This window comes from Curtobacterium sp. SP.BCp (assembly GCF_051903255.1).
In the GTDB taxonomy this organism is placed as follows: Bacteria; Actinomycetota; Actinomycetes; order Actinomycetales; family Microbacteriaceae; genus Curtobacterium.
Window position 1 is genome coordinate 1061695 of the sequence record NZ_CP194338.1, and the last position, 111191, is coordinate 1172885.

109 protein-coding genes, 5 tRNA genes and 1 pseudogene (2 of these 115 only partly in view) are annotated in these 111191 nt (G+C 71.2%); 69 read left to right on the forward strand and 46 right to left on the reverse strand.

Features of this window, described 5'->3' with window-relative positions; translation table 11 throughout:
• Positions 1-674, forward strand: the 3' portion of a protein-coding gene (locus ACRQ4C_RS05275; protein WP_439690386.1) for a hypothetical protein. Its footprint begins 76 nt before the window's first position; the window shows 674 of its 750 coding nt (coding positions 77-750); the start codon falls outside the window, past its left edge; the stop codon is at positions 672-674.
• 60 nt (positions 675-734) lie between these two features.
• On the opposite strand, the gene ACRQ4C_RS05280 is transcribed toward ACRQ4C_RS05275, so the two are convergent.
• The 5 genes from ACRQ4C_RS05280 to ACRQ4C_RS05300 all read right to left on the reverse strand — a co-directional run bounded on the left by ACRQ4C_RS05280 (position 735) and on the right by ACRQ4C_RS05300 (position 3711).
• Entirely contained in the window at positions 735-1079 is a 345-nt protein-coding gene (locus tag ACRQ4C_RS05280) for a metallopeptidase family protein (RefSeq protein ID WP_290132424.1), read from the reverse strand.
• A gap of 85 nt (positions 1080-1164) precedes the next feature.
• A tRNA-His gene (locus ACRQ4C_RS05285) sits at positions 1165-1240 on the reverse strand.
• Between the two features lie 75 nt (positions 1241-1315).
• Positions 1316-1951, reverse strand: a complete 636-nt coding sequence (orn, locus tag ACRQ4C_RS05290) for an oligoribonuclease (protein ID WP_290132423.1) — start codon at positions 1949-1951, stop codon at positions 1316-1318.
• A 78-nt stretch (positions 1952-2029) separates the two neighbouring features.
• On the reverse strand, positions 2030-3268 hold the full coding sequence (locus tag ACRQ4C_RS05295) for an MFS transporter (RefSeq protein WP_439690387.1): 1239 nt from the start codon (positions 3266-3268) through the stop codon (positions 2030-2032).
• Positions 3265-3711, reverse strand: a complete 447-nt coding sequence (locus ACRQ4C_RS05300; protein WP_439690388.1) for a MarR family winged helix-turn-helix transcriptional regulator — start codon at positions 3709-3711, stop codon at positions 3265-3267. Before ACRQ4C_RS05300 ends, ACRQ4C_RS05295 begins: the two co-directional genes overlap by 4 nt.
• A gap of 61 nt (positions 3712-3772) precedes the next feature.
• On the opposite strand from ACRQ4C_RS05300, the gene ACRQ4C_RS05305 reads away from it, so the two are divergent.
• Together ACRQ4C_RS05305 and ACRQ4C_RS05310 are read left to right on the forward strand one after the other, a co-directional pair.
• Entirely contained in the window at positions 3773-4063 is a 291-nt protein-coding gene (locus ACRQ4C_RS05305; RefSeq protein ID WP_290132420.1) for an oligoribonuclease, read from the forward strand.
• 28 nt (positions 4064-4091) lie between these two features.
• Positions 4092-4367, forward strand: a complete 276-nt coding sequence (locus ACRQ4C_RS05310) for a thioredoxin domain-containing protein (RefSeq protein ID WP_439690389.1) — start codon at positions 4092-4094, stop codon at positions 4365-4367.
• Here the strand turns inward: ACRQ4C_RS05310 and ACRQ4C_RS05315 are convergent.
• Genes ACRQ4C_RS05315 through ACRQ4C_RS05325 form a run of 3 tightly spaced genes read right to left on the reverse strand, consistent with a single transcriptional unit; the run spans position 4296 to position 7275 of the window.
• Positions 4296-5696: a DUF6716 putative glycosyltransferase gene (locus ACRQ4C_RS05315; protein ID WP_439690390.1), complete on the reverse strand. Its 1401-nt coding sequence runs from the start codon at positions 5694-5696 to the stop codon at positions 4296-4298. The genes ACRQ4C_RS05310 and ACRQ4C_RS05315 overlap by 72 nt on opposite strands.
• Positions 5693-6565, reverse strand: coding sequence for an N-acetylneuraminate synthase family protein (locus tag ACRQ4C_RS05320; protein ID WP_290132418.1), 873 nt, complete (start codon positions 6563-6565; stop codon positions 5693-5695). The genes ACRQ4C_RS05315 and ACRQ4C_RS05320 overlap by 4 nt, the downstream gene beginning before the upstream one ends.
• Complete coding sequence (locus ACRQ4C_RS05325; protein ID WP_439690391.1) at positions 6562-7275, reverse strand: acylneuraminate cytidylyltransferase family protein; 714 nt, start codon at positions 7273-7275, stop codon at positions 6562-6564. Before ACRQ4C_RS05325 ends, ACRQ4C_RS05320 begins: the two co-directional genes overlap by 4 nt.
• A 153-nt stretch (positions 7276-7428) precedes the next feature.
• On the opposite strand from ACRQ4C_RS05325, the gene ACRQ4C_RS05330 reads away from it, so the two are divergent.
• Complete coding sequence (locus ACRQ4C_RS05330; RefSeq protein WP_439690392.1) at positions 7429-7989, forward strand: AAA family ATPase; 561 nt, start codon at positions 7429-7431, stop codon at positions 7987-7989.
• Positions 7990-8003: 14 nt separating this feature from the next.
• Positions 8004-8076, forward strand: a tRNA-Arg gene (locus ACRQ4C_RS05335).
• A gap of 142 nt (positions 8077-8218) precedes the next feature.
• Here ACRQ4C_RS05335 and ACRQ4C_RS05340 read toward each other — a convergent pair.
• Both ACRQ4C_RS05340 and ACRQ4C_RS05345 read right to left on the reverse strand, forming a co-directional pair.
• Positions 8219-9394: a hypothetical protein gene (locus tag ACRQ4C_RS05340; RefSeq protein WP_439690393.1), complete on the reverse strand. Its 1176-nt coding sequence runs from the start codon at positions 9392-9394 to the stop codon at positions 8219-8221.
• An 88-nt stretch (positions 9395-9482) separates the two neighbouring features.
• A complete protein-coding gene (locus ACRQ4C_RS05345) occupies positions 9483-9794 on the reverse strand; it encodes a hypothetical protein (protein ID WP_439690394.1) in 312 nt (103 codons plus the stop codon).
• A gap of 180 nt (positions 9795-9974) precedes the next feature.
• On the opposite strand from ACRQ4C_RS05345, the gene msrA reads away from it, so the two are divergent.
• The 3 genes from msrA to ACRQ4C_RS05360 all read left to right on the forward strand — a co-directional run bounded on the left by msrA (position 9975) and on the right by ACRQ4C_RS05360 (position 11640).
• On the forward strand, positions 9975-10502 hold the full coding sequence (gene msrA, locus ACRQ4C_RS05350; RefSeq protein ID WP_439690395.1) for a peptide-methionine (S)-S-oxide reductase MsrA: 528 nt from the start codon (positions 9975-9977) through the stop codon (positions 10500-10502).
• A 36-nt stretch (positions 10503-10538) separates the two neighbouring features.
• A complete protein-coding gene (locus ACRQ4C_RS05355) occupies positions 10539-10784 on the forward strand; it encodes a methyltransferase (RefSeq protein ID WP_439690396.1) in 246 nt (81 codons plus the stop codon).
• Positions 10785-10941: 157 nt separating this feature from the next.
• Complete coding sequence (locus ACRQ4C_RS05360; RefSeq protein WP_290132411.1) at positions 10942-11640, forward strand: single-stranded DNA-binding protein; 699 nt, start codon at positions 10942-10944, stop codon at positions 11638-11640.
• Between the two features lie 75 nt (positions 11641-11715).
• On the opposite strand, the gene ACRQ4C_RS05365 is transcribed toward ACRQ4C_RS05360, so the two are convergent.
• Positions 11716-12441: a hypothetical protein gene (locus ACRQ4C_RS05365; protein ID WP_290132410.1), complete on the reverse strand. Its 726-nt coding sequence runs from the start codon at positions 12439-12441 to the stop codon at positions 11716-11718.
• A 201-nt stretch (positions 12442-12642) separates the two neighbouring features.
• On the opposite strand from ACRQ4C_RS05365, the gene ettA reads away from it, so the two are divergent.
• Positions 12643-14328, forward strand: a complete 1686-nt coding sequence (ettA, locus tag ACRQ4C_RS05370; protein ID WP_290132409.1) for an energy-dependent translational throttle protein EttA — start codon at positions 12643-12645, stop codon at positions 14326-14328.
• A gap of 30 nt (positions 14329-14358) precedes the next feature.
• A complete protein-coding gene (locus ACRQ4C_RS05375) occupies positions 14359-14814 on the forward strand; it encodes an acyl-CoA thioesterase (protein ID WP_290132408.1) in 456 nt (151 codons plus the stop codon).
• Between the two features lie 77 nt (positions 14815-14891).
• Here ACRQ4C_RS05375 and ACRQ4C_RS05380 read toward each other — a convergent pair whose 3' ends face one another.
• Positions 14892-15746: an acyl-CoA thioesterase gene (locus ACRQ4C_RS05380; RefSeq protein ID WP_400409943.1), complete on the reverse strand. Its 855-nt coding sequence runs from the start codon at positions 15744-15746 to the stop codon at positions 14892-14894.
• A 44-nt stretch (positions 15747-15790) separates the two neighbouring features.
• Between ACRQ4C_RS05380 and ACRQ4C_RS05385 the strand changes: the two genes are divergently transcribed.
• Both ACRQ4C_RS05385 and ACRQ4C_RS05390 read left to right on the forward strand, forming a co-directional pair.
• On the forward strand, positions 15791-16492 hold the full coding sequence (locus tag ACRQ4C_RS05385; protein ID WP_290132406.1) for a hypothetical protein: 702 nt from the start codon (positions 15791-15793) through the stop codon (positions 16490-16492).
• A gap of 100 nt (positions 16493-16592) precedes the next feature.
• The gene (locus ACRQ4C_RS05390; RefSeq protein ID WP_439690397.1) at positions 16593-17435 is read left to right on the forward strand and encodes an NAD-dependent epimerase/dehydratase family protein; all 843 of its coding nucleotides are present in this window, start codon (positions 16593-16595) and stop codon (positions 17433-17435) included.
• Positions 17436-17535: 100 nt separating this feature from the next.
• On the opposite strand, the gene ACRQ4C_RS05395 is transcribed toward ACRQ4C_RS05390, so the two are convergent.
• The 3 genes from ACRQ4C_RS05395 to pepN form a co-directional block, all read right to left on the reverse strand.
• Positions 17536-18006: a globin gene (locus tag ACRQ4C_RS05395; protein ID WP_290132404.1), complete on the reverse strand. Its 471-nt coding sequence runs from the start codon at positions 18004-18006 to the stop codon at positions 17536-17538.
• Positions 18007-18016: 10 nt separating this feature from the next.
• Positions 18017-19078 carry a mechanosensitive ion channel family protein gene (locus ACRQ4C_RS05400; protein WP_439690398.1) on the reverse strand — a complete coding sequence of 354 codons (1062 nt, stop codon included), beginning with the start codon at positions 19076-19078 and terminating at the stop codon, positions 18017-18019.
• Positions 19079-19159: 81 nt separating this feature from the next.
• Complete coding sequence (gene pepN, locus ACRQ4C_RS05405; protein WP_439690399.1) at positions 19160-21700, reverse strand: aminopeptidase N; 2541 nt, start codon at positions 21698-21700, stop codon at positions 19160-19162.
• A 124-nt stretch (positions 21701-21824) separates the two neighbouring features.
• Here pepN and ACRQ4C_RS05410 point away from each other — a divergent pair, with 124 nt between their 5' ends.
• Positions 21825-22466, forward strand: coding sequence for a mycothiol-dependent nitroreductase Rv2466c family protein (locus ACRQ4C_RS05410; RefSeq protein WP_412880104.1), 642 nt, complete (start codon positions 21825-21827; stop codon positions 22464-22466).
• Between the two features lie 214 nt (positions 22467-22680).
• Here the strand turns inward: ACRQ4C_RS05410 and ACRQ4C_RS05415 are convergent, their stop codons facing one another.
• The gene (locus ACRQ4C_RS05415) at positions 22681-23166 is read right to left on the reverse strand and encodes a GNAT family N-acetyltransferase (RefSeq protein WP_439690400.1); all 486 of its coding nucleotides are present in this window, start codon (positions 23164-23166) and stop codon (positions 22681-22683) included.
• A gap of 40 nt (positions 23167-23206) precedes the next feature.
• Here ACRQ4C_RS05415 and ACRQ4C_RS05420 point away from each other — a divergent pair, with 40 nt between their 5' ends.
• The 3 genes from ACRQ4C_RS05420 to ACRQ4C_RS05430 are packed head-to-tail and all read left to right on the forward strand — an operon-like array spanning position 23207 to position 25295.
• Complete coding sequence (locus tag ACRQ4C_RS05420) at positions 23207-23836, forward strand: helix-turn-helix domain-containing protein (protein ID WP_439690401.1); 630 nt, start codon at positions 23207-23209, stop codon at positions 23834-23836.
• Positions 23837-23858: 22 nt separating this feature from the next.
• Positions 23859-24347, forward strand: coding sequence for a ribose-5-phosphate isomerase (locus ACRQ4C_RS05425; protein ID WP_290132398.1), 489 nt, complete (start codon positions 23859-23861; stop codon positions 24345-24347).
• An 18-nt stretch (positions 24348-24365) separates the two neighbouring features.
• Positions 24366-25295 (forward strand): Fpg/Nei family DNA glycosylase, encoded by a 930-nt coding sequence (locus ACRQ4C_RS05430; RefSeq protein ID WP_439690402.1) that lies wholly within the window; start codon positions 24366-24368, stop codon positions 25293-25295.
• Positions 25296-25301: 6 nt separating this feature from the next.
• On the opposite strand, the gene ACRQ4C_RS05435 is transcribed toward ACRQ4C_RS05430, so the two are convergent.
• A complete protein-coding gene (locus ACRQ4C_RS05435) occupies positions 25302-26777 on the reverse strand; it encodes an amidohydrolase (protein WP_439690403.1) in 1476 nt (491 codons plus the stop codon).
• Positions 26778-26785: 8 nt separating this feature from the next.
• Entirely contained in the window at positions 26786-27481 is a 696-nt protein-coding gene (locus ACRQ4C_RS05440) for an FMN-binding negative transcriptional regulator (protein ID WP_439690404.1), read from the reverse strand.
• A 33-nt stretch (positions 27482-27514) separates the two neighbouring features.
• Between ACRQ4C_RS05440 and ACRQ4C_RS05445 the strand changes: the two genes are divergently transcribed.
• The gene (locus ACRQ4C_RS05445) at positions 27515-28918 is read left to right on the forward strand and encodes a serine hydrolase (RefSeq protein ID WP_439690405.1); all 1404 of its coding nucleotides are present in this window, start codon (positions 27515-27517) and stop codon (positions 28916-28918) included.
• Between the two features lie 63 nt (positions 28919-28981).
• On the opposite strand, the gene ACRQ4C_RS05450 is transcribed toward ACRQ4C_RS05445, so the two are convergent.
• Positions 28982-29557: a hypothetical protein gene (locus ACRQ4C_RS05450; RefSeq protein WP_290132393.1), complete on the reverse strand. Its 576-nt coding sequence runs from the start codon at positions 29555-29557 to the stop codon at positions 28982-28984.
• A gap of 95 nt (positions 29558-29652) precedes the next feature.
• On the opposite strand from ACRQ4C_RS05450, the gene ACRQ4C_RS05455 reads away from it, so the two are divergent.
• From ACRQ4C_RS05455 to ACRQ4C_RS05465, 3 genes are read left to right on the forward strand one after another with little or no spacing between them, the layout of a single operon-like run.
• The gene (locus tag ACRQ4C_RS05455) at positions 29653-31164 is read left to right on the forward strand and encodes a sensor histidine kinase (RefSeq protein WP_439690406.1); all 1512 of its coding nucleotides are present in this window, start codon (positions 29653-29655) and stop codon (positions 31162-31164) included.
• A gap of 18 nt (positions 31165-31182) precedes the next feature.
• Positions 31183-31845 carry a response regulator transcription factor gene (locus tag ACRQ4C_RS05460; RefSeq protein ID WP_439690407.1) on the forward strand — a complete coding sequence of 221 codons (663 nt, stop codon included), beginning with the start codon at positions 31183-31185 and terminating at the stop codon, positions 31843-31845.
• An 11-nt stretch (positions 31846-31856) separates the two neighbouring features.
• Positions 31857-32702 carry an EamA family transporter gene (locus ACRQ4C_RS05465; RefSeq protein ID WP_439690408.1) on the forward strand — a complete coding sequence of 282 codons (846 nt, stop codon included), beginning with the start codon at positions 31857-31859 and terminating at the stop codon, positions 32700-32702.
• 106 nt (positions 32703-32808) lie between these two features.
• Here the strand turns inward: ACRQ4C_RS05465 and ACRQ4C_RS05470 are convergent, their stop codons facing one another.
• Both ACRQ4C_RS05470 and ACRQ4C_RS05475 read right to left on the reverse strand, forming a co-directional pair.
• Positions 32809-32961: a hypothetical protein gene (locus ACRQ4C_RS05470; protein WP_400409910.1), complete on the reverse strand. Its 153-nt coding sequence runs from the start codon at positions 32959-32961 to the stop codon at positions 32809-32811.
• Positions 32962-33098: 137 nt separating this feature from the next.
• The gene (locus tag ACRQ4C_RS05475; protein ID WP_439690409.1) at positions 33099-34136 is read right to left on the reverse strand and encodes a LacI family DNA-binding transcriptional regulator; all 1038 of its coding nucleotides are present in this window, start codon (positions 34134-34136) and stop codon (positions 33099-33101) included.
• Between the two features lie 101 nt (positions 34137-34237).
• Here ACRQ4C_RS05475 and ACRQ4C_RS05480 point away from each other — a divergent pair, with 101 nt between their 5' ends.
• From ACRQ4C_RS05480 to ACRQ4C_RS05510, 7 genes are all read left to right on the forward strand, one after another.
• A complete protein-coding gene (locus ACRQ4C_RS05480; RefSeq protein WP_439690410.1) occupies positions 34238-35527 on the forward strand; it encodes an ABC transporter substrate-binding protein in 1290 nt (429 codons plus the stop codon).
• The gene (locus tag ACRQ4C_RS05485) at positions 35527-36399 is read left to right on the forward strand and encodes a carbohydrate ABC transporter permease (protein ID WP_290132387.1); all 873 of its coding nucleotides are present in this window, start codon (positions 35527-35529) and stop codon (positions 36397-36399) included. Before ACRQ4C_RS05480 ends, ACRQ4C_RS05485 begins: the two co-directional genes overlap by 1 nt.
• Complete coding sequence (locus ACRQ4C_RS05490; RefSeq protein WP_290132386.1) at positions 36396-37373, forward strand: carbohydrate ABC transporter permease; 978 nt, start codon at positions 36396-36398, stop codon at positions 37371-37373. The genes ACRQ4C_RS05485 and ACRQ4C_RS05490 overlap by 4 nt, the downstream gene beginning before the upstream one ends.
• A complete protein-coding gene (locus tag ACRQ4C_RS05495) occupies positions 37373-38737 on the forward strand; it encodes a glycoside hydrolase 5 family protein (RefSeq protein ID WP_439690411.1) in 1365 nt (454 codons plus the stop codon). The genes ACRQ4C_RS05490 and ACRQ4C_RS05495 overlap by 1 nt, the downstream gene beginning before the upstream one ends.
• Positions 38738-38854: 117 nt before the next feature.
• Positions 38855-41878 carry an alpha-mannosidase gene (locus tag ACRQ4C_RS05500; RefSeq protein WP_439690412.1) on the forward strand — a complete coding sequence of 1008 codons (3024 nt, stop codon included), beginning with the start codon at positions 38855-38857 and terminating at the stop codon, positions 41876-41878.
• Between the two features lie 187 nt (positions 41879-42065).
• Positions 42066-42923 carry an endo-beta-N-acetylglucosaminidase H gene (locus tag ACRQ4C_RS05505; RefSeq protein ID WP_439690413.1) on the forward strand — a complete coding sequence of 286 codons (858 nt, stop codon included), beginning with the start codon at positions 42066-42068 and terminating at the stop codon, positions 42921-42923.
• Between the two features lie 210 nt (positions 42924-43133).
• Positions 43134-43424 carry a DUF1905 domain-containing protein gene (locus tag ACRQ4C_RS05510; RefSeq protein WP_290132382.1) on the forward strand — a complete coding sequence of 97 codons (291 nt, stop codon included), beginning with the start codon at positions 43134-43136 and terminating at the stop codon, positions 43422-43424.
• Between the two features lie 30 nt (positions 43425-43454).
• Here the strand turns inward: ACRQ4C_RS05510 and ACRQ4C_RS05515 are convergent, their stop codons facing one another.
• From ACRQ4C_RS05515 to ACRQ4C_RS05525, 3 genes are all read right to left on the reverse strand, one after another.
• Positions 43455-43691, reverse strand: coding sequence for a hypothetical protein (locus ACRQ4C_RS05515; RefSeq protein ID WP_439690414.1), 237 nt, complete (start codon positions 43689-43691; stop codon positions 43455-43457).
• Positions 43688-44290: an ArsR/SmtB family transcription factor gene (locus ACRQ4C_RS05520; protein WP_290132380.1), complete on the reverse strand. Its 603-nt coding sequence runs from the start codon at positions 44288-44290 to the stop codon at positions 43688-43690. Before ACRQ4C_RS05520 ends, ACRQ4C_RS05515 begins: the two co-directional genes overlap by 4 nt.
• A 363-nt stretch (positions 44291-44653) precedes the next feature.
• A tRNA-Gly gene (locus ACRQ4C_RS05525) sits at positions 44654-44727 on the reverse strand.
• Positions 44728-44781: 54 nt separating this feature from the next.
• On the opposite strand from ACRQ4C_RS05525, the gene ACRQ4C_RS05530 reads away from it, so the two are divergent.
• The 5 genes from ACRQ4C_RS05530 to ACRQ4C_RS05550 all read left to right on the forward strand — a co-directional run bounded on the left by ACRQ4C_RS05530 (position 44782) and on the right by ACRQ4C_RS05550 (position 48086).
• Entirely contained in the window at positions 44782-45057 is a 276-nt protein-coding gene (locus ACRQ4C_RS05530) for a hypothetical protein (RefSeq protein WP_290132379.1), read from the forward strand.
• Positions 45058-45195: 138 nt separating this feature from the next.
• Positions 45196-45272 (forward strand) — tRNA-Pro (locus ACRQ4C_RS05535).
• Between the two features lie 36 nt (positions 45273-45308).
• Complete coding sequence (tig, locus tag ACRQ4C_RS05540) at positions 45309-46616, forward strand: trigger factor (RefSeq protein WP_290132378.1); 1308 nt, start codon at positions 45309-45311, stop codon at positions 46614-46616.
• Positions 46617-46773: 157 nt separating this feature from the next.
• Positions 46774-47400 (forward strand): ATP-dependent Clp protease proteolytic subunit, encoded by a 627-nt coding sequence (locus ACRQ4C_RS05545; RefSeq protein ID WP_290132377.1) that lies wholly within the window; start codon positions 46774-46776, stop codon positions 47398-47400.
• A gap of 26 nt (positions 47401-47426) precedes the next feature.
• Positions 47427-48086 carry an ATP-dependent Clp protease proteolytic subunit gene (locus ACRQ4C_RS05550; protein WP_290132376.1) on the forward strand — a complete coding sequence of 220 codons (660 nt, stop codon included), beginning with the start codon at positions 47427-47429 and terminating at the stop codon, positions 48084-48086.
• A gap of 93 nt (positions 48087-48179) precedes the next feature.
• Here the strand turns inward: ACRQ4C_RS05550 and ACRQ4C_RS05555 are convergent, their stop codons facing one another.
• Both ACRQ4C_RS05555 and ACRQ4C_RS05560 read right to left on the reverse strand, forming a co-directional pair.
• Complete coding sequence (locus ACRQ4C_RS05555) at positions 48180-48860, reverse strand: copper resistance CopC family protein (protein ID WP_439690415.1); 681 nt, start codon at positions 48858-48860, stop codon at positions 48180-48182.
• A complete protein-coding gene (locus ACRQ4C_RS05560; RefSeq protein WP_290132374.1) occupies positions 48857-49576 on the reverse strand; it encodes a YcnI family copper-binding membrane protein in 720 nt (239 codons plus the stop codon). The genes ACRQ4C_RS05555 and ACRQ4C_RS05560 overlap by 4 nt, the downstream gene beginning before the upstream one ends.
• A gap of 218 nt (positions 49577-49794) precedes the next feature.
• Here ACRQ4C_RS05560 and clpX point away from each other — a divergent pair, with 218 nt between their 5' ends.
• Positions 49795-51075, forward strand: coding sequence for an ATP-dependent Clp protease ATP-binding subunit ClpX (gene clpX / locus ACRQ4C_RS05565; protein WP_439690416.1), 1281 nt, complete (start codon positions 49795-49797; stop codon positions 51073-51075).
• A gap of 147 nt (positions 51076-51222) precedes the next feature.
• Here the strand turns inward: clpX and ACRQ4C_RS05570 are convergent, their stop codons facing one another.
• Together ACRQ4C_RS05570 and ACRQ4C_RS05575 are read right to left on the reverse strand one after the other, a co-directional pair.
• Positions 51223-53250, reverse strand: coding sequence for a M3 family metallopeptidase (locus ACRQ4C_RS05570; protein ID WP_439690417.1), 2028 nt, complete (start codon positions 53248-53250; stop codon positions 51223-51225).
• A 119-nt stretch (positions 53251-53369) separates the two neighbouring features.
• A complete protein-coding gene (locus tag ACRQ4C_RS05575) occupies positions 53370-53954 on the reverse strand; it encodes a TetR/AcrR family transcriptional regulator (protein WP_439690418.1) in 585 nt (194 codons plus the stop codon).
• Positions 53955-54074: 120 nt separating this feature from the next.
• On the opposite strand from ACRQ4C_RS05575, the gene ACRQ4C_RS05580 reads away from it, so the two are divergent.
• Positions 54075-54911 (forward strand): alpha/beta fold hydrolase, encoded by an 837-nt coding sequence (locus tag ACRQ4C_RS05580; protein ID WP_290132370.1) that lies wholly within the window; start codon positions 54075-54077, stop codon positions 54909-54911.
• A gap of 77 nt (positions 54912-54988) precedes the next feature.
• Here ACRQ4C_RS05580 and ACRQ4C_RS05585 read toward each other — a convergent pair whose 3' ends face one another.
• Both ACRQ4C_RS05585 and valS read right to left on the reverse strand, forming a co-directional pair.
• Positions 54989-55216 carry a hypothetical protein gene (locus ACRQ4C_RS05585; RefSeq protein WP_290132369.1) on the reverse strand — a complete coding sequence of 76 codons (228 nt, stop codon included), beginning with the start codon at positions 55214-55216 and terminating at the stop codon, positions 54989-54991.
• 87 nt (positions 55217-55303) lie between these two features.
• Complete coding sequence (valS, locus tag ACRQ4C_RS05590) at positions 55304-57925, reverse strand: valine--tRNA ligase (RefSeq protein ID WP_439690419.1); 2622 nt, start codon at positions 57923-57925, stop codon at positions 55304-55306.
• A 258-nt stretch (positions 57926-58183) separates the two neighbouring features.
• Here valS and proP point away from each other — a divergent pair, with 258 nt between their 5' ends.
• Positions 58184-59761 carry a glycine betaine/L-proline transporter ProP gene (proP, locus tag ACRQ4C_RS05595; RefSeq protein ID WP_290132367.1) on the forward strand — a complete coding sequence of 526 codons (1578 nt, stop codon included), beginning with the start codon at positions 58184-58186 and terminating at the stop codon, positions 59759-59761.
• Between the two features lie 233 nt (positions 59762-59994).
• On the opposite strand, the gene ACRQ4C_RS05600 is transcribed toward proP, so the two are convergent.
• From ACRQ4C_RS05600 to ACRQ4C_RS05615, 4 genes are read right to left on the reverse strand one after another with little or no spacing between them, the layout of a single operon-like run.
• Positions 59995-61572 (reverse strand): ATP-binding cassette domain-containing protein, encoded by a 1578-nt coding sequence (locus tag ACRQ4C_RS05600; protein WP_439690420.1) that lies wholly within the window; start codon positions 61570-61572, stop codon positions 59995-59997.
• Positions 61569-62456 carry an ABC transporter permease gene (locus ACRQ4C_RS05605; protein WP_439690421.1) on the reverse strand — a complete coding sequence of 296 codons (888 nt, stop codon included), beginning with the start codon at positions 62454-62456 and terminating at the stop codon, positions 61569-61571. The genes ACRQ4C_RS05600 and ACRQ4C_RS05605 overlap by 4 nt, the downstream gene beginning before the upstream one ends.
• Positions 62453-63469: an ABC transporter permease gene (locus ACRQ4C_RS05610; RefSeq protein ID WP_439690422.1), complete on the reverse strand. Its 1017-nt coding sequence runs from the start codon at positions 63467-63469 to the stop codon at positions 62453-62455. Before ACRQ4C_RS05610 ends, ACRQ4C_RS05605 begins: the two co-directional genes overlap by 4 nt.
• Before the next feature lie 40 nt (positions 63470-63509).
• Positions 63510-65168 carry an ABC transporter substrate-binding protein gene (locus tag ACRQ4C_RS05615; protein WP_439690423.1) on the reverse strand — a complete coding sequence of 553 codons (1659 nt, stop codon included), beginning with the start codon at positions 65166-65168 and terminating at the stop codon, positions 63510-63512.
• Positions 65169-65199: 31 nt separating this feature from the next.
• Here ACRQ4C_RS05615 and ACRQ4C_RS05620 point away from each other — a divergent pair, with 31 nt between their 5' ends.
• Positions 65200-65817 carry a TetR/AcrR family transcriptional regulator gene (locus ACRQ4C_RS05620; protein ID WP_290132362.1) on the forward strand — a complete coding sequence of 206 codons (618 nt, stop codon included), beginning with the start codon at positions 65200-65202 and terminating at the stop codon, positions 65815-65817.
• A 140-nt stretch (positions 65818-65957) separates the two neighbouring features.
• On the forward strand, positions 65958-67463 hold the full coding sequence (locus tag ACRQ4C_RS05625; protein ID WP_439690424.1) for a hypothetical protein: 1506 nt from the start codon (positions 65958-65960) through the stop codon (positions 67461-67463).
• A gap of 86 nt (positions 67464-67549) precedes the next feature.
• On the opposite strand, the gene ACRQ4C_RS05630 is transcribed toward ACRQ4C_RS05625, so the two are convergent.
• On the reverse strand, positions 67550-68587 hold the full coding sequence (locus ACRQ4C_RS05630) for a cation diffusion facilitator family transporter (RefSeq protein ID WP_439690425.1): 1038 nt from the start codon (positions 68585-68587) through the stop codon (positions 67550-67552).
• Between the two features lie 248 nt (positions 68588-68835).
• Here ACRQ4C_RS05630 and ileS point away from each other — a divergent pair, with 248 nt between their 5' ends.
• The 5 genes from ileS to ACRQ4C_RS05655 are packed head-to-tail and all read left to right on the forward strand — an operon-like array spanning position 68836 to position 75311.
• On the forward strand, positions 68836-72117 hold the full coding sequence (gene ileS / locus ACRQ4C_RS05635; protein ID WP_439690426.1) for an isoleucine--tRNA ligase: 3282 nt from the start codon (positions 68836-68838) through the stop codon (positions 72115-72117).
• Positions 72114-73568 (forward strand): bifunctional folylpolyglutamate synthase/dihydrofolate synthase, encoded by a 1455-nt coding sequence (locus tag ACRQ4C_RS05640; protein ID WP_439690427.1) that lies wholly within the window; start codon positions 72114-72116, stop codon positions 73566-73568. The genes ileS and ACRQ4C_RS05640 overlap by 4 nt, the downstream gene beginning before the upstream one ends.
• Positions 73565-73972: a DUF4233 domain-containing protein gene (locus ACRQ4C_RS05645; RefSeq protein ID WP_290132357.1), complete on the forward strand. Its 408-nt coding sequence runs from the start codon at positions 73565-73567 to the stop codon at positions 73970-73972. The genes ACRQ4C_RS05640 and ACRQ4C_RS05645 overlap by 4 nt, the downstream gene beginning before the upstream one ends.
• Positions 73973-74005: 33 nt before the next feature.
• The gene (ndk, locus tag ACRQ4C_RS05650; RefSeq protein WP_439690428.1) at positions 74006-74425 is read left to right on the forward strand and encodes a nucleoside-diphosphate kinase; all 420 of its coding nucleotides are present in this window, start codon (positions 74006-74008) and stop codon (positions 74423-74425) included.
• Between the two features lie 37 nt (positions 74426-74462).
• On the forward strand, positions 74463-75311 hold the full coding sequence (locus ACRQ4C_RS05655) for a DsbA family protein (protein WP_290132356.1): 849 nt from the start codon (positions 74463-74465) through the stop codon (positions 75309-75311).
• A gap of 366 nt (positions 75312-75677) precedes the next feature.
• Here ACRQ4C_RS05655 and ACRQ4C_RS05660 read toward each other — a convergent pair whose 3' ends face one another.
• Together ACRQ4C_RS05660 and ACRQ4C_RS05665 are read right to left on the reverse strand one after the other, a co-directional pair.
• Positions 75678-76529 carry a DsbA family protein gene (locus tag ACRQ4C_RS05660; RefSeq protein WP_290132355.1) on the reverse strand — a complete coding sequence of 284 codons (852 nt, stop codon included), beginning with the start codon at positions 76527-76529 and terminating at the stop codon, positions 75678-75680.
• A 99-nt stretch (positions 76530-76628) separates the two neighbouring features.
• Positions 76629-77231 carry a vitamin K epoxide reductase family protein gene (locus ACRQ4C_RS05665; protein ID WP_290132354.1) on the reverse strand — a complete coding sequence of 201 codons (603 nt, stop codon included), beginning with the start codon at positions 77229-77231 and terminating at the stop codon, positions 76629-76631.
• A gap of 337 nt (positions 77232-77568) precedes the next feature.
• On the opposite strand from ACRQ4C_RS05665, the gene ACRQ4C_RS05670 reads away from it, so the two are divergent.
• A complete protein-coding gene (locus ACRQ4C_RS05670; RefSeq protein ID WP_439690429.1) occupies positions 77569-80445 on the forward strand; it encodes an Rne/Rng family ribonuclease in 2877 nt (958 codons plus the stop codon).
• Positions 80446-80447: 2 nt separating this feature from the next.
• Complete coding sequence (locus tag ACRQ4C_RS05675; RefSeq protein ID WP_439690430.1) at positions 80448-81320, forward strand: hypothetical protein; 873 nt, start codon at positions 80448-80450, stop codon at positions 81318-81320.
• A 113-nt stretch (positions 81321-81433) separates the two neighbouring features.
• Here the strand turns inward: ACRQ4C_RS05675 and ACRQ4C_RS05680 are convergent, their stop codons facing one another.
• Entirely contained in the window at positions 81434-81706 is a 273-nt protein-coding gene (locus tag ACRQ4C_RS05680) for a DUF4031 domain-containing protein (protein WP_290132351.1), read from the reverse strand.
• A 179-nt stretch (positions 81707-81885) separates the two neighbouring features.
• Between ACRQ4C_RS05680 and rplU the strand changes: the two genes are divergently transcribed.
• From rplU to ACRQ4C_RS05745, 13 genes are all read left to right on the forward strand, one after another.
• Entirely contained in the window at positions 81886-82194 is a 309-nt protein-coding gene (rplU, locus tag ACRQ4C_RS05685; protein WP_058724856.1) for a 50S ribosomal protein L21, read from the forward strand.
• 14 nt (positions 82195-82208) lie between these two features.
• Positions 82209-82463, forward strand: a complete 255-nt coding sequence (gene rpmA, locus ACRQ4C_RS05690) for a 50S ribosomal protein L27 (RefSeq protein ID WP_096898671.1) — start codon at positions 82209-82211, stop codon at positions 82461-82463.
• An 85-nt stretch (positions 82464-82548) separates the two neighbouring features.
• On the forward strand, positions 82549-84108 hold the full coding sequence (obgE, locus tag ACRQ4C_RS05695) for a GTPase ObgE (RefSeq protein WP_439690431.1): 1560 nt from the start codon (positions 82549-82551) through the stop codon (positions 84106-84108).
• 7 nt (positions 84109-84115) lie between these two features.
• Positions 84116-84931 carry a glutamate 5-kinase gene (gene proB / locus ACRQ4C_RS05700; RefSeq protein WP_439690432.1) on the forward strand — a complete coding sequence of 272 codons (816 nt, stop codon included), beginning with the start codon at positions 84116-84118 and terminating at the stop codon, positions 84929-84931.
• A gap of 455 nt (positions 84932-85386) precedes the next feature.
• Positions 85387-86652 (forward strand): glutamate-5-semialdehyde dehydrogenase, encoded by a 1266-nt coding sequence (locus ACRQ4C_RS05705; RefSeq protein ID WP_439690433.1) that lies wholly within the window; start codon positions 85387-85389, stop codon positions 86650-86652.
• Positions 86653-86688: 36 nt separating this feature from the next.
• Positions 86689-86895 (forward strand): hypothetical protein, encoded by a 207-nt coding sequence (locus tag ACRQ4C_RS05710; RefSeq protein ID WP_438125741.1) that lies wholly within the window; start codon positions 86689-86691, stop codon positions 86893-86895.
• 10 nt (positions 86896-86905) lie between these two features.
• A complete protein-coding gene (gene nadD, locus ACRQ4C_RS05715) occupies positions 86906-87505 on the forward strand; it encodes a nicotinate-nucleotide adenylyltransferase (protein ID WP_290132347.1) in 600 nt (199 codons plus the stop codon).
• Complete coding sequence (locus ACRQ4C_RS05720) at positions 87502-88908, forward strand: hypothetical protein (protein WP_439690434.1); 1407 nt, start codon at positions 87502-87504, stop codon at positions 88906-88908. Before nadD ends, ACRQ4C_RS05720 begins: the two co-directional genes overlap by 4 nt.
• A gap of 129 nt (positions 88909-89037) precedes the next feature.
• Positions 89038-89409, forward strand: coding sequence for a ribosome silencing factor (gene rsfS, locus ACRQ4C_RS05725; RefSeq protein WP_058724849.1), 372 nt, complete (start codon positions 89038-89040; stop codon positions 89407-89409).
• Positions 89410-89528: 119 nt separating this feature from the next.
• Positions 89529-89601, forward strand: a tRNA-Ala gene (locus tag ACRQ4C_RS05730).
• Positions 89602-89971: 370 nt separating this feature from the next.
• A complete protein-coding gene (locus ACRQ4C_RS05735) occupies positions 89972-90115 on the forward strand; it encodes a helix-turn-helix domain-containing protein (RefSeq protein ID WP_439690435.1) in 144 nt (47 codons plus the stop codon).
• A gap of 451 nt (positions 90116-90566) precedes the next feature.
• Positions 90567-90950, forward strand: coding sequence for a hypothetical protein (locus ACRQ4C_RS05740; protein WP_439690436.1), 384 nt, complete (start codon positions 90567-90569; stop codon positions 90948-90950).
• Positions 90951-92257: 1307 nt separating this feature from the next.
• Positions 92258-92863 carry a hypothetical protein gene (locus ACRQ4C_RS05745; protein WP_439690437.1) on the forward strand — a complete coding sequence of 202 codons (606 nt, stop codon included), beginning with the start codon at positions 92258-92260 and terminating at the stop codon, positions 92861-92863.
• A 461-nt stretch (positions 92864-93324) separates the two neighbouring features.
• Here the strand turns inward: ACRQ4C_RS05745 and ACRQ4C_RS05750 are convergent, their stop codons facing one another.
• The 3 genes from ACRQ4C_RS05750 to ACRQ4C_RS05760 form a co-directional block, all read right to left on the reverse strand.
• Positions 93325-93591, reverse strand: coding sequence for a Txe/YoeB family addiction module toxin (locus ACRQ4C_RS05750; protein WP_439690438.1), 267 nt, complete (start codon positions 93589-93591; stop codon positions 93325-93327).
• Positions 93588-93836, reverse strand: a complete 249-nt coding sequence (locus ACRQ4C_RS05755; RefSeq protein ID WP_439690439.1) for a type II toxin-antitoxin system Phd/YefM family antitoxin — start codon at positions 93834-93836, stop codon at positions 93588-93590. The genes ACRQ4C_RS05750 and ACRQ4C_RS05755 overlap by 4 nt, the downstream gene beginning before the upstream one ends.
• Positions 93837-94435: 599 nt before the next feature.
• A complete protein-coding gene (locus ACRQ4C_RS05760) occupies positions 94436-95065 on the reverse strand; it encodes a Panacea domain-containing protein (RefSeq protein ID WP_439690440.1) in 630 nt (209 codons plus the stop codon).
• Positions 95066-95497: 432 nt separating this feature from the next.
• On the opposite strand from ACRQ4C_RS05760, the gene ACRQ4C_RS05765 reads away from it, so the two are divergent.
• Positions 95498-95845, forward strand: a complete 348-nt coding sequence (locus ACRQ4C_RS05765) for a hypothetical protein (RefSeq protein ID WP_439690441.1) — start codon at positions 95498-95500, stop codon at positions 95843-95845.
• Here the strand turns inward: ACRQ4C_RS05765 and ACRQ4C_RS05770 are convergent.
• Positions 95842-96708, reverse strand: coding sequence for a Fic family protein (locus ACRQ4C_RS05770; RefSeq protein ID WP_439690442.1), 867 nt, complete (start codon positions 96706-96708; stop codon positions 95842-95844). The genes ACRQ4C_RS05765 and ACRQ4C_RS05770 overlap by 4 nt on opposite strands.
• Positions 96705-97454: a helix-turn-helix domain-containing protein gene (locus tag ACRQ4C_RS05775; protein WP_439690443.1), complete on the reverse strand. Its 750-nt coding sequence runs from the start codon at positions 97452-97454 to the stop codon at positions 96705-96707. The genes ACRQ4C_RS05770 and ACRQ4C_RS05775 overlap by 4 nt, the downstream gene beginning before the upstream one ends.
• 563 nt (positions 97455-98017) lie before the next feature.
• Between ACRQ4C_RS05775 and ACRQ4C_RS05780 the strand changes: the two are divergent.
• The 5 genes and pseudogenes from ACRQ4C_RS05780 (at position 98018) to ACRQ4C_RS05800 (ending at position 102298) form a co-directional block, all read left to right on the forward strand.
• A pseudogene (locus ACRQ4C_RS05780) lies at positions 98018-98685 on the forward strand (DUF932 domain-containing protein).
• A 77-nt stretch (positions 98686-98762) separates the two neighbouring features.
• Positions 98763-99062: a hypothetical protein gene (locus ACRQ4C_RS05785; protein WP_439690444.1), complete on the forward strand. Its 300-nt coding sequence runs from the start codon at positions 98763-98765 to the stop codon at positions 99060-99062.
• A gap of 396 nt (positions 99063-99458) precedes the next feature.
• Positions 99459-100676, forward strand: coding sequence for a type IV toxin-antitoxin system AbiEi family antitoxin domain-containing protein (locus ACRQ4C_RS05790; protein WP_439690445.1), 1218 nt, complete (start codon positions 99459-99461; stop codon positions 100674-100676).
• A complete protein-coding gene (locus ACRQ4C_RS05795; protein ID WP_439690446.1) occupies positions 100673-101632 on the forward strand; it encodes a nucleotidyl transferase AbiEii/AbiGii toxin family protein in 960 nt (319 codons plus the stop codon). The genes ACRQ4C_RS05790 and ACRQ4C_RS05795 overlap by 4 nt, the downstream gene beginning before the upstream one ends.
• A gap of 228 nt (positions 101633-101860) precedes the next feature.
• Entirely contained in the window at positions 101861-102298 is a 438-nt protein-coding gene (locus ACRQ4C_RS05800; RefSeq protein ID WP_439690447.1) for a hypothetical protein, read from the forward strand.
• A 60-nt stretch (positions 102299-102358) separates the two neighbouring features.
• Here the strand turns inward: ACRQ4C_RS05800 and ACRQ4C_RS05805 are convergent, their stop codons facing one another.
• From ACRQ4C_RS05805 to ACRQ4C_RS05815, 3 genes are read right to left on the reverse strand one after another with little or no spacing between them, the layout of a single operon-like run.
• The gene (locus ACRQ4C_RS05805; RefSeq protein WP_439690448.1) at positions 102359-103150 is read right to left on the reverse strand and encodes a hypothetical protein; all 792 of its coding nucleotides are present in this window, start codon (positions 103148-103150) and stop codon (positions 102359-102361) included.
• A gap of 56 nt (positions 103151-103206) precedes the next feature.
• Positions 103207-103860 carry a hypothetical protein gene (locus ACRQ4C_RS05810; RefSeq protein ID WP_439690449.1) on the reverse strand — a complete coding sequence of 218 codons (654 nt, stop codon included), beginning with the start codon at positions 103858-103860 and terminating at the stop codon, positions 103207-103209.
• 5 nt (positions 103861-103865) lie between these two features.
• Positions 103866-104588, reverse strand: coding sequence for a Panacea domain-containing protein (locus ACRQ4C_RS05815; RefSeq protein WP_439690450.1), 723 nt, complete (start codon positions 104586-104588; stop codon positions 103866-103868).
• Between the two features lie 114 nt (positions 104589-104702).
• Here ACRQ4C_RS05815 and ACRQ4C_RS05820 point away from each other — a divergent pair, with 114 nt between their 5' ends.
• The 6 genes from ACRQ4C_RS05820 to ACRQ4C_RS05845 form a co-directional block, all read left to right on the forward strand.
• Positions 104703-105815, forward strand: a complete 1113-nt coding sequence (locus ACRQ4C_RS05820; RefSeq protein WP_439690451.1) for a hypothetical protein — start codon at positions 104703-104705, stop codon at positions 105813-105815.
• A gap of 132 nt (positions 105816-105947) precedes the next feature.
• The gene (locus ACRQ4C_RS05825) at positions 105948-106886 is read left to right on the forward strand and encodes an aldose 1-epimerase family protein (RefSeq protein ID WP_439690452.1); all 939 of its coding nucleotides are present in this window, start codon (positions 105948-105950) and stop codon (positions 106884-106886) included.
• Between the two features lie 35 nt (positions 106887-106921).
• On the forward strand, positions 106922-108394 hold the full coding sequence (locus ACRQ4C_RS05830; protein WP_439690453.1) for an anthranilate synthase component I family protein: 1473 nt from the start codon (positions 106922-106924) through the stop codon (positions 108392-108394).
• Between the two features lie 105 nt (positions 108395-108499).
• Entirely contained in the window at positions 108500-109309 is an 810-nt protein-coding gene (locus ACRQ4C_RS05835) for a hypothetical protein (RefSeq protein WP_439690454.1), read from the forward strand.
• A 110-nt stretch (positions 109310-109419) separates the two neighbouring features.
• Positions 109420-111012, forward strand: a complete 1593-nt coding sequence (locus tag ACRQ4C_RS05840) for a DNA polymerase Y family protein (RefSeq protein ID WP_439690876.1) — start codon at positions 109420-109422, stop codon at positions 111010-111012.
• Between the two features lie 10 nt (positions 111013-111022).
• Positions 111023-111191 carry the beginning of an error-prone DNA polymerase gene (locus ACRQ4C_RS05845; RefSeq protein ID WP_439690455.1) on the forward strand. Its footprint extends 3323 nt past the window's final position, so the window shows 169 of its 3492 coding nt (coding positions 1-169); the start codon lies at positions 111023-111025; its stop codon lies beyond the right edge, outside the window.

Genomic DNA, 111191 nt, shown 5'->3' on the forward strand with positions numbered 1-111191 from the left:
CGGCTGCGGTCGCCCCCGGTGACGAGGCGCCGCGGGGCGACGGGGCTGCGCGGGGCGACGGGGTCGCGCGGGGTGATGGGGTCGCGCGGGGCGGACGTGCTGGTGGGGTCGGTGGCGCCGGTGGGTTCGTCTCGGTCGGTGCGCTGGCCGCGACCCTCGCAGCGCGGGCGCGGGCGCGGGCGCGGACGCAGGCTGCGGCGCCGGCCTCTGCTCGCGTCGTCGTGCTGCTCGACGGACGGTCGGGGACGGGCAAGACCACGCTCGGGGAGGCGCTCGCCGAGGAACTCGACGCCCAGCTCGTGCACCTCGACGACGTCTACCCGGGGTGGGACGGCCTCCGTGCCGCCGCGGACGCCGTCGTCACCGACGTGCTCGGTCCGGCGTCGGGACACCGCCGATGGGACTGGGACGCCTCGGCACCCGCCGGTTGGACGGCGGTCGATCCGGGCCTGCCGGTCGTCGTCGAGGGGTGCGGCGCCCTGTCACGAGCGTCGGCGCCGCTGGCGACCCTGCGCGTGTGGCTGGAGGCGGACGACGACGAACGGTGGCGCCGGGCGATCGGCCGCGACGGCGAGGTCTTCGCCCGCGAGTGGGACCGGTGGGCTGCCCAGGAGCAGGCGTTCATCGCGGCCGAGGACCCGGCGTCCTTGGCCGACGTGGTCATCCGGACCTGATCCGCGGATGCTCGCCCCGATTTCGGACCGTCGTCGCTGCGCGCGGTGTCGCGTCTCGAGTCAGGCCCAGCCGAGCTCGTGCAGGCGCTCGTCGTCGATGCCGTAGTAGTGCCCGATCTCGTGCACGAGGGTCGTGTGCACCTCGTCGCGCAGTTCGTCCTCGGTGTCGCACTCCGCGAGGTGCGCCGTGCGGAACACCACGATCCGGTCCGGGAGCTCGCCGAACCCGTACTGCCCGCGCTCGGTCGCGGCGACGCCGTCGTACACGCCGAACAGGTCGGAGCCGTCCTCGGGGGCGTCCTCGACGACGAAGGCGACGTTGTCGAGGCCGTCGAGCATGTCGTCCGGCAGCCGGTCGAGCTCATCGGAGACGAGCTGCTCGAAGTCGTCGGGGGACATCTCCATCACGAGTCGATCGTGTCACACCGCGCCCGTGAGCCGCCGTTCGGCATGCGAAGAGCCCCGGCCGAACGACCGGGGCTCTTCATCGTGGGGTGAATAACGGGTCTCGAACCCGCGACCTCCTAGACCACAACCAGGCGCTCTACCAACTGAGCTATATCCACCATGTCCGGGCCGGGTGACCGGCGCGACCACTCAATAGTAGTACATGCACGGCCGGACTCCGACCACGTGTGTCGTCACTCGGTGGGCTGGGCGAGCCGCGGCTCCCACTTCGCGACGACCTCGGCCTGGACGGCCCGGACGTCGTCGGTCGAGGGGCCGGGGTCGGCGACGAAACCGGCGCGGCGGTAGTACTCGAGCTCGCGGATCGACTCGAGGATGTCGGCGAGGGCTCGGTGGCCGCCGTGCTTCTCCGGGGCGTTGAAGTACACGCGCGGGAACCACCGTCGGCACAGCTCCTTGATGCTCGACACGTCGACGCTCCGGTAGTGCAGGTGGTTGTCGACCCGCGGCATGTACTTGGCGAGGAACGCCCGGTCGGTGCCGATGGTGTTGCCTGCCAGGGGAGCGGTGCCCTCACCCGGCACGTGGGCGAGGATGTACTCGAGCACCTGGTACTCGGCGTCGGCGAGGCTCACACCGTCCGGGATCTCGTCGATGAGCCCCGAGGTCGTGTGCATGTTCGTGACGAACTCGTTCATGTTGTCGAGCGCGGACTGGTCCGGCTTGATCACGATGTCGAAGCCGGGGTGCACCGGCACGAGGTCGAAGTCGGTGATGACGACGGCCACCTCGACGAGTTCGTCGACCGCGAGGTCGAGACCCGTCATCTCGCAGTCGATCCAGACGAGGCGGTCGTTCGCAGTTGCCATGTCGTCGATCCTATTCCCGTGCGCGGACGGCCCCTCCACGGGTGGTGGCGGGGCCGTCCGGGTGGAGTGGGTGGTGTGTCAGGCCATCTCGCCCGCGGTGACCGCCTCGGCCTCGACGCGGACCGGCTCCGGACCGTCGTCGACCCGGCGCAGCACCCGCGTGGTGGTGGCGACGACCACGAACGCGATCGCGACCGATGCCCCGGCGAACACGTACGCGGCGCTCGGCGCGATGGCGTCCGCCAGCAGGGTCGCCACGGGCGGCGCGATCGCGCCACCGATGAACCGCACCGCGGAGTACGCGCTGGAGGCCACCGAGCGGGGGAGGTCCGTCGCCTCCATGACGCACTCGGTCAGGACGGTGTTGAGCACGCCGAGCACGAGGCCGCCGATGATGACGCAGATGATCAGGCCGACCTGCGACGACACGACCACGGCCGCGGCGAACAGGTCGAGCGCGAGCAGCGGCAGCGCGATCTTGAGCACCGTCGTGCGGCGGAGCCGTGCGGTGAGCATCGGCGCGACCCAGACCGAGGTGATCGCCAGCCCGACGCCCCATCCGAAGAACGTGAACCCGATGCCGATCGCGCCGAAGCCGAGCGGGAAGGGCGTGTAGGCGAGCAGCACGAAGAAGCCGATGTTGTAGAACAGCGCGGTGACGGCGAGGGCCGCGAGCGCCGGGCGGCCGAGTGCGCGGAACGGTGCGGAGAGCTTCGTCGGCGTCGGCTTCTCGATGCCGGACGTCTTCAGCAGCGTGACGATGGCGATGAACGCGATCGCCATGAGCGTGGTCACGCCGAAGAACGGCCCACGCCAGCTCACGTTGCCGAGCAGACCGCCGACGAGCGGTCCGATCGCGATGCCGAGGCCGAGTGCCGCCTCGTACAGGATGATCGCGGACGCGGTGCCGCCGGACGCCGCCCCGACGATGGTCGCGAGCGCGGTCGAGATGAAGAGCGCGTTGCCGAGGCCCCAGCCGGCGCGGAAGTCGATGATGCTCCACACGCTGTTCGACGTGGCGGCGAGCACCGAGAACACCACGATCAGCGCGAGGCCGATGAGCAGGGTGTTCTTCGGACCGATCCGGCTCGACACCCAGCTGGTGAAGAACATCGCGACGCCCGTGACGGCGAGGTAGCTGGTGAAGAGCAGCTCGGTCTGTGCGGCCGTGGCCTGCAGGGACGACGCGATCGCGGGGAGGATCGGGTCGACGAGCCCGATGCCCATGAAGGCGACGACACAGGCGAAGGCGATGGCCCAGACCGCGGAGGACTGCTTGAGGATGCTGCCGGAGGCGGCGGGTGCGTGGGCGTTCACGCGGTGATCTCCGTTCGTGTGGTGGTGGCGCTGCGGGCGGCGATGATGGCGGCTGCTTCGTGCAGCGCGTCCCACTCGTCGTCGGTGAGGTCGGCGAAGAGCGGCCCGACCGTCCGCGTGAGGGTGGCGCGCCATGCGACGAGGCGGCCGCGCCCGGCGTCCGTGATCGTGATGAGCTGGCCCCGCGAGTCGTCGGGGTCCACGGTGCGTGAGACCAGGCCGTCGTCGAGCATGCCGGCGACGAGGCGCGTCATCGTGGGCTGTGCGACCCGGGATGCCTCGGCGAGCTCGCCGAGGCGGAGCGGCTGGTCGGTCTCGAGGATGCCGAGCGTGCGCCAGACCGCGGGGGAGGTCGTGTTGCCGGTGGACCGGACCGCGGTGCGGATCAGGCGGTTCACGGAGACGAGGAGCGTCTCGACCGTCTGCTCGCGGGATGTTTCCATAGCAAAACTATATAGCCCGGCTATGGATCAGTCAACAGGTGTGCCCTGGTACAAGGGATGCATGAGTGACATCACGATCTCCGAGGGTGACGAGTACACCGCGATCTTCCACGGCGGCCCCTTCGACGGCACGACCGACACCCGCACCGCCACGGGTGGTGCGCTGGACGACGAGATCACCGTCTACGCCGACGTCGAGGGCCTCCAGACGGCCTTCGCCTACCGCCTCACCAAGTCGCGCCAGGTGCTCGACCAGACCTCCGGCGAGTACACCTACGACCCGTCCGACTCCGACCCGGTCGACGACCTCCAGGACCGTGGCGACCGTTCCGGCGAGTTCGACCGGGAGTAGACCGACACCGCGCCGCGTTGTCCCCGCCGTGCGACTCGACCTCTGGACCTCGGCCTTCTGCGCACCCTGTGCCGCGGCCCGGCGCGTCGCCGCCGAGGCCGCGACGCTCGTGCCGGACCTGACCGTGTCCGAACGGGACGTCGCGGCGCATCCCGACCACGCGGAACGCCTCGGCATCCGGTCGACGCCCACGATCATCGTGCGTGGCGACGACGGGGCCGAGGTGTTCCGCTCACCGGGCGTACCGACGCGCGACCAGCTGCTGGTCGCGGTCGCGAAGGCCCTCCCGCCCGCCGACGGGTGAACCCGGCCTGGAGGCACGGACCACCCTCCGCACGACCTGTTTCGTCCGGCGCACGGGCGTCCCCACGACGAGTGCGACGCTGCCGAGGAACGATCGGTCGTCGCGGCCGAGCGCGTTCTTGCGCTCCCAGGCCCGGCGCAGTGCCCCGCCCCGGCTGCGCCGCGCGGCCGGTCGGTCGACCAGTCTGCCGTCGTCCCGCTGCAGCATGAGATCATCGGCGCGCACCGCCCAGTCGTCGTCCGACGGCGGGTGGAAGTGGTTGTCCCGGAGCCACTCGGGCCGGACCGTCCGGAACCGCCCGGCGATGAGGTCGGAGGCGTCCCCCGGCAGGCCGCTGCCCTCGAAGACCTCGTTGATGAGCTGCGGGCCGACACCGAAGTCCGTCAGCGTCAGTGCTGGGACGCCGGCGGCCACGGCCTCGAGGACGGCCGTCGAACTCACCGTGACGAGGGCCACCGCACGGGCGAGGTGCTCGGCCATCGGTCCCGACTCGACCACGAGGTTCGCCGGGGCGTCCGCGGGGACGAGCTCCGCGTATGGGTGCTCCTCGCGGTGGGTCTGCTGTTCGCCCGTCGTCGCCCGGATCTTGACGACGACCCGCCACTCGGGGTGGGCGATCGCCGTCGCAGTGAGCCAGTGCACGATCCGCTGCCGCTCGGCCCGGTCGCTTGGCACGCTCGGTTGCGCCGCGAACACGACCGAGTCACGCACCGGTGTCGCTCCGCCCGACCGGGTGCCGCGGGTGTGCGTCGGCCGGGCGAACGGCAGCGTCGCGAGTGCGAACGCGGGTTCGAGGCCGCCGGTGCGGGCGAGGTCCTCGTAGGCACGGACCTCGCGGTGGCTGTGCAGGACGAACAGGTCGGCGCGCGCCCGGAGGAACACGCCCTTCCACTTCGCCGGGTAGGAGATGCCCGGGAGTCCGGTCACGAGGACCGGTCGGTCGCGGACGCGCCGGTGCACCTGGTCGACCACGAGCTCCGCGACCGGGCCGATGAGCGCGACGAGCACGGCGTCCGGCGGATCCTCGCGGAGACGGCGCACGACCACGTCGACGTCGGTCGGCTCCGGCGGCCGCGAGGCGAGGTGCGCCAGACGCGCGTCGAGGCCCCGGAAGGCCGAGCGGAGCTGCGCCCTGCTCGCGGTCCGTGGGGTCCGCACCGTCAGGAGTTCGAGGTCCCAGTGTGCCGGGGCGGTGGCCAGCAGGTGGGCGCCCCACTTCGCGAAGGAGTCGGTGTCGACCAGGCCGACCACGCGGCGGCGGCGGGTCGGCACGGCGGAGGCGGGTCGTGCCTCCAGGGCGACCGTCGAGGAGTCCGCGACGTCCGTCACGCGACCACCCGACGGAGCTTGGCGAGCGGGGCCTCCTCGCCCGGGAACACCCGCTTGATGCCGTCGCCGAGCGCGGTCTCGATGATCCGCACGTCCCGGGCCAGCGTCGCGAGCCCGTGCGGCTCGAGCGAGGCCGCGTGGTCGGAGCCCCACATGGTGCGGTCGAGCGTGATGTGCCGCTCCACCGCGGTGGCACCCAGGGCGACCGCGGCGATCGAGATCTGCAGTCCTGGCTCGTGGCCGGAGTACCCGACGGGGACGCCCGCGTACCGGTTCGCGAGGGTGTCGATCATGCGGAGGTTCGCCTCCTCCGCCGGGAGCGGGTACGTCGACGTCGCGTGCATGAGGACGAGCCGCGCGGTCCCGAGCGTCGCGACCGCGCGGTCGATCTGCTCCAGCGTGGACATGCCGGTCGACAGGATCACGGGCTTCCCCGTCGCGGCGACGGCCTCGAGCAGCTCGAGGTCGGTCACGGACGCCGAGGCGATCTTGTACGCCACGACGCCGAGGTCCTCGAGGAAGTGCACGGAGGGCACGTCCCAGGGGGAGGCGAACCAGTCGAGCCCGCGGAGCGTGGCGTGGTCGCCGATCTCGATGTACTGCTCGCGGTCGAACTCGACCCGGTAGCGGTACTCGAGGTAGGTCATGTCGCCCCAGGGCGTGCTGCGCGGGGTGTTCTTCATGTGCTCCGGCGTGGAGATCTCCGGCGTGCGCTTCTGGAACTTCACGGCCTGGAGTCCGGCGTCGGCCGCGACGTCGACGAGGCGCTTCGCGATGTCGACGTCGCCGTTGTGGTTCAGGCCGATCTCCCCGATCAGGTAGGCCGGGTGGCCGGCGCCGATCGTGGACGAGCCGATGGTGACGGTCATGGTGCTCCGTTCGGTACGGGGACGAGCGCGGTGGCGAGTGCCTGGGCCACGGTGAGGTCGGTCTCGTCGTCGACGTCCACGGCGGTGGCGGCGTCCACGACGGCGAGTTCGGTCCGGCCGAAGAACCGGTGCCCGTGCTCCCGGAACCCGTCGACGCGGAGGACGTAGAAGGACCCGGTCTCGCGGAACTCCGCAGCGCGGTCCTGCCGACGCGGGCGCACCGCAGCGTCGTGGTTCACGGCGCGGGCCCGCCCGTCGGCGTCCACGCGCCAGAGGAAGGCGTGCGACGGCGCCGCGGCGAACACGACGTCCGCGGCGCCGCTGCGCACGCGGTGCACCGCCGCGTCGAGGTCGGCGGGGTCGGTGAACGGCGAGGTCGCCTGCAGGAACACGAGGACCTCGGGTACCTCGTCGTGGATCTGCTCGAGGACGTCCAGCACGTGCAGCAGCGCCGATTCGCTCGAAGCCGTGTCCCCGGCGAGGTCCGCCGGTCGGTGCAGCACCCGGGCGCCCGCGGCTCGGGCCTCGTCGGCGATGTCGGGTCCGTCGGTGGAGACCACGACCGTGTCGATCGAGGGCGTCGCCAGCGCGGCGTCGACCGCCCGCGCCACGAGGCTCCGCCCGCCCACCTGACGGAGGTTCTTGCCGGGGACGCCCTTCGAGCCGGCGCGCGCGGGCACGACGGCGAGGACGCGGCCGATGGAGCTCATGCGCCGGACGCTACGGAGGGCCGGTGTCGCGGAGGCGAACACGAGGGGGCCACCAGTGGAAGCGCACAGGAAGCCGCGGCTGCCCCGGGTCGTGGTCGATGGCTGCCGGCGCCGTGGCTGGTCGCCACCTGCCGTCGGGGCTAGGGTCGTGCGGTGCTCACTGCCGACGACGCCCTCGACCCCCGGCCGCGCCGGATCCTCGTCGCCGGGGTGTCCGGTGTCGGGAAGACGACCACCGCCCGTCGGATCGCGGACGTGCTCGGCGTGCCGCACACCGAGATCGACGCGCTGTTCCACGGGCCGGACTGGGAACCACGGGCGACCTTCGTCGACGACGTCGATCGCTTCACGAGCGAGCCGGCCTGGGTGACGGAGTGGATGTACGCCCCGGTGCGTGAACTGCTCGTGGAGCGCGCCGACACGCTCGTGTGGGTGGACCTGCCGACCCGGGTGGCGCTCTGGCGGCTGCTGCGACGGACCCTCCGGCGACGCCTGCGCCGTCTCGAGCTCTGGAACGGGAACGTCGAGCCGTCGCTGTGGACGTTCTTCACCGACCGCGAGCACATCCTGCGCTGGGGGATCTCGACCCGCAACACGCTCCGGGAGCGGGTGCCGCCGCTCGAACGGTCCGCGCCGCACCTGCGCATCGTGCACCTCCGCTCGCAGCGGGAGGTCGACGTGTTCGTCGAGCGCCTGGCACGGCCCGCGGTCTAGAATCGTCGCCGTCCGCCTCCGTAGCTCAGTGGATAGAGCAGGTGGTTTCTACCCTCCGTGTCGCGGGTTCGATTCCTGCCGGGGGCACCGACGGCGAAGGCCGCCACCCCTCGGGGTGGCGGCCTTCTCGCGTCTGGTGGCGGTGCGGGTCCGGTGGCGGTGCGCGTCTGGTGTCCGTGCGGGTCCGGCGCCGGGGCCGGTGCGGGTGCGGGTCTGGTGCCCGCGCGGGTCACTCGTCGTCGTCGGACGCGCGGCGGCGGATCTCGTTCGCGCTGATCGGTTGCGTGTAGGGCGCTTCGTCGGTCTCGTGTGCGTCGGCCGGCTCGGCGGCAGCGCCGTCGACCCGCGTGGGGACCGACTTCGTACTCGGCGCCGAGACCGTGCCAGCGGGACGGTTGACGTGTGCATCGGCAGCGGTCGGTCGAGCCACGGGCGGAGGCACCTCGCGGTCCTGCGTGCCGGGTCGTGCGGCGTCGTCCACGACGTCGGTCTCGTCGTCGTCGGTACGGCGCTGGGCGACCGGGTGGGCGGACACCGCCCGTGCGGGACCGGCCGACGCGCCGGGCGCAGGTGCGGACGTCGCCGGTGCGGAAGCGGCCGCTGCGGAGGCCGGGCGGGAGGCCGGGGAGCCGAGCGCCGGCCGGATCGGTGCCTGTGCGGACGAGCCGTCGCCGTCGGGCCGGGCCAGTCCGTCACCGTAGGGGCGGGTCAGGCCGTCGCCGAGCGGCGTGGTCGCTGCCGTGGCACCCGACGCGCCGGCAGCCGACGGGGCCGGGGCAGCGCCGGCTCCCGACCGGGGAGCGGGCCGCAGCGACGTCGTGGACGGCGTCTGCGCGTCGGACTGTCGAGCCGAAGCCTGGTCGGCGTTCCAGTCCTGCTGCCGCTTCACGAGTTCAGCGTCCGGGTCCGGGGACTCGAACTTCCACCGCTCGAGGTCGCTCTTGAAGAGCTTGCGCGCCCGGTTCGGCCGGGCCTGCCACTCGAGGAGACGGTCGCGGAACTCCGCGAGGGACTGTTCCGCCTGGAACGAGAAGGTCGACGAGTTCTTCTTGATGTCGGCGATCTCGTGTTGTGCCCAGTTCGCGGCCATCGGTGAACCGCTCACGGGCAGGAGCCGCAGCCGGACGTCGGCGTCCTCGGCCAGGTGGTCGGCGTAGGCGCGCTCGTCGTGCCCGAGCGCCCCCCACGTCGCAGCCTTCCGTGCCGCGGAGATGATGGCCGCGACGGCGGCGTTCTTCGCCTCGCGCTCCTGCAGGGCGACGACCCGCTTGGTCGCGCCGCGGCCGATGAGCGCGGCGACGACACCGGCCACCACGATGGCGACGAAGGGGATGATGGCGCCCGACAGCACCCGCCATCCCGCGTCCGACGCGGTCCAGTCCATCAGGTCGTTCCACCAGTTCATGCGCGAACCGTACCGACCGTGCGGCGTGACGTCGTGGAGGCCACCCGGCGATCCGCACTTCCGCCGGACGGGCGCCGCGTGGAGCGCATCATCCCCACCGCAGGCAGTCCACGGCGTCGTCGGCGGACCACACGTCGGGGAACTCGACGAAGCGCCGCTCGGTGGCGACGTAGCGCCGTGCGCGGTAGGCGGTCCCGCCGGCGACGTCCACGCGGTCCACGTAGCCGACGATCTCGCCGTTGGCCCGGGTCACGCGGCTGAGGTCGTCCCGCACGTCGAGGATGCGGAGGTCGCCCCGACTGCGGGCGACGGAGGACGTGCGGAGCCGGAAGGCCGGTTCGGTAGAGGTGTGCTCGGTCGTGGTCGGCTCGGTCGTGGTCGGCACGGTCGTGATCGGCACGGTGTCCTCCTGTGGTGCGTTCGATGTCTCCGTGGTTCGTGGGGACGACGCTACGGGCGACCACCGACACGCCGGGGCGAGCGCCCGGAACTGTGGACCTGCGTCTCCGGCCGCTCGCTGTGCAGGAGTGTCTCCCGACTCCCAGTGGGCCCGGACGTCGTGCGCGGTAGCGTGGGCGGCATGACGACCTTCGTGCTCGCTGGTGGATGCTTCTGGTGCCTCGATGCGGTGTACCGCACGCTCCAGGGCGTGCAGGGCGTCGTGTCCGGGTACGTCGGAGGGACGACCGACGACCCGACCTACGAAGCCGTCTGCACGGGCACGACCGGTCACGCCGAGGCCGTCGCGGTCACCTTCGACGAGTCGGTGCTGCCGGCCGACGTGGTGCTCGACGTCTTCTTCACGCTGCACGACCCGCGCCAGCTGAACCGCCAGGGGGCCGACGTCGGCACCCAGTACCGCTCGGCGATGTTCCCCGCGGACGACGGACAGCGTGCGCTGTTCGAGCGCGCGGTCGAACGCGCCTCGGACATCTGGGACGGCGGTGTCGTGACGACCATCGAGCCGCTCACGACGTTCCACCGGGCGGAGGAGTACCACCAGGACTTCTTCGCGAAGAACCCCGGTCAGGGCTACTGCCTCGCGGTGGCGCTGCCGAAGGTGAACAAGGTCCGCAAGGCCTACAGTCAGTACATCCTGGCGTCCTAGCCACGGGCGTCGGGGCCACGAGGAGGTGGTCGATCGATGACGAACAACACGATGACGAACAGCACGACAGGTGACTCGACGACGAGTGACGCAGGCACCTGGGTGGCGGTGGGCCCGGCCGGCGCGGTCGGCAGCATCCACCGCGAGCCGGACGGCTTCCACGTGGAGCTGTTCGGGCGACGCGGCACCGGATCGGTGTTCCCGTCGCTGGACTCCGCCAAGAGCGCGGTCCACTGGGCGATGGGTCCGCTCGCGGACCGTCCGGAGTTCCGCGCGCACTGAGGATGCGGACCACCGGCACCGCGGCGCCGTGGTCCACACGCTGACCCGGCCTGGAGGCACGTATCACCGTTCCTGCACAGGTCGCTCTGAGTGCTTCACGACTCACAGATCGAGGCCCGGGCCGCTGACGCGGCCCGGGCTTCGCGACGATCGGACCATGAACGACACGATCACGATCTGCGGCATCGTCGCCACCGAACCCCGGCACCTGGTCACCGACACCGGCGTCGCCATCACGAGCCTCCGTCTGGCCTCACCGTCGCGCCGGTTCGACCGCGCCACCGGCGTCTGGACGAACGGCGCGACCAACTGGTTCACCGTCACGGCCTTCCGGTCGCTCGCGGCGAACGTCCACAAGTCCCTGAAGAAGGGCGACCGCATCGTGGTGACCGGCCGGGTGCGCATCCGCACGTGGGAGCGCGACGGTCGCGGCGGCACCTCGGTCGAGGTCGACGCCGAGGGCATCGGGCACGACCTGGCGTGGGGCATCAGCAACTGGATCCGTGTCCCGCGCCAGGCGAACGAGGTCGCGGTCTCGCCCGTGGACAGCTCGCGGGTGGACCCCCAGACGGGCGAGGTCCACGGCCAGCACGACCCGGCCCTGCCCGACGACGACCCGGGCGTCGGTCCGGACGACCAGTCGGGTACCCGCGCGGGCGACGAACCCGACGTCGAGCGGCTCCCGGACCCGGCCGAGGCTGATCGACACGCGGCGGCGATCCTCGGCGAGCCTGCACCAGGCATGGGCTTCGCCACCGCTGGTCCGGCCCACGCGCTCCGGCCGGTCGGGCCCGATGCGGAGGACGTCGACGGGCACGAGCCGGAGGACCCGTACGTCGGCGGGGCTGCGGCCTGAACCCGTCCGACATCCCGCGTACCGGAGTGCCGGTCACCCGGAGGTGGCCGGCACTCCGGACTGGCGTTCAGCGGTTCAGCGGCCGTTCCAGTACTGGGCGATCATCGCGATGCCCGAGACCTGGTCCGTGTCCCAGTTGCGACCCGACCCGAGGCCCGAGACCCGGCCGTCGATCGCGAAGCTCGCTCCTTGCTGCTTGGCGGAGTTCGTCTGCTTCGCCTTGAGTCCGTGGAAGGAGAAGCCCGTGTTCCAGGTGCCGTTCAGACCCTTGCGTCCCGAGACGTTGCCGACGGCGATGCTGACGTTCTGCACCGTCGAGTGGACGACGTCGCCGTTCAGGCGGGCGTTCGCCTCGGCGTTGAAGAACAGCCGCGGCTCGAGGTTGACCTTCACGGTGGCGACCGTCCGGTGGTTGACGCTCAGCGCGACGGTGTCGTTCGTCCACCAGCGGAGGCCCACCGGGGTGAGGTTGTTCGACGCCGCGTTGAGGTAGCCGTACGTGAACTTGCCGTTCTGCACGCGCTCCCAGATGTAGCGGGGCTTGCCCTTGCTCTGGGGTGAACCGGAGTCGGACTGGATGCCGAACGAGATCGCGTTGTTGTGCGCGTCGTGGATGTTGATGTAGGAGGAGTAGCCCGTGCCGGACCCCTTGGCGCTGATGTTCGCCGTGTAGGTCACGTAGGGCGTGCCCGACGGGGTCGTGATGGCCGACGCGGGGGCTGCTGGGGTGGACACCGCGATGCCCAGCGCGAGCGCGCCGATGAGGGGCAGCATGAGGCGTCGGAGTCGGTTGTTCGCCATGAGGTCCTGGTCCTGGTCCTGATCGAAGCCGTGCTGGTGGTTTCGGGTCCCGCCGGCGAGTGATGCAGGTACCGTACGTCGGCCGACCGCGGCCTGTCAGCCCCCGAACGGGTCCGTGCGTGTTCCGGCGGACCCGGTCACCCCGTCCTGGCACCGCCCGCCGCGCGGTCCGTCGCTCGGGTCACTAGACTTGACCGCGATATGGCTGAGTACATCTACCAGATGGTCCGCGCCCGCAAGTCGGTCGGCGACAAGCTGATCCTCGACGACGTCACGATGTCGTTCCTCCCCGGCGCGAAGATCGGCGTCGTCGGGCCGAACGGTGCGGGCAAGTCGACGATCCTGAAGATCATGGCGGGTCTCGACCAGCCGTCCAACGGCGAGGCGAAGCTGACCCCCGGTTTCACCGTCGGCATCCTCATGCAGGAGCCCGAGCTGGACGAGGACAAGACCGTTCTCGAGAACGTCCAGCAGGGCGTCGGTGAGATCCACGGCAAGGTCGTCCGCTTCAACGAGATCTCCGCCCTCATGGCAGAGCCCGACGCGGACTTCGACGCGCTCCTCGCGGAGATGGGCACGCTGCAGGAGGAGATCGACGCCGCCGACGCGTGGGACCTCGATTCCCAGCTCGAGCAGGCCATGGCCGCGCTCCAGTGCCCCCCGGGGGACGAGATGGTCACCCACCTGTCCGGCGGTGAGAAGCGTCGCGTCGCCCTCTGCAAGCTCCTCCTGCAGAAGCCCGACCTGCTGCTCCTCGACGAGCCCACCAACCACCTCGACGCCGAGTCCGTGCTGTGGCTCGAGCAGCACCTGCAGCAGTACCACGGTGCCGTCCTCGCGGTCACCCACGACCGGTACTTCCTCGACCACGTCGCACAGTGGATCGCCGAGGTCGACCGCGGACGCCTGTACCCGTACGAGGGCAACTACTCGACGTACCTCGAGAAGAAGCGCGCCCGCCTGGAGGTCCAGGGCAAGAAGGACGCCAAGCTCGCGAAGCGACTGTCCTCGGAGCTCGACTGGGTGCGGAGCAACCAGAAGGGCCGTCAGGCGAAGTCGAAGGCTCGTCTCGCCCGCTACGAGGAGATGGTCGCCGAGGCCGAGCGCACGCGGAAGCTCGACTTCGAGGAGATCGTGATCCCGGTCGGGCCGCGCCTCGGCTCGCAGGTGATCGATGCCGAGAAGCTGCACAAGCAGTTCGGTGAGCGCGTCATCATCGACGACCTCTCCTTCACGCTGCCCCGCAACGGCATCGTGGGCGTGATCGGCCCGAACGGCGTCGGCAAGACCACGCTGTTCAAGACGATCGTCGGGCTCGAGCCGCTCGACGGCGGCACGTTGAAGATCGGTGAGACGGTCGACATCTCCTACGTCGACCAGAGCCGCGGCGGCATCGACCCGAACAAGAACCTGTGGGAGGTCGTGTCCGACGGGCTCGACTACATCCAGGTCGGCAAGACCGAGATCCCGTCGCGCGCCTACGTGTCGCAGTTCGGCTTCAAGGGCCCGGACCAGCAGAAGAAGGCCGGAGTCCTCTCCGGTGGTGAGCGGAACCGTCTCAACCTGGCGCTGACGCTCAAGCAGGGCGGCAACCTCCTGCTCCTCGACGAGCCGACGAACGACCTCGACGTCGAGACGCTCGGCAGCCTCGAGAACGCGCTGCTCGAGTACCCGGGCTGCGCCGTGGTGATCACCCACGACCGGTGGTTCCTCGACCGCATCGCCACGCACATCCTCGCGTGGGAGGGCCTGAACGAGGACGGCACGCCGAACTGGTACTGGTTCGAGGGCAACTTCGAGGCGTACGAGGAGAACAAGATCGAGCGCCTCGGCGCCGACGCCGCGAAGCCCGGTCGCGCGACGTACCGCAAGCTCACCCGCGACTGACCCGTGGCGGTGTTGCACGCTCCGATCCGCATGCGGTGGAGCGACATCGACGCGTACGGGCACGTCAACAACTCCGCGATGCTGCGTCTCCTCGAGGAGGCGCGCATCGTGGGGTTCTGGGGTGCCGACCCGGACGAGGTCGGTGCGGACGGCTCGATCCCCGAGCCGATCATCGACGGCCGACCGGGTTCGGGCACGATGACCGTGATCGCGGCGCAGCGGCTCGAGTACCTCGCGTCGATCCCGTACTTCCGCCAGCCGCTCGACATCCGGATGTGGATCGGCCGGATCGGTGGCGCGAGCATCGACGTGTCGTACGAGGTGTGGACCCCGGTCGGTCACGAGCCCGCCGAGCTCTACACCCGTGCGACGACGGCCCTCGTGATGGTCGACGCCGAGACGAACCGGCCGCGGCGCCTGACCGAGGCCGAGCGTGCGGCCTGCGAGCCGTACATCCAGGACCCGGTGCGGTTCTCCCGCCCCTGACCCGCACCGGCGACCGACACCGGCCCGGTCCGGCCCTGCCCGGCCCCGTCCGGCCCGGACCGGCCTGTCGTCCAGTGTCAGCGCGGGACGCGCATCATCCCCTCCTGCGCGACGCTCGCCAGCAGCCGACCGTCGCGCGAGAACATCCGGCCGAACGCGAGTCCCCGACCGCCCTGCGCGCTCGGGGACTCCTGCGTGTAGAGGATCCAGTCGTCGGCGCGGCCGTCCCGGTGCCACCACATCGCGTGGTCGAGGCTCGCGCTCTTCACTCCGGGCGTGCCCCAGGCCACCCCGTGGCGACGCATCACGGGCTCGAGGATCGAGAGGTCGCTCGCGTAGCCGAGCACGGCGCGGTGCAGCGCCGGGTCCTCCGGCAGGTCGCCGTCCACCCGGAACCACACGGCCTGGTGGGGGAGACGTTCGCCCTGCACGTCGACGAACACCGGACCCTCGACGTGCCGGAGGTCGATCGAGCGCTCGGCCCAGGCTCGGGCGACCGGGTGGTCGATCGCGCTCAGGATCGAGGCCGCCGACGGCAGGTCCTCCGGAGCCGGGGTGTCGACCGGGAACGGGTCCTGGTGCTCGACGCCGTCGTCGGGCCGCTGGAACGAGGCGATCATCGAGAAGATGGGCACGCCCCGCTGGTACGCCTGCACCCGCCGGGTCGCGAACGACCGGCCGTCGTGGATCCGTTCGACGCCGAACGTGATCGGGAGCTCGGTGTCACCGGGTCGGAGGAAGTACCCGTGCATCGAGTGGATGTCGCGGTCCTCGATGGTCGCCTGTGCCGCGACGATGCACTGCGCGAGCACCTGCCCACCGAAGACGCGGCCGTTCGGTGACCAGTGGCTGGCCCCGGTCAGGATCGTCTCACCCGTGCTCGCACCGGTGTCGTCGAGCCGCAGGGTCCGCAGGAAGTCCGGTTCGCTCACGGGCACATCCTACGAAGCGGGCGCCCCGGTAGGATCCAGAGGACATGGGCACCACCTTCACCCTCCCCGACGTCGCCTCGCTCGGTGACCTCCGCACCTACCTCGGACGCGCCGCCCGGGTCGAGGACGGCTCGGTCCGACTCATCGCCGACTCCGGCGTCCTGGCGGTCTACACGGCGATCCTCTACCCGCTGGGGCTGCTCGACGAACTGCCGACCGTCCTCGGGCTCCGCACGTTCTCGCTCGCCGAACCCACCACGATCGACGCAGTCGTGCCGCTCGCCTCGCTGCAGGAGCGCCTCCGGCTGCTGGCCGAGGCGCAGGACGCCGAGCACGCCGAGGGTGCCGACCCGACCCGAGCGACCCCCATCGAGGTCGAACTGCCGCTCGAGGTCAACACGGTCACCTGGGCAGCGATCTCCCCGCCGCGCGGTGGGTGGGTCCCGCTGCCCGACGTCTCGTCGGAACTGTTGAAGCGCGCCGCGAAGGCCGGCATCGCCGAGGTCGCCGAGGCCGTCCCGTCGAACGCCGGGGACGCCATCGTCCGCCGGGTCCGCTCCGAGGTCTGGGGCCGACCGATCCCGATGATCGAGCACCTGCCGGCGGGCGCCGGGTTCGCGGGGGAGAGCCTCGGGTTCCTCGGCCACGACCCCGTCCGGGTGTTCGAGACCGGCCCGTGGAGCCGCCTCACGACGTCCCGAGGGCACGTGCTCGTGAAGCGCCGGGCCTGGTCCCTCAGCTCCTGACGGACCGCGCGTCCGCGCCGGCGGCGACCAGCGTGACCACGAGCGCGACGACCAGCGCGACCGCCAGCGCGCACCGGGAACGGCGTGGTTGGCTGGACGCATGCACGTCTTCCTCACCGGCGCCTCCGGCTACATCGGCTCCTCCGTCCTCCGTGCCCTCGTCGCCCACGGGCACGAGGTCACCGCGATCGTCCGCTCCGACGAGAAGGCCCAGCGGGTCCGTGACGCCGGCGGCCACGCGGTCGTCGGGGACGTCACGGACACCGACGTCGTCGAGCGACTCGCGCACGAGACCGACGGGGTCGTGCACACCGCCTCGGCCGAGGACGTCGATCCCGGGTTCACCGCCACGGTCCTCCGCGCGCTCGAGGGCACCCCGAAGCCGTTTGTGCACACCGGCGGGATCTTCACCTTCGGCAACTCGACGGACATCTCCGAGCAGTCGCCGATCGACCCGCCCTCGCTGACCGCCTGGCGCGTCGCGAACGAGGCCGCCGTCCGGTCGAGCTCGGCGCACACGACCATCGTCGCCCCCGGCATCGTCTACGGCCGCGGTGCCGGCATCCCGGCGATGTTCGTCGGCGACGGCAAGCACGAGGTCCGACTCGTCGGCGACGGCTCGCAGCGGTGGACGACGGTGCACATCGACGACCTCGGCGAGCTGTACGTGCTGGCGCTCCACCGTGCCGAGCAGGACGGCTACGTCGTCGCCGCGACCGGGGACAACCCGACGCTGCGCGAGATCGCGGAGGCCGGAGCGCACGGGTCGCCGGTGGTCGCGGAGAGCGTCGACGAGTCCCGCAGCCGCCTCGGTGACGCCTTCGCGGACGCGCTGCTGCTCCACCAGGAGGCGTCCGGCGCGCACGCGCGCGCCGCGTTCGGGTGGAACCCGACTCGCCCCTCGCTCGTCGAGGACATGGCCGACGGGTCGTACGTGCGCTGACGTCGCCCCCGGCGTCGTCCCAGCCACCCACCGGACGGGAGGCGCGGGTCGTCGCCGCCCCGCGCCTCCCGTCCGGTGTCTGGTGACCGTCCGACGGACGTCAGTCGAACGTGTTCGTCATCGCGTGCGCGGCGCGGTCGAGGTAGCCCCAGAGCTCGGCCTCGTCGAGGGGCGCGAGCCCCAGCGACTCGACCGCCTCGTGCATGTGGTGGAGCCAGCGCTCGCGGGCCTCCGGCGTGATGCGGAAGGGGTTGTGCCGCATGCGGAGGCGCGGGTGACCGCGCTCCTCGCTGTAGGTGCCCGGACCGCCCCAGTACTGCTGCAGGAAGGCCGACAGCCGCCAGATCGCGCCCTCGAGGTCGTCGGCCGGGTACATCGGCCAGATGACGTCGTCCTGCTGCACACCCTCGTAGAACCGCCGGACGAGCCGGTCGAAGGTCGGCGCACCGCCGATGCGGTCGTACAGCGAGCCGGTCGCCGAGACGCCGTGCTCACCGACGCGGAGGGTGATCGGCTGTGCGGGTACGCCACCGGGGCGGGGCGTGCTGGTCGGGGCGACGTCGTCGGTCATGCGGTGCGGCTCACTTCTGGTCGGTCGTGTCGTCGTCGGTGCGGATGGCCTGACCGAGCAGGTTGCGCTTCGGCTTCCGTGACTTCGTCGGGGCGGGGGTCGGCTGGGTCCGGACGGTGCGGAGGCCGTTGATCGAGGTCGCGTTCTCCCAGCCGGCGGGCATGATCATCGCCATCGCGGGCAGGGTCACCCCGAGCTCGTCGACCGAGCGCTTCAGCCGGATCCGGAGCTCGCGGCCGACGGCGTCGAGCTCGGACGCGCGGGTCTTGACGACCAGGCGGAACACCATGCCGGCGTCGGTGATCGACTGCAGGCCCCAGATCTCCGGCTTCTCGACGATGCGCTGCCGCCAGCGGGGCTCCTGCGACATCGTCACCGCTGCCTTGAGGAGGGCATCCTGCACGGCGTCGATGTCGGTGTCGTACGGGACGGTGATGTCCACGAGGACGCGCGACCACCCCTGCGAGAGGTTGCCGACACGGAGGATCTGCCCGTTCGGCACGAACCAGAGGATGCCGTTCACGTCGCGGATCTGCATCACGCGGAGTCCGACGTTCTCGACGACGCCGGTGGCCTGCCCGGTGTCGATGACGTCGCCGACGCCCGCCTGGTCCTCGAGGATCATGAAGACGCCGGACAGCAGGTCCTTCACGATGCTCTGCGCGCCGACCGCCAGGCCGGCGGCCACGAGTGAGGCGCCACCGACGATGCCGACGGCGGCGTTCGGGAGTACCTGGGGGATGATGACCGCGAGCGCGATGATCACCACGACCACGGTCGCGAGGTTCTCGAGCACGCTCCCGAGCGTGCGGGTGCGCTGCACGACGCGTGCGGCCTGCACCGGTGAGGCGATCAGGGCCTGGGTGTCGTCCGTTCCCTGTCGCTTCTTCACACCGAGCACGACCCGGTCCACGACGCCCTTGATCGTCCGACGGAGGAGCAGCCGGACGATGATCGCGACCACGATCGTCACCACGATGACGATCGGGATGCGCCACACCGTGACGAACTCGGTGAAGTTGTTCGAGATCCACTTCGAGGTCTCGTCGGTCCCTGCAGCCAACAACATCATCCGAACGATGCTAGAGGGCGGGGCCTTGGCGTCCCGTGAGGAACACCGAGACCCCGCCCGTCAGCGGTCAGTGCCGGCGGCTCAGGCGTCCGCCGCCTGGACCCGGAGCGCCCGCTCGGTGCCCGCGAGGTTCTCGGTCACGATGCGGCGCAGCGCCGGTGTCTCCGGGTTCGCGTCGAGCCAGGCCCGAGCGGCGTCCCGCAGCTCGACCGAGGCGAGCGGAGCCGGGTAGAGCCCGGTGACGATCGTGTCGGCCATGTGGTAGCTGCGCTCGGCCCAGATGCGGGTGAGGACGTCGAAGTACTTCGGCACGAGGCCCTCGAGCACGACCGGGCTGTTGACGTGCTGGTACCCGACGGTGGTCTGGCGGACGATCGCGTTCGGCAGCGCGTCCGAGTCGACGAGCGACGAGAACGCGGCGAGCTTGCCCTCGGCGGTCGGGATGGACGCGCGGGCGCGGGCAGCGGCCTGCTCGCCGGACGCGGTCTTGTCCGCCGCGAGCTCGGCGCCGACGTCCGACCCGTCGGCAGCACCGGCGAGCACGAGGCCCTCCAGCAGCTCCCAGCGGAGGTCGGTGTCGACCTCGAGCCCGTCGAGCGCGACCGAACCGTCCCGCAGCCGACGGAGGGTCGCGACGTGCTCGGGAGTCGACGGGATCTGCGCGAAGAACTTCACGAACTGGAACTGTGCGTCCGAGCCGGCCTCGGCCTCGGTCGCGAGGGTCCACAGCGTGTCGCCGACCTGCCGGATCGTCGCCTCGGACTTCGCCGGTGCGACGTAGTTGCGGGCGGTGAGCAGCAGCTGCGACAGCGTCGTGCGGATCGTCGTCGACTCGGTCTCGCTCGCGATGTTGCCGAGGACGAGGCGCACGTAGTCGCTCGCGGGGGCCTCGGCGTCGCGCGTGGCGTCCCAGATGGCACCCCAGACGATCGAGCGCGCGAGCGGGTTCGCGATGTCGGCGAGGTGCGCGATCGCGGTCTGGCGGGACTGCTCGTCGAGGCGGATCTTCGCGTAGGCGAGGTCGTCGTCGTTGAGCAGCACGAGGTCGCCGCGGTGGACGCCGACGAGCTCCGGGACCTCCGTGCGAGCGCCGTCGACGTCGATCTCGACGCGGTGGGTGCGCTCGAGCTTGCCGCCCTCGGCCGCCGCGTAGACGCCGATCGCCAGGCGGTGCGGGCGGAGCGTCGGGTACTCGGAAGGAGCCTCCTGCAGGACCGCGAACGACGTGATGGTGCCGTCCGCGTCGACGTCGAACTCCGGGCGGAGCGTGTTCACGCCCGCGGTCTCGAGCCACAGCGCCGACCAGTCCGAGAGGTCGCGGCCGCTCGTGGCCTCGAGCTCGACGAGCAGGTCACGCAGCTCGGTGTTCGCGTGGTGGTGCTTCTTGAAGTACGCCGAGACCCCGGCGAAGAAGGCGTCGATGCCGACCCACGCGACGAGCTGCTTGAGGACCGAGCCGCCCTTCGCGTAGGTGATGCCGTCGAAGTTGACCTGGACGTCCTCGAGGTCGTTGATCGTCGCGACGATCGGGTGCGTCGAGGGCAGCTGGTCCTGCCGGTACGCCCACGACTTCTCCATCGCCTGGAACGTGGTCCACGCCTCGGTCCACTCGGTGGCCTCGGCCGTCGCGATGGTGGAGGCCCACTCGGCGAAGGACTCGTTGAGCCAGAGGTCGTTCCACCACTTCATCGTGACGAGGTCGCCGAACCACATGTGCGCGAGCTCGTGCAGGATCGTGACGACCCGGCGCTCCTTGATGGCGTCGGTGACCTTGGAGCGGAACACGTAGGTCTCGGTGAAGGTCACCGCGCCCGCGTTCTCCATGGCGCCGGCGTTGAACTCCGGCACGAAGAGCTGGTCGTACTTCTCGAACGGGTACGGGACGTCGAACTTCTCCTCGTAGTAGGCGAAGCCCTTCTTCGTGATGTCGAACACGTACTCGGGGTCGAGGTACTCGGCGAGGGACTTCCGCGCGAAGACGCCGAGCGGGATCGTCCGGCCGTCGCGGCTGGTCAGCTCGTCGCGCACGACCTCGTACGGGCCGGCGATCAGCGCGGTGATGTAGCTCGAGATCGTCGCGGTCGGGGCGAACGACCACGTCGCGACGTCGCCGTCGACGTGCGGCTCGGGCGTGGGGGAGTTCGACACGACCTGCCAGCGGGCCGGCGCGGTCACCGTGAAGGAGAACTCGGCCTTGAGGTCGGGCTGCTCGAAGACGGCGAACATGCGCCGCGAGTCCGGGACCTCGAACTGGGAGTACAGGTAGACCTCGTCGTCGACGGGGTCCACGAAGCGGTGCAGCCCCTCGCCCGTGTTCGTGTACAGCGCGTCGGCGACGACGACGAGTTCGTTCTGCTCCTGCAGCCCGTCGAGCTGGATGCGGACACCGTCGTCGACAGCCGCCACGTCGAGCGCGGTGCCGTTCAGGGTGACGGAGTGCACGGTCTTCGTGATCGCGTCGATGAAGGTCGATGCCCCGGCGGTCGCGGTGAACCGCACGCGCGTGGTGCTGCCGAAGGTCTCGGCGCCGCGGGTGAGGTCGAGCTCGACGTCGTACGACTGCACGTCGACGATCGCGGCGCGCTCCTGGGCTTCGATTCGGGTGAGGTTCTCTCCGGGCACGGACGCTCCAACTTCCACTGGGGACGCGGACGGTCGTTGTCCGCGTGCGAGGGGCCCCGGCGCGGCGTCGTGCACCGGCGGGACGGTCGACTCCAGCCTAGCGAGCGCGCGTACGCTCGCATCCGTGACCGACACGACTGTGGACAACCCGACCGAACGCACCGCTGTGGACTTCTGGTTCGACCCGAACTGCCCGTGGGCCTGGATGACGAGCCGCTGGGTCGGCGAGGTCGAACGACAGCGCCCGATCGACGTCACCTGGCACGTGATGAGCCTCTTCGTCCTCAACGAGCACCAGGACGTCCCGGAGCACTACCGCGAGCGCCTCACGGCGGGGCAGGTCTACCCCCGCATCGTCACCGCCGCCCGGCTCCGGCACGGCGATGCGATCGTCAAGCCGCTGTACGACGCGCTCGGCGAGCACATCCACCACCGGCAGGAGAGCGACCCCGAGCAGGTGGTCCCCGCCGTGCTCGCGGAGCTCGACCTCGAGGCCGACCTGGTCGAGTACGCCTGGACCGACGAGGTCGACCAGGCCGTCCGTGCGAGTCACCAGGACGGCATCGACCGCGTCGGCCAGGACGTCGGCACCCCGGTGATCGCCGTCGAGGGCACCGCGTTCTTCGGACCCGTCATCTCTCCGGCACCGAAGGGCCAGGAGGCGCTCGACCTCTGGGACGGCGTCGTCGCGGTGGCGAAGTACCCCGGGTTCTTCGAGCTCAAGCGCTCGCGGACGGTCGGCCCGATCTTCGACACCACGGACTGACGCGCGGGGCGGTCGGCCGGGAGGCTCGTCCCGCCCCCGCCCCGCCGCACGCGTGGTGCGGATCGTCGCCGCACGACCGAAGACACCCGGAACCGCGGGAACGTCCGGTTCGATCGGACCCTGATTGTGCGGGGCAGCCGGCGGCGGCGCGGCAATCGTGACGGCCGGGAGGCGCGGGTCGTCGCCGGCGCGCTGGCACGGCCTCGGCAGGCGGCTAGGACAGCGGCAGCCGCATGAGCGTCAGGTCGAGCCAGCGGTCGAACTTCCGCCCGACCTCGGGCAGTACACCCACGGTCTCGAAGCCGAGCCGCTGGTGCAACGCGATCGACCCCGTGTTCGACGAGCAGATCCCCGCCATCAGCACGTGGTGGCCGTCGGTGCGCGCCCGAGCAACGAGCGCGTCCATGAGCACGGTCGCGACGCCACGGCCGCGGAACCGCTCCACCACGTACACGCTGTGCTCGACGGTGTGCCGGTAGCCGGGGTGCGGTCGGAAGCCGCTGTAGCTCGCGTAACCGGCGACGACGCCCTCCACCTCGGCGACGAGCACGGGGAACCCACCCTGCTGCCGCTCGACGAGCCAGGCGTCGAACCACGGGCGCGGGTGCGGTTCGTCCTGCCAGATCGCGGTGGAGTGCAGCACGGCGTCGACGTGCAGCGCGTGCACGACGTCGAGGTCACGTGGCTCGCAGTCGCGCACCGTGACCGGACCCGTCGTGTTCGTCGCATATGCTGTCGCTATGTCTCAGATCGTAGACGACGTCGCGGCGGATGTGGAAACGCCCGACGACGCCGAGCAGCGGCGGCTCGGGGAACGACTCCGCCGACTCCGGACCGAACGGAAGTGGAGCCTCACCGAGCTCGCCGAGGAGTCCGGGGTCTCCCGCGCGATGATCAACCGCGTCGAACGCGGGGTGTCCAGCCCGACGGCCACGATCCTCGGGCGGCTGTCCGGGGCGTTCGGGCTCACGGTCTCGCAGCTCCTCGACGAGAGCCTCGAACACGAGGTGCCCCGGGCGACCGACCCCGACGAGGCGCGCGGCGTCCAGCGCGGCGCGACCGCGGATTCCTGGACCGACCCCGACACCGGGTACCGGCGCCGTCCCGTCTCGAGTGCGGACTTCCCCGCGGACGTGACCGAGGTGCGCCTCCCGGCCGGCCGCGAAGTGGCCTACCCGGCGTCCGCGTACGCCTTCCTGCGGCACTGCATCTGGGTGCTCGACGGCACCCTCGAACTCGTCGTCGGCGACGCGGTGACCCGCCTCGGGACGGGGGACCGGATCGAGCTCGGCGAGCCGGCCGACGTCGTCTACCGGAACACCGGCGACGAGCCCACGCGGTACGTCGTGGTCGTGGTCAGGGGTCGGTAGGCGCGGGAATAGGATCGAGGCCATGCGCATCCACCTCGGAACGGACCACGCCGGCCTCGAGTTCAACAAGACCCTCGCCCAGCACCTGACGGAGGCCGGGCACGAGGTGGTGGACCACGGTCCGACCGAGTACGACGCGCTCGACGACTACCCCTCGTTCTGCATCAACGCCGCGCACGCCGTGGTGCAGGACCAGCGTGCCGGGGTCGAGGCCCTCGGCGTCGTGTTCGGCGGCTCGGGCAACGGCGAGCAGATCGCCGCGAACAAGGTCGAGGGCGTCCGCGCCGCGCTCGTCTGGAACGAGTCGACCGCGCTGCTCGCCCGCCAGCACAACGACGCGAACGTCATCTCGATCGGCGCCCGCCAGCACACCGAGGACGAGGCCATGCGCTTCGTCGACCTCTTCGTCGCGGAGCCCTTCTCGGGCGAGGAGCGCCACGCCCGTCGCATCGCGCAGCTGGCCGAGTACGAGACGACGGGGCACATCGCCGGTAAGCAGATCGACGAGTAGGCCGGGTAGACAGGCTCCATGCCCGAGGGTCACTCCGTCCACCGCATCGCCAACCAGTTCACCCGGCACTTCGTCGGCGAGCGCTGCGAGGTCTCCAGTCCGCAGGGGCGCTTCGCCGCCGGGGCCGAACGGCTCGACGGCACGCGGATGGTCGCGGCCCGCGCGGTCGGCAAGCAGATGTTCCTCGAGTTCGAGGGCAACCTGTTCCTCCGCGTGCACCTCGGCCTGTACGGCGCGTGGGACTTCGCGGGCGTGATCTCCTCGGCCGAGGCGCTGTCCGAGGACGGCGACGGCGAGGAGTCACTCGCATCCATCGGCGCGCCGCGGCTGGCTCGCTACCGGATGGCCGAGCAGGAGAAGGCGGAGGACCCGATCGAGTCGTTCCCGCCGGACCCGGTCGGACAGGTGCGCGTCCGCATCCTCACGGAGGACACCGTCGCCGACCTCCGCGGCCCGACGGCGTGCGTCGTCGAGGACCCGGCCGGCGTGCAGCAGGCGCTCGACAAGCTCGGCCCGGACCCGATCAACGACGACGGGCCAGAGGCCGAGAAGACCTTCGTGGAGAACGTCCGGAAGCGCCGCGTCGCGATCGGGCAGCTGCTCATGGACCAGTCGGTGGTGAGCGGGATCGGCAACATCTACCGTGCCGAGCTGCTGTTCCGGCAGCGCATCGACCCGTACAAGCCGGGGAACACGCTGACGGTCAAGCAGGCGAAGGCACTGTGGCAGGACTGGTCGGTGCTCCTCCACGCGGGTGTCCGTGACGGCCTCATGCTCACGATGGACGGCCTCTCGAAGGCCGAGCACGCCAAGGCCGTGCGGTCGCGGAAGGACCGCCACTGGGTGTACCACCGCCAGGGCGAGCCCTGCCGGGTCTGCGGCACCGAGGTCCGGATGGCGGACATGGCCGGCCGCAAGCTGTACTGGTGCCCGAAGGACCAGAAGTAGCCCGGGTCACACGTCGAGGTACGTGAACCGCCCCGCGATCGCCGTCCCGAGCACGGGCATCCCGCGCAGCTCGGTCGACGAGGACGCCGCGAGCGGATCGGCGCCGAGCAGCACCAGGTCCGCCGCCTCACCGACGGACACACCGACCCGCCGACCCTCGGCCGACCCGCGCCACGCCGTCACCGCCGCGAGTCGCTCGGCGGGGTGCCACGGCTCGCGGCCGTCACGGTCGCGCCCCACCGCGGCAGCCATCGACACCCAGGGGTCGAGCGGTGCGACGGGCGCGTCCGACCCGAGCAACAGCGTCGCACCGGCACGGTCGAGGGACGCGAACGGGAACGCGCGGTCCGTCTCACCCGCCCAGTAGCGGTCCGCGATGTCCCGGTCGTCCATCGCGTGCTCGGGCTGCACGGACGCCGCCACCCCGAGCCGGGCGAACCGCTCGACGTCGTCCACCTCGAGGAGCTGGGCGTGCTCGATCGTGCCGCGGGCACCGACGGCCTCGAACACGTCGAGCGCGAGGGTGTTCGCCCGGTCGCCGATCGCGTGCACCGCGGGGACGAGTCCGGCATCGACGGCGCGGCGGACCATCGCGACGAGGTCCTCGAACGCGTACGCGAGCACACCCTCGCCCGAGGCCATCGCCGCGGTCCTCGTGCCGAGCGACCCGTCGGTGATCACCTTGAACGGCCCCATCCGGACGAGGCCCCGGGTGCCCGGGACGACGTCGCCGGTCCGCAGCCCCCGCTCGATCGCCGTGTCGAGCTCGCCCGGGTACACGCCGGAGTCGACCCGCAGGCCGTCGGTGCCGGCCTGCACGCGCCGCGTCCACCGGTCGATCCCGAACACCATCTCGAGGTCGCGCACCCGCGTCACGCCGCGCGCCGCAGCGGCCTCGACGGCGTCCGCGACGTAACCGTCGAGCACGTCGTCCGGCACACGCGACAACGCGCCGGTCACGTCGAACGCGTCCTGCTCGCGCAGGACGCCGTCCTCGCCCGCCGCGAGCGGCCGGCCGACGAGCGCGGCGAAGTGCGTGAGCGCGAGGGCGTTGCACCAGACGGCGTGCAGGTCCGCGCTGATGACGACGACCGGGAGGCCCGGTGTGGCCTGGTCGAGCAGCGCACGTCGCGCGGGGCGTGGCCACATGCCGTCGCGGTAGCCGTGGGCGACGAGCACACGGTCCGTCACGCCGGTCCGGGCCGCGTCCGCCAGGAGGTCGGCGGTCGCCTCGGCGGAGTCACAGCCGGAGACGTCGATCCGCCGGCGCACGAGCGCCCACTGGTCGAAGTGCACGTGGTGGTCGACGAGCCCAGGGCCGAGCCACGCGCCGGACGCCTCGATGACGTCGGTGTCGGGGCCGGACGGCTCGAGCGTCCCGGCCGGGGCGATCGCGGTGACCCGCCCGTCGACGATGCGGACGTCGGACGGGGCGCCCGAGGTACCCACCCGGCGGACGGTGCGGAGCAGTGTCTCGGTCATCCCCACCGTCACGGCCGGTCCGCCGCTGGCGCGTCGGCCCGGGACCGGCGGCGTGGGCCCTGCGCCTCCCGGTCGGCCACGCGCACGGCGTGTGCTCTGGCCATCTCGTCGGCGAGCGCCGGCGACGCGTAGGGGCCGTCGCCGCGGAGGCTCGCGATGATCCGCTCGACGACCTCGGGTGCCTTGTTCTGCGACAGCTTGGCGCGGGCGTCGAACCGGGTGACGCGGATGCGGATGCCCACGGTGCCGAGGGCGATGCGGCGGGCGGTCTCCTGGTCGACGTCGAGGGAGACCGGTTCCGGCATGCGCTGCTCGAAGTGGTCGACGAGTTCGCCGAGGACGCGGAAGTTCTCGTCGTCCGAGAGGATCTCCGGCGTGCCCCAGCAGTGGGCGGTGACGTGGTTCCAGGTCGGGACGAACTGCTCGGGCGGGTACCAGGCGGGGGAGACGTAGCCGTGCGGTCCCTGGAACACGACGAGGACCTCGTGCTGCCCGAGCTCGTGCGCGACCTCGTCGGGGCGGCCGACGTGGGAGACGAGGACGATCTCGTCGTCGCCGCCCGCCGCGGTGTCGAGCAGCACCGGGTAGTGCGAGGCGACGAGCCCGGCGTCGGTGTGCGACACGATCGTGGCCCACGGACTCGCGGCGATGAGCCGACGGACCTCGGCGACGTCGGTCATGAGGAAGTGGGGTGTGTGCCGCATGGGTCGAGCGTGGCACATGCCAGGGTGGAGCACATGACGAACCGCGCCGCGTACGAGACCGTCCTGCCGTACATCCGCGAGTGGGTGTCGTACAAGGTCTGGCAGCTCCGGGTGCCCGGCGTGCAGGTCGCGATCGGGTTCCGCGGTGAGGAGCTGTTCTCGGAGGCGTGGGGCTGGGCCGACGTCGAGGCGCGGCGACCCCTCACCACGACGAGCATCTTCCGGATCGCCTCGCACTCGAAGACGTTCACCGCCACCGCACTCCTGCAGCTCGCCGAGCGCGGGGCGATCCGGCTCGACGACCCGGTCGGTCGGTACGTCCCCGCACTGGTGGAGGGCGGATCGCCGATCGCCGACGCGACGATCCGGGAGCTCATGGAGATGGGCGCCGGCGTCATCCGGGACGGGCACGACGGGGACCACTGGTCGCAGCTCCGCCCGTTCCCCGACGAGGACGAGCTGCTCGCGCTGGTGCTCGACCGTGGGCAGAAGGCGCCGGCAGGGTCGTCGTTCGGCTACTCGAACCTCGGCTACGCGCTGCTCGGGCTCGTCGTCCAGGCGGCGAGCGGGCAGTCGTACGGCGAGTTCGTCCGGAGCTCGATCGTCGAGCCGCTCGGGCTGACCGGCACCGGCCCCGACTGGGACCCGACCCGCGCCGACGAGTTCGTCGTCGGCTACTCGGGCCTGCACGACAGCCGGACCCGGCACCGCCTCGAACACGTCGACACCCGGGCGTTGGCAGCGGCGACGGGGTTCCACGGCACCGCGTCCGACCTGGTCCGGTACTTCTCCGCGCACGTCATCGGTCAGGGCGACCTGCTGACGGACCACTCGAAGCGCCTTGCCCAGCGCGTGGCGTGGAGCCCGACCGACACCGAGGGCACCCGCGGCTACGGTGCCGGCTTCATCACCGACACCCAGGGCGGCCGGGCCGTCCGCGGGCACTCGGGCGGGTTCCCGGGACACATCACGCAGTCCTGGTTCGACCCGGAGTCCGGGCTCGTCGTCTCGGTCCTCACGAGCGCCGCGGCCGGCCCAGCGACCCTCATCGCGAACGCGGTGATCGCCCTGCTCGACGCGGCCGCGGACGCCTCGGCACCGGGGACGCCCATCCCGACGGGCGTCGACCCGGAGACGTACACCGGTCGGTTCGCGAACCCGTGGGGCATCACCGACGTCGCCCGGGTCGGGGACCGCCTGCTCGCGATCGACCCGACGACGCCAGCACCGCTCGAAGGGGTCACCCGACTCGAGGTGGTCGACGCCGACACCCTGCGCATGACGGCCGGTCCGCGCTTCGGCTCGATCGACGAGGACGTGACCTACGACCGAGCGGCCGACGGCCCCGTCCGCTCGATCCGGGGCGGCGGCGGCATGACCGAGTCGGCGTGGACGCTCCCCGACGAGTCCCCGGAGACTGCCGCGGCACTCGCCTGACGTCCCGGCGCCCGCCGAACCGCGCGGCGTCCGCGACGCTGCCCGGCGGGTGTTGAGGACCGGTCAGCGGACCTCGGCGGTCGACCAGAGCGTGCGTGCGACGTCGCGCACCGGGCGCAGGAGCGGCGGCAGGAAGAGCACGGCTGCGGCAGCGTAGGCCACGGCCTGCACGACACCGGGCGCCAGGACGATGACGTTCAGGGCGGCCTGCGACACCGCCGCGAGCGGCGCGAACCAGCTCAGTGCGAAGTGCGCCACCACCAGCAGCCCGCCGCCGAGGGCCACGATCCACCCGAGGGCCCGTCGGAAGCCCGACGAACCGCGGACCACCTGGACACCGAACGCCAGGAGGAGCACGACCGCGACGAGCGCCACGAACGACCCCACGATGCCGGGCACGGGCCACGAGACCGCGTACAGGAGCGTGGCGAGCGCGAAGGTCACCGTCGCCCGAGCGCGGGTCCGCCAGGCCGCCACGAGGACGACCACGGCGCCGAGGCCGCCGAGGACCGCGCCGGTGACGAGCCAGGTCTGCGGGACGAACACGATCGTCGCCTCCAGCGCACCCCGGGCCGCCGGAGCGAGGGCCGCGACCACGGCAGCGAGTGCGATCCAGCGTTCCCCCGTGCTCCTGTGCATGACCGCAGCGTACGCCCGGGCGGGGGATAACCCCACCCCGAGTCCGGGAGACGGCAGGATGGGACGGGGACGGCCCCGACGCGAGGCTTGGTGTCATGACCGACACCGCCCGCCTCGACCAGGCCGAGACCGTCCCGCTCAACGACTCGCTGCCGACAGGAGCCACACGACCCATGCCCGAGCAGCCGACCCCGCCACCCGGCTGGCAGGGCACTCCGCCGCCGTCCCAGCAACCGCCCGTGACCGGCGGTCCGGGTGCGGGGAGCGCAGGCGTCGGGGGTACCGGCTCCGGGATGACCGCCGGGGCGTTCTACCGTGATGCCTGGCGTCGCCTGCCCCGCGACTTCGGCTACATGGCCCTCACCGCGGTGCTGCTCTGCACCCTCTACGCGGCGTTCCCCGCGGCGGTGTTCGGCGGTGGCTTCCGCGACCTGTTCAACCCGTTCGTCCTGCTCATGTTCTTCATCGCGCTGTTCATCGCGCGGTGGCTCGGGCAGTTCGAGAAGCTCCGCATCGGCTGGGCCGACAAGCGCCCGATCCGTCCGGTGGACTGGACGCCCCGGTGGCAGCAGAACTGGTGGACCCGCACCGGTTCGGCCGTCGCCAACCCGCACTACTGGCTGTACCTGCTGCACGCCGCCGTGGTCTACCCGATCGCCGCGCTCGTCACCGTCGGTGTCGGTGCTCTCCTCATCGTCGGCTTCACCTGGCCGATCGTCGTCGGCGGGATCGCCGTCCTGAACCGGGCGTCGGCCGGGTACTTCGGCGGTCTCGACAGCGCCTCGGTCGTGACGCTCGGGTTCCTCGGCCTGCTCTCGATGGCGGCGTCGGTCGCGCTGTTCCCGCTCTGGGCGCGCGGCTCCGTACTCGCGCACTGGTGGATCGACTTCGGCCTGCTCGGCGGCTTCCGTGCCGAGGTCCTCGAGCGCCGCGTGGCGGGACTCCAGGCGTCCCGTGCCGGCGCCGTGACCGCCGAGGGGCAGGCGCTCCGGCAGATCGAGCGCGACCTGCACGACGGCCCGCAGCAGCGCCTCGTCCGGCTCCGGATGGACCTCTCCGCGGCCGAGCGTGCGATCGACAAGGACCCGGCGAAGGCCCGGCAGCTCATCGGCGAGGCCTCGACGCACGCGCAGGACGCCCTCGACGAGCTGCGGGCGCTGTCCCGCGGGTTCGCACCGCCGATCCTGCTCGACCGCGGGCTCGTCGCCGCCCTCGAGGCCCTCGTCGCCCGGACGCCGATCCCCGTCGGGCTCGAGGTCCGCCTGCCGGACGGCCTGGAGCTCGCGACCGAGATCCAGCGCAACGTGTACTTCACCGTGAGCGAGCTGCTCACGAACACGACGAAGCACGCCGGAGCCTCCACGGCGGCGGTGTACCTCGGCCTCGTGGTCGATGCCTCGGGGGTCTGGTACCTCACCGTCAGCGTCACCGACGACGGCCGCGGCGGGGCCCGTCCGGCGGAGGGCCACGGCATCGAGGGGCTGATGGGCCGGATGCGCGCCCTCGACGGCGAACTCACGGTGTCGAGCCCGGCGGGCGGCCCGACCGAGGCGACCGCGCGCATCCCGCTCGGTGCACTGAACGGGGTGCCGGTCCAGCACCGGTAGGTCGGTAGGATCGTCGGCATGAGCGACGGCCCGGGTGCACCACGCATCCGGGCCGTCGTCGTCGACGATGCCGTGCTCCTCCGCGAGGGCCTGGCGCGCGTGCTCGACGAGGCAGGCATCGACGTCGTCGGACAGCACGCCGACGCGGCCTCGTTCCTGGCAACGCTGCCGGAGGACGCCCCCGACGTGGTCGTCATGGACGTCCGGATGCCCCCGACGTTCACGGACGAGGGGGTCCGGGCAGCGGTCGAGACCCGACGTGTGAGCCCGCGCACCGGTGTCCTCCTGCTCTCCCAGTACGTGGAGGCCACCTACGCCGAGGACGTCCTCGCCGCCGGCGCGACCGGCATCGGCTACCTCCTCAAGGACCGCGTGACCCGGCTCGAGGAGATCGACGACGCCGTCCGACGCATCGCGGCCGGTGGGACCGTCCTCGACCCCGAGGTCGTGACGCAGCTCATGAGCCGACGCCGCGACCCCCTCGCAGCGCTCACCCCGCGCGAGCGCGAGGTCCTCGGACTCATGGCCGAGGGCCGCACCAACGCCGCGATCGCCCGGGCGCTCGTCATCGGCACCGGAGCCGTCGAGAAGCACGTGTCGAGCATCTTCGGCAAGCTCGCCCTCGAGGACACGGGCGAGGACCACCGCCGCGTCCTCGCCGTGCTCGCCTACCTCGGCTGAGCGCGACACCCGTGACGCGCGTCCCCGCCCCGCTCCTCGCCCTCGCGGCGATCGTCTCCGTCCAGCTCGGCGCCGCGATCGCGAAGACCCGCTTCGACGAGGTCGGATCCGTCGGGGCAGCCACGCTCCGGCTCGTGATCGGTGCCGTCGTCCTCGCGCTCATCGTGCGACCGCGGGTTCGCCACTGGACGCGCGCGCAGTGGACCGGTGCCGTCGTGCTCGGGGTGGCGCTCGGCGGGATGAACGTCTGCATCTACGTCGCCTTCGCGAGCATCCCCATCGGGGTCGCGGTGACGATCGAGTTCCTCGGGCCGCTCACCCTGTCGCTCGTGCACACCCGTCGCTGGCGGGACGCGCTCTGGGCCGTGCTGGCGCTCGCCGGGGTCGTGCTGCTCGGGGTCGGGCCGTCCGCCGTGACCTCGGTGTCCGGCATCGTGTTCGCGGTCCTCGCGGCGGTCTGCTGGGCGGGCTACATCGTGATGAACCGGCACGTCGGCCAGGCGATCCCGGGCGTGGACGGCCTCGCGGTGTCGATGCTCGTCGCGATGCTGGTGGCGCTGCCGTTCGGTGCTGGCGAGGCCGTGCGTGGTGTCGCGGCGGATCCGTCGCTGCTGCTCGTGTTCGGCGCCGTCGCGGTCCTGTCGAGCGTGCTGCCGTACGCCCTCGAGATGCTCGCGCTCCGACGGATGCCGACGAGGGTGTTCGGGGTGCTGCAGAGCCTCGGCCCGGCGATCGCGGCCCTGGCCGGACTGGTCGTCCTCGCCGAGGGGCTGTCGGCGCAGGAGGTCGCGGCGCTCGCGTGCGTGACCGCCGCGAGCGTGGGCGTCACGCTCTCCGCGCGCCGCAGGCGCGCGTGACGATGGAGGAGACGCCGGACGCCGGGCCCGGACTCGGACCGGAGGCCCGCACCACGTCCCGTACGGACGGAACGCGAGCAGGGCCTCCAGTCCGGACAAGACCCGTCTACTCGTCGCGGAGGAAGTCCGCGTACGTGGGTTCTGACGACTCACCCGACAGGAGCGATGGATCGTTGACCCGTCGTTCGACGTAGGCCGCGATGACCTCGGGCGGGGTGAGCACGTGCGCGACCCAGGACGGCACCTCACTCTTCTTCATGGTGCCTCCTTCCAGTACGTTGCTCGCGTGACCGAAAGTCTCGATCATCGAGTTACTTGCAGTACCGGTGTGTCGTAAACGATCCTCGCCATGTCCGCGCATGTCAATGCAGTGCGCTGTGCGGACTCCGGGAGGCGTCACCGAGCGACGCCGACGGTCCCGGTGGATTCGCGCACACTGAGTGTCAGGGCCGGCCCGGGCAGGGACGCGAGGGGCTCCGTCGCGTCGATCTGGGCGCGGAGCAGGGTGGCCGCACGCTGCCCGAGCTCGACCGTGTCGCGGGTGAGCGAGGTGATCGCCGGCCGCACGAGCCGGACCATCGCGGAGTCGTCGAACGACACGATCGACACGTCGCCGGGGACGTGCACGCCCATCTCGCTCGCCACCCCGAGCCCGGCGACGGCGAGGACGTCGTTGTCGTAGATGATCGCGGTCGGGCGGTCCCGGCGGGACAGGAGCTCCCGGGTGGCCCGGGCGCCCGCCTCGGCCGAGTAGTCGGTCGGCACGGACACCGCGTCCTCGAGGTCGCCGGCGACGGCGAAGGACCGCACCCGCTCGATCCGCATCGCGGTGTGCTCGTACTCCGGACGCCCGGCGACGTGCGCGATCCGCCGGTGTCCGAGCGCGAGCAGGTAGCGCAGGACGGTGTCGGTCGCGTCGGAGTCGTCGATCCAGACCGACGGGGCCGAGCCCGCGGGGGACGGGTGCGACCCCACGACGACGGTCGGCATCCCGAGCTCGGCGAGCAGGGCCAGCCGCGGGTCGTCGCGGCGCGGGTCGATGACGATGACGCCGTCGACCCGGTGCCCGCGCCACCAGTCGCGGTAGGTCGCCAGTTCCTCGTCCGCGTCGCGGGCGACGAGGAGGTTCATGCCGACGTGGCTGCCGGCGAGCCCGAGCTGGATGCCGGAGATGAGGTCGCCGAAGAACGACTCGGTGCCGAGTGTGCGCGCGGGACGGTTCAGCACGAAGCCGATCGACCCCGCCTTCGCGCCACCGAGCGCGCGCGCAGCGGTGTGCGGCTGCCAGTCGAGCTCGCGGGCGATCTGCTGCACCCGGAGCCGGGTCTCGGGGGAGACCCCGGGACGGTCGTTGAGCGCGAAGGAGACCGCGCTGATGGACACGCCGGCACGCGCTGCGATGTCGGCGATCGTCGTCCGGCGTTTCGGGGCCACGGCTTGACTATAGCGTTTTAGTCGTGCATCGTCGCTGCCACGCGCTGGTTCGGCGACAGCAACTGAACCGCTTGAGCACGATGACGAAGGAGTCACATCCCATGAGGACCACGACACGCAAGCGGGGCGGCGCCGTCGCCCTGCTCGCCACGGCTGCAGCGGCAGCACTCGCCCTGACCGGTTGCTCGAGCGGCGGCGGCGCGGCCACCGCGAGCAGCGGGAAGATCGACGGCACGATCACGCTCCAGACCTGGGCGCTGACGCCGACCTACACGGACTACCTCAACGGGGTCATCAAGGGCTTCGAGAAGGAGCACCCCGACGCGAAGGTCAAGCTGCAGGACCAGCCCGGCGACGGCTACGCGGACAAGGTGCTCAGCCAGGCGTCGTCGAACACGCTGCCGGACGTCATCAACCTGCCGCCGGACATCGCCCTGCCCCTCGCCAAGCGGGGGTTCCTGCAGGACGTGTCGAAGGACGACAGCAAGCTCGCGAGCACCTACGTCTCCGGTGCGCTCGACTCGTACGAGTACAAGGGGCTCGAGGGCACGTACGGCTACCCCTGGTACCTCAACACCGACGTCGACTACTGGAACACGACGATGTTCGACAAGTGCGGCCTCGACGCGGACAACCCGCCGAAGACCACCGACGACCTCTTCACGCAGGCGAAGACGATGCACGAGAAGTGCCCCGACGACTACCTGATGAGCCGCAAGCCCGGCCTCGGTGACTTCACCCTCGCCGGCGTCAAGGTCCTCAACAGCGACGGCACGAAGTTCACCTTCGCCGACTCGTCGAAGGCCGCCGACCTCATCGACCGCTACAAGACCGCGTACCAGGACGGCTACATGCCCTCGAACGTCCTCAACAGCGACTACCTCGGCAACTCGACGCTCTTCACGCAGCAGAAGGTCGCCTGGACCACCGGCGGCGCCACGGCCCTGTCCGACATGGTCAAGAACAACCCGTCGCTCAAGGGCAACGTCACGGTGAGCCCCGCGCTCGACACCCCGCCGCTCTACGTGCAGGGCCTGTCCGTGTCGTCGAAGTCGAAGCACCTCGCCACCGCCGAGGCGTTCGCGCAGTACATGACGAACGCGAAGAACCAGGAAGCCTTCGCCCACCTGGTGAACATCTTCCCGTCGACCACGTCGTCGCAGTCCGACCCGTACTTCTCGAAGGACGACGGCACCGTGAACGGCAAGGCGCGCGTCCTCGCGAACGAGGCGCTCAAGCAGGCGAAGGTGCTCAACCCGGTCGAGGCGAACTCCGCGATGACGGACTTCCTCGACCAGCAGATCGCCCTCGCCATGAAGGGCCAGGTCTCGCCGGAGAAGGCCCTCCAGACGGCGCAGACCAAGATGAACACCCTCCTGGCCAACGGCTGATGCGCGCCAACCGCTGGTTCACGCCCTGGCTGCTCGTCCTGCCGGCACTCGTCTGGCTGCTCGCGTTCAGCCTCTGGCCGTCGATCAACACCGTCCGGCTGTCGTTCACCAACGCCAGCCCCCTCGGGGGCGTGAGCCAGTGGGTGGGTCTCGCGAACTTCAGGACCCTGCTCGGCGATCCGCAGGTGTGGGAGGCGCTCCTCAACAGCGTCATCTACATGGCGGTCTGCCTGCCGCTGCTGACCGTGCTGCCGCTGCTCATCGCGGTGCTCGTGCAGCAGAAGCTCCCCGGCATCGCGTTCTTCCGCACGGCGTACTACACGCCCGTGATCGCCTCCGCGGTCGTCGTCGGCCTCATCTGGACCTGGATCCTCGACGACCGCGGGGTCATCAACGAGATCGTGAAGGCCCTCGGCGGCGCGGGCATCCCGTTCCTCACCGACCGGTGGCTGCTGCTCATCAGCGCGATCAGCCTGACGGTCTGGAAGGGCCTCGGCTACTACATGATCATCTTCCTCGCGGCCCTCGGGAACGTCGGCAAGGACCTGCACGAGGCCGCGGCGCTCGACGGCGCCGGTGCCGTGCGGCGGTTCTGGTCGGTCACGATGCCCGGGGTCCGCGGGACGATGACGCTCGTCGGCATCCTGGTGTGCGTCAGCGCGCTCCGGGTGTTCAGCGAGCTCTACATCCTCACCAACGGCACGGGTGGGCCCGGCGGGCAGGACAACTCGCTCGTCATGCTCATCCAGCAGTACGCCCGCGGGTTCACCGGCAACCTCGGCTACGCGTCCGCCCTGAGCCTCCTGCTCTTCGTCGTGACGCTCATCCCGATGCTCGCCCTCGCCCGCATGAACAGCAAGGCCGACAAGTGACGAACACGACCAACACGACCGAGCCGGTCATCGGAGGCGCCGCCGGCGTGGCGGCCCCCGCGCCGGACGTGACCGGCGCGACGGAACCGGACCGCGCCTCCAGGCCGGACGGACGCGACGGACGGCGCCGCCGCCGCCAGGTGTGGGGCGTCATGTCCACCCGCGAGAAGGTGGTCCGCTACGTCCTGCTGATCGTCGTCCTCTTCATCACGATCGGCCCGTTCCTCTGGCAGCTCTCGACCTCGCTCAAGGGCGCCGGCGAGGACATCTACACCGCGAACCCGTCGTTCATCCCGACCGAGCCGACCATCGAGAACTACCTCAAGGTGGCGGCCGCGATCCCGGTCTGGCGGTACATCGGCAACTCGCTGCTCGTCGCCGCGATCGACGTGTTCGGCAACATCGTGTTCGCGACGCTCGCCGGCTTCGCCCTCGCTCGCCTGCAGTGGCGCTTCCGGAAGGCCGTCCTCGGGCTCTTCCTCGCCACCCTCGTGCTGCCGGGCGAGGCCACGATCATCAGCCAGTTCGTCACCGTGAAGGACCTCGGCCTCGCCGACAACCTCGTCGGTGTCGCGCTGCCCGGCATGATCGCGGCGCTCAACGTGCTGCTCATGTTCAACGCGTTCCGGCAGATCCCCGAGGAGATCGACCAGGCCGCGGTGATGGACGGTGCGAACGCGATGCAGCGCCTGCGGTACATCTCGCTGCCCGCCGTGCAGGGCACCATCGCCGTGATCGCGATCTTCTCGTTCATCGGGGCGTGGGACGACTTCCTCTGGCCGCTCATCGTGCTGCAGTCGCCGCAGAACCTGACGCTCACGGTCGGACTGCAGTACCTCCAGGGCACGTTCGCCACCGACCAGCGCATGATCGCGGCCGGCACGATGATCGCGTTCATCCCGATCGCGGTGATCTTCGCGGTGCTGCAGCGCTTCTTCTTCAAGGGCGTCGAAGAGGGCGGGGTGAAGGGCTGATGCGCTTCGGCGTCAACTACACCCCGGCCGTCGGCTGGTTCCACTCCTGGCTCGACTTCTCGCCGTCGGACACCGCGCGCGACCTCGAGGCGATCGCGTCACTCGGCGCGGACCACGTGCGGATCTTCCCGCTCTGGCCGGTCGTGCAGCCGAACCGGACGCTCATCCGGGCCTCGGCGCTGCGCGACGTCGCGACCGTCGTCGACATCGCGGGGTCGTTCGGCCTCGACGTGAACGTCGACGCGTTGCAGGGGCACCTGTCGAGCTTCGACTTCGTGCCGTCCTGGCTCGACAGCTGGCACCGACGGAACATGTTCACCGACCCGGACGTCGTCGCCTCGACCGCCGCGTACGTCGAGGCGCTCGCCGCAGCGGTCGCGGACAAGCCGAACCTGCTCGGCATCTCGATCGGCAACGAGGTCAACCAGTTCGCGCACGCCCCGCACCCGGCCCCGCACGACACCACGGCGGAGAAGGGGCACGCCTGGGCGGCGGCGATGGTCGCGGCTGCGCGTTCCGGTCTCGCGTCCGGTGCGTCCGGCCTGGAGGCGCGGCTCGGCTCCGACCCGTCGGCTTCCCCCCTCGCCGGGTCGCGTCCAGGTCCGCTGGTCACCGTCGCGCAGTACGACGCGGCCTGGTACGACGACGCACAGCCCTTCGGCCCGGAGCACGCGGCGGACCACGGCGACGCCACGGTCACGCACTCGTGGGTGTTCAACGGGACGGCGGCGCTGCACGGCCCGCTCGGCGCCGGTTCGGTCCGGCACGGGGAGTACCTGCTGCAGCTCGCGGCGGCCTGGAACCGGGAGCCCCGTCGGCCGAACTGGTTGCAGGAGGTCGGCGCACCGACGAACGTCGTCCCACCCGCGGACGCCGCGGCGTTCACGGAGCAGACGATCCGCCACGTCGCCGGCGCGCAGGACGTCCTCGGCGTCACGTGGTGGTGCTCGCACGACGTCTCCCGGTCGCTCGCAGACTTCCCCGAGCTCGAGTACGACCTCGGCCTGTTCACCAACGACGGCGCGCTCAAGCCGGCGGGGGAGGCCTTCGCCGCGCTCGCCCGCAGTGGGATCGCCGCACCGGCGGCGCCGCCGTCGACCGCGCTCGTCCTCGACGACGCGCTGGCCGACGGGTCGCCCCGCTACGGCACCCGAGCCGACTGCGCGCCCGGTGGCCGGTTCGCCGCCGCGTGGCTCGCACTCGCCGAGTCGTCGGAGGACGGCCGTGGGCCGCAGGTGGTCCTGCGTTCCCGACTCGCCGACGAGACGCTCCGCACCGCACGGGGGGTCACGAGCATCGTGGAGGTGCCGACGGACCTCGACGGCACCGCACTGACCGTCGCGCACCCCGCGACCATGCCCTGACCCTCGGCTGCCCTGACCCTCGGCTGCCCTGACCCTCGGCAGCACTCACCACCGCCAGTCCCGACCATCCGCCCTGCTGCCGGCAGCGACGCCGGCCCTCCCTCCCGGAAGGACCCCATGCACGACGACATCCCCCTCACCACCGGACGCGCCCGACGGGTCCTCGACGAGCGCATCCTGCCCGCGGTGCACGCGACGGCGACGCCGCTCGACACCGCCTGGCACGAACTCCCGGGTGAGCCGATCCCGCCGGCGGCCGGGCTCGCGCTCGACTTCGAGCCGTACGAGGTCGGCACGACGTGGGGTGCTGCGTGGGGCACGACGTGGTTCCGGCTGACCGGGACCGTGCCGGCGGACTGGGCCGGACGGCGCGTCGAGGCCGTGATCGACCTCGGGTTCGACAAGAACATGCCGGGCTTCCAGTGCGAGGGGCTCGTGTACCTCGCCGACGGCACCCCGGTGAAGTCGATCAACCCGCGGAACCAGTGGGTGCTCATCGCCGAGGAAGCAGCGGGCGGTGAGACGGTCGAGCTCTTCGTCGAGGCCGCGTCGAACCCGGTCCTGCTCGACTACCACCCCTTCCTCGTCACGCACGAGGGCGACATCGAGACCTCGTCCCCGAAGCGCCTCTACACGTCGCGTCGGATGGACCTCGCGGTCTTCGAGTCCGACGTGCACGAGCTCGCGCTCGACCTCGAGGTGCTCCTCGAGCTCCAGGCGCAGCTGCCCGAGGGACCCCGGCGGATGCGGATCCTGCAGGCGCTGGACGACGCCCTCGACCGGCTCGACCTGCAGCACATCGCGGAGACCGCCGCCGACGCCCGCGGTGCGCTCGCCGACGTCCTCGCCGCACCGGCCGACGCCTCGGCGCACACGATCTCGGCGGTCGGGCACGCCCACATCGACTCCGCCTGGCTGTGGCCGGTGCGCGAGACGATCCGGAAGGTCGCCCGCACCACCTCGACGATGACCGAGCTCATCGACCAGACCGACGACTTCCTCTACGGCATGTCGAGCGCGCAGCAGTACGCCTGGATCAAGGAGCACCGTCCCGAGGTGTACGCCCGGGTGCAGGCCGCGGTCGAGGCCGGCCGGTTCCTGCCGCTCGGCGGCATGTGGGTCGAGTCCGACACGGTGATGCCCACGGGCGAGAGCATCGTGCGGCAGTTCTCGCAGGGACAGCGGTTCTTCGAGCGGGAGTTCGGCATCCGACCGAAGGGCGTCTGGCTGCCGGACAGCTTCGGGTACTCGCCGGCGCTGCCGCAGCTCATGCGCCGCGCGGGCTTCGAGTGGTTCTTCACGCAGAAGATCTCGTGGAACCAGGTCAACAAGTTCCCGCACCACACGTTCCTCTGGGAGGGCATCGACGGGTCGCGGGTGTTCTCGCACTTCCCGTCGATGGACACGTACAACTCCCGGCTGTCCGGGGAAGAGGTGGCGAAGGCCTCACGGCAGTTCCGCGAGAACCGCCTCGCCACCGGGTCGATCGCACCCGTCGGCTGGGGTGACGGCGGTGGTGGCACGACCCGCGAGATGACCGGCACGGCCGCACGCCTCGCCGACCTCGAGGGCAGCGCCAAGGTCCGCTGGGAGCACCCGGACACGTTCTTCGACCGGGCGAAGTCCGAGCTGCCGAACCCGCCGGTGTGGGTGGGGGAGCTCTACCTCGAGCTGCACCGCGCGACGCTCACGAGCCAGCACCAGACGAAGCAGGGCAACCGCCGGAGCGAGCAGCTGCTGATCGAGGCGGAGCTGTGGGCGGCGACCGCGGCAGCACGCACCGACTTCGCGTACCCGTACGACGAGCTCGACGCCCTGTGGCAGCAGGTCCTCCTGCAGCAGTTCCACGACATCCTCCCGGGCACCTCGATCGCCTGGGTGCACCGCGAAGCGGTGGCGAAGTACGCCGAGACGGCCGCACGCCTCGAAGCGGTCATCGCCGACGCCCTGTCGGCAATGACGGGTGCCGGTGACGCGACCGTCGTCGTGAACCCCGCCCCGTTCCTCCAGGCCGGCGCACCCGCGCAGGGCGCCCTCCTGGCGACCGACGTGCCGGCGGCGACCCCGTCGTCGCTGACCGCACAGGACGGCGGGTACGTGCTGACGAACGACCTCGTCCGCGTGGTCGTCGACGCGCGTGGCCTCGTGACGAGCGCGGTCGACCTCACCACCGGACGCGAGGCGATCGCGCCCGGCCAGGTCGCGAACCTGCTGCAGCTGCACCAGGACTTCCCGAACATGTGGGACGCCTGGGACGTCGACCGGTACTACCGCAACCGGGTCGAGGACCTCGTCGCGGTCGAGACGATCGACGCAGCGGTCGACGACCGCGGCGTCGCACGGGTCGTGGTGTCGCGCGCCTTCGGCGATTCGACCGTGACCCAGGAGATCACGCTCGCGCCCGGGTCCCGCACGCTGGAGTTCGAGCAGGTGACGGACTGGCACGAGACCGAGAAGTTCCTCAAGGTCGCGTTCCCCCTCGACGTCCGCGCCGAGCACACCGTCGCCGAGACGCAGTTCGGCGCACAGAAGCGGGTGACGCACACGAACACCTCGTGGGAGGCCGCGAAGTTCGAGACCTCGATGCACCGGTACGTGCTCGTCGAGGAGCCGGGGTCCGGAGTGGCGCTCGTGAACGACTCGATCCACGGGTTCGACACCACGCGCGACGCGGTCGACGGCCACGTCACCACCACCGTCCGACTCTCGCTGCTCCGGGCACCGCGGTTCCCCGACCCCGAGACCGACCAGGGCGAGCAGACCCACCGGTACGGCATCGTCATCGGGACCGACCAGCTCGGAGCCACGGAGGCCGGCGTCGTCATGAACGCGGGCGCACGGACCGTCAGGGGTGCGCACGGGTTCGAGCCGCTCGTGCAGGTGTCCGGCGACGTCGTCCTGTCGAGCGTCAAGCTCGCCGACGACCGTTCCGGTGACCTGATCGTGCGCGTGTACGAGCCGTCCGGCCGTCGCGGCACCGGCGGCATCGCGGTGGACGGCCCCTGGTCCGCTCCGGCCGAGGTCACGCTGCTCGAGGAGCCCGACGCGGCCCTGCCGGGTACGGCCTCGGTCAGCGACGGCGTCGCCGCGTTCCCGGTCGACGCCTACGAGGTGCGCACCTTCCGGTACGCGCGCGCCTGAGACTCCGCCGCCGGGGCTTCGGGTGCCCCGGCGGCGGTCCCCGGTCGGCATCCGCCGGTCGGTTCGTCACTCGAAGAGGAGTGTCATGAAGAAGTCCATGAAGTTCGGGATCGTGGCGGCCATCGCCGCGATGGTGGCGGCACCGCTCGTGCCGTCCGCCGCATCGGCAGCGCCGTCGCCCACTGGTTTGTCACACGGCGTCGGCGCCCACCACGGCGTCGGGCACGGAGCGCAGCCGCACTCGACGCCCACGAAGAGCGGGCCGACCAGCATCGCCTACGTCGAGGTGAACAACGACCAGCTGTCGAACGTCGGCCGGTACACCCTGGCGAACGGCGCGAACGCGTTCGACGTGGCGATCATCTTCGCCGCGAACATCAACTGGGACGGGTCGAAGGCCGTCCTGTACAACAACGAGAACGTCCAGCGCACCCTCGACGACGCCGCGACCCAGATCCGGCCGCTGCAGGCGAAGGGCATCAAGGTCTCGCTGTCGATCCTCGGCAACCACCAGGGCGCCGGCATCGCGAACTTCCCGACGCAGGCGGCTGCTGCCGACTTCGCGGCCCAGGTCTCGGCGACCGTGGCGAAGTACGGGCTCGACGGCGTGGACCTCGACGACGAGTACTCCGACTACGGGGTGAACGGCACCCCGCAGCCGAACCAGCAGTCGATCGGGTGGCTCATCAGCGCCCTCCGCGCCGACATGCCCGGCAAGCTCATCTCGTTCTACGACATCGGCCCGGCGTCCTCCGCCCTGGCCTCGTCGAGCTCGACGATCGGCTCGCAGCTCGACTACGCCTGGAACCCGTACTACGGCACCTACTCGGCGCCGTCGATCCCGGGGCTCGGCAAGGACCGCCTGTCCGCGGCCGCCGTCGACATCCAGAACACGTCGCAGTCCACGGCCGTCTCGCTGGCACAACGGACGAAGGCAGACGGCTACGGCGTCTTCATGACGTACAACCTGCCGGACGGCGACGTCTCGCCCTACGTGTCCTCGCTGACACAGGTGCTCTACGGGCAGGCCGCGTCGTACGAGTGACGCGCGCGTCGCTCCGGCGACTCGCCTCGTGCACCCCGCGGCTCCGGCACCGGCCTGGAGGCGCGGGGCGCGCCCGTCCCGCCGCTCGCGTCGGACGGTGACTTCGCGTTCGGTCGTGGCCGATCCGGTGCGCGATCCTCGGGATCCGTGCACCGGAACGGCCACCTCCGGATCCGGCGACCGGCTCTCCCGCCGTCGTACGATCGGCGCGTGGAGATCGAGTTCGACGGCGAGGTCATCGAGTGGCGCGGCCCGGCGCCGTTCTTCTACGCCGTCGTGCCACCGGACGCTGCCGAGACGATCCACGAGCTCGCGCCGATGCTCACGTACGGCTGGGGTGTCATCCCCGCCCGGGTGACGATCGGCAGGGTGTCCTGGACGACCTCGCTGTTCCCGAAGGACGGCGGGTACCTCGTGCCGCTCCGGGCGGCGGAGCGTCGACAGGCGGGGGTCGAGCTCGGTGACCGCCCGCACGTCACGCTCACCTTCGGCGACGCCTGACCGCTGCAGGGGACGGCCGGTCGCGGCCGATCACCGGTAGCGGGTGACCTCGGCGAGTACGACGTCGGTGTTCGTGCTCGTCAGTGTCGGCGATCCGGTGCCGACAGCTCGTCGCAGTGCTCGCTCGCGATCGACGACGGCACGCACGGCCCGGAGCTCTGCGTGGCGGAGGCTCCAGCGGACGAGGGCGGTGCCGAGTCGGTTGGTGAGGACCTCGACGGGGGAGACGGGTGGAGTCGGGATGGTGCGGGGCTGGAACGTGGTCACGGTGTCGGCTCCTGCGGCTGATCGTCGTCGATGATCGGGACGGTGCGGATCTGGGTGAAGACGCGACGGACGCCCTCGGGGAGGTCGGCGACGCGACCCCGGACGGCCCGGTACCGGTCGATGACGGCGTCGAACTCCTGCCACATCGCCTCGTACTCCTCGGGCGTCAACGCGACGTAGGTGACCGAGCCGGACGTCCCGCGCCACTCGGCGGGCACGGTCGACTGGTCGCGGGTCATCCAGTCGCGGACGAGGTCGTTCTCGGAGTCCATCACCGAGAGCCCCGCGAGCTGCGTCGCGGTCTGCTGCGCGGTCGACGGGAGGTCGGTGCCCGGTCCGCCGATGCTGAACCGGCCCTCGGTCCGCTGCCACCAGCGGTCACGGGCGGTCCCGCGGTCGGGGAGCTCGTGCACGAGACCGTGCTTCTCGAGCTGACGGAGGTGGTAGCTCGTCGAGCCGCTCGACTCGCCGAGCCGCTCGCCGAGGGTGGTCGCCGTCGACGGCCCGTACTGCGACAGGAGGTCGAGGAGGCGCGCTCGGAGCGGGTGCGCCAGGGCCTTGAGGGCGGCGACGTCGAGGATGCGGAGCTCGTCGGTCATGGGGCGAGCGTACACCGCAAAGAAATGTTTGCAAACACTTCTTTGCGAACATTCCCTTGCGACCTCGCGGAGACGAACGAACGAGCGCCGGCACGATGTGCCGGCGCTCTCGGATCGGAGGGGACGACGGGAGTCGAGCATCGGCGCAGTGCCGGTTCGAGACGGGGTGCTCCGTAGTGGAGGGGATGACGGGAATCGAGCATCGGCGCAGTGCCGGTTCGAGACGGGGTGCTCCGTAGTGGAGGGGATGACGGGAATCGAGCATCGGCGCAGTGCCGGTTCAGGACGGTTCCGTCGGACGTGGAGGGGATGACGGGAATCGAGCATCGGCGCAGTGCCGGTTCGAGACGGGGTGCTCCGTAGTGGAGGGGATGACGGGAATCGAACCCGCGTAGCCAGTTTGGAAGACTGGGGCTCTACCATTGAGCTACATCCCCGCGGCCGCGAACGAGTCGCAGCCCCATCATCGTAGCGGACGAACAGCGACCGACATGCCACCCCTCGTGACGCTCCCGCCGAGCGACCGTGATGCCCGTCGGATCCGGTGGTCGCGGGTCGTCTCGTACACCCTGGTGGTCCTCGCCGCGGTCGTGTTCTCGCTCCGCCCGGCGCTGTTCGGCGATCCCCAGGGCCAACCCGTCCACGCGCTCCTGCACGTCTGGCGCGTCGTCCTCGGCATCGTCCTGGTGCTCGCCGCGGCGGCCGTGCAGGTGCTCGTCGGTATCCGCTGGCGACGCGGGCTCCGACGTCGTGCCGAGGACGACTGATCCCTCCGCGGGTGCTCGCCGACCACCCCGGATCCACGACGCTCCACAGCTGCCGGGAACCGGGCACCCACGGACCGCTAGACTCATCGGGGTCGTCCGCGCCGTCAGGCGTGTCCGGCCACCCCTGGCCCAGTCAAACGGGGCGTAGCTCAGCTTGGTAGAGCGCCCGCTTTGGGAGCGGGAGGTCGCAGGTTCAAATCCTGTCGCCCCGACCAGGTCCACAAGAACGTCAACCAACAGGAGTACATCCCTTGGCCACCAGCACCGTCGACAAGCTGAGCGACACCCGCGTCAAGCTCACCGTGAACGTGACGCCGGAAGACCTCAAGCCGAGCATCGACCACGCGTACAAGCACATCGCCGAGCAGATCAACATCCCGGGCTTCCGCAAGGGCAAGGTCCCGCCGGCGATCGTCGATCAGCGTGTCGGCCGTGGCGAGGTCCTGAACCACGCCGTCGGCGACGCGATCGACAACTTCTACCGCCAGGCGGTGGAGGAGCAGGAGCTGCGCATCCTCGGCCGCGCCGAGGCCGACGTCGCCGAGCTCCCGAACGTGAAGGACTTCACGGGCGACCTCGTCCTCACGTTCGAGGTCGACGTCCGTCCGGAGTTCGACCTCCCGGACTACTCGAACTACGAGCTCACGGTCGACGCCGTGGACGTCACCGACGAGGAGATCGAGGAGGAGCTGCAGAACCTTCGCACCCGCTTCGGCACGCTCGTCACGGTCGACCGTCCGGCGACGAAGGGCGACTTCGCGCAGATCGACCTCACCGCCACGATCGGCGACGACGAGGTCGACTCGGCCACCGGCGTCTCCTACGAGCTCGGCTCGGGCGACCTGCTCGAGGGCATCGACGAGGCGCTCGAGTCCCTCACCGCCGGTGAGTCGACGACCTTCGAGTCGACGCTCGTCGGTGGCGACCGCGAGGGCGAGACCGCCCAGATCGCCGTGACCGTCACCGCCGTCAAGGAGCGCGAGCTCCCCGAGGCCGACGACGAGTTCGCGCAGATCGCGAGCCAGTTCGACACGATCGACGAGCTCAAGGCGGACCTCAAGGAGCAGATCGCGAAGTCGAAGACCTTCGGTCAGGGCGCCGCCGCCCGCGACAAGCTCGTCGAGAAGCTCATCGAGGACGTCAACATCCCGATCTCGGAGAAGCTCATCGAGGACGAGGTGCACCGTCACCTCGAGCAGGAGAACCGCCTCGAGGACGACGAGCACCGCAAGGAGGTCTCCGAGTCCAGCGAGAAGGCCTTCCGCTCGCAGATCCTCCTCGACGCGATCGCCGAGAAGGAAGAGATCCAGGTCTCGCAGGAGGAGCTCACGCAGTACCTCATCCAGGCCGCTGCGCAGTACGGCATGGAGCCGGCCGAGTTCATCCGCGTCATCGACCAGAACGGGCAGATCCCGGGCATGGTCGGCGAGGTGGCCCGCTCGAAGGCCGTCGCGACCGTCCTCTCCAAGGTGACCGTCAAGGACTCCAACGGCGGCGACGTCGACCTCTCCGCCTTCACGGCTGGTGTCGCGCAGACCCCGGCGGAGGACGCTGAGTAAGCGTCCCCACCCTCCGAACGGGAGGCGCGGTGCCAGCTGGCACCGCGCCTCCCGTCCGTTTCCGGGGCGGTGGAACCGCCCAGAGCGAACAGACGCGAAGTGGTGCGTTGCACCCGATAAGTTCGACATCAAGCGACAACTGAACGGGAGCTTTTCCATGGCCGAAGCGACACTGAACCCCAGTGTTTTTGACCGCCTTCTGAGAGACCGGATCGTGTGGCTCGGCTCCGAGGTCCGCGACGACAACTCGAACGAGATCGCAGCGAAGCTGCTGATGCTCGCGGCTGAGGACCCTGAGAAGGACATCTACCTCTACATCAACTCGCCCGGTGGCTCGATCACCGCCGGCATGGCGATCTACGACACGATGCAGTTCGTGCCGAACGACATCGTCACGGTGGGCATCGGCCTCGCGGCCTCGATGGGGCAGTTCCTGCTCTCGTCGGGCACCCCGGGCAAGCGCTACATCACCCCGAACGCGCGCGTGCTGCTGCACCAGCCGTCGGGTGGCTTCGGCGGCACCGCTGCCGACATCCAGACGCAGGCGAAGGTCATCCTCGACATGAAGCAGCGGATGGCCGAGCTCACGGCTGAGCAGACCGGCAAGTCGATCGAGCAGATCCTCAAGGACAACGACCGGGACAACTGGTTCACGGCGCAGGAGGCCCTCGAGTACGGCTTCGTCGACCACCTCCGGGCGTCCTCGAACGAGGTCGTGGGCGGCGGTGGCACCGTCGGTGACGGTGAGACCCCCACCTCGGCTGCCGAGCCCGAGTCCAACTGACCACCACCGAAGAAAAGGAAACGAGAATGCACCTCCCCATGCTCGGTGGCGCGCAGAACGTCCCGGCTCCGTCCGACCGCTACATCCTCCCGAGCTTCGAGGAGCGCACGGCCTACGGCTACAAGCGGCAGGACCCGTACGCGAAGCTCTTCGAGGACCGGATCGTGTTCCTCGGTGTCCAGGTCGACGACGCGTCGGCCGACGACGTCATGGCGCAGTTGCTCGTGCTCGAGTCGATGGACCCGGACCGCGACATCGTCATGTACATCAACTCGCCCGGTGGCTCGTTCACCGCGATGACGGCGATCTACGACACGATGCAGTACATCCGTCCGCAGATCCAGACGGTCTGCCTCGGTCAGGCTGCCTCGGCGGCGTCGGTGCTCCTCGCTGCCGGGACCCCCGGCAAGCGACTGGCGCTCCCGAACGCCCGCGTGCTCATCCACCAGCCGGCGACCCAGCAGGGTGGCGGGCAGGCGTCCGACATCGAGATCCAGGCGGCGGAGATCCTCCGCATGCGCACCTGGCTCGAGGAGACGCTGTCGAAGCACTCGAACCGCACGCCGGAGCAGGTCAACAACGACATCGAGCGCGACAAGATCATGTCCGCGGAAGAGGCGTTGGAGTACGGCCTGATCGACCAGGTCCTGACCAGCCGCAAGAACCTGCCGGCGCTCGTCAAGTAGCGCTGCAGCACGAAGGCCCCGCACCGTCCGGTGCGGGGCCTTCGTGCGTTGCGGGCCGGCCGGGAGGCACGGTGCGGGTCCGGCGCGTCGGCGTCAGTCCTCGTCGGGGTCGTCGGGCGACGACGCTGCCGGGCGTCGGCGGAGGAGCAGCAGCACCGCGACGACCGCGCCGACCAGGACGACCCCGCCCGCGCCGATGAACAGCGCGTCCGTGGTTGCCGAGTCGCCCGAGCCCGACGCGGTGCCGTTCGTCGGTGCCTCGGAGGACTCGCCGGACGCCGTCGCACACGTGGGTGGCTCGGACGCGCCCGACGCCGGGGAGAACCCAGACGGTGCCTTCCAGGTGAAGGTGTACTCGTCCGACACGGTGTGCCCGTCTGCGGAGACGATCTGCCACTCGACCGTGTACTTGCCCGAGGAGCCGAGCGCGGCCTTCGTGGTCATCGAGGGCCCGTCGACGTCGAGGCAGCCGTCCTCGTAGTACTTCCCGTCCGGTCCGACGATCCGGTACGCGAACCCGGCGTTCGACCCGCCGATGTCGAGGAGCTTGTCGTTCGTCGTGATCTCGAACGCCTTCGGCAGGGACGTCAGCGTCCCGTCGACCTTCGGCGTCGAGGCGATCATGTAGTTGTGTGCGCTCGCCGGTGCCGCGAGTCCGAGGACCGCACCGCCCGCGATCGCGAGGACCGTGGCAGACGCGGCCACGAGCCTCCCGGCAGCACGGAACCGGCCGCGCGGCGCACGCGCGGCCGGTCCGTGGAGGCGAGCGGTCACTTGCCGGTCCGTCGGCGGGTCGAGGCGACGGCGACGACCAGGGCGGCCGCGCCGAGCACGAGTCCGCCGAGGCCGAGGAAGCGCCCGACGAGGTCCGGTCCGCTGGCCGTGCTCGACGTCTCGGAGGCGGCGGTCGAGGTCTCCACCGGGTCACCGTCGGCCTCGGTGGCGACGGCCTTGGTCAGGACGATCGACGGGGCGGGGTGCTCGGGCTCCGCCTTGCCGTCCTGCTGCTGCTGGTCCCACTCGGTGGAGCCCTTCTCGCAGGTCTGCGTGACGGGGATCTCGACGCGGTCGCCGGCCTTGCCGTCGGGCAGGGAGAACGACAGCGAGAACGTGTCGCGCTCGTCGGCGGGGAGCGGGGTCTTCGCCGCGTAGGTGACGCTGGTGACGCGCTGGCCGGCGTCCTCGGTGGACTCGTCGTCCGCGGAGGCCGAGGGGCTGGTGTACGGCTCGGTGGTCTTCGTGATGGTCCAGTTCGGGTTGACAGTCGGGGTCACCTCGATGATGCTCTCCGGGACGTGGAACGTCAGCTTCGTCGTGGGGGAGCCGTCGCAGCCGTGCGGGACCGAGAACGTCGCGGTCGTGTAGGAGTCCGCCGCGGTGGAGGTGGCGGTGGCCTCGACGTGGGCGCTCGCGGCCGCGGCGGTGCCGAGGACGATCGCGGCGGTGACGCCGAGGGTTGCCGCACCGAGGACGGCGACGCGCTTGGGCATGGTGTTCCTTCCGGGACTTCTACAACTTGTAGAGAAGACTCGGACACGGTAGCAGGATCGAACGCCCTGGGCGAACGCGCATCGCGAAACCGGCCGGGCGTCGCGGTGGCTGTCGTCGGTTGCGGTTAGGCTCGGACACAGCCGGTGGATCAGCACCGGGAGGATCGTCAGGCGTCGGTTCCGACGGAGTCGTCGCACGGCCGAGGGAGGGCACGCACATGGCACGCATCGGAGAGAGCGCTGACCTGCTCAAGTGCTCCTTCTGCGGCAAGAGCCAGAAGCAGGTCCAGCAGCTCATCGCCGGCCCGGGCGTCTACATCTGCGACGAGTGCGTCGAGCTCTGCAACGAGATCATCGAGGAGCGCCTGGCCGAGGCCGGCGAGGACACCACGAGCGGCGACTTCGAGCTCCCCAAGCCCCGCGAGATCTTCGACTTCCTGCAGGAGTACGTGATCGGGCAGGACCCCGCCAAGCGTGCGCTGGCCGTCGCGGTCTACAACCACTACAAGCGCGTCCGGGCGCAGGGGCAGATCACCGCCGCCGAGGACCGCGACGACATCGAGATCGCGAAGTCGAACATCCTGCTCATCGGCCCGACCGGCTGCGGCAAGACGTACCTCGCGCAGACGCTCGCGAAGCGGCTCAACGTGCCGTTCGCCGTCGCCGACGCCACGGCCCTGACCGAGGCCGGGTACGTCGGCGAGGACGTCGAGAACATCCTCCTCAAGCTCATCCAGGCCGCCGACTACGACGTCAAGCGCGCCGAGACCGGCATCATCTACATCGACGAGGTCGACAAGATCGCCCGGAAGGCCGAGAACCCGTCGATCACCCGTGACGTCTCGGGCGAAGGTGTCCAGCAGGCGCTGCTCAAGATCCTCGAGGGTACGACGGCCTCGGTCCCGCCGCAGGGCGGCCGGAAGCACCCGCACCAGGAGTTCATCCAGATCGACACGACGAACGTGCTGTTCATCGTGGCCGGGGCGTTCGCCGGGCTCGAGGACATCGTGTCCTCGCGGGTCGGCAAGCGTGGCATCGGGTTCGGTGCTCCGCTGCACAGCCCGCTCGACCAGCAGGACCTCTACGCGGACGTCCTGCCGGAAGACCTCCACAAGTTCGGCCTCATCCCCGAGTTCATCGGTCGTCTGCCCGTCGTGACCACGGTGTCGCAGCTCGACCAGGCCGCGCTCATGCAGATCCTCACGGAGCCGAAGAACGCGCTCGTGAAGCAGTACCAGCGGATGTTCGAGATCGACGGCGTCGAGCTGGAGTTCGAGCGGGGCGCGCTCGAGGCGATCGCCGACCTCGCCGTGCTGCGCCAGACGGGCGCCCGAGGCCTCCGCGCCATCCTCGAAGAGGTGCTCGGCCCGGTGATGTTCGACGTCCCCTCGGACGACGACGTCGCACGCGTGGTGATCACCCGCGAGTCCGTGCTCGAGAACGCGGCGCCGACGATCGTGCCGCGGCCGCGCGCGAAGCGCATCGAGAAGTCCGCGTAGCGCACGGCCCGGCGGCGCCGCGTCGCGTCCCGTCGCGTAGAACCACGAAACCGACGTCGAACCGCCCTCGCAGGTGGGTTCGACGTCGGTTTCGTGGTTCGATCCGCTGGCGCCGACGCGGCGCGCCGCGCGCCGCAGCGCCGCGCGCTACTCGAGCCCGCGGCGACGGAGCAGCGGCCCGACCTCGGCATCGCGCCCGCGGAAGTCGCGGTACGCCTCGAGCGGGTCCTTCGATCCGCCGACGCCGAGCAGCTTCTCCGCGAAGCGCGCGCCGGCCGAGCGTGAGAGCCCGCCGTTGTCGCGGAACCACTCCACGGTGTCGGCGTCGAGCACCTCGGACCAGATGTACCCGTAGTAGCCGGCGTCGTACCCGCCCGAGAACGTGTGCGCGAAGTACGTCGACGAGTAGCGCGGCGGGACGGCCTCGACGGCGATGCCCGCGTCCTGCAGCGCCTGACGCTCGAAGGCCTCGACGCCGGTGACCGCAGCGGCCGACGCAGCCGAGAGTCGGTGCCAGGCCTGGTCGAGGAGTGCGGCGGCGAGGTACTCCGTCGTGGAGAACCCCTCGTTGAACCCCTCGGACTCGCTGAGCCCCAGGACGAGCTCGGGCGGCAGCGGCTCACCGGTCTCGTGGTGCTTCGCGTAGTTCGCGAGGACCGACGGCCACGACACCCACATCTCGTTCACCTGCGACGGGAACTCGACGAAGTCACGCTCGACGTTGGTCCCGGAGAACCGCGGGTACGTGGTGCGAGCGATGAGCCCGTGCAGCGCGTGCCCGAACTCGTGGAAGAGCGTCTCGACCTCGTCCTGGATGAGCAGGGTGGGGGAGCCGGCGGCGGGCTTCGCGACGTTGAGGTTGTTCACCACGACGGGCAGGGTGCCGAGCAGGTGGGACTGCTCCACGACCGGGTTCATCCACGCACCGCCGCGCTTGCCGTCCCGCGTGTAGAGGTCGAGCAGGTAGAGCCCGACCTCGTCCCCGGACTCGTCGCGGACCTCGAAGACCCGGACCTCGTCGTTGTAGCCGTGCAGGTCCGGGCGCTCGGTGAACGTCAAGCCGTAGAGGGCGTTCGCAGCGTGGAAGACGCCGTCGTGCAGCACCCGGTCGGCTTCGAAGTACGGGCGGAGGGCCGAGCTGTCGGCGGCGAACTGCTGGCCGCGGAGGAGCTCGGTCGCGTACGCCCAGTCCCACGCCTCGACGTCGAACCCGACGACCTGGGACCGTACGGCCCGCTCGTCGTCCGCGTTGGCGGCGGCGGCGCCGACGAGCGAGGAGAGCAGCCCGTCGACGGCCTCTGGCGTCCCCGCGGTCTCGTCGGCCGTGACGACGGCCGCGTGGTTCGGGAAGCCGAGCAGCTCCGCGCGCTCGGCACGGAGTCGGACGATCCGCAGCAGGACGTCCCGGTTGTCGTGCTCGTTGCCGCGACGTCCGCGGGAGAGCGACGCCTCCATGATCCGCTGGCGCAGCCCTCGGTCGGCGAGCGACCCGAGCCACGGGTGCCCGGTGTAGAGCGGCAGCGTGATGAGCCAGCCGTCGAGCCCGCGGTCCGCTGCGGCTCCGGCGGCCGCGGACTTCGCGCCGTCGTCGAGCCCTGCGAGCTCGTCCCCGTCGGTGACGTGCACGGCGAGGTCGTTCGTGTCCTCGAGCAGGTTCCGCTCGAAGGTGGTGGTGAGCGTCGAGAGCTCCTGGTTGATCGCGGTGAGGCGCTCCTTGCCGGCTTCGTCGAGTCCTGCGCCGGCGAGGGTCATCTCGGTGTGCGTGCGCTCGACGAGGCGACGGTCCTCGTCCGTGAGGTCGTCCCGCGCGTCGAGCCCACCACGGACCGCGTCGATGCGGGCGTAGAGGCGGCCGTCGAGCGTGATCGCGTCACGGTGGGCGGCGAGGAGCGGCGAGACCTCGGCCTCGAGGTCGTGCAGCTCGGGCGTCGAGTCCGCCGAGGACAGCGTGAAGAACACGTGGCTCACGCGCGCGAGACGCTGCCCTGACCGTTCGAGGGCCACGAGGGTGTTCTCGAACGTCGGCTCGTCGGGGTCGGTGGCGATCGCCTCGACCTCGGCGCGCTGCTCGGCCATGCCGGCGTCGAAGGCCGGTCGGAAGTGCTCGAGCCGGACGTCGGTGAACGGCGGGAGGGCGTAGGGGAGGGTGCTCGGTTCGTCGAACGGGGTTGCCATGTCGCCACCCTACGGACTGCGGGCTGCGGTCGGGCGGGCGCTCGTGGCGTTGCGCCGGGTCGGACTGGAGGCGCGGGGCGGGCCCGACCCGCGCCTCCAGCCCGTTGTCGGCCCGCGTCTCAGGCGCGTGTGGCCGCGTCGATCAGGACGGCGGCGGCCCGGCGTGCGTGGCCCGCGGGCGACGCGTCGCCCGCGATCGCCGCGGTGGTCTGGGCGCCCTCGGCGAGCAGCGCGAGCTGCGCGGCGAGTTCCCCGGCCATCTCGCGGTCGGGCACCACATCGGCCGCGAGCTCGGCGACGGACCGCTGGAACGACTCCTTGTGCTCGCGGGCGATCCGCGCGACCGAAGGAGACGTCGCACCGAGCTCGCCGAACGCGTTGATGAAGCCGCAGCCCCGGAAGGTGTCGTCGCCGAACCACTGCTCGAGGAAGTCGTACATCGCGAGCAGCCGGTCACGCGGGGAGGACGCCGCGGCCACGGCCTCGGCGATCCCGTGTTCCCAGTAGTCGTGCCGACCGGCGAGGACGGCTGCGACGAGCTGGTCCTTGCCCGGGAACGCCGCGTAGAGCTTCTTGAGCGACACCCCGGCACGGCTGCGGATCTCGTCCATCCCGACCGACTGGATGCCGCGCGCGTAGAACAGCTCGTCGGCGACCGTGACGATGTGCGCCCTGGTGTCGGCTTCGACCGTGCTGGTGACCATGTCGTACCCCGTTCCCTGCGTGTTCACCGTTCCCGAGTTGCGCGGGGAACGATCGTTCTCTAGTGTAGGCGACATCGCGGAGAACGACCGTTCTCCATCCTTCAGGGAAGAGGCAGGACCATGGGCAGCATCACCGTCGGGACCGAGAACAGCGTCGACATCGCGCTCCACTACGAGGACAAGGGCACCGGGCAGCCGATCGTGCTGATCCACGGCTTCCCGCTCGACGGCAACTCGTGGGAGGGGCAGGTCCCGCCGCTCCTCGACGCCGGGTACCGCGTCGTCACCTACGACCGTCGTGGGTTCGGGCAGTCCTCGCAGCCCTCGACCGGCTACGACTACGACACCTTCGCCGACGACCTCCACGCGGTCCTCGAGACCCTCGACCTGCGCGACGTGATCCTCGTCGGCTTCTCGATGGGCACCGGCGAGATCGCCCGCTACATCGCCCGCCACGGAGAGGACCGGATCGCCAAGGTCGCCTTCCTCGCCTCGCTCGAGCCGTACCTCGCGATCACCGACGACAACCCGGACGGCGCCGGCCCGATGTCCTTCTTCGAGGGCATCGCCGCGGACGTCAAGAAGGACCGGTACGCGTACTTCACGAACTTCTACCAGGACTTCTTCAACCTGTCGGAGAACCTCGGCTCGCGGATCTCGGAGGAGCAGGTCCGCAACGCCTGGAACGTCGCCGCGGGTTCGGGTTCGATCGCCTCCGCCGCGGCACCGCTGACCTGGCCGACCGACTTCCGTCAGGACATCCCGAAGGTCACCGTCCCGGCGCTGATCGTGCACGGCACGTCGGACAACATCCTCCCGATCGACGCCACCGGCCGCCGCTTCACCAAGGCGCTGCCGCACGCCGAGTACGTCGAGATCGAGGGCGCGCCGCACGGCCTGCTCACGACGCACACCGCCGAGGTGAACGAGGTCCTGCTCGGCTGGCTCACGAAGTAGGGCGCACGGCGTCGACGGCGCACGGCGTCGACGGTCGGACGTGGCGCGCGTGTGCGGACGCGTCCCCGGTGCGCCGCTCAGTCCTCTTCCGGCGCGTCGTCCGGGTTCGTCACCTGTGCGTGACCGGCGGGGTCGAGGTGGATCGACGTGCCGTCGTCGAGCTCGACGATCGGCTTGCCCTCGAGGAACGTCAGGGTCCAGCCCCACGTCGCCGTGTCGACGGACTCCGTCGCGAGCTCGTCCTCGACGCCGCGCACGGCGACGACCATCGTCTCGGGCAGTCGCGCGGGTGGCTGCCCACCCACGCTCCATCGCGTACCCAACTGCATCCGTGCCTCCCGTCCGGTGTGGGCCGGCCGGTCGCGGACGCGACCCGGCCGACCCACGCGACCCTACGCCGGTTGGTCCGCCAGCTCGATCTCGGTGACGGCCAGCTCCGACCCGTCCGTGAACGACAGGTCGGCGATGCGGCCGACGGCCGCGAGGTCGACCGCCGCACGCTCGAGGAGCGCCCGCGTCTCGGCCGGGGCCGCGACGACGGCACGCGTCACCGGCGTCTTCTGCGAGGCCTTCGCCGCGGTCTTCGCACCGCGGATGCCGATGAGCGCCTGCCCGACGGCCGCGAGCAGGCCGGTCGGCCCAGCACTGAGCCGGTCAGCTGCACCCGGCCCCGCGGCGGCCGCCAGGCCGCTCGCAGTCGGCCACTGTGCGCGGTGCACGCTGGTCTCGTGGGTCCAGGCCCACACCTCCTCCGTCGCGAACGGGAGGAACGGTGCCAGCAGACGGAGCAGCGCGTCGATCGCGGCGCGCAGCGCCAGGACCGCGCTCGCCTGGGTCTCGTGCGTCGCGTCCGCCGCGGTGCCGTAGGCGCGCTCCTTCACGAGCTCGAGGTAGTCGTCGCAGAACGTCCAGAAGAAGCGCTCGGTGACCTCGAGGGCGCGGGCGTGGTCGAAGGCGTCGAACGCTGTCGTGGCCTGCTCGATCACGGTGCCGAGCTCGGCGAGCACGTCGACGTCGAGCGCCTCGGTCACGGCGTGGGCGCCCTCGGGGAGCGGGAAGCCGTAGACGAACTTCGCCGCGTTGAGCACCTTGATCGCGAGACGACGGCCGACCTTGATCTGCTTCGGGTTCTGCGGGTCGAACGCCGCGTCGGTGCCGAGCTTCGACGAGGCCGCCCAGTACCGGACCGCGTCCGCACCGTGCTGCTCGAGGATCGACAGCGGCGTGACGACGTTGCCCTTCGACTTCGACATCTTCTTGCGGTCGGGGTCGACGATGAAGCCCGAGATGCTCGCGTGCTTCCAGGGCGCGACGTCGGCTTCGAGCTGGCTGCGCAGCACCGTCGTGAAGAGCCAGGTGCGGATGATGTCCTGCGCCTGCGGCCGGACGTCGTACGGGAACACGAGGTCGTAGAGCGCCGGGTCGGACTCCCACTTGCCCGCGAGCTGCGGGGTCAGCGACGACGTCGCCCAGGTGTCCATGACGTCGAGCTCGCCCTGGAAGCCACCCGCGACACCGCGCTGGGACTCCTCGTAGCCGGGGGCCGGCTCGGACGCGGGGTCGACCGGGAGCTGTGCCTCCGTCGGGACGATCGGCTGGTCGTACACCGGGTTGCCGTCGCCGTCGAGCGGGTACCAGACCGGCAGCGGCACGCCGAAGAAGCGCTGGCGCGAGATGAGCCAGTCGCCGGAGAGCCCGCCGACCCAGTTGTCGTAGCGGACGCGCATGAAGTCCGGGTGGAACGCGATCTCCTCGCCGCGGGCGCGGAGGGTCGACTTCAGCTGCTCGTCGCGAGCGCCGTTGACGATGTACCACTGGCGGGTCGAGACGATCTCGAGCGGCTTGTCGCCCTTCTCGAAGAACTTCACCGGGTGGTTGATCGTCTTGACGTCACCGATCAGCTCGCCGGACTCGGTGAGGGCGTCCACGACGACCTTCTTCGCGGAGAACACGGTCTTGCCGGCCATCTCGGCGTAGAGCTCCTTGCCGCGGGCGCTCTCGATCCAGGTCGGCTCGTCCGACCGCACGCGACCGTCGAAGCCGATGATCGCGCGGTTCGGCAGCTGCAGCTCGCGCCACCACACGACGTCGGTGGTGTCACCGAAGGTGCAGACCATCGCGATGCCCGCACCCTTGTCCTGCTGCGCGAGGTGGTGCGCGAGGACCGGGACCTCGACGTCGAACAGGGGCGAGCGCACGGTCGTGCCGAAGAGGTCCTGGAAGCGCTCGTCGTCCGGGTGCGCGACGAGGGCGACGCACGCGGCGAGCAGCTCCGGGCGGGTGGTCTGGATGACGACGTCGTCGCCGCCGTCGGTGCGGTGGAAGGCGATGCCGTGGTACGCGCCGGGCATCTCCTTGTCCTCGAGCTCGGCCTGGGCCACCGCCGTGCGGAACGTCACGTCCCAGAGTGTCGGCGCGTCGGCCTGGTAGGCCTCGCCGCGCTCCAGGTTGCGGAGGAAGGCGCGCTGCGCGCTGGCGCGGGAGGTGTCGTCGATGGTCCGGTACGACTGGGTCCAGTCGACCGACAGGCCGAGCGTGCGGAAGAGGTGCTCGAACTGCTGCTCGTCCTGCACGGTCAGGCGCTCGCACAGCTCGATGAAGTTGCGGCGGGAGATCGGCAGCTGGTCGGCGGCCTTGCTCGACTTGTTGTCGCCACCCTCGAACGGCGGGACGAACGCCGGGTCGTAGGGGAGCTGCGGGTCGCAGCGGACGCCGTAGTAGTTCTGGACGCGGCGCTCGGTCGGGAGGCCGTTGTCGTCCCAGCCCATCGGGTAGAAGACGTGCTTGCCGCGCATGCGCTCGTACCGGGCCTTGAGGTCGGTGTGCGTGTACGAGAACACGTGACCGATGTGCAGCGAGCCGGAGGCGGTCGGCGGCGGGGTGTCGATCGAGTAGACGGCGTCCTTCGTCGCGCTGTCGCGGTCGAAGCGGTAGGTGCCGTCCTGCTCCCAGACGGGGCCCCAGGCGTCCTCGAGACCGTCGACGGTCGGCTTGTCGGGGATGGGCTTCGTCATGGCAGCGCCTTTCGATCGGTATGTGCGGCACCGAGTCCGTGGTGAGGTGCCTGAGTGTCCGCACGCATCGCGCGGTATCCCTGATCGTAGCGGTTCGGACCGTCATCGCCGACGGCCGCTACCACACCGACCTGACGGACACGCCGGGCGTTTGATAGTCTGTCGGAGTTTGTCCGGCGGACGCGGGGTTCGCGAGGACTGCAGTGACGCTTCCGCCGGGCGCCCGAAGGCAAGACACAGCACTACCGGAGGAACGAATTGGCACCGAACGAAGCACACGCGAACGGCGATCGGCCGCTGCGCACGAAGGGCGCCGTGAAGCGCGCCCGCCGCAAGCTGACGAAGGACGACGTCACCGTCGTCGAGGAGTCGCTGCTCAAGCGCGCCGTCGCGGCCGCCGCCCTGGGCAACGCCATGGAGTGGTTCGACTTCGGCATCTTCGCGTACCTCACCGTGACGATCTCGCAGGTCTTCCTGCCGAAGGGCGACCCTGCTGCGAACATCGTCGCGACGTTCGGCTTCTTCGCGGCGGCCTTCATCGTCCGCCCGATCGGCGGCGCGGTGTTCGGACCCATCGGCGACAAGATCGGCCGGCAGAAGGTCCTCGCGCTGACGATGATCCTGATGGCCGCCGGCACGCTCATGATCGGCCTGATCCCCTCGTACCAGTCGATCGGCTTCTGGGCCCCGGTCCTGCTGCTCGTCGCCCGCTTCGTGCAGGGCTTCTCGACCGGTGGTGAGTACGGCGGCGCCGCGACCTTCATCGCCGAGTACTCACCGGACAAGCGCCGTGGGTTCATGGGCTCGTGGCTCGAGTTCGGCACGCTCGCGGGCTACGTGCTCGGCGCCTCGATCGTCACCGGCCTGCAGTTCGGCCTCTCCGAGGAGGCCCTGCTCAGCTGGGGCTGGCGCATCCCGTTCATCGTCGCCGGACCGCTCGGGCTCATCGGCCTGTACCTGCGGCTCAAGCTCGAGGAGACCCCGGCCTTCCAGAAGCAGCAGGAGCAGGCCGCCGAGCGCGAGTCGCAGAAGACGCCGTTCCTCAAGCTCTTCGCGGAGAACTGGCGCGGGCTCATCATCTGCATCGGCCTCGTCCTGGTCTTCAACGTGACCGACTACATGCTGCTGTCCTACATGCCGACGTACCTCGAGCAGAACCTCGGGCAGAACGCCACGTTCGGCCTCATCCTGATCGTCATCGTGATGATCCTCATGATGGTCGTCATCACGTTCGGCGGACGGCTGTCCGACAAGTTCGGGCGTCGTCCGGTCCTCGCGGCCGGCTGCATCGGCTTCATCCTGCTGTCGTGGCCGTCGCTCAAGCTCGTCCAGAGCGGCACCGGCATCGGCGTGTTCTTCGGCCTGCTCATCCTCGGCCTCGTGCTCGTGACCTTCACCTCCACGATGCCGTCGACGCTGCCCGCGCTCTTCCCGACGATCATCCGATACGGCGCCCTCGCGATCGCGTTCAACGTGTCGGTCTCGCTGTTCGGCGGCACGACCCCGCTGGCGACCTCGGCGCTCATCAACGCGGCCAAGGACGCCGGGTACGGCTGGGCCGAGGACATCCCCGCGTTCTACCTCATGCTCGCGGCCGTGATCGGCCTCGTGGCGGTGTACTTCACGAAGGAGACCGCCGCGACGCCGCTCATGGGCTCCGGCCCCACCGTCGCGCACGAGGACGAGGTCGCCGCGGTCATCGAGGACTACAACGACCCGGAGTCCGACCTCGCGCAGTCCGAGTGGGCGAAGGACTTCTCGACGAGCGAGATCCCGATCATCAGCGGCGACGCCCCGACGTCGGGTGACGAGCACAAGGAGCCCGCAGGCTCCTGACGATCGGCCTGGAGGCTCCCCACCGGCACGGCCGGCCCGCCGCTGGCGCGTCGGTCCGGAACCGGCGGCGTGGGCCCTGGTGCGGGTCCGTCCCGCACCGCGCCTCCGTCATCTGGTCGCGTTGGTGCCGCTGCCGCGCTGCCCCGAGTCTCGGGTGGGCGGACAGTTTCGCGAGCGTCCGACCGCGGAACCGTCCGCGGGGCCGAGTCTCGGATCCGGTGGTGGAGCGTGCGTCAGGCCGCGGGGCCGGTGGCGAGGACCTCGGCGGCGTGCAGCAGCCGCGCCGTGACGGGGTGCGCCGGGCGAGCGAGGACCGTCGCCGCGGGACCGTGCTCGACGACGGCGCCCTCGTGCACCACGAGCACGTCGTCGGCCATCCGCCGGACCGTCCGCAGGTCGTGCGACACGAACACCATCGCCACGCCGGTCTCGTCGCGGAGCCGCTCGAGCAGCCCGAGGACGGCGTCCTGCACGGTCGCGTCGAGCGCCGTGACGGGTTCGTCGAGCACGAGGACCTCGGGCTCCGTGGCGAGCGACCGGGCGATCGCGAGCCGTTGCCGCTGGCCGCCGGAGAGGGTCAGCGGCGACCGGGACCGCAGTGCCGGGTCGAGCCCGACCTGCCGGAGCGCGGCGTCGACCCGGCTGCCGAGGTCGCCACGGGCCCGTCGTTCCGCGCCGCGCGAGAACGCGTCCGCGAGCACCCGTTCGACGTCCCACCGTTCGTCGAACGTGGCGCCGGGATCCTGCACCACCGCGGCGACCCGGTGCCGGCGCGCACGACGGTCGCGCTCGCGGAGCGGAGCCCACGGCGCACCGTCGAGCGTCACGGAGCCGGCGTCCGGGGTCTCGAGGCCGAGCAGGATGCGTGCCAGCGTCGTCTTGCCCGATCCCGAGGCGCCGATGACGCCGAGCACCCGTCCGCGGTCGAGGGCGAACGAGACGTCCCGGACGGCAGCGGTGTCGTCGAAGTGGCGGTCGAGGCGGTCGGCCACGACGACGGTGTCGGGGGTGTCGGCGGTCGCCCGGGTCGCAGGACCGCTCGCCCCGGCCCGCGCGGCGTGCACGAGGGCTGCCGTGGCGGGGTGCTCCGGTGCGGAGAACACCCGCGCGACCGGACCCTGCTCGACGATGTGCCCGTCCGACACGACGGCCACGCGGTCGGCCCACCCGGCGACGAGCCCGAGGTCGTGGGTGATGACGAGCAGCCCGGCACCGCCTCGCTGCGCTCGGCGCAGCTGCTCCATCACCGTGACGGCCACCCCGGCGTCGAGCGCCGTCGTCGGTTCGTCGGCGACCACGAGCGCGGGGGAGCCGATGGTCGCGGCGGCGATGAGCGCCCGCTGCCGCATGCCGCCCGAGAGCGTCCCGGCGAGCCGTCCGTCCGTCGCGATCTCGGGATCGAGCCCCACGCCCGCGAGCGCGGCCCGCACGGCGTCGACCCGTTCGGCGGCGGTCATCGACGCGTGCAGTCGCAGGGCGTCCCCGACCTCGCGACCGACCGGGCGGAGCGGGTCGAGGGCGCCGAGGGCCTCCTGACCGACGTACCCCACCGACGCACCGCGGAGCTTCCGCCAGCCGCGCTCCCGCAGGGTCCGGGCGTCGGTGCCGGCGACCTCGAGCCGTCCCGCGTCGACGACCGCCCGGTCGGCGGAGAGCCCGAGGAGGGCTCGGGCGGTCACGGTCTTGCCCGAGCCGGAGGCCCCGACCAGCGCGACGCACTCGCCCGGTTCGATGTGCAGTGAGACGTCGGACACGATGCGGACGCCGTCGATCGTGACCGAGAGCCCGTCGACCGCCAGGACCGCGGTCACCGGGCGTCACCCCGTCGTCGGAGCGCACGGCCGAGCACGGTGACGGCGGTGGCGAGCACCACGATCGCGAGTCCGGGGAAGGTGCTCATCCACGGTGCGGTCTGCAGGTACGTCCGGCCGTCCGCGAGCATCGCGCCCCACTCGGGCGCCGGCGGCGGGGTGCCGACGCCGAGGTAGCTGAGCGCCGACGCCCAGACCACCGCCTGTCCGACGCCGAGCGTGCCGACCGCGACGACGGGCCAGAGCGCGGCGGGCAGGACGTGGCGGACGACGATCCGCGCGGGGGAGCGGCCGAGCAGGACCGCGGTCTCGACGACCTGCGACTCCCGGGCGGTCCGCACGAGGCCCCGGACGATCCGTGCGTAGCCCGGCGCGGTCGCGAACCCGACGGCGAGCACGGCCGGGACCGGGCCCGGCCCCGTGACGGCGATCACGACGAGGGCGACGAGCAGCAGCGGGAGGGCGAACGCGACCTCCGTCACACGGCCCACGACGGCGTCGAGCACCCGGCCGCCGAGCGCGGCGACGAGCCCGAGCAGCACCCCCGTGACGGCTCCGACGAGGGTGGCCGCGACGCCGACGACGAGCGATGCACGCGTGCCGGCGACGACGCGGGCGAGGACGTCCCGGCCGGACTCGTCGGTCCCGAACGGACGCGCCCCGGACGGCGGGAGCAGGGCCTCGTCGGGGTGGACCGCGAGCGGGTGCGCACCGCCGAGCACCCCGGGCGCGACGGCGGCGACGACGGCGAGGACCACGACCGCGGTCGCGACCCATCCGGCGGTGCCGAGCGTCCCCCCACGGCGTCGCTCGGCACCCCCGGACGGAGCGCGGGTCGCGGTCGTGTCGTCCGGCGACACGGCGGGGTCGAGGATGCCGCTCACCGGACGACCGCCGTCCGGGTTCGACCACGTCTCGTCCTGACGGCGCCGGGACGACGGGGTCGACGGTCGACCGCGCGCTCGGCGAGGTCGGCGACCGCGAGCACGACGACGTACGCGGCCGCCGACACGAGCGCGATCCCGGCGACGAGGGGCATGTCCCGCTGCGTCACCGCGGTGACCAGAGCGCGCCCGATGCCCGGCAGGGCGAAGACCGACTCGACGACGACGGCCCCGGACACCAGTGAACCGAACGCCCAGGCGGACAGCGCGAGGCCGGGCAGTGCGGCGTGGCGGAGCGAGTGCCGCAGGAACACCCCGAGCCGGTGCTCGCCGCGACCCCGGGCGGCGAGGGCGAAGGCGGAGCGTTGCGCGTCGACGATGCCGTCGCGGACCGTCTCGGCGAGGTACCCGGCGACCGGGACCGCGACCGTGACCACGGGGAGCACCCAGCCGCGGACCGTGCCGTCGCTCACCGCGGGGGCCCACCCGAGCGCGGTCGCGAACACGACGATGAGGACGCTGCCGAGCCAGAAGTGCGGGACGACGCTGGCGGTGACGGTGATCGCCCCGGTGATCCCGGCGGCGACCCGACCGCGCTGCGTCGACCACCAGGCGGCGACGAGCGCGAGCGCCCAGGCGACCACGAGCCCGGTGACGGCCAGGGTCAGCGTGACGGGGAGCTCCTGGGCGAGGAGCGTCGCGACCGGGGTCCGGAACGCGTAGGAGTCGCCGAGCTGCCCGGTGGCGAGTCGGCCGAGGAACACCGCGTACTGCACGAGGAGCGGCTGGTCGAGTCCGTACTCGTGCCGGACCTGGTCGACCGCGGCGGCCGACGCCTGCGACCCCGGCCCGCCGAGGATCGCGAGGGCCGGGTCACCGGGGATGAGTCGGATCGCGACGAACACGATCGTGGCGACGGCCCAGAGCACACCGATGCCGCCGGCCAGGCGACCGAGGCCCCACAGCGTCCACCGCGACCACGCGCCGGAGCCGCGGGGGCGCGTCGGGGTCATGCCGTGCCTCCAGTCCGGTCGTCGCCCGTCAGGGCGCGCGTCAGCGGTCGATCCAGGCCGAGCCGAACCAGGGCGTCGAGACGGCCGTGGTCTGGACACCGTGCACCTTCGTGGAAACGAGGAAGTGGTTCTGCTGGTCGTAGAGCGGCAGCACCGTCGCGCTCGCGAGGATGTCCTTCTGCGCCTGCTCGTACAGCTCGCCGCGGTCGTGCGTGTCGGCGGTGCGTGCGGCGCGCTCGAGGAGCGAGTCGACCGTCGGGTCGTCGAGCTGGGCGAGGTTCGCGAAGTACCCGGACGGCGCTGGCTTGATGCTGGCGCTGTCGTAGAGGATGCGGAGGACGTCCGCACCGACCTTCGTGTACGGCGCGCTGACGACGTCGTACTGGTTCGCCGCGAGCGCCGCGTACCAGCTGGACAGGTCGAGCTCCTTGATCTGCACGTCGAAGCCGATCGCCTTCTCGGAGGCCTGGATCTGCTGGAAGAGGCTCCGCTCGGCCGGGATCGACTGGTTCGTCGACACCGGGAACGTCACCGTCAGACGCTTGCCGTCCTTCGTGCGGATGCCGTCCGAGCCCTTCTTCCACCCGGCCTCGTCGAGCAGCTTGCCGGCCTGAGAGGCGTCGTGGTCGAAGAGCTCCTCGCCGTCGGCGGACCAGGCGAACGGCTCGACGCTCGACAGCAGCGAGTACGAGCGCTTCGCGGTGCCGAGGAACAGGGACTTGATGCCAGGGTCGACGTCGGCGCCGTGGATGAAGGCCTCGCGGACCGCTTCGTCCTGGAACACACCGTGGCCGGAGTTCAGCTCGAGGCGGTTGGAGGCGCCGGGGCGCGGGGCGTCGAGGTCGCGGATCGACCCACCGGCCCCCGCCGCACGGATCTGGTCGGGCTGGGCGTTGTCGATGACGTCGACCTGGCCGGACTGCAGTGCCGCGTAGCGCGAGGTCGAGTCGGGCAAGAAGCGCCAGGTGATGCCGTTCAACCGGGGCTTGGTGGTGCTGCCGGCCGGCTTGCCGAGGGGCGTGTAGTCGGCGTTCTTCTCCAGCGTGACCCGGTCGCCGTGCTTCCAGTCCGTGATCCGGAACGGCCCCGTGCCGACGGGGGACTCGCAGTTCTGCGCCTGCGAGCGTTCGAGCGCCTTCGGGGACTCCATGCCGACCCAGGGCTGCGAGAACGACTCGAGCAGGGCGCTGTCCGGACGGCTCAGGGTGAGCGTGACCGTGTGGTCGTCGGTCGCGGTGGCCTTCTTGATCGACTGGAGGGCGAGGTACCCGGTGCTCGACGCGGTCTTCGGGTCCTGCACGTGCTCGATGTTCGCCACCACGGCGGCGGCGTCGAACGGGGTGCCGTCGGTGAAGGTCACGTCGTCGCGGAGCCGGAAGGTCAGGGTCGTGCCGTCGCTGCTCGTCTTCCACGACTCGGCGAGCGCGGGGACGGGTCGGCCGTCCTCGAGCGCGGTGAGCTCCTCGATGTACTGACTGGACAGCAGCGCCTGCGGGTAGTTGCCGCCGACGTGCGGGTCGAGGCAGGTCGGTTCGGCGTCGCCGGACGCGTAGACCAGGGTCCCGCCCGCGACCGGCGTGCTGCTCGTCGACCCGCCTCCGCCGCCGGTGCAGGCGGTGACGGCCAGGAGGATCGTGGCGGCGCCCGCCAGGGAGGCCGCGACGCGCGCGCGGCTTTTCTGTACTGAGTCCAACTTCATGGCTGGTCGAGTCTAGCGGTTTACTGGGCGCATGGACCTCGAGCGTGGCGACGACGACCGTGCTCGCCGCGGTGGCCGGCCACGCCGGTCCAGCGCCGACGTCCTCGCCGACGCTGCGGCGGAGCTCTTCCTCGAGCAGGGGTACGGCCGGACCACCGTGGACCAGATCGCCGCACGTGCCGGGGTGAGTCGCGCGACGTTCTTCAACTACTTCGCCGCGAAGTCCGACGTCATGTGGCTCGAGCTCGACGCCGCGGTCGCCGCGATCCCCGGGCTGCTCGACGCGTCCGCCGAGCCGAGCCCGGTGCGTGCCGTCGAGGACGCCCTGCTCGCCGCGGCGCGCCAGCACGACCCGGAGCGGGTGCCGTGGGCCGTCGCGCAGGCCGAGGTCATGGGGATCGGCCCCGAGCTCGTGGCGAGCGTCGCCGCACGGGTGATGCAGCAGCACGGCGCGGTCGCGGCGTTCGTCGCCGGCCGCACCGGCGACCGGGCCGGGGCGCTCTGGCCCCAGACGGTGTCCGGCGCGATGCTCGGTGCGGCCGCGGCGGCGTTCGGCGTGTGGGTCGGTGACGGCGTCGGCAGGGGTCCGCTCGTCGAGTACGTCGCGGCGGCGCTCACGCCCGTCGCGGACGGCCTCGACGCCGCCTGACGCACGCTCGCCACGCGAGCCCGGTCCGTCCGGCACGCGCTCGGCGCGGCTCCGATCGGGCCGGTGCCTGAGCGCTTCCGCGGGAACGCACTGCTCTGCCACGGGCCACGGCCCCGGGCTGGTCACTACGATCGAGCGCCGTGCACCTCGTCCTCCGCAGCCCTGAACGCCGCACCGCGGCCAGGGCCGTCGCGCTGGTCGTGGTCGTGGTCGCCGGGGTGTACGTCGCGTACGCGAACCTCGGGCGACAGACCGAGTACGTGGACGAGTTCACCTACGCCGGAGCCGGGTGGCAGTACGTGCACGGGGCGTTGACCGGCAACCTGCAGCACCCGCCCACGGCGAAGTACCTCTACGGTCTCGCGCAGCTCGTCCTCGGCGAGGGCGTCGGCGCAGCTCGCGTCGTCGCGGCCACGGCCTCGTTCGGCACCGGGGTCGTGCTCTTCGCCTGGCTGCGTCGACCGATCGGGTTCTGGGGTGCGCTCGCGGCCGCGGGGTGGTGGTGGTGCACCCCGCGCGCGGCCGCGGCCACGTGGGCCGACGTGGCCTCCGGTGCCGGCGTGCGGATCGACCGACTGGCGCTGCTCGAGCCGCTCATGGTCTTCTTCGCGGTGGCTGCCGTCGCGGTCGCGTGGCACGCGGTGACCCGGGAGCCGGACGACGACCACGGTCGGTGGTGGTCCGCGGGGTGGTGGGCGCTGTCCGGTTCGCTGTTCGCCCTGTCCGTGACGTCGAAGGTGTCCACCGCGGTCGTGTTCCTCGCGATCGCCGCGCTGCCCGCCCTCCACCGACGGTGGCGCGCGTACGCGATCGGCGCGCCGGTCGCCGCGGTGTCCTTCCTCGTCGTCTTCGCGGCGGTCTACCTGCCGGTCGGAGGGGTCCGGGCGATCCGGTTCATGCTGGCGTTCCAGACGGCGCACGACGTGAACGGCCACACGACGACGTTGCTCGGCCGCCAGTACCAGTTCGCGCCCTGGTGGGCGAACGCCGCCCGGGTCGTCGAGGGGGTCGGCTGGCCGACCGTCGTCGTGCTCGTGCTCGGGCTCCTCGCCGCCGTGCTGGTCCGGCCCGACCCGCTCGTCGGCGTGCTCGGCATCGCCCTCGCCGCCCTGGTGGTCTTCTACTGCACGGCACAGGTCGCCCTGCCGTACTACTACGACGCGTGGATGCCCTGGACGATCGCGCTCGCGGCGACCGGGCTCGTCCGGGCCGCCCGGCTGCGCCCTCCGTGGACGACCGTCGTCGCACTCGTGGCCGTCGCCGTCACCGTGCTCCCCGCCGTGGTCGTGGTCCGCACCGTCGCCGAGAGCCGGGACACCGGGTTCGCCCGGCTGAGCGCCGCACTCGACCACCGCGGTGTGCCGTCGGACGACCGCATCCTCGTCGCGGGGTCGCCGCGTGCCGCGTTCTCGCACTGGACCGGACGTCGTGCGTCCACGGACGCGGCGGCGCGCGGGGACTTCGGGGTCGTCGTCGCCGGAGCGGACGAGCGGTTCCCGTTGCGTCCTGCGCTCCGTCGCCTGCTCGCCGACGAGCCGGGTCGGTTCTCCACGTTCCGGGTGGACTTCCTGCGGGTGTGGGTGGTCCGGGGCGACGATGCGGTCCGGGTGCGGGACGGGCGCACCGCCCTGGTCGACGAGCGCTGACCCCCGGCGACGCGCGGCGGGTGGTGCCCGCCGCGCTCCTCCGGCTCGGCGCTCCTCCCGCTCGGTGCTCCTCCCGCGCGGTGTTCCTACCGCTCGGTCCGCAGGGTGCCGGCCCCGCCCGCCGCGACGTCCTCCACCGTGCCGTCCCGCACCGTCGCGGGGACCTCGCCGTCACCACGGGACACGAGCGACTCGTCACCGGGGATGCTCAACGTCAGCACCGCCTCCTCGATGTACCGGCTCTCCTCCAACGACGCCTCCACCCGTCGCAGCCGCACGGCCACGTGGTCCTCGTCCTCGTTGCCGGTCAGGTCGACGGCGGCCACGAGGAACACCCGCGACGGTCCGACGAACTCGAGGTGCAGGTAGGTGACCCGCTCGACCTCGTCACGGCGGAGCAGCTCGGACAGCACCGCGTCCTCGAGCTCCGGCGACGTGGCCTCGCCGACCAGGAAGCGGCGGTTCCGCTCGATGAGGACGATCGCCACGACGCCGAGCAGCAGCCCGACCGCGATGGAGCCGATCGCGTCGAACACCGCGAGCCCGGTGACCTGGTGCAGGAAGACGCCGAGGAACGCGATCACGAGGCCGATGAGCGCCGCGGCGTCCTCCGCGAACACCGCCCGGAGCGTCGGGTTCGACGACTGCAGCACGTGGCGGAGCACCGGGACGCGGCGCTTCGTGGCGGCTCCGTGCGCCTGGCGGTACGCCTGCACGAAGCTCGTGCCCTCGAGCAGGAACGCGACGCCGAGCACGAGGTAGTTGAGCAGGAGGTCCTCGGCGGGGCCGGTCTCGCCGAGCTCGGTGATGCCGTGCCAGATCGACACCACGGCGCCCGCGGTGAACAGGCCGAACGCGGCGAACATCGACCAGATGTAGGTCTCGCGGCCGTAGCCGAGCGGGTGCTTCGCGTCCCGGGGCTTGGCGCCGCGACGCTCGGCCACGAGCAGGAAGATCTCGTTGCCGGTGTCCGCCCACGAGTGCGCGGCCTCGGCGGTCATGGACGCCGACCCGGAGATCAGCGAGGCGACGGTCTTGGCGATCGCGACGAGCAGGTTCGCGGCGAACGCGATGATGACGGTGAGGAGCGATTCGGGGCGCTCAGGCTCATCGGAAGACGGCATCGCTCCAGCATGCTCCGCTCGGGTAGACTCGTCCCAGCAGGCGTCGAACCGGCCATCACCGGGGAGCCTCCGGAGGAACCCGGCAGTCGGCACGACCGACGGCCGGCAGTAGAACCGGGCGGACCGGACCGCACCCCTTCCGGCGAACGAGCGGTCGGACGCAGCGCGAGCGGTGTCCGGCAAGCGAGGTGGTACCGCGGAGCACGCTCCGTCCTCGTGGAGACGAACCGAACCCACAGGAGCCCACGGTGCGCTACCCCCTCAACCGTCCTGCAGACGACACAGCAGCCGGCGTCACGCCGTCCCCGTCCTTCCCCGCCGTCGAGCAGGGGATCCTCGCCTTCTGGAAGGGCGACGCGACGTTCCAGGCGTCCATCGACCAGCGCGAGGGCTGCCCGGAGTGGACGTTCTACGACGGCCCGCCGTTCGCCAACGGCCTGCCGCACTACGGGCACCTGCTCACCGGGTACGCGAAGGACGTCTTCCCGCGCTACCAGACCATGCGCGGCAAGCAGGTCCACCGCCGCTTCGGCTGGGACACGCACGGCCTGCCCGCCGAGCTCGAGGCGATGCGGCAGCTCGGCATCACCGAGAAGCACGAGATCGACGAGATGGGCGTCGACGTCTTCAACGCGGCCGCCAAGAAGAGCGTCCTGCAGTACACCGACGAGTGGCAGCGGTACGTGACCCGCCAGGCTCGCTGGGTCGACTTCGAGAACGACTACAAGACCCTCGACGTCACGTTCATGGAGAGCGTGCTCTGGGCCTGGAAGCAGCTCTGGGACAAGGGCCTGGCGTACGAGGGCTTCCGTGTCCTGCCGTACTGCTGGAACGACCAGACACCGCTGTCGAACCACGAGCTGCGCATGGACGACGACGTCTACCAGTCGCGGCAGGACCAGTCGGTCACGGTCGCGTTCCCGCTGCGCGGGACCCGCGCCGAGGCGCTCGGGCTGGCCGGTGTGCGTGCGCTCGCCTGGACGACGACCCCGTGGACGCTCCCGACGAACGCGGCCCTCGCGGTCGGTCCGGCGATCGCGTACGCGGTCGTCCCTGCAGGGCCGGGAGGCGCGGCTGACGGTGGTTCCGCCGGCTCGGCCCGGTACCTGCTCGCGTCCGACACCGTGGCAGCGCACGCGAAGGACCTCGGCTACGAGAGCGCGGACGACGCGCTCGCCGCCGTGCTCCGCACGGTCGCCGGCGCCGAGCTCGACGGCGTCGAGTACGAGCGGCTGTTCGACCACCTGGCCGACCAGGAAGGGTACGAGAACGCGTGGCGAGTGCTCGTCGCCGAGTACGTCGAGACGGGCGAGGGCACGGGCATCGTGCACCAGGCTCCGGCCTACGGCGCCGACGACCAGGAGGTCTGCGCGGCCGCGGGCATCCCCGTGGTGCTGTCGCTCGACGAGGGCGGTGTGTTCACGTCGCAGTTCGGCGAGGTGGCCGGCATGCTGTGGTCGGACGCGAACAAGCCGCTCACCAAGGCCGTGCGCGACGCCGGGCGCCTGCTCCGCCAGGCGTCCTACGAGCACAGCTACCCGCACTGCTGGCGCTGTCGCAAGCCGCTCATCTACAAGGCCGTCTCGTCGTGGTTCGTCCGGGTCACCGACTTCCGCGACCGCATGGGCGAGCTCAACCAGGACGTCAACTGGGTGCCGGACAACGTCAAGGACGGCCAGTTCGGCAAGTGGGTCGGGAACGCGATCGACTGGTCGGTCTCCCGCAACCGGTACTTCGGCACGCCGATCCCGGTGTGGCAGTCGGACGACCCGGCGTACCCGCGCACGGACGTCTACGGTTCGCTCGAGGAGATCGAGCGCGACTTCGGCCGGCTGCCGTTGAACGCCGAGGGCGAGGTCGACCTGCACCGTCCGTTCATCGACGACCTCACCCGACCGAACCCCGACGACCCCACGGGTAAGTCGACGATGCGCCGGATCACCGACGTGTTCGACGTCTGGTTCGACTCCGGGTCGATGCCGTACGCGCAGGTGCACTACCCGTTCGAGAACCGGGAGTGGTTCGAGGCGCACAACCCGGCCGACTTCATCGTCGAGTACATCGGGCAGACGCGCGGCTGGTTCTACGTGATGCACGTGCTGTCCACCGCGCTGTTCGACCGCCCGGCGTTCCGCAACGTCATCAGTCACGGCATCGTGCTCGGCTCCGACGGGCAGAAGATGTCGAAGTCGCTCCGCAACTACCCGGACGTCTCCGAGGTGTTCGACCGCGACGGCGCCGACGCGATGCGCTGGTTCCTCATGTCGTCGTCGGTGATCCGCGGCGGCAACCTCGTCGTCACGGAAGAGGGGATCCGTCAGGGCGTGCGCGAGTTCCTGCTCCCGCTCTGGTCGACCTACTACTTCTTCACCCTCTACGCGAACGCGTCGGGAGAGTCCGGCGCAACGGCATCCGAGGGGTACGGGGCACAGCGCAGCACCGCGAGCACCGACGTGCTCGATCGGTACCTGCTCGCGAAGACCCGCGTGCTCGTCGCGGACGTCACGGCGCACCTCGACGCCCTCGACACCCCGCTCGCGGCGCAGGCCGTCCGCGACTTCGCCGACGTGCTCACGAACTGGTACGTGCGACGCTCGCGCGACAAGTTCTGGGCCGGTGCGGCGTCGAGCCCCGAGGCCCGGGCGGCGTTCGACACGCTCTACACCGTGCTCGAGACCCTCACACGCGTCGCGGCGCCGCTCGCACCGCTCGTCACCGAGGAGGTCTGGAAGGGCCTCACCGGCGGCCGGTCGGTGCACCTCGAGGACTTCCCGTCGGCCGACGAGTTCCCCGCGGACGACGCCCTCGTCGCCGCGATGGACCGCGTGCGCGACGTCGCCTCGAAGGGCCTCGCGCTCCGCAAGTCGACCGGCAAGCGCGTCCGACTGCCGCTCGCGACGCTCACGCTCGTCGTCCCGGACCCGGCGGCGGTCGAGCCCTTCGCGAACATCCTCCGCGACGAGCTCAACGTCAAGCGCGTGGTGCTCGAACAGCAGGCCGAGGAGTCGCTGGCGCAGTACGGCATCGAGCGGAAGCTGACCGTCAACGCCCGCGCCGCCGGCCCGCGCATCGGCAAGCAGGTGCAGCAGGTGATCCCGGCGGCGAAGCGCGGCGACTGGGTCGCGACGGACGCCGGCGTGACGGTCGGCGGCATCGACCTCGTCGCGGGCGAGTACTCGCTCGACCTCACCGTGGCCGACGACTCGGTGGCGGTGGCGTTCCTCGACGGCGGCGGCTTCGTCGTCCTCGACACCGTGACGACCCCTGAGCTCGAGGCCGAGGGCCTGGCGCGCGACGTCGTCCGTGCCGTCCAGCAGGCCCGCCGCGACGCCGACCTCGACGTCAGCGACCGCATCACCCTGAAGCTGGGGGTGTCCGAGGACGCCGCCGAGGCGGTCCGGGTGCACCGCGACCTCATCGCGGGGGAGACCCTCGCGACCGCGGTCGAGGTCGTCCCGCTCGCCGCGGGCACGACGACGACCGACGTCGGCGAGGCAGCGACGGTGTCCGTGGAGGTGGCACGCGCATGAGCGACCAGAACGAGCACGAGTACGACGACGAGAACGCCGAGGGCATCGAGATCCCCGCGGGGCCCGCGAGCCCGGCGCCGGTCGACCCGTCCCCGGCCGACGGGGACGACGACGAGGTCCGCCGCGTCCAGGCGGCCCTCTACGCCCGGATCGGCGAGCAGGCGCCCGAGCACCGGCTGAGCGCGACCCGACGCGCGGTCGAGCTCCTCGGCGACCCGCACCTGTCCTACCCCGTGATCCACATCACCGGCACGAACGGCAAGACGTCGACCGCCCGGATGACCGAGAGCATCGTCCGCGCCCACGGCCTCCGCACCGGGCTCATGACGAGCCCGCACCTGGTGTCGATCCGGGAGCGCATCGTCATCGACGGCGAGCCGATCGCCGCGGACCGGTTCGTCGAGAACTGGGACGACATCGCGCCGATCCTCGAGATGACCGACGAGGAGCTCACGGCGAAGGGCGAGCTGCCGCTGACGTTCTTCGAGGCGCTGACCGTCCTCGCGCTCGCGTGCTTCGCCGAGGCGCCCGTCGACGTCGCCGTGATCGAGGTCGGCATGGGCGGCGAGTGGGACTCCACGAACGTCGTGCAGAGCCAGGTCGCGGTGTTCACGCCGATCGCGATCGACCACGCGAAGCAGCTCGGCAGCACCGTCGCCGAGATCGCCCGCACGAAGTCCGGCATCATCAAGCCGTCCTCCGCGGTCGTGTCGAGTGCACAGACGCCGGACGCCCTCGCCGAGCTCGAACGGGCCGCCGAGCTCACCGAGTCGACGCTGTCGGTCGAGGGCACCGGCTTCCGGGTCACGAGCGACACGCCCGCGGTCGGTGGGCAACTCGTCAGCGTGCAGGGCCTCGCCGGCACCTACGACGACCTGTTCGTGCCGCTGTTCGGCGCGCACCAGGCCCACAACGCCGCCGTCGCGATCGCCGCCGTCGAGTCGTTCCTCGGGCGCGGCTCGCAGGCGCTCGACGAGGACGTGCTCTCCGAGGGGCTGGCCGCGGCGACGAGCCCCGGGCGCCTCCAGCCCATCGCGCAGGACCCCGTGGTCGTCGTCGACGCCGCGCACAACCCGCACGGAGCCAAGGCCCTCGCCGACGCGCTGCCGGTGGCGTTCCCCTCCGAGCACGTCGTCGGCGTCGTCGGGATCCTCGGCGACAAGGACGCCCGCGGGTTCGTCCGGGCGCTCAAGGACACCGTGCAGACCTTCGTCGTCACCCAGCCGCCGGGGGAGCGGGCGCTCGACGCCGACGCCTTCGCCCGCATCGTGGTCGACGAGGTCGGCGCCGACCGAGTCGTCGTCGAACCGGCGCTCGACCAGGCGCTCCAGGAGGCCCGGGACCTCGCGGACGAGGCGGAGGCCGAGGACGCGCTCGTCCTCGTCGCCGGTTCCATCGTGATGGTGGGCGCGGTCATGGACCTGGTGCACGCGGAAGGCGAGACGAAGTGACCGAGCCGAACCGCGCCTCCAGGCCGGTCCGTCAGCGGAAGCCGCGGCGCGACCGCGGCGCCCGCGAGAGCCTGCTCGCGATCACCCTCGGACTCGAGGCCGTGATGTTCTTCTTCCCGATGCTCGTGACGTTCGGGAAGCAGACGCTGCCGCCGGCCGTGGCGTTCGGCGGCGGCATCGGCGCGATCGTCGTGCTGGCGCTGGCCTCGCGGCTGACCGGCAACCGCGCCGGTGTATGGTTCGGGTGGCTGCTGCAGGCGGCCATCCTCGCCACCGGCTTCATCGAACCGTTCATGTTCGCGGTGGGCGCGGTGTTCCTGGCGCTGTGGGTCTACTGCTTCGTCAAGGGCGGTCAGCTCGACCGGCAGAACGCCGCACGACGAGCCGCTGCCGGCGAGGGCTGACCACCACCCCACGACCCCGTCAAGGAGTTCTGCATGTCCGACTTCGAAGAGACCCTGGTCCTCGTCAAGCCCGACGGCGTCGCCCGCCAGCTCACCGGCGAGATCCTCCGTCGGATCGAGGCCAAGGGCTACGAGATCGTCGACCTCAAGATGCTGACCGCGCCGCGTGACCTGCTCGACGCGCACTACGAGGAGCACCAGGGCAAGCCGTTCTTCGAGCCGCTCGTGGAGTTCATGCAGTCCGGCCCGGTCGTCGCGGTCCGCGTCGCGGGCAACGGCGTCATCGCGGGCTTCCGCTCGCTCGCCGGCACCACCGACCCGACCTCGGCCGCGCCCGGCACCATCCGCGGTGACCTCGGCCGCGACTGGGGCCTCAAGGTCCAGCAGAACCTCGTACACGGCTCGGACTCCACCGAGTCCGCGACCCGTGAGCTCGGCCTCTGGTTCGCGTGAGCGACGACCGACACGCGCGACCGCAGGAGCGAACGGCATGACGAACAACGACCGACCGACCAAGAACGAGCGGCGCGCCCACGCACGTGACGTCGCCCGCCAGCGCGCCGAGGCGGAGCGCCGTCGCAAGCGTCGCAACAAGTGGTTCCTGCAGGGTGGCATCGGCCTGGGCATCATCGCGATCGCGGCCATCGTCGCGATCGTGGTGGTGAACGTGAACAGCGCGAACACCGTCTCCGCGACGGGTCCGAAGAACATGATCACGGGCGCGATCCAGTTCACGGGCAAGGACGGCAAGGTCACCCCCGTGGAGACCGGCGCCGTGGCGGCGAACGCCACCGCCTCGCCCGCACCGACGGCGAACGCCGACGGGGCGGCCTCCGTCGTCGAGTACGTCGACTGGGCGTGCCCGGTGTGCAAGCAGTTCGAGGCCGCGTACGCCGACCAGATCCTCGACAAGGTGCAGTCCGGCGACGCCACCCTCGCGATCCACCCGGTGTCGATCCTCGACCGCAACTACCAGAACTCGCGGTACGCCAGCCGGGCCGCGAACGCCGCGATGTGCGTCGCGAACTACGACCCGGACAAGTTCCTCGACGTCCAGACGCAGTTCTTCGACAACCAGCCTGAGGAGGGCACGAAGGGCCTCACGAACGACCAGATCGCGGACCTGGTCAAGAAGGGCGGAGCGACCGGCTCGAAGCTCTCGGAGTGCCTGTCGACCGAGCAGTTCAAGGGCTGGGTGACGAAGACCACCGACGCCGTGCTCGCCGACCCCGCGCTGCAGGGCACGCAGGGCTTCGGGACGCCGACCGTCGTCGTGAACGGCGAGAAGCTCGCGAACCTCACGGACGTCATCACGAAGATCGACGCCGCCGCGAAGTAGCACCCGCACGACGGACACGACGCCCCCGCTCCGGACCGGAGCGGGGGCGTCGTGCACGCGGCAGCGACGCACCGGCCGGCCGCGGACTGCCGGCCCGGTCGATCGGCGCCGGGCGGAGCCGACGGACCGATGCGGCGGAGGCGAGTTCGGTTCCGCTCCTGGCCGATGGGGTGTGCCGAGTCCGGGGTTCGCGAACCGGAACGGCCAAGAGCGTCCGGGGGAGGACCCTTCGCTCGGTCCGCCTGCCGCCTGCCGCCCGCCGCTGGCCGCTCCGGGCCCGCTGCTCGCTGCCCGCAGCGAGCAGCCCCTGTGCCGTCCATGGGGGACGGCACAGGGGCTGCTCGTGGAAGTGCGGGGTGCTGGCCCTTACGCCTTGCCGCCGTTCTGCAGCACGAACGCCGAGAACGCGTCGGTGTCGGTGAGCGAGCCGCTGTACTGCTTCCCGTTGACGATGACGGTCGGCGTCCCGGTCAGCTTGTCGAGCGACGAGTTCGGGAGCTTCTCGTTGAGCACCCGGTCGGTGGCGTCCGCGACCCACCCGGCGAACCTCTGGTCGGTGATGCACGTCGCGACGTCCTTGCTCGTCGCCCCGGCCTTCGCCGCCAGGGACGCGAGCTCGTCGTTCGTCAGGCCGCGGGTGTTCTCCGACGGCTGGTTCGCGTACAGCGCGGTGTTGTACGCGAGGAAGTCGTCCGGGTCGTCGTTCGCGACGCACGCGGCCGCGGCGGCGGAACGCGTGGAGTACTTCGAACCCTGTGACACCCGGTCGAGCAGGTTGAAGGGGTGCAGCTCGAGCGTCGCAGAGCCGTCCTTGACCCACTGCTGGATCTGGGACATCTGGGCGGTCTCGAACTGGTTGCAGTACGGACACATGTAGTCCGAGTACACGGTGATGTTCGCCACCGAGTCGTCCTGCTTCGTCGGTGTCGGCTTCCCGCCCTCGGGGATCGCCTTCGTCGTGACCGGTTCGATCTTCCCGTCGACGCCGTGCAGCACGATGCCGTCGCTCGCCATGTTCGCCGGACCCGGGCCCGCCGGTTGCACCGAGTTCGCGATGACCAGCACGATCGCACTGACGACCGCGAGGCCACCCACGATGATGCCGCTGATCGTCAGCGTGCGGTTGCGGCGCCTGCGCGCTTGCTGCTTCTCGCGAGCGATCCGGGCACGCTCCCGTGCCTCGGCCCGCCGCGCCTTCTTGCCCTGGTCGTCACTCATCGTTTCCGAGCGTAGGTGCCCCGGCGGCGTGGATCGGCCGTCCTGGCTGGGAAGGCCCCACGAATCCGGTGACGTGTCACCGAGAGGGGTCGATCCTGCCTAGAAGCTCTGGAAGATGCGCGGGAAGACGATGATGATCGAGACCGCGATGACGAGGTAGTTCGCGAGCGGGAACGCCCAGCAGAACGGCAGCAGGATCTTGCCGACGCGCTGGACCCCGGCGCCGAAGCGACCCTGTGCGGCGTTCCAGATCGTGAACACCCAGAACATCGGGATCGTCATCGACCACACGAGCATGCACCACGGGCAGAGGGCCCCGATGAACCACACGGTCTGCGTGAACAGCCACGTCACGAAGACCCAGGCGAGGAACACCCCCGCGTTGAACACGACCCAGAACCACCGGGATCCGTTCCGGAAGCCGGCGAGCAGCATGACCGCCACGGCGATGGGTGCGACGAACCCCATCACACCGAGGAGCGGGTTCGGGAAGCCGAGCAGGTGCCCCTGCGCGCTCGTCATCACGTCGGAGCAGTTCACGAACACGTTGACGTCGCACGACAGGGCGGTCTTCGGGTTCTCGTACTTCGCGAACTCGTCGAGCACGAGTCGGAAGGACGCGTACAGCCCGACGACGCCGGTCACGAGCAGGAACACCCCCATCGCGATCGGACGGCGGTGGAGGGTACGCGGCGTGCTCACGCGGTCATCATCGCACGCGCGATCCGGTCGTTTCCGTGAGGGGCATGCGATGATGGTGAGGTCGCACGACCGGACACGGTCACGCGGCGTGAGCTTTCCGGGCTGGTCCCGGACCGAACAGGCACGGTGAGAGCGTGCCGCGACCGGAACACGCGTCACTCCGACGCTCCGCGAAGCCCGGGCCGGGTGCCCGGGGACGAACGGGCGCGGACGCACCACAAGTTGCCGCGGACCGGTCGCGAACGACAACGAGCACGGGGGCGTGGACGCCACCCGCCACACGAGAATTCCCGCCGCCCGACAGGGCGCGAGCGGGGCCGAGGAGTGCACCAGTTCCATGGTGGAGCAGAACAACAACGACAACACGAAGAACGACGAGACGCCGAAGCGCCGGAGCCGCCTGTTCGGCGGTCGCCGAGCCCGCTCGGCCGACCTGGAGGCCCGGGGTGACGTCGAGCAGTCGGCCCCCGTCGAGCAGGCGGCCGGCTCGCAGGCCGTCGCCGCGTCGGCCGCGGAGGCGCCCGTCGCCGACGCTCCGGCGGAGGTCGGCACCGAGACCGTCGCGCTGACCGACGACGCGGCACCCGCGGTGTCGGTCGCGGTCGAGGCGACGGCCGGCGGTGACGAGCCGCACGACGTGAGCACCCTCACCGGCGACCTGCCGGTGGTCGCCACGGACGACGCCGCCACGGCGGTCGCCGCCACACCGGAGACGGACGTGACCGCCGCGGCGGACGCGAGCAGTGCCTCCAGTCCGGCGGAGCCTGCGGACGAGCCGTTCGTCCCCCGCGCGACCAGCACGACGAGTCTGATCTTCCACGCGCCGGTCCTCCCGGACCTGCCGCAGCGTGCGCCCCGCTCGGCTCCCGAGGACGACGAGGACGAGCAGGGCGGCGGCCGTCGCCGTTCCCGCCGTCGCGGGGGCAGCTCGTTCGGTGGTGCCGCCGAGCAGGCCGAGCCGCGCCGTCGTGAGCGTGAGCGCGAGCGCGAGCGCGAGCCGGAGCTCATCACCGAACCGCAGCGCATCAAGGGCTCGACGCGACTCGAGGCCAAGAAGCAGCGCCGGCGCGACGGCCGTGACGCCGGCCGTCGCCGTCAGGTGATCACCGAGGACGAGTTCCTCGCCCGCCGCGAGAGCGTCGACCGCCAGATGATCGTGCGCTCCAGCTCGCAGAAGATCGAGATCGGCGTCCTCGAGGACGGCGTGCTCGCCGAGCACTACGTGACGAAGTCGCACAACGTGTCGCTCATCGGCAACGTCTACCTCGGCAAGGTGCAGAACGTGCTGCCCTCGATGGAGGCGGCGTTCGTCGACATCGGCCGCGGTCGCAACGCCGTGCTCTACGCGGGCGAGGTCGACTGGAACTCCGTGGACACCAGCCACGGTCGGCGCATCGAGTCGGCGCTCAAGCCCGGCGACAAGGTGCTCGTGCAGGTCACGAAGGACCCGGTCGGCCACAAGGGTGCCCGCCTGACCTCGCAGGTCTCGCTGCCGGGTCGCTACCTCGTCTACGTGCCGAACGGCTCGATGAACGGGATCTCCCGCAAGCTGCCCGACACCGAGCGTGCGCGCCTGAAGAAGATCCTCAAGGAGGTCCTCCCCGAGCACGCCGGCGTCATCGTCCGCACGGCTGCCGAGGGCGCGACCGAGGAGCAGCTCACCCGCGACGTGCAGCGCCTCACGAGCCAGTGGGAGGCGATCCAGAAGAAGGTCGCGAACGGGCACGCGCCGGTCATGCTGCACTCCGAGCCCGACCTGCTCGTCAAGATCGTGCGGGACGTCTTCAACGAGGACTTCACCAAGCTCATCATCGACGGCGACGCCGCACGCGGGACCATCGAGGACTACCTCGACGCCGTCGCGCCGGACCTCAAGGACCGCGTCGAGATCTACGACGGCCCGGACTCCTTCGAGGAGTACCGCCTCAACGAGCAGATCGAGAAGGCCCTCGACCGCAAGGTCTGGCTGCCCTCCGGTGGTTCGCTCGTCATCGACCGCACCGAGGCCATGACGGTCGTCGACGTCAACACGGGGAAGTTCGTCGGGTCCGGCGGCAACCTCGAGGAGACCGTCACGAAGAACAACCTCGAGGCCGCCGAGGAGATCGTCCGTCAGCTCCGTCTGCGGGACATCGGTGGCATCATCGTCGTCGACTTCATCGACATGGTGCTCGAGTCGAACCGCGACCTCGTGCTGCGTCGACTCGTCGAGTGCCTGAGCCGCGACCGCACGAAGCACCAGGTCGCCGAGGTCACCTCGCTCGGCCTCGTACAGATGACCCGCAAGAAGATCGGCGTCGGGCTCCGCGAGTCGCTCGAGGAGGTCAACGCGAAGGTCAACGACAACAACGCCGACCCCGGCCCCTCGAAGGGTCGTCGGAAGAGCCGCGGCACCAACGGCGGCGGGTCGAACGGCAACGGTGGCAACGGCACCGGCAACGGTGGCTCGAACGGCAACGGCGGTTCCTCGTCGAACGGCCACGGCTCGCAGACCCACCAGATCACCGACGACGTGAAGAACGCGCTGTCCCGCATCGCGGCGTCGACCCTGCCGCACGAGGAGCGCGCAGCCGCCGAGGCCGCCGCTGTGACCGGCGTCGCCGTCACCGGTGTCGCGGACCCGGCCACGCCGGAGTCCGCTCCGGAGGCACCCGCCTCGTCGACGTCCTCGTCCTCGTCGTCGTCGTCGTCGTCCGAGGCTCCCGCCGAGTCCTCGGGTGCTCCGAAGCGCCGTCGTCGTCGTGGCAGCCGCAGCGGCGGCGAGCCGCATGCCACCGGTGCCTCGACGTCCGTCGACGAGTCCGGGGCCGTGGCCGCCGGCGGGTCGACGTCGTCGAGTGCGGACGCGGACGCGTCGGCCGATGCCGCTCCGGTCGCGGACGCCGCCGTCGAGGCGGCACCGAGCGCCGAGGCTGCCCCGGCTTCGACCACCCCGGTCCGTCGTCGGGTCAGCTCGAGCGCCCCGGTGACCCCGACCGAGAACACCGTCGCGATCCTCGACATCCCCGTCGCCGTCACGAAGCGCGAGCCCCGCGCCGTGCCCGCAGCGGACGCGGAGTCGCTGCTCGACTCGGTCCTCAACGCGCTCCCGGAGCCGAAGCAGCCCGGTCAGGGCCGCTCGCGCTCCCGACGGGTGTCGTCGCCGAGCATCAGCGCACCGGCGTCCACCGAGGGCGACGCGCCCGAGGACGGCGCCGTGATCGTGGGGAACTGAGCGTGACGAACGCGGGGGACCCGGGGCAGCACGACCGCGGGTACTACGGCGTGGGCTGGCAGCAGCCCGCGCCGGTGCCCGGGCCCGGGCCGGGGCCGGCGACCGGTGTGCCGTACGCGCCGCCGGCACCCCCGCAGCGTCGCCGTCCGACCGGCGACCCCCGGCGCGCGTTCGCCCCGGGCGCGTCCGTGACGAACACGACGGGTGCGCTCATCGCGGTCGTCTCGGTGATCGTGGTCGAGTTCGTGTCCGGACTCGTCGGGCTCCTCGGCACCTCCCTCGTGGTGAGCCCGTTCGCGCGCTACGGCGCGGGGGACAGCATCGTCGCGGGGTTCGTGCACGGGGTCTTCCTCGCACCCCTGCCGTTCCACGTCGGGGCGTTCCTCGCACTCGCGTTCCTGGTGCCGGTCGCACGGCGGAGTCCGCTGCCCGTGATCCTCCTGCGTGCCGTGCTCGCCGGGGCGGCGGGGACGACCGCGCTCGCGCTCGTCGGGGTGTTCACCGGTGCGTTCGGCGCGGTCCGCGGGTTCGGGGCAGCTCGACTCGTGACGAGCATCGTGACGGTGCCGCTGCAGAGTGGCCTCCCGCTGACGCTCATGCTCGTGGCCACGACGACGGCCGCGTGGCTGTGGCTCGGACGCCCGCGGGGCGGTACGCGGCGGCCGCTGGGTGCCCCCGGGACGCTCCGGCAGCCCGATGCCGTGCCCGCGGCGACCGTCCAGGGCGCGGGAGGCCCCCAGCAGCAGCCGAACCCGTACGCGCCGCCCGGCGGGCAGCAGCAGCCGCCGATCACGCAGCAGCCGCCGATCACGCAGCAGCCGCCCGTCGGGCAGCAGCAGCCGCCCGCGAACCCCTGGGTGCCGCCGCAGCGCTGACGCGGCCACGCGCACGTCCCGGCGGGCGTGGCGGCGCTGACCCGCGCCTCCAGGCCGGCGCCGGAGTCGAGCCGTGCGTGTCCGGGCGCCGTCCCGCAGGACGGGCGGCCGCCTCAGGACGGGCGCTTGTCCCGCTGCGCCACCCGGAGGCCGCTGCGGATGAGCCGGAGCACGAGCTCCCGACCGGTCACCGGGGTCGCTCCGGCGGCCACGAGCTCGTCGTAGCGGGCCATCGGCACGTCGTAGTGGTCGTGGTCGAACCCGCGACGGGGGAGACCGGCGGCACTCGCGAAGGCGTGCAGTTCGTCGTACGATTCGTCACTGACGAGGTGCGACCACAGTGTGTCGTGCGCAGGCCACGTCGGCGGGTCGATCAGGACGGTCACCCGCCAATGGTACGTGTGTCGCCGTTTGACCGGACCCGGTCGGATCGAGTATTCTCGATCCCTGGTGTCAGCGGGCCGTTCTGCCTGCGTCGCCGATCGGGCCCGGCCTCCCCGGGAGCCGCTCGTGCAGCAGTGGGCACCCGAGACTTCCCTCAAGCAGAGTACGTAAGGAATTCCACGTGGTTTACGCAGTAGTGCGCGCCGGCGGCCGTCAGGAGAAGGTCGAGGTCGGCACGATCCTCACGATCGACCGTGCCAAGGCCGACGACAAGGGCAAGATCAAGCTCGCTCCGGTGCTCCTCGTGGACGGTGACACCATCACGTCGGCCGCGACCGAGCTCGCGAACGTGACCGTCACCGCCGAGGTGCTCGAGGACCTCCGCGGCCCGAAGGTCGTCATCCAGAAGTTCAAGAACAAGACCGGGTACAAGAAGCGCCAGGGCTTCCGCGCTGAGCTCACCCGCGTCAAGATCACCGAGATCGCGTAAGGCGGGAGTAGAAGATGGCACACAAGAAGGGTGCGAGCTCCACTCGCAACGGTCGTGACTCGAACGCACAGCGCCTCGGCGTGAAGCGCTTCGGTGGCGAGGTCGTGAACGCCGGCGAGATCATCGTCCGCCAGCGCGGCACGCACTTCCACCCGGGCGCCAACGTCGGCCGCGGTGGCGACGACACGCTGTTCGCCCTCTCGGCCGGTTCGGTCGAGTTCGGCACCAAGGGCGGCCGCAAGGTCGTCAACATCGTCGGCGCTGCGTAAGCGACCCACGATCTGACTCTGCGGGAGGGGCGGGCCACGTGCCCGCCCCTCCCGTTCTCTGTTTGCAACACCAAGGAGTGGACCCATGGCGACCTTCGTCGACCGCGTGACCCTGCACCTCAGCGCGGGGGACGGCGGCAACGGCTGCGTGTCGGTCCGCCGTGAGAAGTTCAAGCCCCTCGCCGGCCCGGACGGCGGCAACGGCGGCGACGGTGGCGACATCGTGCTCGTCGCCGACCCCCAGGTGACGACGCTGCTCGGCTACCACCGGTCCCCGCACCGTTCGTCGAAGAACGGCCAGCCGGGCATGGGTGACATGCGGAGCGGGATCAGCGGCGAGACGCTCGAGCTCCCCGTCCCGATCGGCACCGTCGTGCACGACGAGCGCGGCGAGGTCGTCGCCGACATGACCGAGCCCGGCATGCGCGTCGTCGTGGCCGCCGGTGGCCAGGGTGGTCTCGGGAACGCGGCGCTCGCGACGACGAAGCGCAAGGCGCCCGGGTTCGCGCTCCTCGGCACCCCGGGTGAGTCCGGCGACGTCAGCCTCGAGCTGAAGACGATCGCTGACGTCGCCCTGGTCGGGTTCCCGAGCGCCGGCAAGTCCTCGCTGATCGCCGCGGTCTCCGCCGCGAAGCCGAAGATCGCCGACTACCCGTTCACGACCCTCACGCCGAACCTCGGCGTCGTCGAGTCCGGTTCCACCCGCTTCACCGTCGCCGACGTCCCCGGCCTCATCGAGGGTGCGTCGGAGGGCAAGGGCCTCGGGCTCGAGTTCCTCCGCCACGTCGAGCGCTGCGAGGCCCTGCTTCACGTCATCGACTGCGCCACCATGGACCCGGGCCGTGATCCGATCAGCGACCTCGACGTCATCCTGGGCGAGCTCGAGCGCTACCCGGTCCCGGAGGGCCAGGTGCCGCTGCTCGAGCGTCCGCAGCTCATCGCGCTGAACAAGATCGACGTGCCGGACGCCGCGGAGCTCGCCGACTTCGTGCGCGCTGAGCTCGAGGGCCGTGGCTACCGCGTCTTCCCGATCTCGACGGCCTCGCACAAGGGCCTCCGCGAACTGACCTTCGCCCTCGCCGACATCGTCGAGCGCGCCCGTGCTGAGCGCGCCGTCGAGCCGCAGCCGGAGCGCATCGTCCTCCGCCCGAAGGCCGTCGACGAGGTGCCCTTCACCGTCCGTGCCGAGGGCGGCGAGGAGCACCGCTTCTACCGCGTCCGCGGCGCCAAGCCCGAGCGCTGGGTGCAGCAGACCGACTTCACCAACGAGGAGGCGATCGGCTACCTCGCCGACCGCCTCGCCAAGCTCGGCGTCGAGGACGGCCTCTTCAAGGCCGGGGCGGTCGCGGGCTCCACGGTGGTCATCGGCGGTGACGGCGGCACGGTCTTCGACTGGGAGCCGACGCTCACCTCGACCGCCGAGCTCATCACGAGTGCACGCGGCACGGACTCCCGGATCGGCGCGACCTCGCGACCGACCCGCAACGAGCGTCGCGAGGAGTACTTCGAGCGCATGGACGCCAAGGCTGCCGCGCGTGCCGAACTCGAGCAGGAGCGCATCTCCGGCCTGTGGGCGGACGACGACGCGGACGACGCCGACCCGTTCTCCGGTGAGGTCGAGCGCCACCACGAGGGCAAGGACTGACCCGGGCATGACCGAGGCGACCGACACCGACCTGGGCCGGGTGCGCTCGCGCGCGGACATCCCGCGGGCGCGACGACTCGTCGTGAAGGTCGGGTCGTCCTCCGTCAGCGGCGACAACGTCGGGCAGATCGGCGCCCTCGTCGACGCGCTCGGTGCCGCCCACGCGCGCGGCACCGAGGTGGTGCTGGTCTCCTCGGGCGCCATCGCGACCGGGTTCCCGTTCCTCGGGCTCGAGGGGCGCCCCGACGACCTCGCGACCCAGCAGGCCGCGGCGGCGACGGGACAGAACGTGCTGATGTTCCGGTACCAGAAGGAGCTCGACCGGCACGGGGTCGTCGCGGCGCAGATCCTGCTGACCGCCGGTGACCTCCAGAACCCCACGCACCGGGTGAACGCGCAGCGGGCGATCGACCGGCTGCTCGCGCTGCGGGTGCTGCCGATCGTCAACGAGAACGACACCGTCGCGACGCACGAGATCCGCTTCGGTGACAACGACCGGCTCGCGGCGCTCGTCGCCCGGCTGCTCGGGGCCGACGCGCTCGTGCTGCTCTCCGACGTCGAGTCGCTCTACACGAAGCCGCCGCAGCAGCCCGGCGCGGAGCCGATCGAGCACGTCCCGTACGGCGACGAGCTCGCGGGGGTGACGTTCGGGTCGATCGGTGCCGCGGGCGTCGGGACCGGGGGTGCCGGCACGAAGGTCGCGGCCGCTCGGCTCGCGGCGGACGCCGGGACGTCGGTGCTCGTGACGGCGACGTCGTTGGTGGCGTCGGCACTGGCGGGCGAGGACGTCGGCACCTGGTTCGAGGCGGCGCCGCGCGCGTAGGTGCGCGGCTGGCGCCCGGGCGCGACCCGGTGCGGCCTGGAGGCACGGCTCGGCCCCGGCGCGCCCGGCTACGGCACGGCTGGGAGGTGCGGCGGGGTGCGGCCTGGTGCGGCGGGGTGCGGCCTGCCGTGGCCGGGTGCGGCCTGGTGCGGCCTGGTGCGGCGGGGGGGGTGCGGCCTGGGGGCGCGGCGCGGCCCCGGCGCGCCCGGGTACGTCCGGCGGATCGGCGCCATGCGTCGGTCCCGCGGCCGGAGGGCGACCGTTCCCGCCCGCCCCGCGCCACGCGCGCGGCGTGTCGTGACCGACCGACCACGCCGGTCGCGAGTGGCCGGGCGTGCGTGTCGGGACGCGACCGGAGTGCGGCGATCCCTGCACCGGCGGCGCGCCTCCAGGCCGGATCCACAGGCGTACGACCCACCACGTCATCGCGGGGGAGGCGGACCTATGATCGAGCCATGTCGCTGACCGCACCCGCTCCGACCCTGACCGACAAGCTCGTCGCCGCCCGCGACGCGGCGTCGGTGCTCGCGACCGCGACCACGGCCGTCAAGGACGCGGCGCTCGGCGCGATCGCCGCGGCGGTCCGCGCCGCGACGGACGAGATCGTCCGGGCCAACCACGAGGACCTCGTCGCGGGGGAGGACGGCGGGCTGTCGTCGGGCCTGCTCGACCGCCTCCGGTTGGACGCGGCACGGATCGACGCCCTCGCCGTCGCCGTCGAGCACGTCGTCGGTCTGACGGACCCGGTCGGGCAGAACGTCCGCGGCTCGGTGCTGCCGAACGGCCTGCAGCTGACCCAGGTGCGGGTGCCGTTCGGCGTCGTCGGCGCCATCTACGAGGCGCGGCCGAACGTCACCGTCGACATCGCGAGCCTGGCGCTGAAGAGCGGCAACGCCGTCGTGCTCCGGGGTGGGTCGGCGGCGCAGCGCACGAACGCCGTGCTCGTGGCACGCATCCAGGACGCGGTGGCCTCGGTCGGGCTACCGCGCGAGCTGGTCCAGACGATCGACGAGTTCGGTCGCGCGGGCGCGACGGAGCTCATGCGGGCTCGGGGGCTCGTCGACGTGCTGATCCCGCGGGGGAGTGCGTCGCTCATCCAGACGGTGGTCACGGAGTCGCAGGTGCCCGTCATCGAGACCGGTGCCGGCGTCGTGCACGTCTTCCTCGACGAGTCCGCTCCGGAGGACCGCGCCGTCGACATCGTGCTCAACAGCAAGGTGCAGCGGCCGAGCGTGTGCAACGCCCTCGAGACCCTCCTCGTGCACGAGCGGGCCGCGGAACGGCTCCTGCCGGTGCTGGCCGACCGGCTCCGCGCTGCCGGGGTGACCCTCCGCGGTGACGACGCCACCCGGACGATCGTGCCGGGCGTGCTCCGAGCGACCGACGCCGACTGGGCGACGGAGTCGATGGACCTCGACCTCTCGATCCGCGTCGTGCCGGACGTCGACGCGGCGATGGCGCACATCGCGACCTGGTCGACGCACCACACCGAGTCGATCGTGACGAACGACGTCGACACGGCGGAGCGGTTCCTCGCCGGCGTCGACTCGGCGGTCGTGATGGTGAACGCCTCCACCCGGTTCACGGACGGCGGCGAGTTCGGCTTCGGGGCCGAGGTGGGCATCTCCACGCAGAAGCTGCACGCCCGCGGACCGATGGGCCTGCCCGAACTCACGAGCACCAAGTGGATCGTGCGCGGTCAGGGCCAGATCCGCGGCTAGACTGAACGGCGTCTTTCCACCGACCGAACGGAGCACATGACGATGACCCTCCTCGCCGAAGCCGCAGAGCACGCCTCCGGGGTCCCCGCGTACGTCTTCCCGCTCGTCGGTGCCCTCTTCTTCGCGTTCCTCGGGTTCGTGACGTGGAGCTTCCGTGACGTCGCCTACCGCCACTCGCACAAGTTCGAGGCCACTCGCCACCACGAGACCGGCGTCGACGAGTTCGGCCACACGAAGCTCTGATCCGTCACCCATGCTCGAGAGCTCGGGGCGGCCGCGCATCGGTGTGATGGGTGGCACGTTCGACCCCATCCACCACGGCCACCTCGTGGCAGCGTCCGAGGTCGCGCGTGCGTTCGACCTCGACGAGGTGGTGTTCGTCCCCACCGGTCAGCCGTACATGAAGTCCGACGTCACGGACGCCGAGCACCGGTACCTCATGACGGTGGTGGCGACCGCGTCGAACCCGATGTTCACGGTCAGTCGGGTCGACATCGACCGGCCGGGTCCGACCTACACGGTGGACACCCTGCGCGACCTCCACGAGCAGCGGCCGGACGCGCAGCTGGTCTTCATCTCGGGCGCGGACGCCGTTCAGCAGATCCTCGACTGGAAAGACCATGATGGCCTCTGGGACCTCGCGCACTTCGTCGCCGTGACGCGCCCAGGCCACGCGCTGAGCATCACCGGCCTGCCGGAGCGGGACGTCAGTCTGCTCGAGGTGCCCGCGCTGGCGATCTCGTCGACCGACTGCCGCGATCGGGTCAGGCGCGGGTTCCCCGTCTGGTACCTGGTGCCCGACGGGGTCGTCCAGTACATCTCCAAGCACCATCTGTATCGGAGCGTTGCATGAGTTCGTCCGACGCGCAGCCGCCACTGTCGCGGCGCCAGGCGCGCGAGCGGGAGCGCGCTGCCGCCGCCGGTGGCCAGCCCGCGACACCGCCGCCCACCCTCGCCGCACCCGCGTCCACCGACCGTTCGGAGCAGGCCCGCCGTCGGCCCGGTTCGCACGTCGCCCCGGCACCGTCCGGCGCCGCACAGGCCGGCGTCCCCGACGTGCCCCCGGCGTCCGCGACCGAGATCGTCCCCGGCACCGGTGGGCTGACCCGTCGTCAGCTGCGGCTCATGCGCGAGGCCGAGGTCCAGGCCGTCCTGCCCGTGCCGCTGCAGGCGCCGACACCACAGTCGTCGGACCGGACGGTCCAAGACGTCATCGGCTCGGTGTCCACCCTCGAGGACGACCACGACGTGCCCGCCGCATCCACCCCGAGTCCGGTCGCGTCCGCGCCGACGGCTGCTCCGACCGAGGTTGCTGAGTCGCCGGTCGAGCTGGACGAGGCCGCCGTGCAGCAGGCGACGGAAGCCGACGGTTCGCCGGACGCGGTCGAGCCGCTCGAGGAAGCCGCCGCGCACGCCGAGGAGCCCCGTCGCCACCGCTCGACCTGGGCGCCGCACGATGCCGACACCGACGCCGCGTCCCCCGAGGGCGCTGCACCGACGGCCGACACTGCACCGACGAATGACACCGCAGCGACCGACGGCACCGCGCCGACGGCCGCGGACGAGCCGACCGCTGCCGCGGCAGCGTCCCCGGCAGCGCCGATCGCACCGAAGCTGCCGCCCGTGGACGCCGCGACGCCCGGGGTCTTCCCGCTGTCCCTCGACGACGACACGAACGAGACGCCCGTGCAGCGGCCCGCCGCCGATCCCACGGCGTCCTCGAGCGTGCCGCCGGCGTTCCGACGTCCGGTCGAACCGAAGCCCGTCACGACCGCGTTCCAGCCGGCGGCCGGGCACTGGTCGGCGCTCGCGCACGATTCGAACGACGCCGAGGTCCACGACGAGGAGACCGGCACCCGCCGTGTCGCCACCTCGAACCCGAACGCGATCGTGCTGCCGAACTCGGCGCTCGCGGACCCGACCGGTGCGCTGAACGCCACCGGCGAGGTCATCCTCACCGGCTCGATCGACCTGCCGGCGTCGCTCTCCTCGACCGGGTCGCACCGGCCGATCGACGGCGCGGAGGTCGACCGTCTGCTCGAGCAGCACGACGAGCAGCCCGAGACCGACGCCAGCCCGATCCGTGCGAGCCGCGCGGTGTCGAGCCACACCTCCACGCGGCAGGTCGTCCTCGCGGCGGCGAAGCCGAAGGAGTCGAAGACCCCGATGGTCCTCGCGATCTCGGTCGGCGCCGTCGGTCTCTCGGCGGCCGCGGTGATCATCGTCGCGCTCCTCACGACCCACCCCTTCGGCTGAGCCGCGCAGGCGAGGCCGATCGCGTCGGAACCGGCTGGCCGGTGTCCGACGTCTGACCTATGATGACGGGGCCGATCACCTCGGCACCCCAGCCCGGCACGACGTCGGGCGACGACCGGAAGGACCTGCGTGCCCGCCTCCTCACGCGCACTCGAACTCGTGCAGATCGCCGCCACCGCGGCCGACGCCAAGCAGGCCGAGGACCTCGTCGCACTCGACGTGACCGGGCCGCTCCAGTTGACGGACGTGTTCCTCCTGGCGACCGGCCGGAACGAGCGCAACGTCCTGTCGATCGCGGACGAGGTCGAGGAGCGCCTCATCGAGGCCGGCGCGAAGCCGCTGCGTCGTGAGGGCCGCTCCGAGGGACGCTGGGTGCTCATCGACTTCGGGGACATCGTCGTGCACGTCTTCCACGAGGAAGACCGCCAGTACTACTCGCTCGAGCGACTCTGGGCAGACTGCCCGACGATCCCGCTCGAGCTGCCCGTCGAACAGGGCTGAGCCGAACGAGGTCGAGCACGACGCGCCCGGGTGGCGGTGACGATTTCGTTCCCGGGGGTTCGCATGGTGTACGCTTCTACGGTGCCTCCGGGGAACCGGAAGTACCAAGAAACACCTTTGGGTCTGTGGCGCAGCTGGTAGCGCACCTGCATGGCATGCAGGGGGTCAGGGGTTCGAGTCCCCTCAGATCCACCCTCAACCCCCGTAGTTCGAAGGAACTACGGGGGTTTTCTCGTGCTCAGAGACGCCGAAGTGCCAACTTATTGCCAACTTTCGGGCGTGAGGAACCGGCCCGCTCCCTGGCGGGGGAGTGATCCCACCGAACCGTGCCGTGACGTGAGCAATCGGTGCCGATCGTCGATGCGCGCGCAGCACCCGGGACGTCGTGCATAGGGGATCGCATGACGAACCCTACGAAAACCCAGTCCGCCAGCGCCTCCCTCGACCTGCAGGAGGCGAAACCGCGGGACGCGGTCACCACCTCGGCACCGGTCGTCTCGCAGCGCCCCGCAACCGTCTCAGCCGCGATCGCCGAGCTCGACCCGCTGCTGACCATCGAGAAGTGTCGGAGTACCTTCGCGTCCCCATCGCCACGCTACACGACTGGCGCTACCGGAAGGTCGGGCCGAAGGCGATGATGGTCGGCAAGTCGCTGCGCTGCCGACTCTCCGCGCTGAACTCCTGGCTGGACGAGCGCGCCTCGTGAAAGGCCGCACGAGCCTCGCCCCAGGCACCTGGGGTGAGGTGACCGTCAAGGAAACGGACCGAGGCTACGTCGCCCGTACGGGGGTGCGCCTGCTCGACGGGTCCTACCAGGACGTCCGGCGGACACGCCCAACGCGCTCCGCCGCGCGGGAGGCAGCCATCGGAGCCGCCGGGGATACCGCGAAGGTCAGTCTCGCCGGCAGACTGAAACCGACATCCATGTTCGCCGCGCTCGTAGAGGACTGGTTCCGGCACGAGCAGCACGCCGAGAACGTTCGCCCGCAGACCCTGCACGAGCAGTACCGCATGGCCCTGGCCGACCTCGCTCTGCGCCTCGGGAAGGTCGCCATCCGCGAGCTCACCGTGCCGCTGTGCGACTGGGCGTATGTCGACATGCTCGAGTCGCGCCGACCACGCGATCGAAACGGCAACAAGTACGGCGAGGCAGGTCGATGGTCCTGGCCGCCCGGAACGCGCTCGGCGTGCTCAAGAAAGTGCTGGACCGCGCGGTCATCCTGGGGCTCCGACCCGACAACCCCGCCGCGCCGATGAAGCCGAAGCGGCGCCCGAAGAAGGAGATTCACGCGCTCCAGGCCGACGACCTCCAGCGCGTCCGGCAGGCGGTCACCGCCTACACCAACCGGCCGGATCGTTCCGGTACGGCGCCGAAGTACCTCGAGTTCGCGCTCGACATCATGAGCGGGATCGGCGCCCGAATCGGGGAAGCCCTCGCGATCCGGTCGGTCGAGGACATCGACCTGCTGTCGGAACCGCTCGTGATCCACATCACCGGTACGATCGTGGACTACCCAGGCGCCGCAGCGGTCCGGCAGTAGGGACGACGACGAGCACCTGCACGATCGCGTCGCCGTCGTTGCGGAGCAAGAGTGCTCGCACCCCGAGCGTGGAGGCGAGCCGCTCCTCGAGAGCCCGGTCGTGTGCGAGGTCGTACGCGTGCCCGTCTGAGAGCGTGAAGGGGACAACGATGAGGGTCGCGCCGAGCCTGGCGGTCGTCTCGAACGGCCGGGACGCAACTCCCTCAGCTCGGAGCGCGAGATCAGCGCCGGCTCCTGCTTTCGGCGACCGCCGCCACGCCCGCCGGGCTGCTCGGGCGATCCGCGGCGAAGCAATGAGCGCCTACCCGTGCTCCTCCTGCAACCCGTGGCACTTCGGGCACCTCCCAGATGACGTGCGGCAGGGGCTCCGGGCACGGGGTGAGCTCGCTGCGAACCGTCAAGACGCCGGCGGCCTCCGCAACCGCTACGCCAAGACGGTGCACGAAGACTCAGGCCGAGCGGCCGTCATGGCATCGATCGCGCATCCCGTCACCCGACGGTCCGAGTGTGCGTCAGTACCGACCGAGATCACCTTCGATCCGGCCATCGAACGAGCGCTCAACGCGAACGACGAACCGACACCTCCGCCCGCCCGCGCTGCCGTTCCGAAGCCGACTCCGCCGCAGCACCTCCTTGGGGGCACGCCCCTGGACGATCAGCCGATGATCGAGCGGCTCCAGACGAAGGTTTGGGCCTTGTAGACGAAGCCGCGCAGCGCGCAGCAGCGGCCGCGGCCGGCGGGGGCATCGCCACACGGCACCGAGCCGGAAGGACGACGATGACCGACTACACGCCGACGACGGGGCAGGTTCGTGAGGCGTACGTCCGCGGGATGCGGAACGCGTTCATCGCGTCCTCGGGGGAGCACGGTGAGGAGTTCGACCGGTGGCTCGACACCATCCTGACCCCCGAACCACCCGGGATGGGACCGCTGCCGACGTTCGATCCGGCGGCAGGGCAGTCGCACCGATGCACGCCCGCGTTCCTCAGAGCCGGCGGCGCGTGCACGGCTGAACCGCGACGGCTGGCGTTGATGGGGTCGGCCACGAGCACTGGATACCGTCACCCCACGCGCCGGCTGCGTCAGCCTCGGCGCGCCAACCGGACCGCCGTGCATAGGGGTAGTTGGCGGCGCCAGCGCTCCGCCCCGAGGAACCGACGCAGCAGACCCATGCCGAACGAGAAGGACGCCTCATGACCTGCCCCCACTGCGGCGGACGCCACGGTCCCGGCATCGGTGACGACGTCCCCGTGATCGTCTGCCGCGACTGCGGCTACCCCACCCACACTGACGACTGGAGCCGAGTATGAGCACCGACACCATCACCTTCACTGAGCTCCTCGAACGCCCCGCCGGTACTATCGCCACCGCGCCCAATGCGGACGGTGACGCGTTCCTGACGGTCATCGTCGAGTACGACGGCGGACGCAAGCTCGCGACGTCACGCTCCGACGAACCGCGACCGTCCTGGGATCACTACCTCGAGCTCTGCGAGGACACCGAGGGCACGACGGTTCCTGCGATTCGCGCGATCCACCCCGACCGACGGGTCCTCGTCCCGTCGCTGACGAACGTCTTCAACCGGCCCGCTCCGACGACGGACGAGGAAGACGAAGCGCAGGAAGCGGAATGGGACGCTGTGTCCGCCCAGGCTGAGGCGGCGCTCGACGCGGCATCAGCCGGAACGCTCGTCCTCCCAGACGCCACGTTCGAGAGCCAGGAGCACCTCTGGATGCGCACCGGCGACGGCTGGGTCTCGGCCGGCTGCTCCGCCACCCCGATCGAGTCGCTCCGGGTGGTCCTCGACGGAACCGCCGGTCCGGGTGCCTGGTACGACCGTGACATCGTCGAAGCGATTGGAACCGCAGCGTTCACCGTCATCGACTTCCCGCAGGCGGGCGGCGACCGGTGAGCGGCGCCGCCGCGCGGCTCGTCCGGGCGAGCACCTCGGAGCGCGCCCTCCGAGCGGCGGTATCCTCCGCGGCGGCTCGCGCCGCGGGGGCTGGGAGCCTCACGCTCGGATGGGGTGCCGCGGGGGCGCTCCGCCGGTTCGGTGCGACCAATGAGCTTGTCGTTGGCGCTCATGTCCGGCATCGTCACCTGGGGTGCACTCCTCGCCCTCGCTTCCGGGGGAGCCCTGATCGAACGCGCCGTCCGCGGCCGACCAGGCGTCCTCGACCCGGTCGACGACTTGGCCTCGCGGCTGGCGGTACTCGCATGGGTGTCGGACGTCGCGGTCGTCGTCGTGCACGCTCTGATGTCGTCGGAGGGCGGCGTCGCCGTGAGCGGGCCTGGCACGACGACCTGCTGCTCGGTACGCGGGGATGGGACCGCGGTACCCCCATCTGACCGCCAGCTCGATAGGGCCCCTGGTCAGTAGTGGTAGCGGGCCTGCAGCACGATGATGGCGTCGTCGCTGACGAGATACACCAGCCGGTTCGTGTCGTCGATGCGCCTGGACCAGGCACCGTCGAGGACGTGCTTCAACGGTTCGGGCTTGCCGATGCCGGCGAAGGGATCGTCGCGGAGCACATCGTCGATGAGGGAGTTGATTCGGCGGAGCGTCTTGCGGTCCTGGGTCTGCCAGTAGACGTAGTCGTCCCACCCCTCGGCCGTCCAGGTGAGGCGGCGTTCGCTCAATCGCGGTCCAGCTCGTGCGGCTGCGCCGTGCCTGCCCGGGCGGATGCGATCGCGGTGAGTAGACGGTGCGCGTTCGCGGGGGAGCGCAGCAGGTGTGCGGTCTCGGTCAGCGAGTCGTACTCGTCCTTCGACATCAGGACCGCGGAGCCGCGCTTCGAGATGATCTCAACCTCAGTGTGGTCAGCGTTGACGCGTTCGACGAGCCCGAACAAGTCGCGACGTGCCTCGCTTGCGGTAATCGCCATGACATCCTCCTTGTGGTACGGGAAATGGTACCACTGGGGGTGGGTGGTGGAGATGGCCCGCCGGCGTGCTCAACGTGAAGTCGGCGGGCCCGCCCACGGCACCGGCGCCGCGGGCACTGGTGATGGAGTGCACCCACAACAGGGGCCCGCAGCGCCACGAACCATGACGCGCGAGTCGGGTCGTTCGCATGCGTTCGCTTCTCCCTGCGCGAGTTGCGCTCGATCCACCGCACATAAGGCGTGTTGCGACTGTGATCGATGAGACGACGTTGTGTACGTGTCCGCCCGGGAGAACACGTCATGGAGGTACTCGGCGGTCGCGTCCGGCGCGGTGCGGTGCAGGACGACACCATTGAGTTCGAGCAACACCAGGCCCGCGAGCCACGCGGTCTGCCTGTTGCCGGCTGCAAAGGGGGCTGCGTGCAGCAGCCGGTGGATCAGTGCCGCGGCCAGCAGCCACACCGACGACGTCACCCAGTAAGAAACCATGTCCGACGTCGGCTGGTCGACGGCGGCATCGAGGGCTGCACGTCCGGTCAACGGCGCGGCGGAGTGCGGTGCGTGAACCGCGATCACGTGCGCGGACGTCAGCGCGCGCCTCACGACTCCGCCAGCAGATCAAGCGCCGGCGCCCACGAATTCCGGAGCATCCCAGCGACCCGGTCGACGTCATCGGCATCGGCGGGTTCCGTTCGCCGGATGAGCACCGGAGCAGAAGCTCCAACGATCGTCCGGCGCCCGTACGCGGCCCGGAGCGTCCGTTGGCTGATGGTCGCGGTGAGCGCTGGATGGTTGTCGACCTCGGTACGCGCATCAACCCAGGGTCCGTCGGCGAGGACGATCTCGTCGAGACCGCTCGCGGTCACGGCCCGATACAGGTGCAGGACCGCGTCGATGAGTGTCACGGCGTCGTCGTCGAGGCGGCCGTCGTAGTCGGGCACCCGGCCGCGGGCGATGGCATGATGCACGTCGCGGACGACGGGACCTTCCGCCCACGCTTCGACCCGTTCCGGGAACAGAGGCCGGCCGTCGAGCCCGAGCATCCAGCCTTGTGCGAGGTAGAGCTGCCGGTGCCGCTCCACGTCGTCCCGCTCCGGCACTGCCTGCTGCAGATACGCCATCACGTGCAGGGCGCCGCTGAACGTCATCGTCGGCAGCACCTCCGGCACCGCCACCGGTACGTCCGCATCTACTTCGCCCTGTGCCGTCGCCTGCTGGTCTGTTGCCATCCCTGCTCCCTACCATGCGAGGCGAACACCGCCCCACAGAACGATGACGACGAATCAGGTCTCACTATGACGCGCGGGCCGTCCTGCGACAGGTCCGAAGCGGCCGGTCATGCAGAGAGGAACCATGCCCGGTTGATCCCTGCAGACTCCTCATCGGCGACGACGGGCGGGACGTCCTCGCACAGGACGTCACCCGGCTCTCGGCCTACGACGCGCAGAACATGCTGGCGTATCGGAACCGACGGCTGGCGACGCTCTCGGCCGAGAGCGTCTCGTTCGCCCGGCTCGCCTGGGGATTGCTGGCCTGGGCCTGGGCCTGGGGCTGAGGCTGGGCCTGGGCCGGGGCGGTCGTCGGGCTCAGCGTGGGTGTGGTCCTCGGTCGCGACGTGTGGCTGGCCGGGCGGGCTGTGGTCGACGGGTTCGTCGCCTTGGATGCTGCTGCCGGGACGGCTGGCCCATGGCGGCGCCGGCGTCCCGGCCTGGCGGGCCGAACCGGTGCGGGACGCCGTGCGCGCCCGGGTCTTCGTGTTCGAGGGCTGGCGCACCCTGCGCATGGCGGTCGCTGCGTTCCTGGTCGGGCCGATGGTCGGCGACCAGCTGCAGCGCACGCCGGCCGAGGACGCCTGGTGGTCCGGGCAGACGGCCGCCGTCGCGGTGTTCATCGTCGGTCTGCTCGCGGTCAGCCTCACCGCCACCGTCCTGATGGGCGCGCAGTGGCGGGCGAACCGTGCGCACTCCCAGCGTGACCCGATCCAGCGGAAGCTGCTCGGGCGAGGCTAAGCGACGCCATCCACCGCGCAGTCCGCGATGAACGCCATCAGCGGCGTCGCATCGTCGTCGGTGAAGAGCGTGTCCAGGGCCTGATTGAATTCGTACTTGCGGGCGAAGGGGATGTTGACGACGTCGTAGCCGCCCGCCATCAGGACGCCGGACATCATCAGCCGTGCCGTGCGCTTATTCCCGTCGAAGTAGAACTGCGACCGGGTCGCGGCCGCGAAGTAGCCCAGCGCCTGCTCACGAGGGTCGTCGATTCCGTCGAGGAAGTCCAGGGTCCGTTTCATCCGCTCCGGCAGGTCTTCCTGCGGGACACCGGCAACGAAGCCGCCGTTGGCGAGCCGCACATCACCGCCGCCCCCGGTCACGCCTTCGCCCCGGAATGAGCCCGACTCGATCGCTTCATGCCGCGCGACTCGACCGTGCAGGTCATCGGAGACATCCTTGCTGAGCGCAAAACCGCCACCGGAGACCAGCTCATCCACGCGGGTGTAGCCGTCGACGAGGGCGAGGACCTGCTCCTCCTCCTCGATCTTCTTCCCGCCGATCGTCACCCCGTCAAGCAGTGTGCGCACTTCGGGGAGCGTGAACGTGTTGCCCTCGAGCGCTGCGGCATTCCAGACCAGGTCCGGCATCGAGTTCTTGAACCGGAACCGTGAGCGCTCCACGGAGGTCTGTCGGATACGGCCGAAATCGATGCGGTTCGCATCCCAGCCGACCCCAGTCGCCTCGAAGGTCTCCTCCGGTGTCGCAGCCGACGGTGTCGGGGTGGTGAGTGCTGGGCCCTCTGGAGCCCGGCTGACGTCCGGCCGGCCGGGCCGTTTGACGTATTGGTTCGATCCGACACCCCACCGGGGTCCGTCGCTCATGATGTCCTCCCGAACTCGATCAGCGCCTGCAGGCGCGCATCGCCTCCGAGGCCTGCGGCGTCGATGAAAGCCTGCAGCGGTGAGACGAGCTCGACGTCCTGCACCGCGGTCGCGCCAGCGAATACGGACAGGTGCGCGTAGGCGACGATGAGGTCAGCATCGTCTCGGTGCGCCGGACGGAAGCTGTCGCCGAGCAGCTGCCCAACCTTGCGTGCGTCCTCAACCCACATGATCGTCGGGGCCTGCGCGTCGATACCGAGCGCGTCGAGCGCCGCCCAACCCGACAGCGCCCACCGCTGCTCGGACGCTCGTCCCGCGGACACCAGCCGGTCCACGCGCCAGTGCTCGCCCCGCAGACGCACCGCTCCGGGCCGCTTGCCCGGAGCGCTCGCCCGACCGGCCTCGTCGACGATCGCGGCCTCTCGCTGGCGCCCTTGCCGGGCGCCGGCGAACCGCGTGATTCGCTCCCGCCACGCCTCCGCAGCTTCGGCCCACTCCGCGACAGTGTCGTCGCCGAGCAGAGCACGGCCGGCCACGGCGGCGAGGGGATCGCTCAGCGCGGCGAGATCGATCTGCAGCTCCCAGCCCGCGGCCAACGCCAGCTCCTGCAGGTCATCGGCCCGAGGGACGGCGCCCGAGAACAGGCGGTACAGTGTCGGCCTGCTGATGCCAGCGCGCGCCGCAAGCTCCGCGACGCCGTAGGGTCCGGCGTCGCGGAACACTTCGAGCGCATCCCCGTACTTCATACGCTCATGTTCTCATAGTTGAGACAGTGCAGATAGGGGTCTCAGGAATGAGACTGTGCCTCTTGGTCGGGAGGGATGCCCACGGATTTGGTCGGCTCGACCCGACTCAGTAGCCGCTCTCAGCCCTGCCGTGCCGGGGCTGGCGAGGCGCATTCCAGTCCGCCGAACGGTGCGGTGGGGTCACACCCCGCCCCGCGGCGCCCCGCAGATGCGGGGCCATGCATAGGGGATGGTGCAGGCGAAACGGTTCCGCCGGCAGAAGGGACCGCCCGATCATGACTGCCATCACCGCACCGAACCGTCGTACCGGCCTTGAGGCGCTCTCCGCACTTCCCGCTGGCCGCACCGCGTCGAACGCTGCGGACCTGCTCGGCGCCGCTGGGATGCTCGGCTGGAACGTGCGCACCGTGGGCGTCAGCGCCAGCGAGGGGACCGAGTCCGGTGTTACCGGGTTCGACCTGCCGCGAAGCGCCGCCAGCGTCTACACCGACCCGAAGACGGGCCGCTCCCACGCGATCGGTGTCGTGGGGCGGAACTACACCGCGATCCAGAACGAGCAGATGATGCCGTTCCTCGACGCGCTCCTCGAGACCAGCGGTGGCCGCTTCACGACCGCGGGCTTCACCCCTGACCACGGACGAGTGTGGGTGGGTATCAAGACGCCAGCCACGATCCAGATCGGGGGCTCCGACGACGTGCTCGTGAACATGGTCGTCTCGAACGCCCACGACGGCACCGGCGCGTTCACCGTCAGCGCGAACCTCGTGCGACTGGTCTGCACCAACGGTATGACCGCGGCAATCCCTGGGACGCGGTCGCAGGTGAGCGTCCGGCACACCTCGGGCGCCGTCGACGCGCTCGCGCAGGCGCACCAGTCCCTCGACGTCATCACGCGCTACGCCGCCGCGTTCCGGGACGCGCCGAGCCGCTGCTCACGAAGGAATACGTCGACCACGAGTTCGCGGCGATCATCGAGCGGCTGCTGCCGGTCACCGCTGAGGATAACCCGCACGTGCGCGCCATCCTCTCGCTCCGGCACGACTCGCCCACGATCGACGACGCCTGGCGCGGCAGCGCCTACGGCGCCTACCAGGCCGCTACCGAGTACGTCGACCACTTCATGCCGGTCCGCAGCCGCGGCGACCAGGAGACTGCACGAGCCATGCGCTCCATCGGGAGCGCCGTCCCGCGCGCGAAGACGCGCCTCTTCCGGGCCCTCGTCGAGGCCTGAACCAGACCGGCAGGCCGGGCAGCGGCCCCCATGCTGCCCGGCCTGCCCCTCACCCATCCACCACCGGAAGGCCCCGCATGAGCGCCGTACCCGCGGATCAACACCGGCCGCCACGCCACGTGAGAACCGCCCGGGCAGTCGTCACCAAGCTGCCCCGATACATCGACTCGCAGCTCGCGCTCGCACGGGCCCTCCACGACGGCTGCCGCGGCATCATCATCGACGCGCCCCCGGCGGTACCGATCACGGTGACCGACCCGTCCGGCTCGCTCCGAATCCAGATCACCGGCGCCAGCGTGTTGCGCCTCGCCGGCGGACGGGCACGCGCCGATTGTCGATCCACGGTGATCGCGCACCAGGCGCACATCGACGCGTGAGGGCGTGCGCGCGTCGCCGCCCATGACGGCTGCACCGTCGCGCCTGCGCGGCCGCACACGTCGAGGCGTTCCGAGACGCCGTCGTGGAAGCGTACGGCGTCGTCCACGTCACCGCACGTGACCACAGCACCGTCATGGGGCACGGGCGCGCCCGCATCGCCGTGTACGACACCGCGGCCGTCACGATCGACGAGAACGCCGCCGCTGCGGTGAAGCGCAACCGAGCATCCGTGTCAGCCTGGGAAGACGCACGGGTCACCACCTCTGTGCGGCGAATCGACTGACGGTAGCCGGCAAACGCGGTCGCCGGGGCCGTTTCCTGCCCTGCGACTCGGCTCCGTAGCCCATTACTGAACTGCTTACTTACTTAGTTGCGGATTTGCGTACAATGGCTGCATGTCCAGCAGTGTTGATGCCGCCCTCGCCGCACTGGCGGGAAGCCAGTGGGGGATGGTCACCGCTGCCCAGGCGACGGCGAACGGGATCGCCCGCAGCACTCTGCAGCGCCGGGAACAAGGTGGCGCGCTCGAGCGGGTCCGACACGGGGTCTACCGCCTGCCCGGCGTCCCTGGCTCACCACTCGACGACGTCCGAGCTGCCTGGCTCGCCAGCGCCCCGGCAGTCCCGGCATGGGAGCGGATCGACGACCCCGACGTCGTCGTAGGTGGTGCCGCCGCAGCGCAAGCCCACGAGATCGGCGACCTCTACGCATCCACCGTGCTGCTCCACACACGGGCCCGCCGGCAGTCGAAGCACGACGACATCCGCTACAGCACCCGACAGCTCCCGAACGAGGACGTCGCCATCGTCGAAGGGCTACCGGTGACAACCAGGGAACGCACCATCGCGGACCTGATCACCGAGCCAGGAACAGACCTCTCCCTGGTCGCTGATGCGCTGCGTGACGCCGAACGCTCCGACGCGGACCTCGACGTGGACCACCTCGTCGCGCTCCTCAGCACCCACGCGAAGCGACTCGGCTACCGATCCGGCGTTGCACTCTACGAGCAGCTGCGCTCGATGACCCGCGTCGACGAAGAACGGGCCCGTGAACTCCTCGCCTACACGGACCTCCGCAGCCTCGTCGATGCGCTCGCTCTGGAGAACACCCAGCAGGTCATGGAGGTGCTGCTCGGCTCCGGAGCGCGAGAGCAGGTCAGTGCGGTGATCGCGGCACTGCGGCCGCCGCTGATGGCGAATCTCAACGACCAGGTCAAGGACGCGATGATGCCACTCAAGGGCGGGGTTCCCGGCGTGCGCATCCAGCTCCCGCCGAAGCTGCTCGAGCAGATGCAGCCGTCTCCGGCGCTGCGGGAGGCGCTGGCGAAAATCGCATCGATGCCGCCGCCGAAGCTGCCCGTCGACGTGCAGCACAGGATCGCCGAACTCACGACGGCCGCCACGCGGGCGGCCGTGCCGCGAGCGAGCATCCCCACCCCGCGCATCAGCACCCATTCGGTCAAGCTCCCCACGCCGACAGTGCCGACGATGAAGATCAACCTGCCGGCATCCGCCGCCCGCCTCGTCGACGACGCAGCACGCCGCGCGATGCGCATCCGCGTTCCCGGCCAACCGCCCAGGAACGAAGCTGGCGCGGACGAGGGAGAGGCATGAGCCGCCCCGACACGTACGCGAGCCCAGCCGCGACGTTGACGGCGATTCGCGCAGCCGCCAAGAACGACGGCGGGAAGACCGGCGTCCGCCAGTCTGATCTGCCGCAGCTGCTGCTGTTCGACCGGTTCCTCGCGCGCGTGTTCGTTCCCGCCGACGCTCCGTTCGTGCTCAAGGGCGGCACTCGGATGCTTGCATTCATCCCCCACGCCCGCGCAACCGTCGACATCGACCTCGAGGTCGCCCGGTACGGCGTCGACGCCGCGATCGACAAGCTCGCCGAGCTCGTTGCCGTCGACATCGGAGACCGTCTGCGCTTCGACCTGGTCAGCCGCGACATCCGCGGCTCGGGCGATGACCAACCGAACGTGGCGATGGCCGCGCTCAAGTTCGGCGTGGTTGGCACCACGCAGCAGGTGAAGATCGACCTCGCCGTGCACGACCGTGCTGGCGCGGCGACCGTCCGAGCGGCGCCGGCGTTCCGCGTGCCACTGGCACGTCCCGTGCCGTCGCCGGAGTACGTCATGATCGCCCTCGAGCAGCAGATCGCCGACAAGGTCGCCGCCATGATGGAACGCGGCCACGTGTCAGGGCCGCGAGGCGACGGACGTTCCTCCCGCGCGAAGGACCTCGTCGACCTCGCCTTGATCGCCCAGCACCTGACCGTCGACGCGGCCAACCTCGCTGCGGCATTGCAGGTCCAGGTCGACGAACGCCAGCTCGAGCCGTTCACGGAGGTAGACGCCTCGGACGGCGTCCGCACCGGCTACCCGACCGTCGCGAAGAAGGTCCCGTCGTTGGCGCTGACGTGGCAGGAAGCGCTCGCCCTCACAAACCGACTGATCGCACCGGTCCTCACCGGGGAGGTGGTCCACGGCACCTGGCGGCCCGAGCACGAACGGTGGACCCATCTCGGACCCAGCGCGCAGCACATCGGGCTGCCGACGTTGCGGAAGTAGTTGGAGCACCCACTGACCGGGCAGCTGGCCGCTGAGACCGATTTCACCCAAAGCTAGCGATGAGAGAGCAGCTGCTCAGTATCGGGAGGTGGAGGCTTCATCTGCCCGAGCCTCGTCGATGGCGTGCGCGAGGACCAACGCGCCTAGGAAGCCGGCTGACCCCTCGCCAAACGACGCCAGGCGGCACCTGCGTCTGCAATCGGGCGTGCAGTCTGCCAGTCTCGATCCATGATCAGCTTTCAGCAGTCAGCGTGGCGGGTCGTCGCGGTGGTGGCCGTTATGAGCAGCCTGGGTGTCGCTCTCGCCGGCTGCTCGCAGAAGGAAGATGACCCGCTCGAGGTCACGAACACCGCCACGATCAGGGACATCACTGACAACACCGACACCGGCTTCTACACCGTCGATTCCGCTGTCCTCAACACGACGTCTCTCGGAACCGAGCTCACCCTCGGATTCACAATCCTCAACAGCAACCACACGTCATTCAGCCCGGTGTCGACGATCACGTTCAAAGACGGAACCGTGTTGACCTGCGAGGCCGACGACGTGCGCCGTGTGCCATCACTCCAAGACACGACCGACTCCTGGGACTTCGCATGCGACTCCGACGAGTTCCCCAGAGACAGCGACGACGCCTCACTCGTCGTCGTTGACGCCTACAACTGACGCGCTTGGCCTCCATGCACGGTCCGCGACGTGTCCGAGCGAAGTTCCCAAGCTTCAGTTTCAGCTCCGGCGCGCTCCCCGAAGCCGATCCCACAAGGAACGTCCCCGTCCGCCAGCGGTGGTCGGAACGACCGTCGGTGCCGGTGCGGACTGCAAGGCGTGCGCCGCGGCGGGGCCGAGATACTTCGCGATGGCGGCGACGTTCTTCGGAGCAGCCACCTCCGGTGCCAACGAGACGACCCGGGCCGGGTCGGCCTGAACCACCTTCGTCAGCTCCGCCCACAAATGATCCTGCTGAACCCACTTCGGCAGCAGCGCAAACGCTTCCGGTGTCCACCCCTCGGCGCGCAAGCTCGGTCCCGGCCTCGGGGTTCCGTCGGCCTCGAGGAACGGCTCGCCGGGTGCCCAGTACTGATACTGGCCGAAGGCGCGGCCAATCTCGGCAGGAGTCATCGCAGTCGCCGGGTCGGCGACGACCTTCGTGATGCGGGCCCGCGGCGTCGTGAACGAGAACGCCGGCGTGAGACCCGCGTAGTCGGGATCTATCGCGACCGGACCGAGCGGCACGACCTCGTAGAGGGCGCCGGAGCGCGGGCCCGTAGGCGTGAGGTGCCGCAGCGTCTGCGCGTATGCGTAGGCAAGGTCTTGGTCGGAGGTGAAGAACACCGACGTCGCCACCTGCTTCGGAGCGGTTCCCCGGGCGGATTGCGTCTTCAACGCGCCACCCCCACCGGGCAGGAGCACACCGCCGACCCGCAGCCCGGGCACCCCGCCATGCCAGAACGGCCCCGTCGGCGCAACCGCCTGCCCCGCTGCAGCGCGGCCCTTCTTTGAACGTGATGCTTTCCCCACGGCGTCATCCTTGCAGAGCACGCAGCCGCAACGCGCCGGCCCGAGGCCGCGGCGCGTCAGCGCCGTCGGCCGGACATGGCGTTCGCCGCCACGGACGCACGAGCAGCGCGCACGAGCGCAACGAACCTGGCTGGGGAGATGACGATCGTGTGCTTCGGAAGCCGACCGTCCGCGTACGCCTGCAGGAAGCCACGGTCGTTCGTGACGCAGTAGACCTTTGCGTTCGGGTTGTCGGCGACGAGGGCGCGACACGCTCCGTACACGAGGCCGTCTTCGTGGTCGAGTGGGGGATCACCGTCAGTGCGCTGTGCACCCAGCGACCCGCCATTGGACACCGACGTGGTGTCGCCGATCAGGACGTCGAGGAGGCCGTCCGCGTCGCCTGTGGCCCACCCGAGCCCGCGGTGCCCGGTGTCTGGGTCCGGGGTAGTCGACTGGCGGGCCTTGTAATGCACGGTGTCGTCGATATGGTCGGACGTCCACACCTCGAGGGGCATGTTGCCGGCGAACTCGCCCGACAGGCAGACCGCGATGGCGCGGACCGAGTCGTAGGCGGCTCCGCGCGGATGCGGATTCGGCTGCACGACTTCACGAGCGACGAGCTGGTCGAACGCGTTCCAGGAGAACGGCGCTCCGACCAGCCGGGCAGCATCGAGGTACACATTGCAGTCGAAGACGACGCGATGCTCCTGTATGTAGCCCCCGGACACCCGAACTAGTTCTCCGGGTCATCCCGCCGACGGGACGATCCAACTGCACCCGGTCGCGCGGGCTCGAGGTTCGCCCCGCCCCAATCGTCGAAGGTGTGATCTGCGTCGGGAATCGACGCGAGGATCGCGTCGATGTCCACCGGCTCAGCGTGTGCCAGGTCGACACTCGGGTGCACCCCGCCCGCGGCAAGGTCCGCTGCGGTGCGCCCTCCGAGCCTGCGGTGCGCCCGGTAGAAGCGAGCCATCGACTGCTCGCTCAACGGCTCGCTACTCGGTGCGTCCTCGGGCAGGCCGGCACGCGCCTCAACCCACGGCCGCTCGGTGTGGGTGAGCGCGCTCAGCTCGTCGCCGGTGAGGGAGCCGTACATCGCCAGCACCTCGTCAACGATGGCGGAGGACAGGTCGTCGAGTTCGATGCCGTTGAGGTCCTGATTCGCAGGCCGCCTCGTGGCGCGGTCCTTCCGGTCGTGCCACACCTGGGGAACCACCGGACCGTTCTTGTACGCCTTGAACCGCTCGGTGAACAGCGGTTCGTCGGTGATCGCGAGGTGCCACGACTGCACGTAGTACAGCAGCTTCTGGAGACGCATCGCGTCCATCCAGGTGCCAGAGCGCGCAAGGATCACCGAAGCGACATCGTTTGCGTGCAGCATGGGCACCTCCGTCGTCAGGGTCCTGGGCGTTTGCGCGCGGGCACGGACGGTGCCTCGGGCGGGATCGGCGATCACCGTCATGCTACGCGGCGCCGCAATGACAACGCAGCAGGCGGACGGAGATTCCCTCGACTCGACTCACCAGTTGAGGGCCGCGCCACCGAGTCGGCGCCGTGCATAGGGGACCGTGTGACCTCCTTCGCACCCGACGTGCTCACCACGGTGACCGGCACAGCCGTTCTCCACGGCTCGATCCGGGACCCGTCGCTGATCGTTCGTCTGCCTCCAGGCGCCCGGCATGCTTCGAACCCGGCGCTGCCGCTGCTGGACTGGCTGCGGGCGCTCCCGGACGCTCGGTTCGACGCCGACCAAGCAGCGTGGGTGGTGCGCGGAACCGGCCCGAACGCGCAGGCACGGTTCACAGAAGCCGGCATCCGCATCGACGGGCTCGACGTCGGTGAGTTCTCCGGCGTCACGACGATCGACGCGCTCTACTCGCCGATGACGCTCCTCAGCGACGACGAACGGACGGTGCTCGTACGCCACCGGTTCGCCGGCTACGAACAGGCCCTCGAGATGGTGGGGCCCGCTGCGACGTGGGACAAGACCCGCCGGCTGCTTAAGGTGCCGGTCGTCGACGTCCTCGCCGCCGGCGTGCCACGGCCCGGCGTCCTCTGGGACTCGGCAGCCGTCGACCGCGCGTACGCCCTGCACGCGCAGACTCCGCTGGTGCCGGGGCTCGAAGCCGCCGCGGCGCGGCTGGCTGCGGCGGTGGATCGCAGCGGCGTCGAGGACGAGGTGCGACTGGTCGCCGACGGTGTGGGGCATTACCCAGACTGGTGGGGCATGCCGCCGATGGCACATCAGGTGCCTGGAGCCCTCGCCGTCGCGGCCGGGCACACGCTCCTCGCCGACGAGCCCGGCATCGGCAAGACCGTCAGCGCGCTACTCGCGGCGACCGTCAGCGGGTGCCGGCGGCTCTTCGTCACCTGCCCGCCGGTCGTTGCGACGCACTGGGCGCGGGAAGTCGCCAAGACGGGGTTCGCCCTTCGGGACCGACACCACGGCGTCAATCGGTCACCATGCGGTGCATTGGGGGCGGCCCGTTCCGCTGCGGCTGCATCGGCGTGTCGAACCGGCGAAAGTGCCAACAAAATGCCAACTTTTTCGCTCGGAGACGCCCAAACGGGACCCGAACCACTCAGGGGTGTCCAGGGCTGTACGATGACGGAAACCCTGCAAACAAGCCGATGCAAGCCGGAACTGCCGGAGTTGATCGGGGACTGCGAATCACTCACATGACGTGCAGGGGGTCAGGGGTTCGAGTCCCCTCAGATCCACCATCGAAAGCCCCGCGGTTCTCCGGAACGGCGGGGCTTTCGCCGTTGCTGCGCCCGGTACGAGCGAGTCCGGCCGGCCCGATACGCTGGCCCCATGAGTGCTGAGCACGTGGGCGAGGGCGCCCCGCTGTCCGGATCGCAGCTGACGATCACCGCCGACGGGTACACCGCCGACATCGCCACGGTCGGCGCATCGCTCCGTACCCTCCGGCAGGAGGGGCGCGACCTCGTGGCGCCCTTCGACGCCGACGAGGTCCGTCCGGTGTTCCGCGGAGCCGTCCTCGCGCCGTGGCCCAACCGGGTCGTCGACGGCCGGTACACGTTCGACGGCATCGAACAGGAGCTCGCGCTCACCGAGCCGACCCGCCAGCACGCCCTGCACGGCCTGGTCGGCTGGACCGACTTCGCCGTCGAGGCCCACGAGCCCGACCGCGCGGTGCTCACCACCACGGTCCCCGCCCAGCAGGGCTACCCGCACCGCGTCGTCGTGACGGTCGAGTACCGCGTCGACGCCGAGGGACTGCACACCGCGGTCACCGGTCGGAACACCGGCCCTTCCCGGGCGCCGTGGGGGACCGGACCGCACCCGTACCTCGTCGCGGGTGCCGGGTCGGTCGACGACTGGACACTCACGCTGCCCGCCGCCGAGGTGCTCGAGGTCACGCCCGACCGACTCGTCCCCACCGCCCTGGTGCCGGTGCACGACGAGTTCGACCTGCGGGAGCCCACCCTGATCGGCCCGCGGTTCATCGACCACGCCTTCACCGGCTTCGTCCGCGACACCGAGGGCACGGCGGTCATCGACGTCGTGGCCGCGGACGGGCACGGCGTCCGTGCCTCCTTCGGTGCGGAGTGCGGCTGGGTGCAGGTGCACACCGCCGACCACGTCGTCACCGAGTACCACCGGTCGGGCCTCGCGGTCGAGCCGATGACCTGCGCCCCGGACGCCTTCAACACCGGCGCCGACCGCGGGCTCCTCGTCCTCGAACCGGGCGCCGCGCACACCGCAGCATGGACGATCGCCGCGATCTGACCCACGACCGCCGCGATCTGGACCACGCTCCCGGGGTGCGGATCGAGGTCCGACGCCTCGCGGGCACGCCGGACCTCGGACGGCTCGCCGACGCCGCCGCCGACGTCGTGTGGCTCGATTCCGGCCTGCCCGACGGTGCACCCGCGGTGGCGGCGGAGCGGGCGGCCTGGTCCGTGCTCGCGGTGACCGACGGGCCGTTCGCCACGCGGTTCCGGCACGAGCAGCGGCAGGCGGTCCTCGACGTCGCCCCGGCCGCCCTGGCGTGGTACGGGCCGTCCCGGACCTCGGACGAGCCCGCGTTCGCCGTGCTGGACGTCCTGCTGGGGCGGACGCCGCGGCTGCCCGAGCCGGTCGCGGGGTGCGGCTTCGCGCTCGGCTGGGTCGGGTTCCTCGGCTACGAGCTCGGCCGTGAGTCCGGCGGGCCCGACCGGGCCGCCGCCGACCACCCCGACGCGGACCTCCGGTTCGTCGACCGAGCGGTGGTCACCGGTCCGGACGGCACGTCGTGGGCACTCGCCCTCGTCGCCGACACGGAACCGGACGCCAGCGCGGCGAACCGGGTCTGGCTCGAGGAGGCGACCGCCCTGCCCACGCGCCCCGACGTCGTCGACGTGCCCCCGGGCCTCCCGGCCGTCCCCGCGCAGGGACGCGTCACGCGCGCCGCCTACGAGGCGGCCGTCGAGACGTGTCGCCGCGAGATCCGCGAGGGCAACGCGTTCCAGGTCTGCCTCACCACCGCGTTCGCGGTGCCCGGTCTGGAGGCACGGGTCGCCCCCGGCACGGATCCCCACCTCGTCGAGTACCTGCGGCTGCGGGCTGCGGACCCCGTGCCGTTCGGGGCGTACCTGCGCCTGGGGACGCTCCGCGTCGCCAGCCGGTCGCCGGAGCGGTTCCTGCGGATCACGGCGGACGGCGTGGTCACCGCGGAGCCGATCAAGGGGACCCGGCCTCGTGTCGCCGACCCCGAGGCCGACGCGGCGGTGCGGGCGGACCTCGCGGCGAGCGTGAAGGACCGCGCGGAGAACGTCATGATCGTCGACCTGCTCCGCAACGACCTGCTCCGGACGGCGGTGCCCGGGTCGGAGCACGTCGACCGGCTGTGTGCGGTCGAGACGTACACGAGCGTGCACCAGCTGGTGTCGACGGTGTCCGCGGTGCTGCCGGTGGGGGCGTCGCGGGCCGCGACGGTGCGAGCGGCGTTCCCGCCGGGGTCGATGACGGGCGCGCCGAAGAGCAGCGCCACGGCGATCGCGGACCGCCTCGAGGGCGCGCCGCGCGGGGTGTACTCGGGTGCGGTCGGGTACTTCTCGGCGAGCGGCGCTGTGGACCTGTCGGTGGTCATCCGCACACTGGTCACGGTGGTCGACGACGACGGCCGTGTGCTCGCCCGGACCCTCGGGGCCGGCGGTGCGGTGACCTGGTCGTCCGACCCCGCCGACGAAGCGGACGAGGTCGAGACGAAGACCCGGTCGGTGCTCGGCGGGGTGGGAGCGGTCGCGCGCTGGTGAACGGTGCGCGCTCCGGCTGACGTTCCTGACTGAACCCGGCGTGTCGAACGTCCGTTCGAGCGGACTGTCCACAGGATGTCGGACCCGATTGACATCATCGAACACATGTTCGAATATGAGGGCATGCAGTCGGCAGCGGCACTCGCGTCGCCGGGGGACCCAGGCGGGTCTCCCCGGACGGACCGGGCTGCCCGGCCCGTCCGGCGGGTCGACCACCTCGGGGACGCCCGTGCGGCGCTCGAGCGGATCACGAGCCTGCGGTCCCGGGTCGCCGAGATGGAGGCGACGCGGGTCGACACCGTCGTCGGGCTGCCGACGGCGCCGGCGATCGCGCCGCTGCTGCCCGGCGGTGCGATCAGGGTCGGGGGCACGTACGCCGTGCAGGAGTCGGTGCTGCTGGCGATGACGATGCTGCAGGCGGCCTCGGCCGAGGGGGCCTGGTGCGCGGTCGTCGGGGTGCCGTCCTTCGGGGTCGAAGCGGCAGCCGCGGCGGGGATCGACCTCGAACGGCTGGTGCTCGTGCCGGACCCGGGCGACCAGTGGCTGACGGTCACGGCCGCCCTCGTCGACGTCGCGCAGATCGTGCTCACCCGGCCGCTCGGTCGCGTGGTGCCCGGGGACGTCTCCCGGCTCGCTGCCCGGCTCCGGCAGCGCGGTGGCGCGCTCGTCTCGCTCGGGTCGTGGCCGGGGGCCGACGTCTCGCTGCAGGTCACCGCCTCCGACTGGAGCGGCATCGGGCACGGGCACGGCTACCTGTCCGAGCGTCGGGCCACGGTGACGGCCACCGGCCGCGCCGGTGCGGTGCGTCCGGTCAGCGCCGAACTGCTGCTGCCGGCGGCCGACGGCGCGGTCCGTCCCGTGGAACCGGCAGCGGCGTCGCGTCCGGTGCTGCGTCCGGTGGCGGTGGCGTCGTGACCCCGCGGGGTCGGGCCGGCTCGTCGCGTGGTGCTGCGCCCCGTGTCGGGCTGCCCCGCACCGGGGTGTCCGGCGCGGGGGCGGCGCTGCACGGGGGGAGTGCTCCGGTCCTGCGCAGCGGGGCGGTCCCCGAGGCCCCGCCGACGCGCACGATCGTCCTCTGGTGCCCGGACTGGCCGGTGGTCGCCGCTGCCCGTGCGGCCGGCGAGCCACCGGAGCAGCCGTTCGCCGTCGTGGCCGGCGGACAGGTGTTCGCCTGCTCCGCGAGCGCCCGGCAGCACGGGGTGGCACGCGGACTCCGGGTGCGCGAGGCCCAGGCGCGCTGCCCGGGGCTCGTCGTGCAGCCCTACGACGACGCCCTCGACCACCGCGCCTTCGAGCCCGTCATCCGTGCGGTCGAGGCGGCGGTCCCCGGCGTCGAGGTCCTCCGCCCGGGGACCCTCGCGCTCCGGTCACGCGGTCCGGCTCGCTACTACGGCGGTGAGCGTGCCGCGGCCGCCACGCTCGCGGGCATCGCGGCCGACCACGGTGCCCCCGGGGTGCGGGTGGGCGTCGCGGACACCCCGTTCGCCGCCGAGCAGGCCGCCCGAGCCCGTCCGGTGCGACCGGGGGAGCGGACCCGGATCGTCCCGGTCGGCGGGTCTGCGCCGTTCCTCGCCGACCTCCCGCTCGGGGTGCTCGGGGACACCGACCTCGCCATGCTCCTCGGTCGGCTCGGCATCACGACCCTCGGCGGGTTCGCCGCCCTCGGTGACGAACAGGTGCGCGACCGCTTCGGGCAGGCCGGCGCCTTCCTGCACCGGCTCGCGGGTGGACGCGACCCGCGCGAGATCGCCGCGCGCGAGGTCCCGCCGGAGCTCCGGGTCGAGGCGTCGTTCGAGCCGCCGCTCGACCGCGCCGACCAGGTCGCCTTCGCGTTCCGGCGCTCGGCGGACGACTTCGCCGAGCGCCTCCGCGTCGCCGGACTCGTCGCGACGAGCATCCGGGTGGGGATCGTCGACGAACGCGACATCCTGCTCGAACGGGTGTGGGTGCACCCGCGCTGGTTCGACGCGGCCGACGTCGTCGACCGGGTCCGGTGGCAGCTCGCGGGCGGGGTCGACCCCACCGGGCTCGAGGCCCCCGTCGTGCAGGTCGTGCTCGAACCCGTCGCGGTCGACGACACGGCGAACCACGAGCGCGGGCTCTGGGGCTCCGGGCCCGACGAACGGGTGCACCACGGGCTCGCGCGGGTCCAGGGACTCGTCGGGCACGACGGCGTCGTGACCCCGCGGATCGGTGGCGGGCGCACGCTCGCCGAACGGGTGGTGCTCGTGCCGTGGGGAGACGCCCCCGTCGGTGGGGAGCGCGCACTGGCGACCATCCGTGATCGTCCGTGGCCCGGCAAGCTGCCGGGGCCACCACCGGCGACGGTGCTCGACCGTCCACGCCCGGTCGACGTCGAGACCGCGTCCGGCGTCACCGTCGACGTCGACGACCGCGGCGTGCTCACCGGCGAACCCGAGCGCTTCCGTGCCGAGGGCGAGCGGGGCGGCCGGTTCGGTCCGGTGACCGCGTGGGCGGGCCCGTGGCCGCTCGTCGTGCGCTGGTGGGAGTCCGGCGGCCGACGCCTGCACCGGCTCCAGCTCGTCGACGACGGGGGACGGGCCTGGTACCTCGTGCTGGCCGACCACCGGTGGTGGGCCGAGGCCGTGGCGACGTGAGGAGCACCTGATGGGCTACAGCAACCCCCCGATCCCGTGGTCGCAGTTCGAGCGTGCCCTGTCCGACCGTCGCAGTCCGGGCAGCACGCACGCCGGCGACGGCGGTGACAGTCCCGCCTGGTCGCGGAAGCGCGAGAAGTACGTGCCGCCGTCGCTCCGACGCGACGACTCCGGCCCCG

What these genes read in the sequence shown, in the direction of transcription:
- ACRQ4C_RS05280 (WP_290132424.1), bottom strand. Translation starts at nt 1,079, where the DNA reads ATGGAGATGTCCCCCGACGACTTCGAGCAGCTCGTCTCCGATGAGCTC.
- orn (WP_290132423.1), bottom strand. Translation starts at nt 1,951, where the DNA reads ATGGCAACTGCGAACGACCGCCTCGTCTGGATCGACTGCGAGATGACG.
- ACRQ4C_RS05300 (WP_439690388.1), bottom strand. Translation starts at nt 3,711, where the DNA reads ATGGAAACATCCCGCGAGCAGACGGTCGAGACGCTCCTCGTCTCCGTG.
- ACRQ4C_RS05305 (WP_290132420.1), top strand. Translation starts at nt 3,773, where the DNA reads ATGAGTGACATCACGATCTCCGAGGGTGACGAGTACACCGCGATCTTC.
- ACRQ4C_RS05320 (WP_290132418.1), bottom strand. Translation starts at nt 6,565, where the DNA reads ATGACCGTCACCATCGGCTCGTCCACGATCGGCGCCGGCCACCCGGCC.
- ACRQ4C_RS05325 (WP_439690391.1), bottom strand. Translation starts at nt 7,275, where the DNA reads ATGAGCTCCATCGGCCGCGTCCTCGCCGTCGTGCCCGCGCGCGCCGGC.
- ACRQ4C_RS05340 (WP_439690393.1), bottom strand. Translation starts at nt 9,394, where the DNA reads ATGAACTGGTGGAACGACCTGATGGACTGGACCGCGTCGGACGCGGGA.
- msrA (WP_439690395.1), top strand. Translation starts at nt 9,975, where the DNA reads ATGACGACCTTCGTGCTCGCTGGTGGATGCTTCTGGTGCCTCGATGCG.
- ACRQ4C_RS05355 (WP_439690396.1), top strand. Translation starts at nt 10,539, where the DNA reads ATGACGAACAACACGATGACGAACAGCACGACAGGTGACTCGACGACG.
- ACRQ4C_RS05360 (WP_290132411.1), top strand. Translation starts at nt 10,942, where the DNA reads ATGAACGACACGATCACGATCTGCGGCATCGTCGCCACCGAACCCCGG.
- ACRQ4C_RS05365 (WP_290132410.1), bottom strand. Translation starts at nt 12,441, where the DNA reads ATGGCGAACAACCGACTCCGACGCCTCATGCTGCCCCTCATCGGCGCG.
- ettA (WP_290132409.1), top strand. Translation starts at nt 12,643, where the DNA reads ATGGCTGAGTACATCTACCAGATGGTCCGCGCCCGCAAGTCGGTCGGC.
- ACRQ4C_RS05375 (WP_290132408.1), top strand. Translation starts at nt 14,359, where the DNA reads ATGCGGTGGAGCGACATCGACGCGTACGGGCACGTCAACAACTCCGCG.
- ACRQ4C_RS05385 (WP_290132406.1), top strand. Translation starts at nt 15,791, where the DNA reads ATGGGCACCACCTTCACCCTCCCCGACGTCGCCTCGCTCGGTGACCTC.
- ACRQ4C_RS05390 (WP_439690397.1), top strand. Translation starts at nt 16,593, where the DNA reads ATGCACGTCTTCCTCACCGGCGCCTCCGGCTACATCGGCTCCTCCGTC.
- ACRQ4C_RS05395 (WP_290132404.1), bottom strand. Translation starts at nt 18,006, where the DNA reads ATGACCGACGACGTCGCCCCGACCAGCACGCCCCGCCCCGGTGGCGTA.
- ACRQ4C_RS05400 (WP_439690398.1), bottom strand. Translation starts at nt 19,078, where the DNA reads ATGATGTTGTTGGCTGCAGGGACCGACGAGACCTCGAAGTGGATCTCG.
- ACRQ4C_RS05420 (WP_439690401.1), top strand. Translation starts at nt 23,207, where the DNA reads ATGTCTCAGATCGTAGACGACGTCGCGGCGGATGTGGAAACGCCCGAC.
- ACRQ4C_RS05425 (WP_290132398.1), top strand. Translation starts at nt 23,859, where the DNA reads ATGCGCATCCACCTCGGAACGGACCACGCCGGCCTCGAGTTCAACAAG.
- ACRQ4C_RS05430 (WP_439690402.1), top strand. Translation starts at nt 24,366, where the DNA reads ATGCCCGAGGGTCACTCCGTCCACCGCATCGCCAACCAGTTCACCCGG.
- ACRQ4C_RS05435 (WP_439690403.1), bottom strand. Translation starts at nt 26,777, where the DNA reads ATGACCGAGACACTGCTCCGCACCGTCCGCCGGGTGGGTACCTCGGGC.
- ACRQ4C_RS05440 (WP_439690404.1), bottom strand. Translation starts at nt 27,481, where the DNA reads ATGCGGCACACACCCCACTTCCTCATGACCGACGTCGCCGAGGTCCGT.
- ACRQ4C_RS05445 (WP_439690405.1), top strand. Translation starts at nt 27,515, where the DNA reads ATGACGAACCGCGCCGCGTACGAGACCGTCCTGCCGTACATCCGCGAG.
- ACRQ4C_RS05450 (WP_290132393.1), bottom strand. Translation starts at nt 29,557, where the DNA reads ATGCACAGGAGCACGGGGGAACGCTGGATCGCACTCGCTGCCGTGGTC.
- ACRQ4C_RS05455 (WP_439690406.1), top strand. Translation starts at nt 29,653, where the DNA reads ATGACCGACACCGCCCGCCTCGACCAGGCCGAGACCGTCCCGCTCAAC.
- ACRQ4C_RS05460 (WP_439690407.1), top strand. Translation starts at nt 31,183, where the DNA reads ATGAGCGACGGCCCGGGTGCACCACGCATCCGGGCCGTCGTCGTCGAC.
- ACRQ4C_RS05470 (WP_400409910.1), bottom strand. Translation starts at nt 32,961, where the DNA reads ATGAAGAAGAGTGAGGTGCCGTCCTGGGTCGCGCACGTGCTCACCCCG.
- ACRQ4C_RS05480 (WP_439690410.1), top strand. Translation starts at nt 34,238, where the DNA reads ATGAGGACCACGACACGCAAGCGGGGCGGCGCCGTCGCCCTGCTCGCC.
- ACRQ4C_RS05485 (WP_290132387.1), top strand. Translation starts at nt 35,527, where the DNA reads ATGCGCGCCAACCGCTGGTTCACGCCCTGGCTGCTCGTCCTGCCGGCA.
- ACRQ4C_RS05495 (WP_439690411.1), top strand. Translation starts at nt 37,373, where the DNA reads ATGCGCTTCGGCGTCAACTACACCCCGGCCGTCGGCTGGTTCCACTCC.
- ACRQ4C_RS05500 (WP_439690412.1), top strand. Translation starts at nt 38,855, where the DNA reads ATGCACGACGACATCCCCCTCACCACCGGACGCGCCCGACGGGTCCTC.
- ACRQ4C_RS05520 (WP_290132380.1), bottom strand. Translation starts at nt 44,290, where the DNA reads ATGACCGACGAGCTCCGCATCCTCGACGTCGCCGCCCTCAAGGCCCTG.
- ACRQ4C_RS05530 (WP_290132379.1), top strand. Translation starts at nt 44,782, where the DNA reads ATGCCACCCCTCGTGACGCTCCCGCCGAGCGACCGTGATGCCCGTCGG.
- ACRQ4C_RS05545 (WP_290132377.1), top strand. Translation starts at nt 46,774, where the DNA reads ATGGCCGAAGCGACACTGAACCCCAGTGTTTTTGACCGCCTTCTGAGA.
- ACRQ4C_RS05550 (WP_290132376.1), top strand. Translation starts at nt 47,427, where the DNA reads ATGCACCTCCCCATGCTCGGTGGCGCGCAGAACGTCCCGGCTCCGTCC.
- ACRQ4C_RS05560 (WP_290132374.1), bottom strand. Translation starts at nt 49,576, where the DNA reads ATGCCCAAGCGCGTCGCCGTCCTCGGTGCGGCAACCCTCGGCGTCACC.
- clpX (WP_439690416.1), top strand. Translation starts at nt 49,795, where the DNA reads ATGGCACGCATCGGAGAGAGCGCTGACCTGCTCAAGTGCTCCTTCTGC.
- ACRQ4C_RS05570 (WP_439690417.1), bottom strand. Translation starts at nt 53,250, where the DNA reads ATGGCAACCCCGTTCGACGAACCGAGCACCCTCCCCTACGCCCTCCCG.
- ACRQ4C_RS05575 (WP_439690418.1), bottom strand. Translation starts at nt 53,954, where the DNA reads ATGGTCACCAGCACGGTCGAAGCCGACACCAGGGCGCACATCGTCACG.
- ACRQ4C_RS05580 (WP_290132370.1), top strand. Translation starts at nt 54,075, where the DNA reads ATGGGCAGCATCACCGTCGGGACCGAGAACAGCGTCGACATCGCGCTC.
- valS (WP_439690419.1), bottom strand. Translation starts at nt 57,925, where the DNA reads ATGACGAAGCCCATCCCCGACAAGCCGACCGTCGACGGTCTCGAGGAC.
- ACRQ4C_RS05610 (WP_439690422.1), bottom strand. Translation starts at nt 63,469, where the DNA reads ATGACCCCGACGCGCCCCCGCGGCTCCGGCGCGTGGTCGCGGTGGACG.
- ACRQ4C_RS05615 (WP_439690423.1), bottom strand. Translation starts at nt 65,168, where the DNA reads ATGAAGTTGGACTCAGTACAGAAAAGCCGCGCGCGCGTCGCGGCCTCC.
- ACRQ4C_RS05620 (WP_290132362.1), top strand. Translation starts at nt 65,200, where the DNA reads ATGGACCTCGAGCGTGGCGACGACGACCGTGCTCGCCGCGGTGGCCGG.
- ACRQ4C_RS05630 (WP_439690425.1), bottom strand. Translation starts at nt 68,587, where the DNA reads ATGCCGTCTTCCGATGAGCCTGAGCGCCCCGAATCGCTCCTCACCGTC.
- ACRQ4C_RS05640 (WP_439690427.1), top strand. Translation starts at nt 72,114, where the DNA reads ATGAGCGACCAGAACGAGCACGAGTACGACGACGAGAACGCCGAGGGC.
- ndk (WP_439690428.1), top strand. Translation starts at nt 74,006, where the DNA reads ATGTCCGACTTCGAAGAGACCCTGGTCCTCGTCAAGCCCGACGGCGTC.
- ACRQ4C_RS05655 (WP_290132356.1), top strand. Translation starts at nt 74,463, where the DNA reads ATGACGAACAACGACCGACCGACCAAGAACGAGCGGCGCGCCCACGCA.
- ACRQ4C_RS05660 (WP_290132355.1), bottom strand. Translation starts at nt 76,529, where the DNA reads ATGAGTGACGACCAGGGCAAGAAGGCGCGGCGGGCCGAGGCACGGGAG.
- ACRQ4C_RS05670 (WP_439690429.1), top strand. Translation starts at nt 77,569, where the DNA reads ATGGTGGAGCAGAACAACAACGACAACACGAAGAACGACGAGACGCCG.
- rpmA (WP_096898671.1), top strand. Translation starts at nt 82,209, where the DNA reads ATGGCACACAAGAAGGGTGCGAGCTCCACTCGCAACGGTCGTGACTCG.
- obgE (WP_439690431.1), top strand. Translation starts at nt 82,549, where the DNA reads ATGGCGACCTTCGTCGACCGCGTGACCCTGCACCTCAGCGCGGGGGAC.
- proB (WP_439690432.1), top strand. Translation starts at nt 84,116, where the DNA reads ATGACCGAGGCGACCGACACCGACCTGGGCCGGGTGCGCTCGCGCGCG.
- ACRQ4C_RS05705 (WP_439690433.1), top strand. Translation starts at nt 85,387, where the DNA reads ATGTCGCTGACCGCACCCGCTCCGACCCTGACCGACAAGCTCGTCGCC.
- ACRQ4C_RS05710 (WP_438125741.1), top strand. Translation starts at nt 86,689, where the DNA reads ATGACGATGACCCTCCTCGCCGAAGCCGCAGAGCACGCCTCCGGGGTC.
- nadD (WP_290132347.1), top strand. Translation starts at nt 86,906, where the DNA reads ATGCTCGAGAGCTCGGGGCGGCCGCGCATCGGTGTGATGGGTGGCACG.
- ACRQ4C_RS05720 (WP_439690434.1), top strand. Translation starts at nt 87,502, where the DNA reads ATGAGTTCGTCCGACGCGCAGCCGCCACTGTCGCGGCGCCAGGCGCGC.
- ACRQ4C_RS05740 (WP_439690436.1), top strand. Translation starts at nt 90,567, where the DNA reads ATGGTCCTGGCCGCCCGGAACGCGCTCGGCGTGCTCAAGAAAGTGCTG.
- ACRQ4C_RS05745 (WP_439690437.1), top strand. Translation starts at nt 92,258, where the DNA reads ATGAGCACCGACACCATCACCTTCACTGAGCTCCTCGAACGCCCCGCC.
- ACRQ4C_RS05755 (WP_439690439.1), bottom strand. Translation starts at nt 93,836, where the DNA reads ATGGCGATTACCGCAAGCGAGGCACGTCGCGACTTGTTCGGGCTCGTC.
- ACRQ4C_RS05760 (WP_439690440.1), bottom strand. Translation starts at nt 95,065, where the DNA reads ATGGCAACAGACCAGCAGGCGACGGCACAGGGCGAAGTAGATGCGGAC.
- ACRQ4C_RS05765 (WP_439690441.1), top strand. Translation starts at nt 95,498, where the DNA reads ATGCTGCTGCCGGGACGGCTGGCCCATGGCGGCGCCGGCGTCCCGGCC.
- ACRQ4C_RS05770 (WP_439690442.1), bottom strand. Translation starts at nt 96,708, where the DNA reads ATGAGCGACGGACCCCGGTGGGGTGTCGGATCGAACCAATACGTCAAA.
- ACRQ4C_RS05775 (WP_439690443.1), bottom strand. Translation starts at nt 97,454, where the DNA reads ATGAAGTACGGGGATGCGCTCGAAGTGTTCCGCGACGCCGGACCCTAC.
- ACRQ4C_RS05785 (WP_439690444.1), top strand. Translation starts at nt 98,763, where the DNA reads ATGAGCGCCGTACCCGCGGATCAACACCGGCCGCCACGCCACGTGAGA.
- ACRQ4C_RS05790 (WP_439690445.1), top strand. Translation starts at nt 99,459, where the DNA reads ATGTCCAGCAGTGTTGATGCCGCCCTCGCCGCACTGGCGGGAAGCCAG.
- ACRQ4C_RS05795 (WP_439690446.1), top strand. Translation starts at nt 100,673, where the DNA reads ATGAGCCGCCCCGACACGTACGCGAGCCCAGCCGCGACGTTGACGGCG.
- ACRQ4C_RS05800 (WP_439690447.1), top strand. Translation starts at nt 101,861, where the DNA reads ATGATCAGCTTTCAGCAGTCAGCGTGGCGGGTCGTCGCGGTGGTGGCC.
- ACRQ4C_RS05825 (WP_439690452.1), top strand. Translation starts at nt 105,948, where the DNA reads ATGAGTGCTGAGCACGTGGGCGAGGGCGCCCCGCTGTCCGGATCGCAG.
- ACRQ4C_RS05835 (WP_439690454.1), top strand. Translation starts at nt 108,500, where the DNA reads ATGTTCGAATATGAGGGCATGCAGTCGGCAGCGGCACTCGCGTCGCCG.